The sequence below is a fragment of the Burkholderia sp. AU38729 genome (assembly GCF_020419725.1).
In the GTDB taxonomy this organism is placed as follows: Bacteria; Pseudomonadota; Gammaproteobacteria; order Burkholderiales; family Burkholderiaceae; genus Burkholderia.
The window spans coordinates 169,364-284,706 of the sequence record NZ_JAIZQO010000003.1 but is presented as its reverse complement, the minus strand read 5'-3'; the positions used below and the strand labels follow the sequence as shown (position 1 = coordinate 284,706).

Genomic DNA, 115,343 nt, shown 5'->3' with positions numbered 1-115,343 from the left:
CCTTCGATCGCGATCAGCACGTGCCGGTATTCGCGGCGCACGCGCGACAGCAGTTCGTCGAGCGCCTGCCAGTCGTTGTGCGCGAAGCTCAGTCGCTTCGCGCCGCTCAGCTGCGCGCCCTGCACGATGCTGTTGTGCGCGAGCGAATCGTGGACGACCAGATCGCCCGGGCCGAACAGCGCGCCGATCACGGTCACGTTCGTCGCATGGCCGCTCACGAACGCGACGCAGTCGTCGGTCTCGTAGAACGCGGCCAGCGCGCGCTCGAGATCGCGCTGCACCGGACGCTCGCCCGCGACCATCCGGCTTGCGGAGGCCGACGTGCCGTAGCGGTCGATCGCGGCTTTCGCGCGTGACGACACGGCCGGATCGCCGGCCAGGCCGAGGTAGTTGTAGTTCGCGAAGTTCAGGTACTCGCGGCCGCCGATCTGCGTCGTCGCGCCGGCCACGCCTTCATGCACGCGGAAAAACGGCGAGTCGACGCGCAACTTCTCGCCCATCTCGCGCATGATCCGGACCTGCTGATACTGCGGCATCGATTCGAAGCGGCTGCGCGCCGATGCGGTCTGCGCGGCCAGCGTGCCGGGCACGCCCGGCGCCGCGGCGGCATCGGTCGCGCGCTCCAGTTGCCGTTTCAGCGCTTTCGCCGCCAGTTGCTGGCGAAGATGCTCTCCCAGTGCCATTGCTTCCTTCGCTGTATCTCGAAAAGGCGCTATGTTACGCCGCGCATCATGAAAAAGCGTGGTGTCACGCGTCGGGAAACTCGGCCCACTGCCATGCGTCGGGTTGCGCCAGCAGCGCATCCACCAGCCGGAAATTCATCTCGTGGCTCGGCCGCAGCGCGCTCACGCGCGCCAGCAGCGGCGCACCGGCCAGCGCGAGATCGCCGACCAGGTCGAGCACGCGATGCCGGACGAACTCCTCTGGCAGCCGCATCCCGCCCAGCACGCGATTGCCGACGATGGACGCCGTGCACGACGGCCGCGCGCCGCGCAGGATCGGCACGCCGCGCAGATAACCGGCGACGATCGCGGGTACCGCCCACTTCACGCGGCCATACGAGCGCGACGGTGCGATTTCGGTCGCAAATGCGGCCGGCGTCAGCGCCCCATCCCAGTGCATGTCGCCGAAGCCGCGCAGGTCATTGCGCACGCTCAGTTCGTAACGCGGCGCCGGTTCGACCCGCATTTCGCGCCGCTGGTCGCCCTCGCCATCCGTGACGACGACGGGCCGCAGCACGCGGATGAAGCGCTTCGGCGCATCGAGCGCGACACGGCCGCACGCGCGGATCGCATCTACCCAAGGCGCGGCGCTGCCATCGAGAATCGGCACTTCTTCCGCATCGATCTCGACGATCGCGTGATCGATCTCGCATGCAAGCAGCGACGCGAGCAGATGCTCGATCGTGCGAACGCCGACGCCGTCGGCATTGCGCAGCATCGTGCACAGCGGCTGCGCGCGGCGCAGCGCGGGATCGACCGGCAGCGTCGCGAGCGTGCGCCCCTGCGCGACGCGACGGAACGCGATACCCGTCACGCCCTCCTCCGGACGCCCGGGCAGGATCCGCACGCCTACCCGGCGCCCCGTGTGCAGCCCGTGACCGTCGATCGTCAGCGGCCGTGCCAGCGTGCCCTGACGCGTCGCCCACCCGGACGGCGCGCTCATCGCGCGACCTCCAGCGTCGGCGACGCCCGACCCGCCACGGGCGCCTGCCGCGTATCGAGCATCGCGCGCGCTTCGCCGTCGATCGCATGCTTCGCCGCGAGCGCCGCGACGGCCTCCTGTGCGGCATCCGTAGCGGAACCGGCATCCGCATCGGTCGACGCGCCGATCGAATCGACGATACGTCCGGCCAGCGTCGTCACCGACGCGCCTTCGGCAATCGCCATCACCGACAGCTTGACCTCGAACGCTTCCTCGACCGCGAGGCCGAGCTCCATCCCCATCAGCGAATCCATGCCCATGTCGAGCACCGACTTGTCGAGCGCGATGCGATCCGGCGTCATGTGCAAAATCCGCGCGATCTGCGCCTGCAGCGTCCGCGCCACCAGCGCGATCGCTTCGTCGCGCGGCAACGCCAGCACTTCTTCCCGCAACTGCGTGCCGCCGTCGCGCGCATCGCCGCCGCTCGCGTGCGATTGCAGCAGCGAATACCGGCGCGCCTTCGCGGCCGGCATCCCGCGCGCTACCGCGTGCCAGTCGAGCCGGACCACGGCCTCGCCGGCCGCGCCCGCGAGCAGCGTGCGTTCGAGCGCGACCATCGCCTCGTCGGACGTGATCGACGCACCGCCGATCCGCGACTGCAGCGCCTCGCGCGTATCCGCGTGGCGCGCGAGGAAGCCGACGTCCTCGAGCGGCCCCCAGGCCATGAACGTGCCCGGCAACCCGGCCGCGCGACGATGTTCGACGAGCGCCTCGAGGAAAGTGTTGGCTGCCACGTAGTTCGATTGCCCCGGATTGCCGAGATAGGTCGTCGCCGACGAATAGACCACGAACAGGTCGAGCGGCAACGCGCGCGTCGCGCGATGCAGGTTCCACGCGCCGGCCACCTTCGGTGCGAGCACCGCGGCCATGCGCGCATCGTCGAGATTGCGCACGAGGCCGTCGTCGATCGACATCGCGGAATGCAGCACGCCCTTGAGCGGGCTGCCGCGCCGGACGATCGCCTCGATCATCGCGTCGACCGCCGCGGCGTCGGTCACGTCGCACGACACGACATCGACCGTGACGCCGAGCGTCGTGCGCCAGCGCTCGACTTCCTCGCGTGCGACAGCAGCGAGCTCGCCGGAACGGCTCGCCAGCGTCAGCCGGCGTGCGCCGCGCTCGACCATCCAGCGCGCGCTCGCGAAACCGAGGCCGCCCGTGCCGCCGACCACCAGGTACGTGCCATGCGGATCGAGCGCGAGCGAGCCCGCGCGCGTGACGCCGCGCGTCGGGGCCGGCGTGCCGGACGGATAGGTCACGAGCACCTTGCCGATCTGGCGCGCCTGCTGCATGTAGCGGAACGCATCTTCCGCCCGCTCGGCCGGAAACGCACGATACGGCAGCGGATGCAGCACGCCTGCCTCGAACAGCGCCATCACTTCGCCGAACAGGCGCGCGGTCAGCTCCGGCAACGCCCCCATCAACTGGTCGGCGTCGATGCCGAAATAGCTGATGTTGTTGCGGAACGGCCGCAGCCCGATATGGCTGTTTTCGTAGAAGTCGCGCTTGCCGAGCTCGAGAAAACGCCCGAACGGCCGCAGCGTATCGATGCTGCGCACCATCGCTTCGCCCGCGAGCGAATTCAGCACGATGTCGATGCCCTGGCCGCCCGTCAGCGCGCGAATCTCATCCGCGAACGCCAAGCTGCGCGAATCGAGCACGTGGTCGGCGCCGAGCAGGCGCACGAACTCGCGCTTCTCGTCGCTGCCGGCCGTCGCGAACACTTCCGCGCCGAAGTGGCGCGCGAGCTGGATCGCGGCGATCCCGACCCCACCCGCGCCGCCGTGCACCAGCACGCGCTCGCCGCGACGCAGGCGCGCGAGCTCGACGAGTGCGTAGTACGCGGTGAAGAACGTGGTCGGCACGGTCGCCGCTTCCTCGAACGACAGCCGCTCAGGTTTCAGTGCGATCGCTTGCGCGCGCGTCCTGACGCGCGTCGCGAACGAGGCCGGCGCGAAGCCGAGCATCGCATCGCCCGGCGCGAATCCCGTCACCGCGTTGCCCACGCGGACGACGCGGCCGGACAGTTCCATCCCGATCGTCGCACCCGCGAAGCCGGTCTCGACCGCTTCATCGGACAAGAGCCCCATCGCATACATCACGTCGCGGAAATTGAGACCGGTGGCAACGGGCTCGATCTCCACCTCGTCGTCACCCAGCGGGCTTTCCGGCAACGCGAACCATTCGAGATTGCGCAACGAGCCCGGCGCGTCGAACGCGAGCACGGCCGCACGCGCGATCGCACCATCGTTGCGGGCCGCGGCCTGCGCGGCGGTCAGCATGCGCGGCACCTGCCGCCCGTGTGCGCCCAGGACGACCTCTTCCTCGACCGCCGCGCCGGTCAGCTCGCGAATCAGCGCGTCGGAGATCCGGTCCGCCGCGCGATCGACGTCGATCAGGCGGCATGCGAGCTCGGGATGCTCGTTCGCCAGCACGCGACCGAGACCCCACAGCGTGGCCTGTTCCGGATGCGCATTCGCGGTCCCGGCGAACGGCGCGCCGCCGCGCGTGACGACGGTCAGCCGCGTGGCCGCGTTCGGCTGCGCACCGAGCGCGCGAACGAGTTCCGCAAGAGCGATCACGCCGTTACGCTGCGCGGCCATCAGGCCATCCCCCGTCGCCGAATCGGCGAGCGGCGTTTCCGGCGCGCAGAAGACGACATGCGCCGGCCGTCCGGCCGGCAACGACGCGATTGCATCGGCCGCGTGCGTGACGTCGACGATATCGGCCGGATAGCCCGCGCGCGCCAGTGCATCGGCCAGCCGCCCGCCGAAACTGCCTGCGGCATCCGGTGCGTGCATCACGAGCCATTGCTCGCTGCGTGCAAGCGTATCGAGATCGCTCGGATCCTCGCCGCGTTGCGCGACCAGAGTGCTCGCGGGGTTGCGCGCGATGACGAACGTCGGCGTGCCGTCCAGATCGAGCGATTGCTCGACGTGCCGCACGACGTCGACGAAGCCCGCGCGCTCGAGCGCGGCATCGAGATCCGCCGGTGCCAGCGGCGCGGGCGCATCGGCTTCCGTCGGCGAGGCTTGCGCGCCGAATACGATGTCGGAGAAACGGCCACGACGCGACTCGGCCAGCAGCAGCAATCCGCCCGGTGCCAGCCATGACCGCATTGCATTCAGCGCGTCGGCCACATCGTGCCGGCCGCTCAACGCGCGGTTCGCAACGATCAGGTCGTAAGGGCCGGCTTCGTCGGCCGCCAGCGACAGCCGCTCGCCTGACTGCAACGCAACCGTGCGCACCGCCGCTTCCGCATCCGCGTCGAACCCGGCGAGTTGGCCGGCAGTCGCCGCAATTGTGTGATCGCAGCGCGCGGCCGCGAGATGCATGCCGAGCGTCTGCAGCACGTCGCCATCCGTCGCGCCCAGCTCGAGCACGCGCAACCGGCGTGCCGATTGCCATGCGTCGACCGCCTGCTCAACGCTCGCGGCCAGCAACGCGTGCACGTGCTGCCACGTCGGCGATGCGGCAAGGAGTTGTTCGACCAGGCTGTGCCCGGTCGGCGACAGCAGGCGTGCGCCATCCTTCGCGCCGTTCAGCACGTCCGGCAACGCCGCGCCGCAATGCGCGAGCAGCGTCAGCTCGGCCACGTGCCCCGGCGATTCGGCCAGCAGCCCGCGCCACAGCTCGTCGAGCGGCGGCAACGCCGCGCACGCCGCGTCGTCGCGCACGAGCAGCGCGCCATCGCGATGAGCGAGTCCGTCCTCGACCAGCATGTCGGCAAGACGTGCGGCCAATGCCTCACGCCCGGCCGCCGGCTGCCAGGTGCCGACGAATGCGCCGAGCGCATCGAACGCGCGGAGCGCATAGAGGCTCGCCAACACGTCGAGCAGCGGCAGGATTTCGGTCAGATGCTGAGTCCGGCGGCCGTCGTGCCCGGCCGCATCGAGCCGTGCGACAGACTGCGCGAGCAGCGCGTCGGGGGCCGGTAAACCGGCTGCATTGATGTCACCCGGCAGCGGCACTTCTTCCAGGCGGTAGACGAAGCGCGCGGGCAGGTTCTGCCGGCGGCCGACGAGATCGACGCGCCGGAACCGGCATGCGCCGAGCCGCGCGACGATCGCGCCGCGCGCGTCGAGGAATTCGAAATGCGCGACGATCGAATGCGGGCTGTGGCGGTCGATCCGCACGAGCACCCGCTCGACCGTGTCGCCGCGCAGATAGTCGACCCGGCCGATCTGCACCGGCACGTAAGCCGGATGCTCGCCTTCGCGCGCGCGCGCCGCCAGCAGTGCGAACAGCGGATGAAACCCGCTATCCATCAGCGCCGGATGCAGCAGATAGGCGGACAATGCCCGCGCGTCGCCGCATGCTGCCGGCGCGGCAACGTCGGCCAGCGCCGCGCCGTCATCCGCGGCGACCCGCACGGTGCGGACCCAGCGGAATGCCGGCCCGTAGCTGAGGCCGATGGCCGCCGTGTTTGCATACAGCGTGTCGCCGTCGGCCGCGGGCAACGCGAGCAGACGATCGAGCGCGCCCGACGGCACGACGCTCGCATCGCCGAGCGTGTTGCCGCTTTCCAGCATCCGCCCCGTCACGTTCAGCGTCCATGCACCGTCGGACATCCGGTCGCGCGTCTCGATCGTGAAGGTCGCGGTACGCGGCTCGATCACGAGCCGGAACAGCTTTGCCTGCTGCGGCTGGAATACCACCGGCGTGCGGATCTCGACGTTTTCGAGCGCCGCATCCGGCGTATCGAAGAAGGTGCGTGCCGCGGCGAGCGCCATTTCCACGTAGCCCGCACCCGGGAACGCCACGCCGCCGTCGACGACGTGATCGGCCAGCATCGGTAGCTTCGCCGGATCGAGCTGGTTTTCCCACGCGAATGCGTGCTCGTGGAGACGATAGCCGAGCAGCGGATGCTCGCGGCGACGATTGACGAGGCCGTAGCCTTCGACGGTCGGCGTCAGCCAGAAATGGTCGCGCTGCCACGGATAGGACGGCAATGCAGCACGCGCTTCGCCGGGCGCGAAGCGGTCGGGATCGACGCTCGCACCGTGCGAGATCGCCGCGAGAATCGCTTGCCGCAGCGTCGCCGCGCTGCCGTGATCGCGCTTGAGCGTCGGCAGCGCCACACCGGTCGCGCCGGCGGCCGCGAATGCCTGCTTCACGTACGTGCGCAGGATCGAATGCGGCGAGACCTCGACGAACAGCCGGACGCCCTGCTCGATCAGATGCGCGATGCCGTCGCCGAAGCGCACCGGCTCGCGAATGTTGCGCCACCAGTAGCGGGCATCGAGCTCGGTGCCGGCCAGCGCGCCGCCGGTCACGGTCGACACGAACGTGCCGTTGCCCGGCTGCGGCCGCAGGCTCGCCAGCTCGGCCAGCACGACCGGCTCGATGCGGTCCATGTGGCTGCTGTGGAACGCGTAGTCGAGATCGAGCATCTGGAAGAACTTGCCGCTGCCGCGCAGCGCGGCCTCCAGTGCCTGCAAGCCCTGCAGCTCGCCCGCGAGCGTCACCGCGTCGGGGCTGTTGATGCCCGCGATCTCGACGCGCCGCGCCAGCCCGTGACGCGCGATCAGTTCGCGCGCCGCCGCGTCGCCGATGCCGACGGCCGCCATCCGGCCGCTGCCGCGCGTCATCGCCTGCGCGCGGCTGCGGATCTTGATCACGCGAACCGCGTCGGCGAGCGACAGCGCGCCCGTCACCCACGCCGCGGCAATCTCGCCGACGCTATGGCCGATCGCCGCGTCGTAACGCATCCCGCGCGCGTCGATCACGCGAATCATGCCGACCTGGATCGCGAACAGCAGCGGCTGCGCGTTCTCCGTCGCGGCGAGCCATTCGGCGCCCGCGCCGGCCAGCCATTCCACGCTCGGGCCGCCGCGCATCACGTCGACGAGCGACGGGCTGCCATCGGCGCACCACAGCGCGTCGACTTCGTCGAGCGCCGCGCGGAACACGGCGTTCTCCGCATAGAGTTCGTTGCCCATCCCGACCCACTGGCAGCCGTTGCCAGAGAAGACGAGCGCGGTGCGCACCGCATCGGCCGGGGCCTGGCCGGTTGCCACGCAGGCCGGCAGCCCTTCCGCTGCCGGCTGGGCCAGTGCCGCGAGCGCCGTGCGGCCTTCGGCTTGGTCGGCCGGGGCGACGATTGCGCGATGCTCGAGCCATTGTCGACGACGAGCGGCCGCGGCGGCCAGCGCCTGCCAGTCGCCGCCGTTGTCGAGCGCCACCAGATAGCGGCCCGCGAGCGCGCTGAGCGCGTTCGCGCTGCGCGCGGTCAGCACGAGCGGAGACAGTTGCGCCTGCGTCGGCTCGGGCGCGGCCGTCGATGCCTCGTTTGCAGCCGGCGCCTCCGTCAGCACGACGTGTGCGTTCGTTCCGCCGAAGCCGAACGAGTTGACGCCGATCGTCAGCGGCGCGTCGCCCGCGTCGAGCGGCATGTAGCGATCGACGACGCGCAGACGCCCGCCGTTGAAATCGATCCCGGGATTAGGCGTGACGAAGTGCAGCGAGCGCGGCACCGCGCGATGCTTGAGGCACAGCACGGCCTTCAGCAAGCCGGCCATGCCGGATGCCGTTTCGAGATGGCCGATATTGGTCTTGACCGAACCGATGAGCAGTGGACGATCCGCCGGGCGCGCGCCCGACACGACTTCGATCAGCGCACGCGCCTCGATCGGATCGCCGACCGCCGTGCCGGTGCCGTGCGCTTCGAGATAGGCCAGCGACTGCGGGTCGATGCCCGCGCGCGCATAGACGCTGCGCAGCAGCGACGCCTGCGCGGCCGCGCCCGGCACGCTGATGCCGCCCGGCGTGTGGCCGACCGAGTTCACGCCGGAGCCGGCGATCACCGCGTGGATCGTGTCGCCGTCGGCGAGCGCGCGATCGAGCGGCTTGAGCAGCACGAACGCGCCGCCTTCCGAGCGGACATAGCCGTCGCCGGTCGCATCGAATGTGCGGCAACGGCCGCGCGGCGACAGCATCGACGCCTTGGAGAAGCTGACGAAACCGAACGGATGCAGCAGCAGGTTGACGCCGCCCGCGAGCGCCACGTCGGCTTCGCCGGACTGCAGCGCCTTGACGGCCTGGTGGAGTGCGACGAGCGACGACGAGCAAGCCGTGTCGACGGACATGCTCGGGCCGCGCAGGTCGAACAGGTAGGACACGCGGTTCGACGCGATGCTCAGCGTGTTGCCGGTCGCCGAATATGGATCGATCACGTTCAGATCGTCCATGTTGCGGTTGCCGTAATCCATGCTGGCGGCACCGACGAAGACGCCGCAGTTGCTGCCGCGCATGTCGGCCGGGCGCACGCCCGCGTCCTCGAACGCTTCCCATGCGAGTTCGAGCAGCAGGCGCTGCTGGGGGTCCATCTGGGCCGCTTCGCGCGGGGAAATGCCGAAGAACGCGGCATCGAAGCCGGCGACGTTGTCGAGCACGCCAGCCGAGAACGTGTAGCTCTTGCCCGGCTCGCGCTTGGACGGGTGCTGGTAGAAATCGGTGCCGAAGCGGTCGGCGGGGATTTCGGTGACTGCGTCGCGTTCGTCGCGCAGCAGTTGCCAGAAGTCGCCGAGATTGTTTGCGCTTCCGGGAAACCGACAAGCGATCCCAATTATTGCAATCTTGCTGTTCATCTTTTATGTCGCTTTCTCGGATGCGCACGGCTCTTCCGCACGATTTCCGTCATCTTGTACCACATGCAGCAGCGCCGCCCCAAGCTCTTCGGCTGCCAAATTCCGGCATTCGGGAGCATCTGTGCCGTAATTGCGCCAAATAAAGTAGTCGCTGCGTTGCGGCATAACGCCCAACTTTTGGAAAACATGGGGCAGAGCGGGAACGTGATCGCCGTAAAAACAAACGACCGTTTCACGCTTGCTGGTGCGCAGATAATCGATCAGGCGCCCGATCATTGCATCGGCATTTTCGATGTGCCTCAAATATGCGGTCAAATCGCGCCAAGATGCGTCCTCGCCAAGAGTATGCCGTGAAGACGATTCTCCAGGCAAAACCTCCTCCAGATGCAGCGGGCCGTGGTTTTCCATGGTCATCGCGAAAATAAATCGCGGGCGAGCGTCATCTGCCGCCTCGAGTTCCGCGACGATCGACTCCGACACGGCCGCGTCCGCCACGTACGGGCCGGCACGGGACGCCGACCCAAAATGGCGGATATCGAGAAAGCGCGTGAAGCCGAGTAACGGAAATACCCGGTGCCGCCCGAAGAAATCGGCGTAATACGGATGAATCGCGACTGTGTCGTAACCGCAACGGTCGAACCAGGATGCAAGTGAAGCGACTTTATTTCTTACAAATGCGTAAGGATAGAAACGCGCATACCTGAGCGAAAAGGATTCCGTGCCGGTCAGCACCGCGAACTCCGTTCGCATGGTGTTTGCCCCCCACGCAGGCACCGTCATCTCGCCCTGCCAGGCTGCCTCGCGACGCGCCTCGTCGAAGCGCCTGAAGAGACTCGGCTCGACCGCCTCTCCGAGCCGGCGCGCATCGAAGAACGATTCGCTCTGGATCATGATCACGTCAGGGCGTCTCGCCGGCTTGCCTGTTGAGAACGGCCCAGCCGCCACCACCTCGCGGAACCGCCGGAACGTCGCGGGACGCAAGCCGTTGAGCAGATAGCCAATGAACACGGCAAAAAAGCCGTGGCGGCGCTGGTCGGCGTCGGGATCGAGCGTCAACGGCACACGAGCGGCCACGAGCACGGCCAGCATGAACGACAGCGCGACCGTGAGCCATACCAACATGCCGGAGCCTGCCGGCACGGGGCGCTCGACGACGAAGCCTGCGATCACGAGCACGATGCCGGCACCGATCGCGACAACCTTGCCGGCGCTCAGGAACGGCAGGTAAAGACGGGGATGCGAGAACAACTGACTGAAAAGGCTCAGATCGGTAAATACGAACGGCTCGCGCAGCGACTCGTACTTCGCATTACTGACTGCGGCGACAAGACCAACGAGGGCCAGCGCCGAGCAGGCCGCAAAAAGCGGCCGCGACGTGACGGCGAACATAAAGTCGAGCAGGAATACTACGGAAAGAATGTGAAGCACTGACGACAACAGCGGCCGCCGCAGGGGCGCGCGCGGGACGGCGATCGAGTCGACCGCGAACGACAGTACGACGACGGCCGTCAGCGTCACGGCGAGACGCGCGCTCAATTGGCCCGATCCTTCGACGGCAGATAGGACAGGCGGTCGAGGATCGCGTCGGCAATTGCAACGGGCAGCAGCGGCAGGAGGCGCATGCCGAATGCGAGTAGCCCGGGAAATGCGATCTCGTTTCGGCCCGTATCGAGCCGTCGACGGATGTAGGCGGCCGAACGCTCGGCGCTCCAGAGGAACGGCTTGTCGCCGGGGAATACGTCGCTCATGGCCGTCTTCACGAAGCCGGGCAGGATGACGGTCACGCCCACGCCGTCACGCGCCAGCAGCGGGCGCACGGAATCGCCATATGCCTTGATTGCCGCCTTGCTCGCGCAATAGGCCGGCGAGATCGCCATGCCGCGCAGCGCGGCAATAGAACTGACCATCGCGATCCGACCGCGCTTGCGCGCGCGCATCCGGTCGATGACCGGCAGGACCGTGTGCAATGTGCCGTAGAGATTCGTGTCGATGACGCGAGCCGTTCGTTCCAGGCCCTCCCAGTCGCTCGCATCGGCGATCGTGCTGGCCACGCCGGCGTTCGCGATCAAGAGGTCGATCGGGTGACGGGTGTCGAAATCGGTCAACCAGGCGGCAATCGACGCCGCATCGCGTACGTCGATCGTGCCTGTGTCGACTGTCGCGCCACGCGCCCGGCAAGCTGCCGCCGTTACATCGACCTCGACGGTATTGCGGCCGACGATGCCAAGCGTCGTCCCCGGCTGCGCATAGGCGAGCGCGAGCGCACGGCCGAGACCGGCACTCGCGCCGGTGATGACGACGCAGCGCGTCAGTTGATCAGGCATCCGCGCGATCCAGGCGCTCGACCGCTCCCGCGACCGCCATCTCGATACCGGTCCGGGTGTAGAAGTCGCCGTTGATTTGCGTGTGGTGCATCACGTAGTCGAGGAAGGCGTGATAAAGGTGCATGTCAGGCAGATCGCCGCCGTGCCAGAAATCGTCCAGTTTTCCCTGCCAGGTCAAGCCGCGCATATTATAAATGGCAGTCCCGAGCACAACTAGCGGGCGCTCGTGGTGCAAGGCCGACAGGCCGACCGTGCTGTTCACCACGACCACGCCCCGCGCATGCTCGAGCAGCGTCGGCAGGTGGCCCGAGTTGATGAAACGGACCCGATCTCCGATGCCGGCCTCGCGCGCGATCGACATCGCGAAACGATGGTATTCGATCATCCCCGTGTCGAGCGGGTGGTTCTTGATCAGCAGGATTGCGTCGCGCGGCGCGTGCCGCGCGAACGAGCGCACAACATAGTCAATCGCATCGCGCACCCCATTGAAGGGCGAATGCACGACGATCTGCGCGTCGGAGTTCAACTGTAGCGGGAACAGATAGTACGGCCGCCCGTTCGCCAGCAATTCGCGCGTGACCGCTTCGGCCTCCCGCCGATGCTTGCCTTGCAGCAGCGCCCGAACCGCGAGGCCTGTGTACTCGAGCACGCCGTTCTTCGGCCGATGACTGCGATAAAGCGGAAAACGCCACATCAGCAGCGCATTGGCGACCCGGTACGTGATGTCGTGAAACACCCGCTCATACAGGTTGTAGCCGGTTGGCACCCCGGGCTCTGCCGCTGGGACAACATCGCGCAACCGCATGTATTCCCGCGGATCCACCGGCATTCGCGAGCGGCCGTTTACACCGTGGTTTTCAAGCGTGATCCAGTGCGGGCGGACGTAGCCCTCTTCGAACACGTGCACGCGCAGACCGAATTGCTCGGAAACCGGGTGCATGTGCCGATGGACCGCGCGACAGTCGCCGAACATCACGACATCTGTAATGCCGTTGGCACGCACGAGGTCCGCGTACCAGTTCGACAGTTGCGAGAATTTCCCGGAATAGTTGGACACCTTCCCGGTTCTACCGTAAAACCAGTCTCCACCGCAAAAATTGACACGATGAACCACGTGACCACGTGATACGAGCGCTTCCGAAAGACGACTGAAAAACACTGAAGCCGTGCCTTGCAGCACTAGAAATGAGCGAGGCATGGATATCGGGAAGGGGAGCGAAAATTTCTCTGGAAACTGCCAGACAGGCTTTATTCTTCTGACGAGCCCCATCGACATCGGCGAGAGCCAAACTCCGCTGGTGGCTGGGCGCAATTTTATGCCGAAAGAACGACAGAATGAAGACAAAGTTCATAAAGTCGTTCGCATGTGTCCTCCTGGCACCGGTCGCCGCCCCGATCATAGCCGAATGCCGCACAGCTAGCCTATAATCAGGCGCCTTGAGCAGACGCAAGTCGACGCACCCTCTACCCGATCTAGGCGGAGCAGCCGATAGATGTACGGCGAGGACCCGGCAAAGCCCCCGGGCGCTTCTCCTGCACAGGCTGCCTGTCCGACGGCACCGCTTATCCGAATTCGGCTCCCGGGCTGGCGCATGTTGACGTCATGCTCGCCAGCCACTTTGCACTCTGTATTGACGGAAAAAAGTTGGAAAACGTAACCACCAGCGACGTGACAACCCCGGCCGAAGAGAAACCCGGCCTCGTTCAGCGGCTCAAGCGGATCAATCGCCTGCTCGCGGCAACCGTCATTATTCCCACGGCAATTGCGACGCTGTATTTTGGCGTCATTGCGTCGGACGTCTACGTGTCCGAATCGCGCTTCGTGGTAAAAAGCCCACAAAAGCAGACGCAGAGCAGCATCGTAGGCGCATTCCTGCAGGGTGCCGGACTCTCGCGCTCCGCGGATGATACGTTCTCCGTCATCGACTACATGGCGTCACGAGATGCGCTTCGCGAACTCAACGCTAATAATTACATTTTCGATGCCTATACGAAGCATGGTGACTTTGTCAGCCGGTTCCACACGTGGCCGGACAGCAGCTTCGAAGAACTGTGGAAATATTACGACAAGCATGTCGTCACGGCCACACTGGATTCCGAGTCAGGCATTACGAAGCTGCAGGTTCGTGCATATACCGCCGAGGACTCCCAGCGAATTAACGAACGCCTGCTGGAAATGGGCGAACGATTGATTAACCAGATGAATCAGCGTGCTGCGGCAGATACGGTCCAGTTCGCGCAACGTGAAGTCGATGCTGCAGCTGCAAAAGCGAAAGACGCTGCAGCCGCGCTGGCCGAATACCGAAAGTCATATACAGTGTTCGACCCGGACAAGCAATCCGCCCTGCAATTGCAGCAGGTTACGGCGCTGCAGGCGCAGCTCTTTTCCGCACAGACGCAACTTGCCCAGATTCAGTCCATTGCACCGCAAAACCCGCAGATTTCCGTCCTGAAGACGAATATCGCCAATCTGCAGAAACAGATTGAGGAAGCGACAACAGGCGTTGCCGGCGGCAAGAACTCACTTTCGGCCAAAGCTGCGACTTACGCTCGCATGCAGCTCGACGCGCAGTTCGCCGACAAGCAACTCGCGTCGACAATGAGCGCGCTGGAAAACGCACGGGCCGAGGCACAGCGAAAGCAGCTTTATCTGGAACGCCTGATACAGCCGAATACCCCTGACGTTGCAGTCGAACCCAAGCGCCTGAAGTCGATTTTCGAAGTATTTGCGTTGGGTATGATCGCATGGGGCGTGCTGTCGCTTCTGTTGGCAGGCCTGCGCGAGCACCACAACTAAGCCGAGGTTCATACGACATCGCCGCGCCATGTTGGCGGCGCAGTCGATGCCGGACTCGGACTGCAACCGGCCCGGTTCCGCCTTAATCGCCCCAGTAACGCACGCTCAATAGTTGATTTCGGATGATCGAACTCAAGAACATCGCCAAAGACTACTACACGCGACAGGGCCGACGCCGGGTCCTCGAAAAGATCGACCTTCGCGTCGACAGGGGCGAAAAAATCGGCATTCTCGGAAGGAATGGTGCCGGCAAGTCGACACTCATCCGCCTCATCAGTGGCGCGGAACTCCCGAGTGCCGGCATGGTTCATCGCAACATGAGCGTATCGTGGCCGCTCGCATTCGGCGGCGCGTTCCAGGGCAGCCTCACCGGGATGGACAACCTGCGGTTCATCTGTCGCATCTATGGCGTCAACATCAAAGATGCCGAGCCGTTCGTACAAGAGTTCTCGGAACTGGGGTATTACCTTCGAGAGCCGGTCAAGAGCTACTCGGCAGGTATGCGCGCGCGACTCGCGTTCGCCTTGTCGATGGCGATCGAATTTGACTGCTTCCTCATCGACGAAATTATTGCTGTCGGCGACAGCCGGTTTCACGCCAAGTGCCACCACGAATTGTTTGAACGACGCGCGGATCGGGCACTCATCATCGTCAGTCATGACGCCGCGTACATCCGCGAACATTGCACTCGGGCAGCCGTGCTGGTGCAAGGTCGGTTGCGCATGTTTGACGAGATCGAAGAAGCCTACGCGTTCTACCAGGAAAACAGCGCCATCAACTGAAGCGCCCATTCCACCCAACCGATGCCCCTGACAAGGTTCAACCGCGCAGCGCTCGCTCACTGTGCCGCAACTCGCTGGCATGCTCCGCTGACCCGATATGCACGCAGTGCAGCCGACCGGCTACGCACAAGCACGCGATCCGCATCAGTCTCGCGGGAACGCCAGTTGCTCATCGACGTGTCAATCATCGCGCAACACGATGCAGGAACCGGTATTCAGCGAGTGGTGCGTTCGCTCGCTCTGCAATTGATTTCGTCTCCTCCGCCAGGCTTCGTGGTGCGACTGGTGCGCGCCAATCGACGCGATCGCTATCGCTATGCAGATATCTACGCAGCCAGACTGGCGGGTACCCTCCCTCCAGCAAGCGACGCTCCGGTTCATGCGAACCCCAGGGACGTGTTCCTCGGCCTCGACTTGACGAGCCGGATTGCCCCGAAGCGACAGCGTGATTTCCTTCAATGGAAACGGCAAGGCGTCCTGCTTGCGTTCGTCGTCTACGATCTGATGCCGATGCAGCACCCGGAGTGGTTCACGCGGCGCTCGGCCCAATCGTTCAAGCAATGGCTGTCGACCATCGCAATTCACGCGGACGCACTGTACTGCATATCGAAATCGGTCGCAGTCGAGACCCAGGCGTTCCTCAGTACACGCTTCGGCATTTCCGAGCACGAGCTGCCGACGGGCTGGTTCCATCTCGGAGCCGACTTCCAGGCGCACCGCACCAGCGCGACCGGCACGACTCCACGCAAACCACGCGTGACTGGGCGCGGACACACGGTGTTGATGGTCGGAACGATCGAGCCACGTAAAGGACACCGGCAGGTGCTGGACGCGTTCGACACGCTTTGGAACGACGGCGTCGATGCGACGCTCATTATCGTCGGCAACGCTGGGTGGGCGGTACAAGAACTGACGACACGCCTCGATAGCCATGCCGAACTCGGGAAGCGGCTGAGCTGGCTACAGGACATCGACGACGCGGCACTGGCAGACTTGTATGCTCGCGTGGACGGACTACTGTTCGCATCCGAAGGAGAAGGGTTCGGACTGCCGATCGTCGAGGCCGCACAACACGGCCTGCCACTGCTCCTGCGTGACCTACCTGTTTTCCGAGAAGTAGCTGGCAGGCATGCCACCTACTTCTCGGCGAGCGACGGCACCGGACTGGCTTCGTCGCTCCGTAACTGGCTGCGCGCAATCGACGACGACATCGCTCCAGACAGCCGCGCCATTCTCCCCATCACCTGGCAGGAAAGTGCGGCACAGATCAAGACGCTGCTTTCAAACCTATCAGAGTCGCGCTGACTGCTCGAACCGCTCGTAGACCGCCAGCATGCGGCGTGCGCAACGTGCCCAGGTCGCGTCGCGCGCGATTTCCAGGCCACGGGCCCTCGCGGCAACTCGCCACACGTCGTCGCTCAGCACACGCTCGATGCCATGGCGCAAGGCATCGTGATCGTCGGGCTCAACCAGCCAGCCGGCATCACCTGCCACTTCAGGCAGCGACGAGACATTGGAAGTCAGCGTCGGAACGCCACTTGCAAGCGCCTCGAGCACCGGCAGGCCAAAACCTTCGTACTTCGAAGGCATGAAGAACGCGCGAGCACCAGCATAAAGTGCCGGCAAGATGGCTTCCGGTACGAATCCGAGGTAGCGCAGCCACTGCTCGTCCTCCCCTTTCCTGATCTTTGCGTGAAGATCGTCGTTCAGCCACCCATTGCTACCGACCAATACGAGCGGATATCGGGAACGCAAGGCAACAGGGAGTTCCGCGTACGCGTCGATCAGGCGATCAATTCGCTTGCGTGGTTCGAGCGTCGATACACTAAGCCCGTAGCCCCCCGCGGACAATTGATAGGCAGCGAGCGGCGAAGCGAGTTCGTCGCTCGTATGCGGCCGGAACTCCGCAGGCACGCCAAGCGGGACGGCGGTGATATTGTCGATTGGCCAACCGAAGAAATCGGAGACCTCTCGGCGAGTAAATTCCGAGTCGGTAACAAGATGCGCGGCGCGCTCAAGCGTCGATGCGAAGCCTCGCTCGAAATGGCGCAATCGCTCGACCGGATGAGTCTCTGGATACTTGAATACCGACAGATCGTGCACCGTGACAATACCTGTCGCACATTCGTCGGGCAGAAAATAATTAGGCGAATGGAATAGATGGTCACGCCACCTCCGGTCACCGCTCCATCGCTGGAAAGCCTTGATCGGTGGCAACGAGCGCGCCCATTTCGGCAAACGACTGCGACTTGGCGCGACCGGCTGACCGTCAAGCAATCCAGCCACGTCGTCGACCCATGTCCCCGCAAAATAGAAACGAATCGCGTCGAGCCCGCCTTCCGGTGAAGCAAAATGCTTGGCCAATTCCCACGTGTAACGGCCGATACCCGTGAGCGGAGGTCTGATCGAATCCACCGCAAGAATTACCTTCACATGCCTCCCGAATCCCATCCACCAAAAGCAAAACGGGCCCGATGCGACTACATCATGGCCCGTGCGATACCCCATTGCGATGCCCCGAAGGACATCGGCAAACGTCGCTATCAGAACGAGAAACCAGCCTCGTTGCGACGCAGATCAGCCTCGACCATCATCTGGCACAGCTCTTCGAGAGTCGTCTTCGGCTCCCAGCCCAGATCCTTGCGCGCTTTCTCGGGATTACCGATCAACAGATCGACCTCGGCCGGGCGATGGAACTTCGGATTGATCGCCACGATCGTCTTGTTCGTCGCCATGTCGATACCCACTTCCGACGCGTCCTTGCCTTCCCACGCCAACTCGAAGCCCGCTGCGCGAGCCGCCATCGAGACAAAGTCCCGTACGGTTTCGGTACGATTGGTGGCCAAGACGTACGTATCGGGCTTTTCGGCCTGCAGCATGCGCCACATGCCGTCGACGTATTCCTTCGCGTAGCCCCAGTCTCGCTTGGCGTCGAGGTTACCGAGTTCGAGAACGTCCAGCTTGCCGAGACGCAGCTTCGCCATGCTGTCGGTAATCTTGCGCGTCACGAATTCACGGCCGCGCAACGGCGATTCATGATTGAACAGAATGCCGCTGCAACCGAAGATGTTGTAGCTCTCGCGATAGTTGACGGTGATCCAGTGACCATACAGCTTCGCGACACCATAGGGGCTGCGCGGATAGAAAGGCGTATCTTCGACCTGCGGGATCGCCTGGACCTTGCCGAACATCTCCGACGTGCTTGCCTGGTAAAAGCGCACCTCCGGATTGACGATGCGGATCGCCTCGAGGAGATTCAGCGGGCCGATGCCTGTGATTTCAGCCGTCGTGATCGGCTGCTCAAACGACACGCCGACAAAGCTTTGCGCGGCCAGGTTGTACACCTCTGTCGCACCGGTGGTCTGCAACAGGCGAATGCTGGCACCCAGGTCCGTCAGATCGTATTCGACGAGATGCAGGTTCTCGTGATCATCGATCCCGAGTTCGGCGATTCGCCAGAAGTTGACCGAACTCGTCCGACGGTATGTCCCGTATACCACGTAGCCCTTTTCCAGAAGGGATTGCGCGAGATAGGCCCCGTCCTGACCGGTAATGCCGGTAATAATCGCCTTTTTCACAAACTCAGACTCCATGATGAAATGTTATGCACCAATAGCGCAAACTACCGATCAACACTGCGGCCGGATGTTCAGCGGAACCCGGCCTGACGATACACAGGCATGGCTCAAGCATCAAGCGGCGTCCGCCGCCATGACTCGTTGGGCAATAGAAAGCAAGAAGTACGCAGCCTCAATTACTTACCTAAATGCCTGTACACCACTAACAACCGGGAAGGCCACTGAGAACACAAGGTTCAATACCTTTTGCAGTTCCGCGATCGGTGCATTCGACACGTACAGCATGTCCTTGTTGTCCATCACGAAGCTTTGGGCCACGAACATTGCACTCGGATCATGCAAATCCAGCCGGTAAATAACCGGCACCTTGCCATCCGCGGTCGTCCGTACCGGCTGATTCGGCCAGGACAACGCCTTTGCATCCTCCAGGCGGAAGATAAACACGCCCTGCGCATCCGAGCGCGCATCGTCGAGCCCGCCCGCCCGCGCGAGCGCCTGCGCCAACGAGATACCCTGCGCCTCGAAATTGATTTCCTGATTCTTCCCTGTCGCACCGAGTGCCGTGAAGCTGTACGGCTGGTACAGGGCGGTCACGACATCGCCCGCACGCAGCGGCACATTCTGGCGCGGACTGCGAATCACGCTCTGCATCGGCATCGACGCGACAACGTCGCCGCGCGTGACCTGCAACGTAATCTTGTCAATCGATTGCTTGACGCCGCCCGCACTCGCGAGCGCATCAAGCAGACGCTCTCCGCGAGCCGACAGTTGCATCCTGCTGCTCGTGTTCACGTCCCCGACAACCGTTACGTACGACGTCACGTTGCGAGAAAGCTTAACCAGGACCTGAGGATCATGAGCGATGTTCTTGAGCCGAGCCGCAATATCCCGCCCGAGCTGGGTCGGCGTGCGGCCCTGCGCCTTGACGGCCCCTACGAATGGCACATTGACCGTGCCGTCACCGTCGATCGTCTGATCCGGCAGTACCGTCACGCGTGCATTGGTCGGCCCGGACTTGCTGTCAACCTGCGCGGCGCCGAACAAGGTCGCGGGCGGCGCCTCCCATATCGAGACTTCGATCGTATCGCCCACGCCAAGCTGTTGCCTGAAATTTGTGTCTACTCCAAGCGTCGAAACGAAATCGCCCTGACCTCGCTCGGAGAAAAGCTTGCGCGCAACGGCATCGGTCAGGTCGACGACCTGAATGCCGGCGGTGCTCGCCTCGGACTGCCCGGACCCACTGCCGGCACGCTCAACCTGAAAGCGACTCGGCCCCGAGGAAGGAATCGTAGAACAGCCGGAAAATACGCCGCCCAACAAGAGTGCGGACCAAGTAACACAACGGAGCAATCGCGACATTTGTTACGAGCAAGCAAAATTCCAAAGTCGAGAATTGTCTCACGTTGCGAGATACAATAAACTTCTTTTTTACTCGTCGCAAACCAACCTGTCGTCCGCGGACGACAGTGGCGCGGTAGAAAATGCAGCTTTTCGTACAAGCCGGCGCCCATTAACATCAATCCACGACATTCGCGTGACAACCATACTCCTTGACGTCACACGCCTCGTCACGCGACTCCAGGAGGGCACGCTCCCCACGGGCGTCGATCGAGTAGGCCTCGCCTATATACAAAGATATGGCGGGCAGGCGCGCGCAGTATTGAGCGAACGCGGCTATTCCGCCGTTTTGTCGGAAAGCCATTCGCAGTGGTTGTTCTCCCGATTGTCGACTTCAACGCGAAAACCTTGGGCCACGCGATCGCTCATTGCACGCGCACTCGTCACGGCGACGCACCCGCAACGATTCGAGCACGCGGTCCTGCTGCATACGAGCCATAGCGGCATGGAATTCCCCCGATACTACCGGGCGATGCAAAAACGCAACGCGCACCCGGTTTTCATGGTGCACGATCTGATTCCCCTGACGCACGCCGAGTATTGTCGACCGGGCATTGCCGATATCCATCGGACACGGATTCATACTGCGCTGCAACTGGCTAAAGGCCTGATCGCCAATTCACACGACACACTGCACGCGATCGAGGACGAGGCCCAGCGTGCCGGCCTTGCGCTTCCCCCATGCGTCGTCGCCCATCTCGCGCCAGGCGTATTGATCCATCCCTCTCGCCCCGCACCGCTCGATACGCCCTACTTCGTCATGCTCGGCACGATCGAACCACGTAAGAACCACTGGTTCCTTCTGCACGTATGGCGCAAGCTTGCAGAAAAATACGGCGACGCAGCGCCAAAGCTCGTCATCATTGGTCGGCGCGGCTGGGAATGCGAAAACGTGATCGACATGCTCGAACGTTGCGAGAGTATTCGAAACGTCGTTATCGAAGAGGCAAACTGCACCGACGATCAGCTCCACGGCTGGCTTCAACATGCGCGAGCACTGTTGTTCCCGTCATTTGCGGAAGGCTACGGCATGCCGCTCGTCGAAGCACTATCGTCACGGATCCCCGTCATCGCAAGCAACCTGGGAGTCTTCACGGAAGTCGCCGGCGACGTGCCCGATTACCTCGACCCGCTGGATGGCCCAGGCTGGATCGCACGCATCATGGCCTATTCGACACCAAACAGCATCGAGCGCTCGGATCAATTGCAACGCGTTAAGCGATTTCAACGACCAACGTGGGATGCGCATTTCGCTGCGGTCGACAGATTCATCGCGGCGCTGGACTAATGCCCCCCCTCAATCGGACTTCGCCGCCCCCCCCGACGGTCAGCGACCCGCGCTATCTCAGACAAGGTAGACGCCTGCTCGGATGGCTATTGGGCCGGACTCGATATCTGTGGCCCCGAGAGACCCTCGGAGCATGGTGCGTCAGGATTGCGCGCGCGGCCGGCGCGGCTGGATGGCAGGCATGGCCCGGGCCGCTTCCGGCGCGCGATACACGCAACGCGCCCCCCCTTTCATGGTTCTGCCTGCCGATGGCAGCCACGGGTTGCGATCCAGTCGCAACCGCAATGAACCAATGGTTCGCATCCGGCGCCGCCGATTTCGACGCTGCCGAAGCGGATCGTCTGATGCGCCGCATGCTGACAAGCGATGCATTGCACCTTCGCCAGCGCGCAGCGACACTCCCGCAAGCACTCGCCTCCGGCGGCCCGGCGCACCGCATATTGCTGATAGACGAACGCGAAAGGAGTGCGGCCGGTCCTCGCGAACGAGCGTCAGCACGTGTCGACGCCTTTCGCGCGATGATAGATGCCGCCCGCCGTGCGCACCCGGCCGCCGAACTCTGGCTCGCGCCAACATCCGATGCGGGGCAAGGCCGATGGTTGTCGCAGGCATCCCGGGCAATATCGAGCGACCTCCCGCGCTTGCCCCCGTCTTATTCGCTCACCGCGATACTCGAACACTTCGAGCATGTCTATGTCGTTAGCGCATCGGAAGGCTTTGGCGCGCTGCTGGCTGGTACGCCACTCCACGTGTTCGGACGACCATACTACGCCGGCTGGGGATTGACCTACGATAACCTGACGTTCGCGTCCCGCACTGCCCGCCCGACGCTCCCGTTGTTGTTCCACGCTGCCTTTCTGCGGTTTTCGCATTATTTGGACACGTCACCCGGTCAAACCGGCACACTCGAGAGCACGCTCGATGCAATCGAGCTGCAACACCACGTACGTGCGCGCTTCGCCGACATGAAAGATGTGTACGGATTGCGCTTTCAATGGTGGAAACGCAGGCTGGCAACGCCTTATCTGACTGCCGGCGGCGGGACATTGCGCTGGAGCAATTCGCCGGAACGGCTTCGTATCGGTGCAAGCGCTGTACTTTGGGGCGCGCGTCAGGCCGACCGCATTCCCGACGACGTGACGCGACATCGAATCGAAGACGGGTTCATTCATTCAGCCGGTCTCGGGTCGGACATGACCCCCCCTTACAGTCAGGTAATCGATCATTCCGGCCTGTACTTCGATCCGAGCACCCCAAGCGACCTTACACGGATTCTCAACGAGTGCCCGTTCGACGATACGGAACTCGCCCGTGCAGCCGCGCTTCGCGAAACGATTGTTCGCCTCGGAATCACAAAGTACAACCTTGGCCGGCGCCGCCCCGAATGGCAGGCACCGCGCAACCAACGCGTGGTACTGGTACCCGGACAGGTCGCCGACGACGCATCGATACGGCTGGGAACTCGCGCCATCAACACCGCGGAAGGCTTGCTTGCAGAAGTCCGAGCGCAGCGCCCCAACGCGTTCATCGTCTACAAGCCGCACCCGGACGTACTGTCCGGCAACCGGATCGGCGCGATCGACGTCGACGGGCATGCAGATGTGATCGATGTCACTTCGGACATCGTGTCGCTGATCGAGCAGGTGGACGAAGTACATACGCTCTCCTCCCTGACGGGATTCGACGCCTTGTTGCGCCACAAGGCCGTATTTACCTATGGCCTGCCGTTTTACGCCGGCTGGGGCCTGACGAACGACGCCATCAGCCCACAACCATGGCGCAAACGCACGCTAACGCTCGACATGCTGGTCGCAGGAGCATTATTACGATATCCGATATATTGGCATTGGCAGACAAAGCTTTATACTACGCCTGAAGCTGTGGCGTTACAGTTGGCACCTCTCATAGAGAGACCGCTTATATCGGCCGGGAAAAATCGCCAGCGCACGGCATTGAAAATATTCAGATGGTGCTACAACGCATTAAGCCACATTCACTGGCGGCTCGCTCGCACGACGCAGTCACGAACCGGATATCACGACCCTTAACTAATTCATAGTGACACGCTGCTGCCAGCCGTTTGAGTGTCATAAATTTTACATAACCACCTCCGAGATTTTCGATGACCATATTTCCCGTTATTCTTTGCGGCGGCAGCGGCACGCGGCTCTGGCCCATGTCGCGCGGCGGCTACCCGAAGCAATATCTGAAGCTCACCGGCGAGCAGACGCTGCTTCAGCAAACCGCCATTCGACTGCAGCATCTTCCCAATACCGAACGCCCGATCATCCTGACAAACAGCGAACAACGCTTTCTTGTCGCGGAGCAACTCCGTCAATGCGACGTAACGCCGTCGTCGATCGTCCTCGAGCCGATCGGCCGCAATACCGCTCCCGCGATTGCGGTCGCGGCACATATGGCAGTCAGGAAAAATCCAGACGCCCTGTTGCTCGTATTACCGTCGGATCACGCAATCCTGAATGAGCCCGCGTTCATCAAGGCGGCCCAGCATGCCGCATCGATCGCCAAAGACAATCATCTGGTGACCTTCGGCATCACGCCGGAAAGCGCGCATACCGGATTTGGCTATATCCGCCGTGGCGCCGCCCTCGCCGACGGCAAACCGATCTATTCGGTCGACGCATTCGTTGAGAAACCCGATGCTCAAACGGCCGAAAGCTTCGTGAAATCCGGAGAGTACTACTGGAACAGCGGCATGTTCATGCTGAAAGCCTCGACCTACCTGGACGAGATCAAGCGCTATGCGCCTGACATCGCCACGCAGACGGCACTGGCCCTCGAACAGGCACAACATGACAACGACTTCGTTCGCCTTGATGCACAGGCCTTCGCATTGAGCCCGAACGATTCGATCGACTACGCCGTCATGGAGAAAACCGATCGCGCGGCCGTGATCGCAACGACGGATCTGGGCTGGAATGATATCGGCACCTGGGGAGCGTTGGCCGACCTGGCCGACAAAGACAGTGACGACAACACCCTGATCGGCGACGTATTCTCCGACGCGACAAAGAATTCGTATATTCGCGCGGAGCATCGGATGGTCGCCGCGATCGGTCTCGAGAATATCGTCGTCGTCGAAACGGCAGACGCGGTGCTCATCGTACATCGCGATCGCGTGCAGGACGTGAAGAAGGTAGTCGAACAACTCAACGCTTCAGGCCGCCAGGAATCAGTCACGCATCGACGCGTCGTCCGTCCTTGGGGATCCTATGAAGGCATCGATCAGGGCGACCGCTTTCAGGTGAAGCGCATCGTCGTGAATCCCGGCGCGCAACTCAGCCTGCAGATGCACCACCATCGGGCAGAGCACTGGATCGTCGTGAAAGGCACCGCCCTGGTAACCAATGCGGATCGGGAAATCATGCTTACCGAAAATCAGTCGACCTATATCCCGCTCGGCGCGACACATCGCCTGCAGAACCCTGGCAAGATTCCGCTCGAATTGATCGAGGTCCAGTCCGGCCCGTACCTCGGCGAGGACGACATCGTACGCTTCGAGGATACCTACGGCCGCGTCGCACAAAAGTAATCGCACGATTCGCACGGCGAAAAATAAAACGGCGCATCTCACGATGCGCCGTTTTCACTTACCACCACCATTCGCACTACACCGGCTTGTCACGAATGAATGGCCACTCGCCCTATGGCGAGCGAAAGCACGTCACTGCACGCCCTTCAATCGGTTCCTGGCGTCCGACAGCATCTCGCCGATCACCTTCTCCAGATCATTGGTATTATCGCGCGCAGGCAAAATGGCGTTGATCTTCGCGGGATCGCCCAGCAAGCGCATCACCTCGTTCTTGCGCATGAATTCCGGCGCCGACACGACGTCGATCTCGTGACCGGATATCCGGGTCATGATTTCGAGTAGATCCCTGACTGATTTGCCAGAGCCGGCGCAAACATTCAGCACTTCACCGAAAGAAGCGGACTTATCGAGCACATCGGCAATCATGCGGCAGCAGACATCGACATCGATATAGTCACGCACCGGATCGAGATTGCCCAATCGGATCGAAGGCGCCTTCTTCGCAAAGTGATTGACGAGCTTCGGCACGATGAAATCCGCGTTCTGGCCCGTCCCCACAACATTGAACGGCCGCAAGATCGTGATGTCATGCTTGTCGCGATAATTCATGACGAGGCACTCGGCGGCATGCTTGCTGATACCGTAATGACTCACGGGCTTCGGCGTCAAATTTTCCGTCAGGATTTCGGTGTTCTGATTCCCGTAAACACCCGCTGTGCTGGAAAACATGATGCGCCGCCGCCCACCGAGGCTGTCGATGGCCTTCAATACGTGCTCCGTGCCCAGGACGTTCGTTTCGTAGTATTGCATCGTCGTGCCGCTCGTCACGGACGACAACGCTGCGAGATGAATTAGTACGTCCGGATCGACCGTTCGAACAACGGAAGCCACTTGCTCGTAGTCGTGGAGACTGCACTGCATGGCGTTGTCCGACGTGCCAGTCGTCGTACCGACAACCCGATGTCCCTGGCGGGTAAGATGCGCCGCCAAATGCGTTCCGATGAAGCCCGTGATGCCGGTGATGAGTATCGTTGCCATTTCGTCGTGAATTCGTAGTGGAGGCCGCCTCAAGCGGGCAGCCTCGAAGCAGCCACCGTTTATCTCTTCGCGCCGCGCTCGATGTGTGCACGACGGAGCGATTCAAGCAGCATCTCGGTCGATTCACGCCACGTCCTCGACTTCCAACCGTGACGAATTCGGTCTTCCCATGCAGCGACTTCTTCGTGATGAGTCGAGTAGTGGAGGATTCGCTCGGCCCAGCGATAGGTATCGAGCGGGTTAATGTACTCGACCAGATCCCGCCCTGTTTCACGCAGCGGATCGCAGTCGGACGTCAAGCAGAATTTCCCGTAACTCAGGCTTTCCGGCAACGTCAGACTCCATCCCTCATAGAAAGACGGGAGCAGCGTAAAGAGGCAATGTCGATAGAGCACATTCAGTTCAGCATCAGTCGGCCGGAGCAGCAAAATCTTGCCCTTGATTCGCTCATCCTCCGAGAAGACTTTCAGGAAGTCATCCGAGTTCCACCCTTTTCCGCCGATGAACAGCATCTGAGGCAATTCCGCCTCGTGTCCTTGCTCCAGTAGCGTGACATACGCCTTATAGAGCATTTCCTGATTCTTTCTAGGTTGCAGCGTCCCAACCGTGATGATGAACCGGGATGCGACACCGAGTCTCTGCAGCACCGCCGCATCCGCGGAAGCGCTTGCGCGCGTCGACACGACGTCCGCCTCGGAAATGTCCGAGCCGAATTCGACGTAATCGCTGGGAGGCGTCGGCCAACCATGCGTCTTCTGGAACGAAATGCCGTCGCGTCGCGCCGTCTGACCACCGTAGACGAGATGATCGAAGTTTTCCGACGAATACTTGATGAAAGGCTCGTATGCGTCTGCGGTTTCCTTCATGTGATGGTGCGGAATCAGCATCGGCGTGAAGTCGTAGATGAGCTGGGAAACCGTCACGTTCTTCTTCTGACGCGCCAGCTGCACCGCCTGATGGGATCGCGCCATCTCGTGCGACGGATTCCAGTCGATCGCCGCGAAAAACACGATCGAATTGTCCGGGAACTCTCGCAGCACACTGGGATGATCAGGGCCTGCACCATGCGCGAACGGATGACGGCAGCCGGTTCCGTCGGCTTCATGTTCCTTGTAGAACTCGTGGAAGTGCCGGTAAGACGTCGCCAGGTCATCGCTATTGAACAACCACGCGAGATTATCCGACGAGATTTCGAACATCAAGCCGTTGTGGCAGGCAAAGAAATGCGTATTGGGCGCCAACTCGTGCAAATACCGCGCGTAAGTAAGTTCGGCTCGGATGATGCCCTGCACACCGCCGTGCCAATACAGATACGTCGTGGTCAGATCCATCCAGATCGACGGCTCAGCGTGCGCGGCCGGATGACTCGCCTGATGGTTCGCGATTTTGCTCCGGATCATGCGGGAGGTATCGAGCCACGTCGTCTTGGTCCACTCCTTCGAGATCCGCGATTCACGCTGCAGCAGTGCCTGCGTGTTGTTCGCGTAGAACACGATCTTTTCCGCCCAGGTCGCAACATCCCAAGCCGAAACATATTCGACCAGGTCACGCCCCACTTCGCGCAACGGAGGGTTATCGCTCGCAATGCAGAACTTGCCCTGATCGAGGCTCTCGGGAAGCGTCAGACTCCAACCTTCGTACAGGCTGGGCAACAGGGTGAAAAGACAATTTCGATACAGCGCGGCCAGTTGTTCGTCGGTCGGGGACAATCGAATGATCACCCCCTTGAGACGCGGATCGCGATTGAGCGCATCCAGCAGATCCTCCGACCACCACGGCTTGCCGCAGATCACCAACTGCGGAACCTTGCGCGGATCCTTCTCGAGCGCCATGAGGTAAGCCCGATAAATCGTGTCGTGATTCTTGCGTGGCTCGATCGAGCCCACGGTAATCAGATACGGTCCGGTTATACCGATATCACGCAGGATGGTCCGGTCGTCCTGCGTGCCTTTCGCACGCGTAATGTCCGACCCCAGCTTGATGAAGTCGCTGTGCGGAACGCGCCAGCCACGCTCCTTGAAGATTTCCGTCGCATCGCGCTGGGCCGTCTGCCCACCGTATAGGATGAAATCGACGTTTTCCGCCACCCACTCAAGATACTGCGCGAACTGGTCACGCGTCTGCTTGTCGTACAGATGGCTCGTTCCCTTGCGCAACAGAATGACGTCGTAGACGAGATACGACAGATACACGCCCGGACATTCGTTCTTGAGCCTCGAGAAATAGGCTTCCTTCTGGCTCGTGATCCAGCCGCACGAGAAGATCGCATCGCCAGCGATATACGGATGGAAGAACGGAACGTTGTCGGGTGCAGCAAGGTTCAGGACCTCCGCCAGACAGGGACTGCCGGACGTGTCATTTTGCTCGCTCGAAATCTGGGCGCCGACCGTACGAATATAGGTTTCCGCAACGTTATCAGCATCGAACAACCACTGCATCTGCTCTTGCGGGATTTCAATAAAGCCGCCGCCCCGCTGCATGGAAAAGCGAATGCCCGGATGCACCTTTTTCAACCCATGCGCGACCTCGAGTTCCGCACGAATGATACCCACCACACCGCCACGCCACTCCATCGTCGCGGTCAGGTCCATCCACACTGCCGGCTCGTCGCGCGGCGCCACGACCGGAATGGGAATGACCGGCTTGGGCTCGACCTGCGCGACGGCAGTCTCGTGCACCGGCATGCTCGGTGCATCGAGGTGGGCATCTGCAACACGAACCAACGGTGCAACCGCTGCGGAAAGCGACGGTGATGCATTAGAAGAAAAAAGCTTGCTCAGGAATTTGAATGGCGCAAAGGAAGTGCGCCGATACGTGGCCACCACATCGTCCATACCATCGATACGAACGCTCTTCTGTTGACCTTCCGTCGACAAATACAATTCAGCGAGGATACGCTCCTTCGGCACACCTGAATTCAAGCGCTCCAGATAGTGAGCCCTTCCGCCTTCATCAGGTTCACGACACAGCAACGAAAGATAGGCGCTACGAACAAAATCTTCACCATCGGCCCGCAGCAGGCCTGCGACATTCATATTCATCAAGAGTTCACCAAATTCGAAGCGACACCACTGGGATTAGCAACAAACCGAAATTGAGCACGACCCATTACCCTCTAATTCGATCTCATTTATATGGCGTGCTCCGCATACGAAATCAATAAATTCAAAACAGGTGACTCTCTTATCAACCCTCAAACGCCGCCCGTCCTGCGCCTTTTCTCTCACCACTGTCCGTCTCGAGGAGTTGCGCGCCTTGCGCACAGTAGCCACATCCGCCGTCCCGGCTCGTCAACGCGAATCCGCTGGCATCCGCAGCTTGACACCAGACGAAGCTGCCGCGTCGAGCATCACGGCCTGATGCTGGAAGCAAAACCGGGAAAATCCGTTGTCGAGGCCGGCACGCACATCTACCCCTGCCAGCAGCGATCGGCAATTATAAATCACGCACTCGACGTCGAATACCGCGCAAGTGAAATTTACTTGAATTCCGAACCATCCGCGCAACAGCCCTCCACAATTTGCAGCACAAATACAAAGTTGCGTCACGCGGGATCGAGATTCTTTGCCAGGCTCTAAAAGCACGTCGACATCGGCACGAGCCCTCTATTGCGCCGCCGTGAGCGGTCGGATCGAATCCACCCGAACCGGACGGTCACATTGTTAAAACCAGCCGGGACGGCACCCGGAACTGATGGCACGAGACCTCAAGGCACCGAACCCTCGGTGATCCGGCACATATCCAGCGCTACCGTTACGTTGGCGCCCCATCAAGACAACCCACCGACGTCACTCGAATCGCAACGCAAGCGTTTGCGCCAAATTCACATTGCGACAGAAGGCATGCGGCACGCCTTACCAATCCATCATTTAAATCGAATCGTCGACAAACGTTAAAATTAATAAAATTCCCACATTGAAATCAGCAAAAGGCCGATTTATCGACATCCTTCGGCAAGAAATTTACGATCCGACGGATTGTCAAATCACCGACAACGAGCAATCAATACGGTTCATTCCATTAATGCGACTGTTTGCGATAGAAAAATTCGAATGCGCCCCTTCACGCACCCACACTCCATACCTCTCAACTTAACCAGCGAAATGCAGCTGGCTTGATTTGCTCTCGTGTGGGCACGGCATGATTAAAACATGCCACAAAGCCTCGTGACCTCAATACCCGAATGGACTTTCCGCCATTCAACGATTGTGGTTAAGACGCAGATCGCACGGAGATCCATCACCCGACGCTTGCGCATCGGACACGACAATGACGATGTATGCCCTGTCCGAAAGCGAAGGCAAATTTCAAACGCAGCGAAACAACGTGCATCCGACCGGCACCCTGGCGGCACACAACGAGCGGCGCGCGATACTCACAGCCCCCCCTACCCCTGCCACCTTGTCACCCCCACTCATCGTCAGCCAGGTCATCGTGTTCACCACACACGAATGCGGCGAATGGACAGCCGGTTGTTCGCACCTCCGCACGCATCCCGGGGCGATTCAAACACATCGTATTCGTGCATGCGGCCATGCGTTCCATATATACTCTCGACCGGATTCTTGGTACGGGACGACGCCAAAGCAGGTTCCTGACACCATCAGGGCAATGGGCCACTGGCCACAGTCGGTTGCACAGTGCCCGAAGTCACCACGGCATCGCTTCCAATTCTGAAAGAATGCGTCGACGTGTTCGAGGACAGCGTGGAAAGCAAGAAGTACCGCATCACCGATTGCCAGCCTTGCAGAGGCGCCCCTTCAGTCGCACGGTTGCCCCACTTCGCCGGCACTCTAGAAACCTTTAAGCTCACATGATTGAATCTCAGCACAATACGCCGCTGATCCGATCGATCAGCATTCAGCTACGCGTCATCAGCGCGTTGCTGATGCGGGAAATATTGACACGCTATGGCCGCCACAATGTAGGCTTCCTGTGGATTTTTCTGGAGCCGATGACATTTACAGTCGGCGTCACGACGCTATGGAACCTGGTCAAGGCCGAACACGTCGCATCCATTTCGATTACTGCGTTCGCATTGACCGGCTATTCGGCCGTTCTTGTCTGGCGAAACTGCACCACTCGATGTGCGCTGGCGATCTTGCCGAACCAGAGCCTGCTCTATCACCGCAACGTTCGCGTCGTGGATTTTTTCTGGGCACGCATTCTGCTCGAAATCTCCGGCGCTACGATGTCGTGCATTATTCTGAGCGTCATCTATATCATTGTCGGTTGGATGGATCCTCCGAAGGACATCTCGCTTGTCTTGGCTGGATGGGTATATCTTTCCATTTTCGGGGCAGGATTGGCGCTGACGATTGGATCGCTTACCGAGCGGAGCGAAATGGTCGAGCGGCTCTGGCACACGATCGCCTATCTGGTTTTTCCGCTTTCCGGCTCGGCCTTTATGGTCGAATGGCTCCCCGAGGCGTGGCAAAAATATGCACTTCTCGTGCCCATGGTCAATGGCACCGAAATGCTGCGCGCCGGTTTTTTCGGATCCGTCGTCAAGACGCATTACGATATTACGTACATGGTATTCGTCGACGCGACACTGCTGTTCGTCGGCTTGTTCTTCACGCGCGAAGCGGGAAAGAGAGTGCAGCCCGATTGAGCTATCGGTAATCTCTACGCGATGCCGGGGCACGCGCCACCAATCAAAACATTTCGCGCCCCCGGCGCTCGTGAGCACTGTTGTACCTTCGCCGGCAGATATCCAGCGCGGACCATTTCCTAATCGAAGAACTGCACTGCATCGAGACCGGAGCGCGTATGACCAGGCCGCATCACATGTGCGCTGCGTCACACCGCGGCCACGAACACACCTGCGCCTTTCCCCGCCGCGCACGGCTTCACTGCGTCGACCATGGAGCCACGCTTCACCGCGCTGACGAGCCCATCGATCGTCAGGACACACGACACCAAGCGACCAACCGCGCGGCGTCCCGATGGACATGGACTCGCGGTTTCCGGCCTGTACGCTTCGCGAAGAACTTGGTCAACCCATCCCGCACCGGCACGGAAGCAGAACAGTGTGTGTCAGCGACGTGACGATCAGCCTTTGGATCCGCGAAACAGCGAGAAAAGTCCTGTCTCGACGAGCAAATATGCAGCCTGAATTCCATGCCACATACTTTCAGTCCTTACCGTGTATTATGGCTCTCTTGATAGGCTCGGCAGTCACGGCGGACCTTACGTTTCGACAGAAATGGATCCGGCAGGCCGTGCTCAATTGTACCCGGGCAGTTTGATGGACGTGATTCGAGCGCATTAAAGACTATATCTCGTAGCCCCCCCCAATGAAGGCACGCACGACGCGACATCGCTCAACCTCGAGAAGCCAGCCGACCGCACAAGAGGGAGTTCAGGAACAATAGTTTGTTTTGCAAGAATCGACTTGCGTGAATTTTGCAACATCGATCGGCGATATGCCGGGCTGTTGCTCGTTTTTCAAACATGCGGCCGTTCCGCGATGAACGGCGGTTTTAATGTTCGAGGTATTGGTCTGTGAAAATTGCAATCATTTCGAATTGCCAAGGAGCCAGTCTCGCGGCTTGCATGCGCGAGATGAGCGGAACGCTGGAGCCGCAGTTTTTCCTGCTGACGACGCTGTCGGATGGTTCGGTGACGGTGCCGTGGCTGTTCCAGGAATACGACGTTGTCATCGGGCAGCGATTCATCGAACAGCACATGGCGGACATGCCGCGCGACAAGCTGGTGCTCTTCCCGGATCTGGCATTCGTCGGCCATCACCCTGACATGACCTATCTGCAAGGGAAGCGCATCGGCAGCGACGTTCCCGAGGCAATTCAGGGCCCGATGATGCATTACAACTCGTCGCTCGTGGTTCATGGCTATCTGCGCGGCCTGTCTGCAGACGAGATCGAAGCGCGGTTCACGCGTGAGACTTTCCGGAAGCTCGGATACCTGAACGCCTGGTCGCATGCCGAAAGGGCGCTGCGAGAAGAAATTGCGGCGACCGGCCTGAATCTGCAGGGTGCCGTCGACAAATGGTTGCGCAGCGGCTGCTTTATGCACACGTACAACCATCCGACACTGTCGACGGTGGCCGATGTTGCACGCGCAGTTCTGGAACGCCTCGGCGTGCCCGTGATCAATCAGAATCCCGGACGGTACGCTCACGATCCGCTCGCATTGCTGCCGATCTGGCCGATTTATCCGGAGGTCGCGGAAGCAACGTCCTACCCCGAGTCAGGAGATTACGCGTTCAAGCAGGTTGAGCCGAACGGTGTCATCGGTCTGCGCGCGTTCATCGATGGGTCGCTTGCAACTTACCAGCAATTCGACCGGGATTCGATCATGCCGGTGAATTTCTATCTTGCCGAGTTTGATCGACGGTTGACGGAACCGGCGGCCGACGCTTTCGCGAATCCGTATCGCAACCTGCCAGACCATCAATTCTGGAAAAAGGGTGTTGCAACACCGGCGGCGACCGAGGTCGATCCGGTCGTGTCCGGCAAGTTTTTGGTCGCACAAGACCAGAAGGTCGCGACTGCTGGCAGTTGCTTTGCGCAACACATCGCGCGTACGCTGAGCGCCAATGGCTTCAACTACTTCATCCCGGAGCAAGCGCCCGAGGGGTCAACGAAAGAACAGGCCGCGAGCCGTAATTTTGGCGTATTCTCGGCGCGCTACGGCAACATTTACACGGCACGCCAGCTCGTGCAACTTCTCAAGCGTGTAAGCGGTGAATTCGTACCTCACGACCAGATGTGGCAACGAAAAGACGGGCGCTTCGTCGATCCGTTCCGCCCGCAGATCGAGCCTGAGGGTTTCGGTTCGGAGGAGGAACTCGTTGCATAACGCGCCGAACACTTCGCAGCTGTTCGTACCATGCTCGAGCAGATGGACGTGTTCGTATTCACGCTGGGGCTTACCGAGTCATGGCGCGCGAAATCCGACGGGGCGATTTTCCCGCTCGCACCGGGCGTCGCTGGCGGGTCAATGGATAGCGACAAATACGAGTTCGTCAATTTCTCGGCAGCCGAAGTGATTGCGGACATGAACGAGTTCATCGGCATGCTCAGCGTCATCAATCCGACATGCCGAGTGATCCTGACCGTGTCGCCGGTGCCGCTGATCGCAACATACGAACCGAAGCATGCACTGACGGCGACAACGTACAGCAAGTCGGTACTGCGTGTTGCGGCGGAAGAGCTGAGCACTGCGCATGCCCACGTTGGCTACTTCCCGTCGTTCGAAGTGATCACCGGCAACTACAATCGCGGCGCGTACTTCGATGACGACCTTCGTACGGTGACCGATGCGGGTGTAGCACATGTAATGCGGCTATTCATGAAACACTATGCTGGCGGCGAAACGCATCAGGCCGGCGCGGCGCCTGTCGAGCGGCCCGCAACGACGGCAGCCGACGAGCCAGCTCCCCTGCATCGCAACGTTACAGGCGTCGTCTGTGACGAAGAAGCGATCGCAAACTTCCAGGTCGGCTGAGCTTCTCTTAAGGGCAAGGGCGCGTCGCTATGGCGCCGCTTCCTTGCCCGGCTCGACGCTGTCCGCATCGCACTCGCTCACCGAATCTTCCGCAGGCAAGCAATAAGGCCTGCGCGCCACAATCAACGCATGGAACGCGTCGAGTCCGCTTTCATCGCGTTGTTTTCTTCGCGCAACGCGTACCTCATCAGTCATTCCCCCCTCTTTCGACTTGCAGCATCGGGGCCGGCGCCGACCAGGATGGCTTCTGGCACTACATCCGCTCCCTCCGCATCGTGGTTGCATCATATGTCGCACATGGTGTATATCAGGTTGGCGAACATCATTCGCCGTGAGATCCCGGATGCTGTGTCATGGGCGACGCGTGCCGATTTGACAGGAAATCGAGCGACGACGCATCCGGGTTCACATTTTCGCCATTCGGCGGCGCTACAAGAATGGATGCGGCCGTAGCGACGCACTGCCGGTCCGCTCACCGCCAAACACGTCGATCCAGCTTGGATTTTCGCCCGTCGCTGGAAGCCCGGTTCCCTTACATGCTTCGATGCCATCATCTGACGAGGTGGATCCACTCATGACAGAAACCACGTCTCCCGCAGCACAACCGCTCGACGACTGGCTGCATCGCGTACCCAACGATCTTTCCATCAGCCGGCACGGTGCATCGAAAATACTGGTTATCGGGTCATGTTTCTCGGAATTGCTCGCGCCCTACGCCGCGTTCGCATTCGAAGGCGCGAAAGTCGACTACATCCCCTACAATTTTGCAGGCCAGCTGCCGCCCAGCCCGCCGCATCCGATCGAAGAATACGCATTTCAGCTCATCGTGCTTCCAATGCGCACCGTCGCGCCGGAAACGATGACGGCACACCTGAACTATCAGAATCCGCAGAGCTACGTCGATACGTTCACCGAGTCTCGACAACGTCTTTTGCAACTGCTGAGCGGCGCATTGAGCTACAACGATTCGCAGCAGATCCTGACATTCGTCGCGAACTTCCTAGTTCCTCAGCAGAACGCCATGGGACGCATGTTGCCGCGATACGATCTGCGCAATCCCGTGTTCTACACCGAGAAGCTGAACGAACTGATCGCCGAAGAGATTGCCGCACGCCCAAATACCTACACGATCGACATCGACTCCATTTCGGCGACGATCGGCAAGAAATACATTCAAGATGACAGCATCTGGGTGCACGCGCACGGCACGATGATCTTCGATTTCGACTACCCACTCGACAGTCAACGCATCGAACCGCCCGCGCAATATAGTCAACAATACGAAGTCAAGACGAGCCAGTTTTGCGCGGCCGTATGGCATGAGCTGCGGGCGATGTACACGTCCGCGAGACAAATCGACTCCGTCAAGCTCATCATCGTCGACCTCGACGATACGCTGTGGCGAGGCGTGATCGCCGAAGAGGGTATTCGCTTCAACGCCATCGAAGGCTATCCGCTCGGCTTCATCGAAGCCCTTCAATTCCTGAAACGCCGCGGCATCTTGCTTGCCATCGCGAGCAAGAACGACGAACAACGCATCGGAGAATTGTGGGGTACGGAGGGCTTCGTCGGAGGCGTGATCTCGATGTCCGATTTCGCGTCGATCAAGATTAACTGGAAAACAAAGGTTGAAAACGTCCAGGAAATTCTCGCTGAAACGAATCTGCTTCCGAGAAACGTTGTCTTCATCGATGACAATCCGGTCGAGCGGGCCGCCGTGGCAGAGGCGTTTCCAGGCATGCGGGTTCTCGGCAGCGATATCTATCGTCTGCGCCGCGTGCTTCTCTGGTCCGGCGAAACACAGGTTGCGCACGTCTCCGACGAATCCGGCCGCCGCACTGAAATGATTCAGGCTCAGATCAAGCGCGAAAATGCTCGTGCGAAAATGAGTCGCGATGAATTCCTGCAATCTCTGCAAGTAAAGGTAACGGTACATCACGTGACGAATACAAGCGATGCCAGATTCACGCGTGCGTTCGAATTGGTCAACAAATCCAACCAGTTCAATACGACGGGGCGCCGATGGTCATTCGACGAGTGCGCTCGCGCATTCGATACCGGCACGATGATGCATGTCGCACACGTGATCGACAAGTACACGGACTACGGCCTCGTCGCCGTCGCGATCGTGCAGAACGAGCGTATCGAACAGTATGTCATGAGCTGCCGCGTCTTCGGACTCGGTGTCGAGCAATCCCTGTTGGCCGCTATCACGTCGGCGATTCACACACATTCCGATGCGGTCGGTCGCGTCGTCGAAACACCGGCGAACGCGCTTGGTCGAGTGGTCTATTCGACATGTGGTTTCACCGAAGTAACGCCTGGAACATGGGTTCTGTCACGCCAGCAGCGACTCGCAGCGCCACAGCACGTCACCTTCTCGGTCGCCGAGCCGACCGCCGTCTAACTCCGCAACAGGAGATGTGCCGTCGAGCGTTGTCTCTCGAGTTTAGACGCGACCGCCGTCAGCAAGCATGCGAACGATCGCGCATGCGACATGTCGGCACGGCTTCCATCTGATCGACACCGGGAAGGCAATTGTCGAACGCCTCACGATCATCGGGTTGCCAATATCATTTACCCTGACAATCCCTGACAGTCCAACGACTCGCCCCGGTTGCTGTGCCGCCGTCGCACCGGTATAACTGCGCAGCCACGCGCACATCGCGCCCCGATCCCCTATCCGGAGAACGCATGATCGATCTCGCCACAGCCCAGCAATTCCTGATGACCCGCGGTCTCGACTTCGGCCTCAACCTCCTCGCCGCGATCGTCTTGTGGTTCGTCGGCCGCTGGGCGATCCGCATCGGTACCCGCCTGCTCGGCAAGGTCGTGCGCCGCAGCGGCAAGGTCGACCCGACACTGACCGACTACCTGACGTCCGTCGTCGGCGTGCTGCTGACGATCCTCCTGATCCTCGCGATCCTGCAGATCTTCGGTGTGCAGACGACCTCGTTCGCCGCGTTGCTCGCCGGCCTCGGCCTCGCGATCGGTACCGCCTGGGGCGGCCTGCTCGCGCACTTCGCCGCAGGCGTGTTTATGCAGGTGCTGCGTCCGTTCAAGATCGGCGACGTGATCAACGCGGGCGGCGTCACGGGCACGGTCAAGGAGCTCGGCCTGTTCGGCACGACGATCGTCACGCCCGACAACATCGTGACGATCGTCGGCAACAACAAGATCTTCTCGGACAACATCGCGAACTACAGTGCCACGCCGCACCGCCGCGTCGACCTGACCGCGAAGATCGCGAACAGCGTCGATGCGGTCGACGCGATCAACCGCCTGAAGACGTCGATCCAGCAGATCCCGAACGTGCTGACCACTCCGGCGCCGGACGTCGGCGTGCTGCAGTTCACGCCGGAAGGCCCGCTGCTGTTCGTGCGCCCGTCCACGGCACCCGAGAACTACTGGCAGGTGTATTGCGACACCAACCGCGTGATCATCGAGACGTTCCGCGACGCGCAATACCCGACGCCCGAAACCCCGATCTCGCATCGCAACGCGTAACGGCGTCGCCGGACGAAAAAAAAGCGTGGCACCCGCCACGCTTTTTTTACTGCACCGAGACGAGAACGAAACGCTCCCGCTCAGCGCCCGCCCGCCTTCGGCGCATTATCCGACTGCTTCCCCCGCACCAGCTTCCACACCGCGCCAAGCGCGACCGGCACGACCGCCGCTCCGATCCCGACCAGCACGATCACGTTCAGGTACTGGCGAATGAACGGGATGTTGCCGAAGAAATAGCCGAGCAGCACGAGCAGCAGCACCCACACCAGCGCACCGATCACGTTGAAAAGCTGAAAACGTGCGGCGCTCATCGACGATGCCCCCGCCACGAACGGCGCGAACGTCCGCACGACCGGAATGAAGCGTGCGAGCACGATCGTCTTGCCGCCGTGCTTGTCGTAGAACGAGTGGGTTTTCTGCAACGCGGCGCGATCGAGGAAGCGCTCGAGCACCGGGATATGCGTATTGAACACCTTCGGGCCGATCCAGCGGCCGATCATGTAATTGACCGTGTTGCCGGAAATCGCCGCGACGAGCAGCAGCACGATCAGCAGGCCGACATTCATCTCGCCCGTCGCCGCGAACGCGCCGCCGATGAACAGCAGCGAATCGCCGGGCAGGAACGGGAACACGACGAGCCCCGTCTCGCAGAACACGATCAGGAACAGCACGAGATAGACCCACGCGCCGTACTGCCGGATGAAATCGCCGAGGAAGGCGTCGATATGCAGGACAAGGTTGACGAAATGAAGCAGCGTATCCAAATGCGATTCCTCGAAGGCGATAGGGCCGGAACGGCCGAAAAAGGCTGAAGCGCCCACCGGTCAAGGCCGGGCGTGTTACGGACCCATGATACCGAAACTACCTTAAGGCTCCGTGAAAAAACGTAACCGCCGGTCGCCCCGGCACGCATTCGCCGCCTCGCTATAATTCGGCCATGTCCGATATCACCGAAACGGCCGCGGGCGCCGCGCCCGCCCCTGCTCCGCGCCCGCTGCGCGCGATCCAGCCCCTACCCGACCAGCTGATCAGCCAGATCGCCGCCGGCGAGGTCGTCGAACGCCCGGCGTCGGTCGTCAAGGAGCTGCTCGAAAACGCGATGGACGCCGGCGCCAGCACGCTGCGCATCGTGCTGGAAGAAGGCGGCGTCAAGCGCATCTCGATCACCGACGATGGCTGCGGGATTCCGCCGGACGAGCTGGCGCTCGCACTGATGCGCCATGCGACCAGCAAGATCCGCTCGCTCGAGGAGCTCGAGGCGGTCGCGACGCTCGGGTTCCGCGGCGAAGCGCTCGCGTCGATCGCGTCGGTCGCCGAGATGTCGATCACGAGCCGGACGGCCGATGCCGCGCATGCGATGAAGATCGACGCGCAGACGGGCGTGCTGTCGCCCGCCGCCGGCGCGACCGGCACGACGATCGAGGTGCGCGAGCTGTACTTCAACACGCCCGCGCGGCGCAAGTTCCTGAAGAGCGAGCAGACCGAGTTCGGCCACTGCCTGGAAATGATTCGCCGCGCGGCGCTCGCGCGGCCGGACGTCGCGATCTCGGTGCTGCACAACGGCAAGGCGGTCGAACACTGGAACGCGACCGAGCCGGCGCAGCGCGTCGCGAAGATCCTCGGCGACAGCTTCGCGACCGCACACCTGCCGCTCGACGAGCAGGCCGGCCCGCTCGCGGTCTACGGCTGCGCCGGCCTGCCGACCGCAAGCCGCGGTCGCGCCGACCAGCAATACTTCTTCGTCAACGGCCGCTTCGTGCGCGACAAGCTGCTGACGCACGCAGTGCGCGCGGCCTACGAGGACGTGCTGCACGGCGACCGCTACCCGTCGTATGTGCTGTTTCTTGACCTGCCGCCCGAAGCCGTCGACGTGAACGTGCACCCGTCGAAGATCGAGGTGCGCTTCCGCGATTCGCGCTCGATCCACCAGTACGTGTTCCATGCGGTCCAGCGCGCGTTGGCGCGCCACGCGGGCGCGTCGCCGGAAACCACGGCGGGCGGCCATGCCGCACATATCGAACCGACGCCACGCGGGCCTTCTTCGTTCCTGAATACGCCGCTCGGCCAGAGCCAGGGCCACGCAACCGGCAATGGCGGCAGCGGCTTCTCGCCGTCGTCGCCCTCGTCATCGGGCAACACGTGGATGCGTCAGGCGCGAATGACCCAGGGCACGCTGCCCGTCGCGCAGCCGCTCGCGCTCTATGACGCGCTGTTCGGCCGCAAGGACACGGGTGCGGGCACGCCGGACGGCACGACGACCCTCGCCCGCGATTCGGCCGACGCGCCGATCGCGCCGCTGCCGGGCTTCCTGGCTGCGCCGATCGCCGCCACCGCGCACGACGAGCAGCCGCTCGGCTTCGCGCTGGGCCAGATCCACGGCATTTACGTGCTCGCGCAGAATGCGCACGGCCTCGTGATCGTCGACATGCACGCGGCGCACGAGCGGATCCTGTACGAACAGTTCAAGAACGCGCTCGCCGACCGCTCGGTCGCGGTGCAGGCGCTGCTGCTGCCGATCTCGATGACGGCCACGCCGGTCGAGATCGGCACGGTCGAGGAAGAGCGCGACACGCTCGAATCGCTCGGCTTCGACCTGGCGGTGCTGTCGCCAACAACGCTCGCGATCCGCGCGGTCCCGGCGCTGCTGAAGGATGCCGACCTGCAGTCGCTTGCGCGCGCGGTGCTCGCCGACCTGCACGCGTTCGGCGGCTCGCGCGTGCTCACCGAGCGTCAGCACGAGCTGCTCGGCACGCTCGCGTGCCACCACGCGGTGCGCGCGAACCGGCGCCTGACGCTCGACGAGATGAACGCGCTGCTGCGGCAGATGGAAGCGACCGAACGCGCGGACCAGTGCAATCACGGCCGGCCGACGTGGTATCAGCTCACGCTGAACGACCTCGACCGCCTCTTCATGCGTGGCCAATGAGCTCGGTACCGCACGCCAACCCCAGCCCGACGACGATCGCCTGCCTGCTCGGCCCCACCGCATCGGGCAAGACGGCCGCGGCGCTGGCGCTCGCCGCACGTCGCCCGATCGAGATCGTCAGCGTCGATTCGGCGCTCGTCTACCGCGACATGGATATCGGCACCGCGAAGCCTTCGCGCGACGAGCGCGCGAGCGTACCGCATCACCTGATCGACATCATCGATCCGGCCGACGCGTATTCGGCCGCGAGCTTCCGCGCGGACACGCTGCGCCTGATCGGCGAGATCGCCGCGCGCGGCCGCACGCCGCTGCTCGCGGGCGGCACGATGCTGTACTACAAGGCGCTGACGCAGGGGCTCAACGACCTGCCGGGCGCGGATCCGGACGTGCGCGCGACGCTCGATGCCGAAGCCGCGCGCGATGGCTGGCCCGCGTTGCACGCGCGGCTCGCGCAAGTCGATCCCGACACGGCCGCGCGGCTCGCGCCGAACGATTCGCAGCGGATCCAGCGGGCGCTCGAAGTGTTCATGCTGAGTGGGCAGCCGATGTCGGTGCTGCTTGCCGCGCCGCGCCGCACCGACGATGCGGCCGCCGCTTACCGCTTCGTGCCGGTCGCGCTCGAACCGTCGGATCGCGCGGTATTGCACAAACGGATCGCGCAGCGCTTCGACGCAATGCTCGACGCGGGCTTCATCGACGAAGTCGAGCGGCTGCGTCGTCGCGAGGACCTCCATCCCGACCTGCCGTCGATGCGCTGCGTCGGCTACCGGCAAGCGTGGGAATTCCTCGACGGCGATACCGACTACCGGACGATGCGCGACAAGGGAATCTTCGCGACGCGCCAGCTCTGCAAGCGCCAGATCACCTGGCTGCGCGCGATGCCGGAGCGGATCGTCGTCGACTGCATCGCGCCGGACTCGACGGCCCGCGCACTCGACGCGCTCGAACGCGTGCTCGACGGCCGCACGCCGGACTGACCGCGTCAGCCGCGCCCGCGCGCTGCCAGATGCGCGCGGGCGCCGTCGACGATCAAGGCGACGCCGCGCTCGAACGCTTCATCGCCGCCGCGCGCGCGCAGCGCGGCCCAGCCCTTCGCGAGCAGCGGATACTCGGCCGCGTCCGGCAGCGGCGCATCGGCGTCGCCGTCCGCTTCCGCCTGCTCTTCCAGCACCCATCCAACCACGAAGCGGCCCAGCGCATACATCACGTCGACCGCCTCGTCCGGCGCGAAACCCGCGTCGCCGAGCAGCGCGACCTTGCGTTCGATCGAGCCGAAATGCAGCGCGCGCGGCCGCGTACCGGCATGCAGGCGCGCGCCGTCGCGATAGGCCAGCAGCGCACGACGGAAACTGCGCGCGTTGTCCAAAAGCCACGCATCCCACGCTTCGCCCGGGCGTGGCAGCGACGCATCGTGACGCTCGAGCATGATCGCCTCGGCCATCGCATCGAGCAGTTCGCCCTTGTTCCTGAAATGCCAGTAAAGCGTCGGCGACTGCACGCCGAGCCGCTCGGCGAGCTTCCGCGTCGACAGCCCGTCGATGCCGACTTCGTCGAGCAGCTCGAGCGCCGCGCGCAATACCGTGTCGCGCGTCAGCCGCGCCCCTGTGTCCTTCATCTCTATCACCGATAGGGAAAGCTGTGGAATAATTGCCACTCTATCACCGATAGAGTCACGCTCTTGAATCCGTCCCTGATTGCCATCCTGGCCACGGTCCTGCTCGACGCGATCGGCGTCGGGATCGTGATGCCGATCCTGCCCGGGCTGCTGCGCTCGCTCGCCGACGCAGGCAGCACCGACACCCATTACGGGATCCTGCTCGCGCTGTACGCGTTCGCGCAGTTCCTGTGCGCCCCACTGCTCGGCGCGCTGAGCGACCGCTTCGGCCGCCGGCCCGTCCTGCTCGCGTCGCTCGCGGGCGCCGCGCTCGACTACCTGCTGATGGCGCTCGCGCCGACCCTCGCGTGGCTTTACGTGGGGCGGCTGATCGCGGGCATCACCGGCGCGAACGTCGCGGTCGCGACTGCCTATGTCACCGACGTCACCGCCGAACCCGATCGAGCACGACGCTTCGGCCAGCTCGGCGCGATGATGGGCATCGGCTTCATCGCGGGCCCGCTGATCGGCGGCCTGCTCGGTGTGCTGCACCTGCGTGCACCGTTCGTCGCGGCCGCCGTGCTCAATGCGCTCAATCTCGTGCTCGTCTGGCGCGCGCTGCCGGAATCACGACCGCGTTCGGCCCGCGAAAGCCATGCGGTTGGCGCACTCAATCCGTTTGCGAGCCTGCGCCGGCTGACCGGCGCACCCGCGCTCGCCCCGCTGATCGGCATTTACGTGATCGTGGCGCTGGTGTCGCAGGCGCCGGCGACATTGTGGATCCTGTACGGCCAGGAGCATTTCGGCTGGTCGACGCCGATCGCGGGGCTGTCGCTGGCGGGCTACGGCGCGTGTCACGCGCTCGCGCAGGCCTTCGCGATCGGGCCGCTGATCGCGCGGCTCGGCGAGCGCCGCGCGCTGGCTCTGGGCCTCGCGGGTGACGCGCTCGGGCTCGCGGCGATCGCGTTCGCGACCGCCGCGTGGGTGCCGTTCGCGCTGCTGCCGCTGTTCGCGGCAGGCGGCATGACGCTGCCGGCCCTGCAGGCGATGCTCGCGCGGCAGGTCGACGACGCGCGCCAGGGCGAACTGCAAGGCGCGCTCGCGAGCGTGGCGAGCCTGATCGGCGTCGCGGGGCCGCTGGTCGTCACCGCGACCTACGCGGCGACACGCGCGACGTGGCCGGGGCTCGTCTGGGCCGCGGCCGCACTGCTTTATCTGCTCGTCCCGCCGTTGCTGGCCGGTGCACGCGCCGCGAACTCAGGCGCACCGCGCCCGTCGGCATGAAAAAAAGCCGCCCGGATCGACTCCGGGCGGCTTTCCTTGCTGCATCTGCTGCAGGCAGTGCGTCAGACCACGACCGTCTGCGCCTCGCCTTCGCGGGTCGCACGCACGGTGCCGATCTTCCACACCTGTTCGCCGGCGGCGGTCAGGTCGGCGATCGCTGCGTCGGCATCGGCCGCCGACACGATCACGGCCATGCCGATGCCGCAGTTGAACACGCGGTGCATTTCCGCATCGGCGACACCGCCGTGTTCCTGCAGCCACTTGAACAGCGGCGGCAGCGGCCAGGCGTTCTGGTCGAGCTCGGCGGTGAGGCCTTCGCGCAGCACGCGCGGGATGTTCTCGACGAGACCGCCGCCCGTGATGTGCGCCATGCCCTTCACCGACAGCTTCTGCATCAGCGCGAGCAGCGGCTTCACGTAGATGCGCGTGGGTGCCATCAGCGCGTCGGCCAGCGAGCGGCCGTGGAAATCGGCCGACAGGTCGGGGTTCGCGCGCTCGATGATCTTGCGCACGAGCGAGAAGCCGTTCGAGTGGATGCCGCTCGATGCGAGGCCCAGCACCACGTCGCCCTCGGCGATCGTGCTGCCGTCGATGATCTTGCTCTTCTCGACCGCGCCGACCGCGAAGCCGGCCAGGTCGTATTCGCCGTCCGGGTACATGCCCGGCATTTCGGCGGTTTCACCGCCGATCAGCGCGCAGCCCGACAGTTCGCAACCCTGCGCGATGCCCTTGACGACCGTTGCCGCGGTGTCGACGTCGAGCTTGCCGCACGCGAAGTAGTCGAGGAAGAACAGCGGCTCGGCGCCCTGCACGAGGATGTCGTTCACGCTCATCGCGACGAGATCCTGGCCGACGGTGTCGTGTTTGTTCAGATGAAACGCCAGCTTGAGCTTGGTGCCCACGCCGTCGGTGCCCGATACGAGCACGGGCTCCTTGTACTTCTTCGGCACTTCGAACAGCGCGCCGAACCCGCCGATGCCGCCGAGCACGCCGTCGCGCAGGGTTTTCTTCGCAAAAGGCTTGATCTTGTCGATGAGTGCGTCGCCTGCGTCGATGTCGACACCTGCGTCGCGATAGGACAGACCCTGAGCGTCGGGAGCGGATTTCGGAGGATTCATGGGGGAATGCGAGAAGGTCGGTAAAATGCGATTTTACCCGAAGCCGGCCCGTTGGCCGGAATTCCCAGCACCGAATCGTCAGGGATTGCATCTTGGTCAACACGTCCCCGTTTTCATCGCCGAGCGAACCGCGCCGAAACCGGCGTGGCGCCGTGCGTGCGGCCGCGCGTGAAGCCCGTGAAGACGCAAGCCCCGGCGCGTGCCCGGCGTACGGCGCGCGTATTTTCAACCGACCCGCATTGTGACTGTTGTGTCTCGTCAACTGACGCTCGATCTCGGCACGCCGCCGCCCGCCACGTTCGACAACTTCATCATGAACGAGGAGAACGACGAGCTCATCTCGCGCCTGCAGAAGCTCGACCTCGCGCTCGCGGCGGGCCCCGTGCCGGACCGGTCGTTCTACATCTGGGGCGAGCCCGGCTGCGGCCGCACCCATCTGCTGCAGGCGCTCGTGAGCGACGCGTCGTACGGCTATGCGCGCTACCTGACGCCGCAGAGCCCGCTCGGCGCGTTCACGTTCGACCCGCGCATCGGCATCTACGCGATCGACGATTGCGACCGGATGAGCGACACGCAGCAGGTCGCGCTGTTCAACCTGTTCAACGAAGTGCGCGCGCACCCGTCGAGCGCGTTCGTCGCGGCGGGCCCCGCGGCGCCGCTCGCGCTCGACGTGCGCGAGGATCTCCGCACGCGCCTCGGCTGGGGGCTCGTGTTCCACCTGTCGCCGCCGTCCGACGCCGGCAAGATCGCCGTGCTCAAGCTCGCGGCGAAGGAGCGCGGGATCGCGCTCACCGACGACATCGCCGCCTACCTGCTGACCCATTTCCGCCGCGACATGCCGAGCCTGATGGCGCTGCTCGACGCGCTCGATCGCTTTTCGCTCGAGCAGAAACGCGCCGTCACGCTGCCGTTGCTGCGCCGCATGCTGGCGCGTCCCGGCGACGACATCACACCACCGGGCACGGGCCCGAACCGCTTCGAGTAAAATGCGCTTCCATGACTAATCTGGCACTCTTTGACCTCGATCACACGTTGATCCCGACCGATAGCGACCACGAATGGGGCCGCTTCATGGTGAAGCTCGGCATCGTCGACGCGGAAAGCTTCTCGCGTCAGAACGATCAGTTCTTCGCCGACTACAAGGCCGGCAAGCTCGACATCCACGCGTACCTCACGGCGATGATCACGCCGCTCGCGAAGTATTCGCGCGCGCAGCTGGCCGAATGGCACGATCAGTACATGCACGAGGTGATCCGGCCCGCCATGACACCCGCCGCGCTCGAGCTCGTGCGCAAGCACCTCGATGCGGGCGACCTGTGCTGCGTGGTGACGGCGACCAACGAATTCATCACGCGCCCGATCGCGTCCGCGTTCGGTGTCGACACGCTGATCGCCTGCGAGGTCGAAACGACCGACGGGCGCCCCGATTCGCCGTACACGGGCCGGCCGACCGGCACGCCGAGCTATCGCGAAGGCAAGATCGTGCGGACCGAAGCGTGGCTCGCGTCGCTCGGCAAGCAATGGAGCGACTTCCCGCACACCTATTTCTACAGCGACTCGCACAACGACATCCCGTTGCTCGAGAAAGTCACCGACCCGATCGCGACCAACCCTGACGACACGCTGCGTGCGCATGCAAGCAACCGCGGCTGGCGCATCCTCGATCTCTTCTGAACGTCGTGATCAAAAAATTCATCCGCAAGCTGCTCGGCCAGGACGAAACCGAGCAAACGTCTCCCGCAACGGCTCCGGCCGACGAAGCGGCCCCTGCTACCCCGCGCGCCCCGAAGGGCGCCCGCGGCGGCGGCGCGAAAAAACCGCGCAGCAACCATGAACCGACCGTCGTGCCGGCCAGCGTGCACGGCATCAATCCGGCGCTGATCTCGAAGAACGCCGTGCGCGTGACCGACACGCTGCAGCAGGCGGGCTTCCGTGCCTTCATCGTCGGCGGAGCGGTACGCGACCTGCTGCTCGGCATCGCGCCGAAGGACTTCGACGTCGCGACCGACGCAACGCCGACCGAGGTGCAGCGCCTGTTCCGCCGCGCACGCCTGATCGGCCGCCGCTTCCAGATCGTGCACGTGCAGTTCGGCCAGGAGCTGATCGAGGTGTCGACGTTCCGCGCGCTGGTCGATGCGCCGCCCGAGGCGGCCGCTGCCGAGCCGCCGAAGCGCCTGAAGCGCGACGAACTCGATCGCCGCACGCACGCGGTGGACGCGAGCGGCCGCGTGCTGCGCGACAACGTGTGGGGCGAGCAGCACGAAGACGCCGCGCGCCGCGACTTCACGATCAACGCGATGTACTACGACCCGTCGACACAGACGGTGCTCGACTACCACGACGGGATGGCCGACGTGCGCGCCCGCCTGTTGCGGATGATCGGCGATCCGGCCACGCGCTTCCGCGAGGATCCGGTGCGGATGCTGCGCGTCGTGCGCTTCGCGGCCAAGCTCGGTTTCGAGATCGAGCCGCATACGCGCGAACCGATCAACGCGCTCGCCGACCTGATCAACAACGTGCCGGCCGCGCGCCTGTTCGACGAAATGCTGAAGCTGCTGCTGTCGGGCCACGCACTCGCGTGCCTGACGCGGCTGCGCAAGGAGGGCCTGCACCACGGGCTGCTGCCGCTGCTCGACGTGGTGCTCGAACAGCCGCAGGGCGAGAAGTTCATCACGCTCGCGCTGAACAACACCGATGCACGCGTGCGCGCCGGCAAGCCGGTCTCGCCGGGCTTCCTGTTCGCGACGCTGCTGTGGCACGACATGCGCCAGCGCTTCGAGCAATACACGGCCGAAGGTGAAATTCCGGTGCCGGCACTCCATCGCGCGATGGACGACGTGCTCGACATGCAGACCGAGAAACTCGCGATCCACAAGCGTTACTCGGCCGACATGCGCGAGATCTGGGGCCTGCAGTTGCGCCTCGAGAAACGCTCGGGCCGCAGCGCGATGCGGCTGCTGGAACACCAAAGGTTTAGAGCGGGGTATGATTTCCTCCTGTTACGCTGCGAATCCGGCGAGCTCGATGCGGAAGTCGGACAGTGGTGGACGGATTTCATCGAAGGCGACGCGGCCGCTCGCGAGGCATTGCTGACGCAGGGCGGCACGAAGGAAAAATCGCCCCGCAAGCGGCGCCGCCGCGGCGGCGTGCGAAACCGCAAGCCGGGTGAAGGTGCCGCCGAGCCGGCACCGGACGCCTCGGGCGGTTCCGACGACTGACGCGCTCGCCGGCGAACGACGTAGGAAGTGATGCCATGACGGTTGCATATATCGGACTGGGGGCGAATCTCGGCGATGCGCGCCAGACCCTGAAGGACGCGGTGGTGTGCCTTGCGCAGCAGCGCACCATCTCGATCCTCGGCAAATCGAGCCTGTATCGCACGGCGCCCTTCGAAGCGGGCGGCGACGACTACTACAATTGCGTCGTCAAGCTCGACACGACGCTGTCGGCCCGCGAGCTGCTCGCGCTGTGCCAGAAGATCGAACATCACTTCGGCCGCGAGCGCCCGTATCGCAATGCGCCGCGCACGCTCGATCTCGACATCCTGCTGTTCGGCGACGATTCGATCGACGAGCCCGACCTGATCGTCCCGCATCCGCGCCTCACCGACCGTGCGTTCGCGCTCGTGCCGCTCGTCGAGATCGAGCCGGCACTCGACATCCCCGCTCGCGGCCGAGCCGACACCTTCCTTGCCGCCGTCGCGGACCAGCGCGTCGAGAAGGTGCAGACCTGCCAGTGCCTGATGCAGAAGGCGCTCGCTGCCAGCGAAGACGCCGACAAGAACCGCTGCCGATGACCCCGACTCCCCTTACCGTCACCGCGCCCGACCTGCGCGCCCCGCACCGCTATCTCGTGATCGAAGGCCCGATCGGCGTCGGCAAGACGACGCTCGCGCGCCTGCTCGGCGAACGCTGGTCGATGCAGACGCTGCTCGAGCGCCCGCAGGACAACCCGTTCCTCGAACGCTTCTATCGCGACACCGCGCGCTACGCGCTGCCCGTGCAGCTATCGTTCGCGCTGCAGCGCGCGCAGCAGGCCCGCGAACTGATCGGTGCGCTCGACACGGGCCGCCCGGTCATCGCCGATTTCATGCCGCAGAAGAACGACATCTTCGCGCGGCTGAACCTGCCGGAAGACGAGTGGCAGCTCTACCGCTCGGTCGCGACGCACGTGGACGTGCCGCAGGCACCGTCGCCCGACCTCGTCGTCTACCTGCAGGCGAGCCCCGAAGTGCTGTTCTCGCGCATCCAGAAGCGCGGGCTGCCGATGGAGCTGCAGATCAGCGATGCGTACCTGCGCTCGCTCGTCGACGCGTACAACGAATTCTTCTACCACTACGACCGCACGCCGGTGCTGACGGTCGCCGCCGAACACCTGAATCCGCTGGATTCCCCCGAAGATCTCGCCCTGCTGGTCGAGCGCATCGAGACGATGCGCGGCCGCAAGGAATTCTTCGTCAAGGGCGAGACGACGCGCTGACGCGTCCTCGCCTGTCGTTCCACCCCCATTCGAACCGGATTTCCCATGACCTATCTCCAGGAATCGAGCCGGCCTGCCGTCACGGTGCCCAAGCTGCAGGCAATGCGCGACGCCGGCGAGAAGATCGCGATGCTCACCTGCTACGACGCGAGCTTTGCCGCACTGCTCGACCGTTCGGGCGTCGACGTGCTGCTGATCGGCGATTCGCTCGGCAACGTGCTGCAGGGCCACACGACCACGCTGCCCGTGTCGCTCGACGACATCGCGTATCACACCGCCTGTGTCGCCCGTGCGCAGCCGCGCGCGCTGATCATGGCCGACCTGCCGTTCGGCACGTACGGCACGCCGGCGGAGGCATTCGCAAGCAGCGTCAAGCTGATGCGCGCCGGGGCGCAGATGGTCAAGCTCGAAGGCGGCGAATGGCTCGCCGAGACGATCCGCTTCCTCGTCGAGCGCGCGGTGCCCGTGTGTGCGCACGTGGGCCTCACGCCGCAGTCGGTGCATGCGTTCGGTGGCTTCAAGGTGCAGGGCAAGACCGAAGCCGGTGCGGCGCAACTGCTGCGCGACGCGCGTGCGGTCGAAGCGGCCGGTGCGCAGGTCGTCCTGCTCGAAGCCGTGCCGACACTGATCGGTTCCGAAGTCACGCAGATGCTGCGCGTGCCGACGATCGGCATCGGCGCAGGCGCCGACTGCTCGGGCCAGGTGCTCGTGCTGCACGACATGCTCGGCGTGTTCCCCGGCAAGCGGCCGCGCTTCGTGAAGGATTTCATGCAGGGCGAGCCGAACATCCAGGCGGCCGTCGAAGCGTATGTGCGCGCGGTGAAGGACGGTTCGTTCCCCGGCCCCGAGCATTCGTTCTGACGTCCGGCGCGGTGCCGGCGATGCGTTCGCCGGCGCCTCGATGAAAAAAACGCGGCGCCCTTTGCGGGGCGCCGCGTTTTTTCTTTCTCACGCTGCCGGCAGCGGTCGATTATCCGCCGGTTACTTCAGTACCGCGTCGAGCGCGCCGCGCAGCGCATTGGTCAGCAGCAGCGCCTCCGCACGCGCGAGATCGTCGCGGGTCACGACCCGCTCCGTCGCGCCGAACGCACGATCGTCGAGCAGCACGCCACGCATCACGCCCGGCAGCACGCCGGACTCGAGCGGCGGCGTCACCCACTGGCCATCGAGCTTCACGAACAGGTTCGAGCGCCCGCCTTCCGTCACCTCGCCGCGCTCGTTGACGAACAGCATGTCGAAGCCGCCGAGCGCCTCCGCCGCCTGCCACGCGCGATCGTATTCGGCGCGGCGCGTGGTCTTGTGCAGCAGCAGCGCATCGCCCGCACGGGTCGGCTCGAAGCCGTGCGCGGACGCCAGCAGCACGCCGACCGGCCCCGCCGGCAGCGGCTTGAGCGGTGCCGCGATGATCTCGATCGTGCCGTCCTTCGCGAGTGCGAGCTTCATCCGGTACGCGCCGTCGCCGTCGAGCGCCGCGCAGCGCGCGTCGATCTCGCGACGTAACGCATCGGCGTCGAAGCGGAAGCCGAACGCATCCGCGCTACGCTGCAGCCGCGCGAGATGACGATCGAGATGCCGGATGCCGTCCGCACGCGTGGCGGCCGTCGTTTCGAACAGCTGGAAGCCGGGATCGGCGTCCGTCAGGAATCGCGCTTTCAATTCGCACTCCGCATATTCGTCGGCTGCAACGCTGTCGAGCACGATGCCCGCGCCGACGCCCATCGTGCCGCGGCGCCGGGCGGCGATCACCGTTGTCGGATGGCGTGCTTCGGCGTCGGCCACACCGGCGCTGCCATCACCTTCGCTGTCGTCACCATCACTGGCAGCATCGAGCGTCAGCGTACGGATCGCGACCGACAGGCAGAAATCACCGCAACCGGCCAGGCGATCGCCCGGCGCGTCGGAATCGGCGCGTTGCTTCGCAGCGTCAAGCCAGCCGATCGCGCCCGTATAGAGCCCGCGTGGCGTCGATTCGATCGCGTCGATCAGTTCCATCGTCTTGTGCTTCGGCGCGCCCGTGATCGATCCGCACGGAAACAGCGCACGCAGCGTCTGCGCGAACGTCGTCCCGGCGCGCCAGCCTGCCTCGACCGTCGACGTCATCTGCCACACCGACGCATACGGCTCGACGGAGAACAGCGCCGGCACGCGAACCGTGCCGGTGCGCGCGATCCGCGACACGTCGTTGCGCAGCAGGTCGACGATCATCACGTTTTCCGCGCGGTTCTTCGGGTCGTTCGCGAGGAACGTGGCCGCCGCCGCATCGTCGCGAGGGTCGGCCGAACGCGGTGCCGTGCCCTTCATCGGCCGCGCGCGCAGCACGTCTCCGTGCTTCTCGACGAACAGCTCGGGCGAGCACGACACGACCCACGTCCCGTCGGGCAACGCGATCAGCGCGCCGTAGCGCACGGGCTGGCGCGCACGCAGCCGCCGGTACAGCGCGAGCGGCGTGCCGAACACGTCGAAGTTCAGCCGGTACGTGTAGTTGACCTGATACGAATCGCCCGCGCGCAGCGCGTCGTGCACCGCGGCGATCGCCGCATCGAACGCATCGCGCGATACGCTCTTTTCGACATGCGCGACGCCCGCGATCGACGGCGCGCCGCCGCCATCCTGCTGAGCGAGCCACGCGTCGACTTCGTCGCGCGACAGGCGCTCGCAGCGCGCAAACAGCAAAAAGCGCAGCGGGGCATGGCCCGGCTGCGCTCGTTGCAGGTTGCGTCCGAATTCGTAATCGCCGACGACGACCGCATGCAGCCCGTCGCGCAGATCCTGCGCCACCGCCGCGTCGACCTCGTCGAGCCGAGCCGGATCCGTGCACACGCGTTCGCGCACGAACCCCGAATACAAACGACTCGACCGCGCGAGCGCGGTCGAGTCGCAATCGTCCAAGAGCGCGAACGACGCGCTCTCGTTGCCTTCAGTCATGCTGTTACTCGAGTTACTCGAAGAAGCTCTTCACACGGTCGAACCAGCTCTTGCTCTGCGGGCTGTGACGCGCGCCGCCCTCGGCCAGCGATTTCTCGAACTGCTTGAGCAGGTCGCGCTGGTTGTCGGTCAGCTTCACCGGCGTCTCGACCTGCACGTGGACGTACAGATCGCCCGCGATGCTCGAACGCAGCCCCTTGATGCCCTTGCCGCGCAGGCGGAACGTCTTGCCCGACTGCGTGCCTTCCGGCACCGGGAACGACGCACGGCCGGCCAGCGTCGGCACCTCGATCTCGCCGCCGAGCGCGGCGGTCGTGAACGGGATCGGCATCTGGCAGTGGAGATCGTCGCCGTCGCGCTCGAACACCGAATGCGGCTTGATGTGGATCTCGACGTACAGGTCGCCCGGCGGCCCGCCGTTGATGCCCGGCTCGCCGTTGCCGGCCGAGCGGATCCGCATCCCGTCGTCGATCCCGGCCGGGATCTTCACTTCGAGCGTCTTGGTTTCCTTCACCTTGCCCGACCCGTGGCAATGCACGCACGGCTCGGGAATGTAGGTGCCCGTGCCGTGGCACTTCGGGCAGGTCTGCTGGATGCTGAAGAAGCCCTGCGACATGCGCACCGTGCCCTGGCCGTGACAGGTCGGGCAGGTTTCCGGCTTCGTGCCGGGCTTCGCACCCGACCCGTGGCAGACCTCGCACGACACCCAGCTCGGCACGCGGATCTGCGTGTCGTAGCCGTGTGCGGCCTGCTCGAGCGTGATTTCCATGCTGTAGCGCAGGTCGGCGCCGCGATACACCTGCGGGCCGCCACGGCCGCCGCGCGCGGCGCCGCCCGCCGCCTGGCCGAAGATGTCGCCGAAGATGTCGCCGAACGCGTCCGCGAAGCCGCCGAAGCCCTGTGCGCCCGCACCGCCCATGTTCGGATCGACGCCCGCGTGGCCGTACTGGTCGTACGCTGCCCGCTTCTGGCCGTCCGACAGCATTTCATAGGCTTCCTTCACCTCCTTGAAATGCTCTTCCGCATCCTTGCTGTCCGGATTGCGGTCAGGGTGATACTTCATCGCAAGCTTGCGATACGCCTTCTTGATTTCGTCGTCGCTCGCATTCTTCGCGACGCCCAGAACCTCGTAGTAATCCCGTTTCGCCATATCGATTCACTGTGCCGCCACGCATCGCGCACGCGGCGGCTCCTTTCGCCTGCAGTAAAGTCTCTCGACTCGTCTGGTGCTGCGCCCGCCGCGGACGGCGCGTGCAGCACCCGCCAAAAAACAAATGTGCCCGGAGGGCCGCGAAGCCCGCCAGGCGTGGAGTCGATCCGGCCATCCGGAAGGAAAGACAGACCGCTTGTCAGCCAACCCGTCAGCCGCGCCGCGCGCGGGTGGCGCGCGGCGTGCGGCACCGGGGCAACCCGGCTTAGTCCTTCTTCACTTCCTTGAACTCGGCGTCGACGACATCGTCGGCAGCCTGTTGCGCACCGCCCGCGTGGGCCGCGCCTTCCGCTGCGCCCGCTGCGCCGGCCGCACCTGCTTGCTGTGCCTGCATGTCGGCGTACATCTTTTCGCCGAGCTTCTGCGACACCTTGCCGAGTTCCTCGACCTTCGCGTCGATCGCAGCCTTGTCGGCCGACGAGTCCTTCAGCACTTCCTCGAGCGACTTCAGCGACGCTTCGATGGCTTCCTTCTCGCCCGCGTCCAGCTTGTCGCCGTACTCGGTCAGCGCCTTCTTCGTGCTGTGGACCAGCGCGTCGCCCTGGTTGCGCGAATCAGCCAGCTCGCGCAGCTTGTGATCTTCCGCTGCGTTCGCTTCCGCGTCCTTGATCATCTGGTCGATTTCAGCCTCGGACAGACCCGAGTTCGCCTTGATCGTGATCTTGTTTTCCTTGCCGGTCGCCTTGTCCTTCGCGCCGACGTGCAGGATGCCGTTCGCGTCGATGTCGAAGGTCACTTCGATCTGCGGCACGCCGCGCGGTGCCGGCGGGATGCCTTCGAGGTTGAACTCGCCGAGCAGCTTGTTGCCGGCTGCCATTTCGCGTTCACCCTGGAACACCTTGATCGTCACGGCGCCCTGGTTGTCGTCCGCCGTCGAGTACACCTGGGCGTGCTTCGTCGGGATCGTCGTGTTCTTGCTGATCATCTTCGTCATCACGCCGCCGAGCGTCTCGATGCCGAGCGACAGCGGGGTCACGTCGAGCAGCAGCACGTCCTTGCGGTCGCCCGACAGGACCTGGCCCTGGATCGCCGCGCCGACTGCGACGGCTTCGTCCGGGTTCACGTCACGGCGCGGATCCTTGCCGAAGAATTCCTTCACCTTCTCCAGCACCTTCGGCATGCGCGTCTGGCCGCCGACCAGGATCACGTCGTCGATGTCCGACACCTTGACGCCTGCGTCCTTGATCGCGATGCGGCACGGTTCGATCGTGCGCTCGACGAGGTCTTCCACCAGCGCTTCCAGCTTCGCGCGGGTGATCTTCAGGTTCAAGTGCTTCGGGCCCGACGCGTCAGCCGTGATGTACGGCAGGTTGATTTCGGTCTGCTGGCTCGACGACAGCTCGATCTTCGCCTTTTCAGCGGCTTCCTTCAGGCGCTGCAGCGCGAGCACGTCCTTCGACAGGTCGACGCCCTGCTCCTTCTTGAACTCGCCGATGATGTAATCGATGATGCGCTGGTCGAAGTCTTCGCCGCCGAGGAACGTGTCGCCGTTGGTCGACAGCACTTCGAACTGCATTTCGCCGTCGACGTCCGCGATTTCGATGATCGACACGTCGAACGTACCGCCGCCGAGGTCATACACGGCGATCTTGCGGTCGCCCTTCTCGGCCTTGTCGAGGCCGAACGCGAGCGCAGCCGCCGTCGGCTCGTTGATGATCCGCTTGACTTCGAGGCCCGCGATGCGGCCGGCGTCCTTGGTTGCCTGGCGCTGGCTGTCGTTGAAGTACGCCGGCACCGTGATCACGGCTTCCGTGACCGGCTCGCCGAGGTAGTCTTCGGCCGTCTTCTTCATCTTGCGCAGCACTTCCGCCGACACTTGCGGCGGCGCGAGCTTCTCGCCGTGCGCTTCAACCCATGCATCGCCGTTGTCGGCCTTGATGATGGCGTACGGCATCAGGCCGATGTCCTTCTGGACTTCCTTCTCTTCGAAGCGGCGGCCGATCAGGCGCTTCACGGCGAACAGCGTGTTCTTCGGGTTGGTCACCGACTGGCGCTTGGCCGGCGCGCCGACCAGCACTTCGTTGTCGTCCATGTAGGCGATGATCGACGGCGTGGTGCGCGTGCCTTCCGAGTTCTCGATGACCTTGACCTGGTTGCCTTCCATGATGGCGACGCACGAGTTCGTGGTGCCGAGGTCAATACCGATGATCTTTCCCATTTTTTCCTAATCTCCAGAAATGCTTGTTTGCTGCGCAAAACCCCGCGTTTTGGGGCAGTTTCGCGCGCCAGAATTCAACTCTGTTCCCGAAATGCGTCCGTCCGGTTCGTTTTCAAGACCCGACGTGCGATGCGGATATTAAATTTTTTCAATCGCCGCCGGCTAGCGGATCGCCGCCCGATGGATCGCCGCCCGCCGCGGCGATTTTCGCGCGTGCCGCCGACACCGCTGCCTGGAACTGCGCGAGGCCATGCCAGCCCGTCGCGCGGCCGAGCCGCTTGCCGCGGTGGAAGAAGAACCACGTCGGCACGCCGTGCAGCCCGAAGCGGCGCCCCAGCTGGTGGTGTTCGTACACGTTGCAATGGAACCACTTCAGGTCCAGCGCGCGGATCGCGTCGGGCTGGGCGAGCATCGCCTTCTTCGCGATCTCGCAGTTGAAGCAGTCGACGCCCCAGAAGAACACCACCGCGAGCGCATCGCCTGCGCCGTCGATCGCCGCGTCGAACGTGCCGGCGTCCAGCGCCTGCATGTCGAACGCGTCGAACGCGGCCGGATCGACGCCGGCAGGCAGCATCGCGGGCCTTACTTCGGCTGCGCGACGGTGACGAGCGCCGGACGCAGCACGCGGTCGGCGATCATGTAGCCCTTTTGCAGCACGGCGACGACGGTATTCGGCTCCTGGTCGGCCGGCACCATCGAAATGGCCTGGTGCTGGTGGGGATCGAACTTCTCGCCGACCGGGTTCAGCGCGACGACGCGGCCCTTCTCGAGCGCGCTCGTCAGCTGGCGCAGCGTCAGTTCGACGCCTTCACGCACCTTCGCGATGTCGCCGGACGTATCGTTGACGGCCGCTTCCAGGCTGTCCAGCACGGGCAGCAGGTGCTCCGCAAAACTCTCGATCGCGAACTTGTGCGCCTTCGAGACGTCGTCCTGCGCGCGGCGGCGGACGTTCTCGGTTTCGGCCTTCGCCCGCAGGAAGCTCTCCTGCAGCTCGGCGACCTTGGCTTGAGCCTCCGCGAGCGCCGCGTCGGCTGCTTCGGCGGCGGGAGCAGCGCCTTGCGCCGCCTGCTTCTCGCTGCCGATCTCTTCGGCCGATTGGGATGCCGGGTTCTCTTGCGTGTTTTCCATGTCGCTGAAAGTCGATTAGAGGTTGAAGCCAAATCGGCAACCGCCGGACCGTATATCCGGTGGCACCGCACATTGCTGGTGCAAATAAGGGTGAAAACGACGATTTCAAGAGGGTTATTCGCCGGCATTCTCCAATACCGCGAAACAACCGCGCGTCACGCCGGGGCATCGGCCGCATAGTCCGCCAGACCGGGCGAAACGGCCGGTAACAACGCTTACCTGGCAAGTACTAGCTTGGCACAGGCCCGCTGCACTACACTCCACTCAAGCGTCGGAAAAGCGTGTTTACCCCTAGCTGACTGACGCCTGACATCCACCTGGCGCCGTTTTCACCCTTCAACGCGAGGGGAGTACCATGAAACTGACGTTTGCGATCTCGGTGGTCGCGCTGGTACTCATTGCCGGCACCACCACCATCTGCCTGTCGGGAGCCGTCACCGACCGCACGACCGAATACGGAAGCGCGCGGGCGACATTCGACCAGATGTTCAGCTCCCACCAGAAAATCTGTCGATGATGCGCCGGTCGCGCTTCGTCGGCCGGCCGTGCAATTCGGCTGCCGGCTCACGATACGTGCGGCGCCGCTCCAGTTCGGCGAGCCGCGCGGCCCGCCCCGCTTCCGTCTCCGCGTAAAGCGTCTGCGCGACGCTCGCCGGCCCGCGCACGTCGCATACGCCGAGCACGGCAATGTGCCAGACGATGCCGTCGATCGCAATCTCGACCTCGTCGCCCACCCGCACTTCCTTCGCCGGCTTGACCGCCGCACCGCCAATCTTCACGTGCCCCTTGTCGACCGCATCGGTCGCGAGCGAGCGCGTCTTGAAGAACCGGGCCGCCCACAGCCATTTGTCGATGCGCAGCTTCGCGCCCGGTTCGGTCGAAATCTTGTAATTCATCGCGTTCAACTCACCGTTTCGGGCTGCGCGGCCCTGACCGGCCAGCCCTGCAGATTCTCGGCGACGATCTCGCCGAGCGCGCCGATCCACGCGGACGCGCCATTCAGGCACGGAATCCGGTGGAACGCCTTGCCGCCGCCGGCGAGGAACTCGTCGCGCACTTCCATGCCGATCTCCTCGATCGTCTCCAGGCAGTCGGCCGTGAAACCGGGACAGAACACGTCGGCCCGCCGCACGCCGGCCTCGCCGAACTCGCGCAGCGTCGGCGCGGTGTAAGGCTGCAGCCATTCGGCCTTGCCGAAACGCGACTGGAACGTGACGCGGCATTCGGTCGTCGACAGCCCGAGCGCGGCCATCAGCAGCGCGCCTGTCTGCTGGCACTGGTCGTGATAGGGGTCGCCGAGGTCGAGCGTGCGCTTCGGCACGCCGTGAAAGCTCAGCACGAGCTTGTCGCCGGCCGCGAAATCGGGCCGACCGTGCTGCGCCCAATACTGGCGCACCTGCTCGGCCAGCGCATGGATATAGGCCGGATGGTCGGCGTAGTGCCGCACCGTGCGCACCTCGGGCTGGTTGCGCATGCGCGCGAGCGCGTCGAAGGCGGCATCGAACGCCGTGGCCGTGGTCGACGCCGAGTATTGCGGATACATCGGCATCAGCAGCACGCGCTCGACGCCCGCCCGCTTGAACTGCGCGAGCGCGTGCGAGATGTTCGGGCTGCCGTAGCGCATCGCGTAGTCGACCTGCACGTGATAGCCGTTCGACACGAGCAGGTGCCGCACGCTGTCGGTCTGGCGCTCGGTGTACACGCGCAGCGGCGAGCCCTCGGGCATCCAGACCGCCGCGTACTTCTTCGCGGACGCACGGCCGCGCAGCGGCAGGATCACCGCGCGCAGCAGCACCTGCCAGACGGCCTGCGGAATCTCGACGACCCGCGGATCCGACAGGAATTCGGCCAGGTAGCGCCGCACCGCGCGCGGTGTCGGGGCGTCGGGCGTGCCGAGATTGATCAGCAGCACACCGATGCGATGGGCAGCCGCGGTGCTCGAAGGCGGCTCAAGATCGAAACGCATGGGCAATTACGTGCTCGGGGCACGGGACCGGACGGCTCTCAATTATAGCGGGCCGCTCCGCGCCGGTCGGCTGGCCGTTCGGCCGACTGCCGGCACGCGCGGCGCCGCGGCACGATGACGGGGCGGGATCGGGCTGGCGACCGCAGGCTACTGCTGGCTCAGCGTGAGCGACAGCAGGCGCGCGGTGATGTCGACGATCGGTATCACGCGGTTGTACGCCATGCGGGTCGGGCCGATCACGCCGAGCGTGCCGACGATCTGCCCGTTCACCTCGTAAGGCGCGGTGACGACGCTCATTTCCTCGATCGGCACGAGCGTCGATTCGCCGCCAATGAAGATCTGCACGCCCTGGGCGTGGCTCGACACGTCGAGCAGTTGCAGGAGGCCCGTCTTTTGGTCGAATACGTCGAACAGCTTGCGCAGCCGCGCCATGTCGGACGAGAGATCCGCCACTTCGAGCAGGTTGCGCTCGCCGGAAATCAGCACGGTGTCCTCGGTGTCGGGCACCTCGGTGCTGGCCGTCACGGCGGCGTGCATCAGCGCGGTCATGTCGCCGCGCAACTGGTCGATCTCGTCGCGCAGGCGGCGGCGCACCTCGTCGAACGACAGGCCGGCGAAGTGCGCGTTGATGTAGTTGGACGCCTCGGTCAGTTGCGACGGCGAGTAATCGCGCGGCGTCGCGAGCATCCGGTTCTGCACGTCGCCCTCGGGCGTGACGATGATCAGCAGGATGCGCTTGTCCGACAGGCGCATGAACTCGATCTGCTTGAAGACGTGGCTGCGGCGCGGCGTCAGCACCACGCCCGCGAACTGCGACAGGTTCGACAGCACGCTCGCGGCGGCCGCCACGACCCGCTGCTGCGGCTCGCCGGCCTGCAGCGTGTTCTGCACCTGCCGCGCGACGGCTTCGGCGTCGATCGGCGCCTCGACCGTCAGCATGGTGTCGACGAACAGCCGGTAGCCGCGCGGCGTCGGCACGCGGCCGGCCGACGTGTGCGGGCTCGACACGAGGCCGAGCTCCTCCAGGTCGGACATCACGTTGCGGATCGTTGCCGGGCTCAGCTCGAGCCCGGAGTAACGGGACAACGTGCGCGATCCGACTGGCTGACCGTCGGCGATATACCGTTCGATCAGGGTTTTCAGGAGGGTTCGTGCGCGAGGATCTAGCATGGTGGAAAATTTTAGCGCAACCGCGCGACCGCGGCGAGTGGCGTCGGCTGCCGTTGCGCGGGCCGGCCCGATCCGGCCCCGACCGCGCACAGCCGGTTCTTTTCGTCAACGAGCTATGGTGTAATGCCGGCATGAAAACCGGTAATCAGTTCAACACTGTCGCGCTCGTCGGCCGGAGCAACACGCCGAACATCGCCGAGCCGCTCGCCACGCTGGCCGCCTGCGTCGCCAAGCGGGGCTTCGAGGTCGTCTTCGAAGCCGAGACCGCGCGCGAGATCGGCATCACCGGCTACCCGGCGCTGACGCCGGCCGAAATCGGCGCGCGTGCCGATGTGGCGGTCGTGCTGGGCGGCGACGGGACGATGCTCGGCATCGGCCGTCAGCTCGCGCCGTACAGGACACCGCTGATCGGGATCAACCACGGCCGGCTCGGCTTCATCACCGATATCGCGGCGGCCGACATGCAGGCGCTCGTCCCGGTGATCCTGTCGGGCAAGTTCGAACGCGAGGAGCGCGCGCTGCTCGAGGCCCGGATCATGCGCGACGGCGAACCGATCTACCACGCACTCGCCTTCAACGACGTCGTCGTGAACCGCAGCGGCTTCTCCGGGATGGTCGAGCTGCGCGCATCGGTCGACGGCCGGTACATGTACAACCAGCGTTCGGACGGCCTGATCGTCGCCACGCCGACCGGCTCGACCGCTTACGCACTGTCGTCGGCCGGCCCGATCCTCCATCCGCAGCTGGCGGGCATCGTGCTCGTGCCGATCGCGCCGCACGCGCTGTCGAACCGGCCGATCGTGCTGCCCGACGATTCGAAAATCGCGATCCAGATCGTCGGCGGGCGCGACGTCAACGTGAACTTCGACATGCAGTCGTTCACCGCGCTCGAACTGAACGACACGATCGAGGTGCGCCGCTCGAAGCACACGGTGCCGTTCCTGCACCCGATCGGCTACAGCTACTACGCGACGCTGCGCAAGAAGCTGCACTGGAACGAACACGCCTCGAACGAAGACGACAAGGCGTCCTGACGCCGCTCTGCCCGACACCATGCTCCGCCACCTCTCGATCCGCGACTTCGTCATCGTCGCCGCGCTCGATCTCGAATTCGACAGCGGCTTTTCCGTCTTTTCCGGTGAAACCGGCGCCGGGAAATCGATCTTGATCGACGCCCTCGCCCTCGCGCTCGGCGAACGTGCCGACGCGAGCGTCGTGCGCACCGGCTGCAGCCGCGCCGACATCACCGCCGAATTCACGCCGCACGACCGCGTCGCGCGCTGGCTCGACGAACACGCGTTCGACACCGAGGACACCGTGATGCTGCGCCGCGTGATCGACGCGAACGGCCGGTCGCGCGCGTTCATCAACGGCACCAGCGCGACGCTCGCGCAGCTGCGCGAGCTCGGCGAAATGCTCGTCGACATCCACGGCCAGCATGCGCACCAGTTGCTGATGCGGCCGGACGCGCAGCGCGAGCTGTTCGATACGCACGCGGGGCTCGTCGCCGATGCCGCGAACGTCGCGCGCGCATGGCGCGTGTGGCGCGACGCAACGCAGGCGATCGACGCTGCAAAGGCGCACGAGCGCGAGCTGCAGCTCGAACGCGAAAAGCTCGCCTGGCAGCTCGCCGAACTCGACAAGCTCGCGCCGCAGCCCGGCGAATGGGACGAAGTCAGCAACGAGCACAAGCGCCTGTCGCATTCGGCGAACCTGATCGAAGGCGTGCGCGGTGCGCTCAACGCGCTGTCCGAGTCCGACGACGCGATGCTCGCGCAGCTCGGCGCGATCGTGTCGAAGCTGCGCAGCCTCGCCGACTACGACACCTCGCTCGGCGACGCGCTCGCGTCGCTCGAACCGGCCGAGATCCAGTTGCAGGAAGCCGTCTATTCGCTGTCGCACTATGCGCAGCGCGTCGATCTCGATCCCGAACGGCTCGCGCAGGTCGAAACGCGTCTCGATGCGCTGCACTCGACCGCCCGCAAGTTCCGCTTGCCGCCCGACACGCTGCACGAAGAACACGCCGCACGCCGCGCGCAGCTCGCCGCACTCGATGCGGCGGCCGATCTCGGCGCGCTCGTGGCGGCGCAGGCCAAGGCGCGGGAAGCCTATCTCGCCGACGCCAAACACCTGTCCAAGGCACGCGCACAGGCCGCCAAGGCGCTCGGCACGGCCGTCACGGCCGGCATGCAGGAACTGTCGATGGCGGGCGGGAGCTTCGAAGTCGCGCTCGTGCCGCTCGCCGACGGCGGCCCGCACGGGCTCGAGCAGGTCGAATTCCGGGTCGCCGGGCACCCCGGCGTGCCGCTGCGGCCGCTCGCGAAGGTGGCGTCGGGCGGCGAGCTCGCGCGGATCAGCCTCGCGCTCGCGGTGATCGCCAGCGCGGCAAGCCCGACGCCGACGCTGATCTTCGACGAGGTCGATACGGGGATCGGCGGCGGCGTCGCCGAAGTGGTCGGCCGCCTGCTGCACCAGCTCGGACGCGATCGCCAGGTGCTGTGCGTGACGCACCTGCCGCAGGTCGCCGCGCGCGGTGATCATCACTACCAGGTCGCAAAAGGCGCCGACGACCGTGGCGGCACGGTGTCGACCGTCGTCGCGCTCGACCGCGCCAACCGGATCGAGGAAGTCGCGCGGATGCTCGGCGGCCTCGAGATCACGGCGACCACGCGTAAGCACGCGAAGGAAATGCTCGCCGCATAAGGCACGGATACGCGGGAATGCACGCTCAGCCAACGTGAAAACGTAAAAAGGCCGTTCCGGGTAATACCGGAGCGGCCTTTTGATGGGTTCCGACGTATCCGACGCCCTTCGCGGCACGACGAACTTAGCAGGTGGCACCAGATCGAACGGCGCGCGGCACGCGCCAGTGCGGTCGCCCGCGCCAGCACCTCGCCGTGCCTACTTGCCCTTGCACGTCGCATGCATGTTCGCGACGCCCTTCTCGCGCCATGCGGCCCACTCGCCGCCCGTCCCCGGCACATCGCCGAGCACCCACCAGCCGTTGAGCCAGGTCTTGCCGGCGTGGCTGACCTCGTGGCACGGCGTCGCGTAGGTCTTCTTCTTGTCCCAGGCCGGCGCGCCCGTGGCCACGTCGGCGCGCACCGTCACCCCATGCGTCGCCACCGCACTGCGGTTCTGCGCATCCGTCACGGTCAGCTTCACGTCGTAGCGCTGCGCCTGCGTCGCCTTCGGCGCAACGAACGACGCATTCGCACCCTGCTGGACGATCGCGAGTCCTGCCGGCGCGGTCCACGCATACTTCAGCCCCTTGCCGGTCGACGCCGCGCCGGACAACGCAACGGTCGCGCCACCGTCGACCGTCGCCGGCCCGCTGATCGCGGCCCGCGGTGGCGGGACGATTTCCTGCGCCTTCACCTTGACGACATGCGACGCCTGCGCCGTGTAGCCCTTGTCGTTGGTCACGGTCAGATCGAAGGCGTAATCGCGGTCCTGTCCAAGCGCGGGGGCAACGAACTTCAGTTCCGCGCCGCTCGGTTTCGCATCGATGCCGGCCGGGGCCGTCCACGCATGGCGCAACTGCTCGCCGACCGACGACGCGCCCGACAACACGACCGTCGCGCCCGCGTTCGCCTGTTGCGGGCCGATGACGGCCGCCTGCGGCAGCAGCACCCCGTCGTTCTTCACCTCGACCACCGCGCCGTTCGGCCCGACCGACTTGACGGTGACGATCTTGCCCGACAGCGTGTCGTGCAACGCATGACCCGGCATCAGCGGCGCGTCCTTCATGCCCTGCGCACTGCCCGGCGTCGCATCGACCAGCGTATTGGTCAGCACATTGCCGGCGTGTGCGACGGTTCGCACGATCACGCCATTGACGAACGGGTCGTCGGACTTCCAGTTGTCGAAGCCGGGCTGCGGCTGGCGAAACTCGAGCCATAGCGTCGAGCCGTCGGCGCGCGCCAGACGGTACGCCTTCGCACCCGACGCTTTGCCCCACAGCGGCGCGAGTTGGTATGTGCCCTCGCCCTTGATCTCGGGCACGTCGGCTTCGGTCAGCCAGCCTCTGAACAACTGGTAGCTCGCCGGATACAAACGCCGGCCACCGCCGCCCATCGTGTCGGACGGATCGTCGACTCCACCCGCGCGACACGCGCTGCCTACCTCGACCGTGCCGCCCGGCGTCGGGCAGTTGACGAGCGAGCCCGGATGCCGCGCGCCGAGGCCGTGACCGAACTCGTGGGACCACATCCAGTAACCATGGCCGCTCGCGTTCGACAGGATCCAGTTGCCGGGCATCGCCGCCAGGCCAGCCCAGTTGCAGCTGCTCATTTTCGGCAGTTCGACGAACAGGTAGTCGAACTTGTCCGGGTTCACACCGCGGGCGAACGCCGCGCTGCGCGCCGCCGCGCGAATCGCGCCGGAATCGCAACTGGCCGGACGGTCGCCAAGGTTGACGCTGTCGAGCGTCTGACCGTGCAACGTCAGCTTGCCGTGCGACGCGACCTCGACATAACGCCGCAGCGACGAATAGTCGTCGCCGTCGCCGAACACCGCCTTGCGCACCACTTCGCTATCGGCCGGTTGGGAGTCGTTGAAGTGCGTCACCATCAGCAACGCCGATTTGTCGCCGAGCAGCGGGCGCTGCGACGGCGCAATCGATGCGGACGACCGCCAGACCGACGCCGGCTGGCTGCGCAGGTTCTGCATCGCGACGCCGGCGCTCCCTTCCCGCGGCGCCAGCACTTCGTTGGATCGGCCGGTGTTGACCCGGTACCGGTTGCCGAACGACACGCGGCCGTCGATGCCGATGTCTGCTCGCCAGTCGCGCATCGTCTGGTCGCCCTCGCTGCAGACGCCGACCGAGACGTGCCCCATGCCGTTGTCGCCGGTGGCCGAATGCAGGCACATCTTCGTGCCGCGCGCCGCGCTCGCGCCGGCGTTGATGATGCGCTGGAAGCCGTCGCGCGGCTCGAAGGTCCAGTCCTGCGCGGCGCTGCCGTCGCATGCCGCGAACACGGCCGCGTTGTCGGCCGGCTGCCAGGCCAGGCACTGGCCATCGCCACGCGACAGGTTCTTCAGCGGGGTGGAAGCCGTTTCCGCTGCACCAGCGGAAACGGAGAACAGTCCAGCGACGGCCGCGGACAGCGCCGTCGTGGCAAGAGAGTAGCGGATAGGTTTCAAGATGAGTCGAGATCGCTTATGGCGCACATGGCACCGGTTGAACGGAAAGCCGGATTCTTCCGATACCCGCCCTTGCGCTCAAACAATCTCAAACGAATCTCAATGCCGGCCGCTGCGGCGCGCGCGGCGTGCCGCGGTCAGATTCCGCCGAACACGCGCTCCCACAGCGCCGTCACGGCCGCCCGCTCGTCGGCCACCACGGCCGGATCGACCCGCGCCTTCTCCATCCCGTCGAGCCGCAGCTTGTGCTGCAGCTTCCTGTACTTGCGGTAAGCCGCGCCGACGCGCTCGGCCTCGTCCTCGCCCATCAACCCGAAGCGCGCGACCTCGCGCAGCAGCGCGATGTTGCCCGTGTTGCGGATCAGCTCGGCATCGCTCGACGCGTGCAGCAGCACCCAGTACTGGACGATGAACTCGATGTCGACCATCCCGCCGCGATCGTGCTTCAGGTCGAACAGCTCGGTCTGGTTCGGGTGGCCGGCGAACACCTTGCCGCGCATGTCGACGATTTCCTTCGCGAGCACGCCGCCGTCGCGTGGCGTCGTCAGCACCTGCTGGCGGATCGCCTCGAAGTCCGCGCCGATCTGCGCGTCGCCCGCGCTGTAGCGGGCCCGCGTCAGCGCCTGATGCTCCCAGACCCACGCGGTATTCGCGGCGTCGCCCTCGCGCAGCTGGTAGCGGCGGAACGCGTCGAGATCGGTGACGAGCAGCCCGGCCTCGCCGTTCGGCCGTAGCCGCAGGTCGATGTCGAACAGCGCGCCCGCCCCGGTCGCGGTGGTAAGCCACGTGATCAGGCGCCGCGTGAAGGTCGTGTAGACGTCCGCCGAGCGCTCGTCGGCGTCGTCGTACAGGAAGATCAGGTCGAGATCCGACGCGTAACCGAGCTCCTTGCCGCCCAGCTTGCCGTACGCGATCACCGCGAACTTCGGCACGTCGCGATGGCGCTTCGCGAGCTGCGACCAGACGACTTCGATCGTCACGTCGAGCACCGCGTCGGCCAGCTCGGACAGCCGGTCGCTCACGTGCTCGACCGACAGTTGCCCGGCCAGATCGATCAGCAGGATCCGGAACACCTCCGCGTGCTGCGCGTGCCGCAGCAGGTCCATCTGTTGCTCGGGGCCGTCGGCCGCGGCGAGGCGTGCGCGCAGTGCGTCCTTGAACGCGGGCCAGTCGAACGGGCTCGCGATCGCCTCGTCATCGAGCAGTTCGTCGAGCAGCTGCGGATGGCGAATCAGGTAGCCGCCGCCCCAGCGCGTCGCCCCGAGCACCGACAGCACGCGGTCGAGCGCGGCCGGATATTCGGTCAGCAGCGCGAGATAGACACCGCGCCGGCTGACCGTCTCGAGCAGGTCGAACAGGCGCACGATGGTATCGTCGCGGCGCGCCGCGTCGATGTTCGGCGCGGCGTCGAGCGCCCGCTGCGCGACGCTGTCGAAGCGCTGCCGGCTCTTTTCCGGCAGGCCCGTGTAGCGCGACGACTGCCAGATCGCGCGCAGCCGGGCGAGCACGGTGGCCGGATCGGTAAAACCGAGGCCGTCGAGACGCGCGACGAGCGCGTCGTCCTCGCCGTCGTCGGCCAGCGCGCCGCTCCAGATCCACGCGGCGGCCGTGTCGTCGCCGGCCGCGCAGGGCGCGCCGCTCGCCTTGTCGGCAAAAATCTGGTCGAACTGCGCTTCGACGAACGTGCGGTGGCCGTCCAGCACCGTCATCAGCGCCGCATAGTCGGCGAAGCCCAGCGACGCGGCCAGCGCCGCGCGCTCGTCCGGCTCCACCGGCATCGCGTGCGTCTGCGCGTCGTTGCGGTACTGCAGACGGTGCTCGAGCGTGCGCAGGAAGTTGTAGGCCTCGGTCAGGCGCGCACGCACATCCTCGCCGATCAGCCCGCGCGCCTGCGCATGGCGCAGCACCGCAAGCGTCGGCCGCACGCGGAATTCCGCATCCTGGCCGCCGCGGATCAGCTGGAACACCTGGGCACTGAATTCGATCTCGCGGATCCCGCCGCGCCCGAGCTTGATGTCGTCGGCCTTGTCGGGCCGCATCGACGCGCGGCGCGCGGCTTCCTGCCGGATCTGCTGGTGCAGCGAGCGGATCGCGCCGATCACGCCGAAGTCGAGGTAGCGGCGGTACACGAACGGCTTGACGAGCGACTCGAGTTGCGACGCCAGCCGTTGCGCCGCGTCGCTGTCGCCTTCCGACACGAGCCGCCCCTTGATCCACGCATAGCGCTCCCACTCGCGCCCCTGCACGTAGAAATACTCCTCGAGCATGCCGAGGCTGCAGACGAGCGGCCCCGAATCGCCGTTCGGACGCAGCCGCATGTCGACGCGAAACACGTAGCCGTCGGCCGTGACTTCCGACAACACGCCGATCAGCCGCCGGCCGAGCCGCGTGAAATATTCCTGGGTGGACAGCGGCGAACGCGCGCCGCCGGTCGTCTCGCCGTCGTCCTCGTAGACGAAGATCAGATCGATGTCCGACGATACGTTCAGCTCGCGGCCGCCAAGCTTGCCCATCCCGACCACGCCGAGCACGACGCGCTGGCCGTCGGCGCCGCGCGGCTCGCCGTACAGCGCCTCGAGCTCGGCCGACAGCAGCGCGAGCGAGCGCTGCACGGCCACTTCCGCGAGATCGGTCATCGCGCCGGTCACCTCGGCGACGTCCGCCAGCCCGCGCAGGTCGCGCTCCGCCACCGCGCCGAATGCCTCGGCACGCAGTTGCCGCAGCGCGCGCTTCAGGTGTTCCTCGGTCGGCGCGGCGGCGCCGGCCGGCGTTGCCAGCAGGTCGGTGAGGCGCGCGTCGAGCTGTGCGCGACCGAGCGGCGCGGCCGCCCACGCGGCGACCTGGTCGGCGAGCGCGGGTCGCGCGGCGGCCGCGCGGGCCAGGTAACGGGAATAGGACGTGCTGATCAGGGCGGAAGCGTCGGTCATCGAGAAGCGGGCCTGGCGGAACGGCCGGCCGGCACGGGAACGCATGCGCGCCCCGCTCCCGACCGGCTCCATGGACTCGGCGCGGCGTCGCGGGGCGGGTGTGCCCGTCGCGAAACCGCGCGCCGGAAAGCCCGTGCCGCGCTGCCGCAACGGCCGCCGGCACGAACCCGTGTGATACATTTCAACGTCAGTCTGCAAAACTACCATATCGCCGCCCGTCCGCCGCATGTCCGACCGTCAGGAATCCGCCGTAGCTGCGCCCGAAGCGGGACCTCCGAAGCACGATCATCCGGTCTTGCGTCGCGTGTTCAGGGTGACGCTGGCAGTCGGGATCGGCACCTACTTCGTCGCGTCCGGCGCCTTCCTCGGGCTGCGCTACGTCCTGCTGCCCCGCATCGACGAATTCCGCCCGCGTATCGAGCGTGCGGTGTCCGACAAGCTCCACGCGCAGCTTTCAATCGGCAAGCTTTCCCCGAACTGGTCCGGCATGCAGCCGGGCGTCGAACTCACGAACCTGACGATCCGCGGCCATGACGGCAAGGTCGCGCTGTCGGTGCCGCATGCGACGGCCGCGCTGTCGTGGATGTCGCTGCTGCGGCTGTCGCCCGCGCTGTCGAGCCTGATCGTCGACCAGCCCGACCTGGTCGTCGCGCGTGCGGCCGACGGCTCGCTGAGCATCGCGGGCGTCGGCGTGGCGACCACCCACGGCGGCAACGACACGTTCGGCACGTGGCTGCTGAAACAGGAGGCGATCGTGCTGCGCGGCGGCACGCTGCGCTGGCGCGACGCGCAGCATGACGCGCCGGAGCTCGTGCTGTCGGGCATCCGGCTCGCGGTGCTCAATGCCGGCCGCGTGCACAAGGCCGCGCTGCAGGCGCCCGCGAACGGCACGCTGCTGCTCGGCCCGCTCGACTTCCGCGCACGCTTCAAGCACAAGCCGCTCGCGCCGGTCGGCAAGCCGTCGAACTGGACGGGCGACGCGTACCTGTCGACGGGCCCGGTCGACCTGCAGACGCTGGCGCGCTACCTCGACATGCCGCTCACGATCCACGCGGGCCGGATCGACAACGCGATCTGGGCCACCTTCGGCGACGGCCACCTGCATTCGGCGGGCGGCGATCTGCAAGGCGCGGACGTCGCGCTGCGCGTGCGCCCGACGCAACCGCGGCTCGACGTGCCGACGGTCGGCTTCGGCTGGGACATGCAGCTCGACGCCGGCCACGATTACACGCTGCACCTGACGCGCTTCAACGCGGAGCTCGGCCAGCCGCCGCTGCCGGACGGCACGCCGCTCGCCCGCTCGCTCGCGCTGTCGACGCTGACGGCCCGCTACCGCGTGCCGACCGCGAACCAGGGGCAGTTGTTGAGCGTCGTCGGCGACCGCGTCGATCTCGGCATCCTCAGCGAGTTCATCCGCGGGCTGCCGCTGCCGGCCCGCCTGCGCAACGAGCTGATCAAGATCGACCCGCGCGGAATGGTGTCGAACTATCACATCGAGGTCGAGCGCGCGAAACCCGCGCACGCGGACCTCGCCGACGAGGAGCGGCGCATGGGCGCCGCGCCGATCGTGCGCTATCGCTTCCTCGGCGATCTCCAGGGCATCAGCTTCGCCGCGCAGGAACCGCCACCCGGGCTCTCGCCGCGCGGTCACCCGCGCGCCGGCTGGCCGGGTGTCGAGAACCTGTGGGGCCGCGTCGACGCGAACGAGACGGGCGGCTCCGCGCATTTCGACACGGTCAATGCGGCCGTCACGGTGCCCGGCGAATTCGACGAGCCGCGCCTGACGTTCGACCGGCTGCGCGGCAATGTGAAATGGACGATCACGCCCGAGCCCGGCGACAAGCACGCGCGCGTCGACGTATCGCTGCCCGACCTGCTCGTGTCGAATCCCGATGCCGAAATCGCGGTGTCGGGCTCGTACACGAACCCCGGCCACGGCCGCGGCTCGCTCGACCTGCGCGCCGATTTCGCCCGCGCGTCGGTGGCGCGCATCCCGCGCTACCTGCCGACCGGGATGTCCGAACACCTGCGCGACTATCTCGGCCACGCGCTGCAGGACGGCCAGGTGACCAAGGGCGCGTCGATCGTCGCCCGTGGCCCGCTCGAGAAATTTCCGTTCGAACATGAGCCGGACGCCGGCGTGTTCCACATCGTCGCGCCGTTCACCGGCGGCCGCTTCGAGCCGACGCCGTACCCGCCGCGCAAGCTCGCGAACGGCACGCCGAGCGTCTGGCCGGCGCTCGACGGGATCGACGGCGTATTCGAACTCGCGCAGAACAAGCTGCGCTTCGACATCCACCGCGCACACTACAAGCGCGTCGCGCTGACGAAGGTCGCCGGCCGCATCGACGATCTCGGCAATCCGACCCACTCGCCGCTCATCATCGACGGCCACGCGCAGGGCCCGCTCGCCGACCTGATCGACTACGCGGACAACAGCTCGCTCGGCACGATGAGCGGGCACATCGGCCAGCGGATCGATGCGCAGGGGCCCGCGTCGCTCGGGCTCAAGATCACGATTCCGCAGCACGTCGCGCATCCGCACACGCACGTCGAAGGCGCGCTCGCATTCGGCGGCAACACGCTGACGACCAGCGGCGTGCCGCCGCTGTCCGCACTGCGCGGCAGTGTCCGGTTCACCGAGGCCGGCGCGTCGCTGCACGACCTGTCGGGGCGCTTCCTCGGCGGCCCGGTGCGCGCGAACGGCAACTTCCAGTCGCACGGGCCCTACACGGTGGACGTCGACGGCCGGCTCGCACTCGACGCCGCGCGCGGCCTGAACCTGCACGGCCCGGCCGCCGCGCTGCTCGAGCACGTGGTCGGCGACGCACCGTACAAGGTCGCCGTGCGCGGCGCGCCGGGCCGCCTGCCCGACATCAGCGCGCATTCCGACCTGACCGGCGTCGCGCTGAATTTCCCCGCGCCGTTCGCCAAGGCGGCCGGCACGCCGATGCCGTTCAGCTTCACGCTGCAGCCGGCGCCGCAGGCGGACGGCAAGCGCCTCGAGCACGCCGACCTGACGCTCGGCCCCGTGTCCGCGACCTACCTGCTCGACGCGACGCGCGGCCAGCCGCTGCGCGCGGTGCGCGGCGCGATGGGCATCCACCGGATGCCCGACATGCCGCAGGACGGCGTGAGCGCGGCCGTCGACGTCAACGAACTGGACGCCGATGCGTGGCTCGCGCTGGCCCATACGCTGAAGTCCGACACGCCGCGCGCGCCGGAGCCGCAGGCCGCGCCGCGCGTCGATTTCGCGAGCTTCGCGCCGAAGCGTTTCGCGCTCCACTTCGGCACGCTGAAGCTGCTCAAGCGCAACTGGGAAAACGTGATCATCGGCGCGTCTCACGTCGACGAGCTGTGGCAGGCGAACATCGCGTCGAACCAGGTGTCGGGCTACCTGTCGTGGGCGCCGGGCGGCGGCCACAACGGCGCGGGCGTGCTGAATGCGCGGCTCGCGAAGCTCGTGGTGCCCGACAGCGCACAGCACGATCTCGTTGGCCGCGCGATGAACCTGCCGACGCCGACCGACCGCCCGATGCCGTCCATCGACCTGATCGTCGACCAGGTCGTCGCGCGCAACCACGACATCGGCCGCCTCGTCGTCAACGCACGCAACATCGACGAAGCCGGCACGCCGGTCTGGCAGCTCGACAAGCTGGAGCTGTCGAACCCAGACGCGAAGCTGACGGCGACCGGCAACTGGCGCACGTCGCGCCGCGCGCTCGCCCGCGGCGCCGACGAGAGCGACGCACCGCGCCGCACCGTGTTCGACTTCAAGCTCGACATCGGCAACGCGGGTGCGCTGCTCGACCGCGTCGGCCTGCCGCGCACGCTGGCGGCCGGCCACGGCTCGGTGACCGGCAAGGTCGGCTGGCGCGGCGGCCCGACCGGGCTCGACTTCCCGTCGCTCGGCGGCCAGATCGCGATCGATCTCGAACACGGCCAGATCCTGAAGGTCGACCCGGGCGCGGCGAAGCTGCTCGGCGTGCTGAGCCTGCAGAGCCTCGCGCGCTTCCTGACGCTGAATTTCCGCGACGTGATCGGCAAGGGACTGCCGTTCGACAAGATCACCGGCACCGGCCAGATCTCGAACGGGATCGCCCGCACCGACGACTTCTCGATGATGACGGGGCCCGCGAACGTCGCCGTGCGCGGCGCGGTCGATCTCGGCGCCGAGACGCAGGACCTGCACGCGCACGTCGCACCGAAGATCAGCGCGGGCGCCGCCGCGATCGGGGCGGCCATCATCAACCCGCTGCTCGGCGTCGGCGTGCTGGCCGCGAACTACGCGCTGTCGGAAACGCTGTCGCGCGCGTTCGCGCTCGACTACGCGATCACCGGCTCGTGGGCGCACCCGCACATCGAGCGGGTGCGGGGCGATCAGGGTAAGATGAATCACGGTCCGGCCGATGCGGCGAATCATTGAGCCGCGCGTCGAATCGCGCACGGTGCCGGGCCGCACCCCATTTATGACGCAACCGATCCTGCGATGACCGACCACACCCGTTCCGCCACGCCCTTCCAGGTCGCCGCGCTGCAGATGGTGAGCACGCCGGACGTCGCGCGCAATCTCGCCGAAGCCCGCCGCCTGATCGCGGAAGCCGCCGGCGAAGGCGCGCAGCTCGTGCTGCTGCCCGAGTATTTCTGCTTCATGGGCCACCGCGACACCGACAAGCTCGCGCTCGCCGAACCGTACCAGGACGGCCCGATCCAGCGCTTCCTCGCAGACGCCGCGCGTCGCCACGGCGTCTGGGTGATCGGCGGCACGCTGCCGCTGAAGGCGCCGGAACCCGATCGCGTGCTCAACACGACGCTCGTGTTCGATCCGTCGGGCAACGAAGCCGCGCGCTACGACAAGATCCACCTGTTCAACTTCGAGAAAGGCGACGAGTCGTTCGACGAGGCGCGCACGATTCGCGCGGGCGATACGGTCGTCGCGTTCGACGCGCCGTTCGGGCGGGTCGGCCTGTCGGTCTGTTACGATCTCCGCTTTCCGGAGCTGTATCGCAGGATGGGCGACTGCACGCTGATCGTCGTCCCGTCGGCGTTTACGTATACGACGGGCCGCGCGCACTGGGAAACGCTGCTGCGCGCGCGGGCCGTCGAGAACCAGTGCTACGTGCTCGCGGCCGCGCAAGGCGGCAAGCACGAGAACGGCCGGCGCACCTGGGGCCACAGCATGCTGATCGACCCGTGGGGCGAGATCGTCGCGGTCCGCGACGTGGGCGCCAGCGTCGTGCTCGGCGCGATCGATCCGCGGCGCATCGCCGACGTGCGCCAGAGCCTGCCCGCGTGGCGGCACCGCGTGCTGACCTGAATCCGCCACGCCGCTTGAAACGCCGCGCGGCCAACCCATCTGCCCAGCAGCACCCGACAACTTTTTGAGAAACCCCGATATCCGCATGAACATCATCGAACCCGGCATCCGCAACCTCGCGCTGGCGAAGGACATCCTGCTCACGCCGTACGGCCTCGACGAAAGCCTGCTCACGCGCACGATCGCCGACATCTTCACGCATCGCGTCGACTACGCGGACCTGTACTTCCAGGCGACCCGCAGCGAAGCGTGGAGCCTCGAGGAAGGCATCGTCAAATCGGGCAGCTTCAGCATCGACCAGGGCGTCGGCGTGCGCGCGGTCGCGGGCGACCGCACCGCGTTCGCGTATTCCGACGACCTGTCGCCGGAAGCGATCGCGCAAGCCGCTGCCGCCACCAAGGCAATCGCGGCGGCCGGCGGCGGCCGCCAGAAGATCAAGGCGGCATCGTCGCTGAAGGGCATCTCGGGCCGCGACCTGTACCTGCCGTCCGATCCGCTCGCATCGCTCGACGCGACGGCCAAGGTCAAGCTGCTCGAGCGCATCGAGCAGATGGCACGCGGCCGCGACCCGCGCATCACGCAGGTGATGGCAGGCCTCGCCGGCGAATACGACGTCGTGCTGGTCGCCCGCAGCGACGGTGCGCTCGCGGCCGACATCCGCCCGCTCGTGCGCGTGTCGGTCACGGTGATCGCCGAGCAGAACGGCCGCCGCGAGATCGGCTCCGGCGGCGGCGGCGGCCGCTTCGACTACGGCTACTTCACCGACGACGTGCTGTCGCGCTACGTGGACGACGCCGTGCATGCGGCGCTCGTGAACCTCGACGCCCGCCCCGCGCCGGCCGGCGCGATGACGGTCGTGCTCGGGCCGGGCTGGCCGGGCGTGCTGCTGCACGAGGCGATCGGCCACGGCCTCGAGGGCGACTTCAACCGCAAGGGCTCGTCGGCATTCGCGGGCCGGATCGGCGAGCGCGTCGCCGCGAAGGGCGTGACCGTCGTCGACGACGGTACGCTGCCGAACCGCCGCGGCTCGCTGAACATCGACGACGAAGGCAACCCGACGCAGTGCACGACGCTGATCGAGGACGGCATCCTGAAGGGCTACATCCAGGACACGCTGAACGCGCGCCTGATGAAGATGCCGGTTACCGGCAATGCGCGCCGCGAGTCGTACGCGGCGCTGCCGATGCCGCGCATGACGAACACGTACATGCTGAACGGCGACAAGGATCCGCAGGAAATCATCGCATCGGTGAAGAACGGCCTGTACGCGGTGAACTTCGGCGGCGGCCAGGTCGACATCACGAACGGCAAGTTCGTGTTCTCGGCGTCCGAGGCGTACATGATCGAGAACGGCAAGATCACTTACCCGGTGAAGGGCGCGACGCTGATCGGCAGCGGCCCCGAATCGCTGAAGGACGTGAGCATGATCGGCAACGACATGTCGCTCGACTCGGGTGTCGGCGTGTGCGGCAAGGAAGGCCAGAGCGTGCCGGTCGGCGTCGGCCAGCCGACCCTGCGGATCGACCGGATGACGGTCGGCGGTACGGCATAACCGCATCGCGGCGCAGACATTCCGCGCATTTTGACGAAAACGCGCGGAATGTCCGCATTTTCGACGTATCCCGGTTGCCAGCCGACCGGCGACCGGGTATAAATTCCGAATCATCTTTTTTGACGAACCGAATCTCCGTCATGTCCGCCAAGTTTTACTTTTACTTTTTTTGGTATCTCAGACCGCTGGCGGATCGAGAGGGTTGATGGCGCGTAAAGCGCAACCGAAATTCCCGAAAAAACCGCCGGCGAACCCGGCGGTTTTTTTTCGCCCTTCGCCACCCGGTCGCCGCCGCAGCGCTCCCGCGGCCCCGACCGACACCACTGAATTGCTTGAATTGATGAATCTGCCGCACGCGCACTCGCACTGACCGAACCGCGCCCGGAACCAAGGAGAAACAGCATGCCCCCGCACAACACCGACGACGTCCGCATTCGCGAACTCAAGGAACTGACGCCGCCCGCCCACCTGATCCGCGAATTCGCGTGCTCCGAAGCCGCGTCGGAGCTGATCTACAACTCGCGCCAGTCGATGCACCGCATCCTGCACGGGATGGACGACCGGCTGATCGTCGTCGTCGGGCCGTGCTCGATCCATGACACGAAGGCGGCGATCGAATACGCGGGCCGGCTGGTGAAGGAGCGCGAGCGCTTCAAGGGGGAACTGGAAATCGTGATGCGCGTGTACTTCGAGAAGCCGCGCACGACGGTCGGCTGGAAGGGCCTCATCAACGATCCGCACCTCGACAACAGCTTCAAGATCAACGAAGGGCTGCGCACCGCGCGCGAGCTGCTGCTGCAGATCAACGAAATGGGGCTGCCGGCCGCGACCGAGTACCTCGACATGATCAGCCCGCAGTACATCGCCGACCTGATCTCGTGGGGTGCGATCGGCGCGCGCACGACGGAATCGCAGGTGCACCGCGAGCTCGCGTCGGGGCTGTCGTGCCCGGTCGGCTTCAAGAACGGCACCGACGGCAACGTGAAGATCGCGGTCGACGCGATCAAGGCGGCCTCGCAGCCGCACCATTTCCTGTCGGTGACGAAGGGCGGCCATTCGGCGATCGTGTCGACGGCGGGCAACGAGGACTGCCACGTGATCCTGCGCGGCGGCAAGGCGCCGAACTACGACGCGGACAGCGTGAACGCCGCGTGCGCGGACATCGGCAAGGCCGGCCTCGCCGCGCGCCTGATGATCGACGCGAGCCACGCGAACAGCTCGAAGAAGCACGAGAACCAGATCCCCGTCTGTGCCGACATCGGCCGCCAGATCGCGGCCGGCGACGAGCGCATCGTCGGCGTGATGATCGAATCGCATCTCGTCGAGGGGCGCCAGGACCTGAAGGAAGGCTGCGAGCTGACCTACGGCCAGAGCATCACCGACGCGTGCATCGCATGGGACGACAGCGTGAAGGTGCTCGAAGGCCTCGCGGAATCGGTGAAGGCGCGCCGCGTCGCACGCGGCAGCGGCAACTGACGGACGCAAACAGGCTGGCCGCATGACCCCGCCTGTGGCGGGTTGGCCATGCGGCCAGCGTACGAGTATTCATTTTGCGTTGACCCGTTAGCCAGCGTTATCTAGCTAATCAGGAAGTGGGCATGCCGACCGTCAACATGCACGATGCAAAATCGCAACTCTCAAGCCTTGTCGAATCTCTTGAATTTGGGCGCGAATCAGATGTCGTGATCACTCGCAATGGCCGTCCAGTCGCCCGGATCGTTCCCTATGCAGCGCCAAGGCGAATCGGCGCAGCCCGTCAGTTGCTTGCCGGACTGAACATCTCGGTGACAGTCGAGGCATTCAACGCCAGCGATGGATCTATCGCCGCCGACTTTGAGGCTAGCTCGGGGCCGCGACTCCCACCGTAAAGACGCTGCGCGTAACTAAAAGCCCGGCTCCCGCCGGGCACTCTCATTGGCGGGAGGCGATCCGCCCGTGCATCACTCGAGCGCGCCCGAGCCGAAGATCTCGGTATTCACGCGTTCCGGCGCGACGCCCAGCGCGACGAGCGCGTCACGCTGCGCCTTCATGAACCCGATCGGGCCGCAGATGTAGTAGTCGGCGTCCGGCACCAGCGCGTATTGCTGCACGCGTTCCGGCGTGAGGCGCCCTTCCAGGTCGTGATCGATGCCGGCGCGATCGTTCGGGCCAACCAGCTCGTACACCACCGTGCGCTTGACGTTCGCATGGTCGCGCACCGTATCGTTCAGCCAGTCGCGGAACGCGTGCACCGCGCCCGAGCGGCAGGCATGGACGAACCGCACTTCGCGCCGGCTGCCCTCGCCGATCAGCGTCGACGCCATCGACATCATCGGCGTGATGCCGACGCCGCCGGAAATCAGCACCACCGGCGTCTCGACGCCACGCTTCAGCGAGAATTCGCCCATCGGCGCGGTCACTTCGACGATCGCGCCCTCTTCCACGCCGTCGTGCATCAGCGTCGATACCTTGCCGGCCGGAATGACTTCCGGCTTGCCGGCTTCACGCTTCACCGAGATGCGCAGCCACTTGCCGTGCGGCGCGTCGGACAGGCTGTACTGGCGCGGCTGGTCGACGCCGAGGTCGCCGACGAAACGCTTCACCGTGAGGTACTGGCCGGGCGCGAACGTCGGCGCCGCGCCGCCGTCGGCCGGCGTCAGGTAGAACGACGTGATCTCGTCGCTTTCGCGCACCTTGCGCTCGACCTTGAACGGGCGGAACCCGCTCCACGCGGCGCCCGCGTACAGGTCGGCCTCGACGCCGATCAGGATCTGCGCGAGCTGGCCGTACGCGACGCGCCATGCCTCGAGCGTCTCGGCATCGACCGCGTCGCCCAGCACTTCGACGATCGACGCGAGCAGGTTCTCGCCGACGATCGGGTAATGCTCGGGGCGGATGTTCAGGCTCGCGTGCTTGTGCGCGATCCTGGTCACGGCGCCGCCCAGCGCGCCGAGGTTGTCGATGTTCGCCGCATACGCGTAGACGGCTTTCGCGAGCGTTTCCGGCTGGCTGCCCGTCTTCTGGTGCGTCTGGTTGAACAGGTTCTTCAGTTCCGGATGGCGCGCGAACATGCGCTGGTAGAAGTGCTTCGTGATCGTCGCGCCATGCACGGCGAGGACAGGGGCAGTGGCCTTCACGCGAGCCATCTGGTCAGCGGTGATGTGGGTCATGTTCGTTCTCCGTTAAACATGCGCACACAATACATCTTTAAAAATGAACGCTCCCCGGGCAAATTGTCGCAGTGCGTCAAAGGGGCAAACCGTCAGCGGACGCGGCCGCGCTCCCACAGCACGTCCGATCCGCCGTCGGTGCGGTTCAGCACGCGGGCCAGCACGAACAGCAGGTCCGACAGCCGGTTCACGTAGCGCCGCGGCGCGTCGTTGAGCGTCTCGGTGCGTCCGAGCGCGACGATCGAACGCTCCGCGCGGCGGCATACGGTTCGGCACACGTGCGCGAGCGATGCCGCGCGCGAGCCGGCCGGCAGGATGAATTCCTTCAGCGGCGGCAGCGTCGCGTTGTAGTCGGCGAGCCAGCGGTCGAGACGCGCGAGATGCGTGTCGTCGAGCACGGTATGGCCGGGTATGCACAGTTCGCCGCCGAGATCGAACAGGTCGTGCTGGATCGTCACGAGCGCCGTGCGGATCTCGTCCGGCAGCGTTTCGGCGAGCAGCACGCCGAGGTTCGAGTTCAGTTCGTCGACGTCGCCGATCGCGGCGATCCGCGTGTCGTCCTTGCCGATGCGCCGGCCGTCGCCGAGCCCGGTGGTGCCATCGTCGCCCGTGCGCGTGGCGATCTTGCTCAAGCGGTTGCCCATGCGAATGTCCTCTCGTGCGTGGCCGCGACGCGGCCCGGTTGCGTTCGAACGCGATTATCGCAGCCCGCGGGAGCGGGCGCAGCGGGCGTTACAGCGTAGAATGGGCCGAAACCCTGCAGCACGGGAGCCGGGCTGGCGCCAACGCGCTCACCCGGATCGACAAGGAGACGTACGTGAATCACCCTGCCCAGCCGGCCGCCACGCGCCGCCCCCTTCCCCCTGCCATGCTCGATGCGCTGCGCGCCGCCTTCGGCGAGCGCGTGTCGACCGCTGACGCCGTCCGCGCCCACCACGGCCGCGACGAATCGCCGTTCGACCCGCAACTGCCCGACGCCGTCGTGTTCGCGCACAGCGCGGACGACGTGCGCGAAGTCGTGTCGCTGTGTTCGCTGTACAGCGTCCCGCTGATCCCGTACGGCGCCGGCTCGTCGCTCGAAGGCCATTTGCTCGCGGTGCGCGGCGGCGTCTCGCTCGACCTGTCGGAAATGAACCGCGTGCTGTCGATCAACGCCGAAGACCTGACCGTGACGGTCGAGCCGGGCATCACGCGCAAGGCGCTCAACGAAGCGCTGCGCGACACCGGCCTGTTCTTCCCGATCGACCCGGGTGCCGACGCGAGCATCGGCGGGATGACCGCAACCCGCGCGTCGGGCACCAACGCCGTGCGCTACGGCACGATGCGCGAGAACGTGCTCGGCCTGACCGCCGTGCTCGCCGACGGCCGCGTGGTGAAAACCGGCTCGCGCGCCCGCAAGTCGTCGGCCGGCTACGACCTCACGCGCCTGTTCGTCGGCTCCGAAGGCACGCTCGGCGTGATCACCGAGATCACGCTGCGCCTGCATCCGCTGCCCGAAGCCGTATCGGCCGCGATCTGCACGTTCCCGTCGATGGGCGACGCGGTGCGCACCGTGATCGAGACGATCCAGATCGGCGTGCCGATCGCGCGCGTCGAATTCGTCGATGCGCTCGCCGTGCGCTCGATCAACCGCCATTCGAACCTGACGCTCACCGAAGCGCCGACGCTGTTCTTCGAATTCCACGGCACCGAGGCCGGCGTGAAGGAACAGGCCGAGCTCGTGCAGGCGCTCGCCGGCCAGAACAACGGCCAGGGCTTCGAATGGGCGACCCGTCCCGAGGATCGCAGCCGGCTCTGGGCCGCCCGCCACAACGCGTATTTCGCGATGCTGCAGTTGAAACCCGGCTGCCGCGCGGTGACGACCGACGTGTGCGTGCCGATCTCGCAGCTCGCCGCGTGCGTCGAGGAAACCGAGGTCGACCTGCGCGCGTCGTCGCTGCCCTGCCCGATCGTCGGCCACGTCGGCGACGGCAATTTCCACGTCGCGATCCTGATCGACCCCGACAAGCCGGAAGAAATCGCCGAGGCCGAGCACATCAACGACCGGATCGTCGAGCGCGCGCTGCGCCTCGGCGGCACCTGCACGGGCGAGCACGGCGTCGGGCTGCACAAGATGCGCTTCCTGCCGAAGGAGCACGGCGACAACGCGATCGACACGATGCGGGCGATCAAGCTCGCGCTCGATCCGCGCAACCTGATGAATCCGGGCAAGATTTTCACGTGCTGACACGGTGGCGCGATGCCGCGCCGCCTGCTGCAGGAGACCCCATGAACGCTCCCGTCGAACTGTCGAGCGCGGCTCGCGCGCAGCGTCAGCGCGAAGTCGTGCAGGCGCTGATGGCCGTGCTGCCGACGCACTGCCTGCTGTACCGCGACGAAGACACGGCGCCGTACGAATGCGACGGCCTGTCCGCGTACCGCCGCCTGCCGCTCGCGGTCGCGCTGCCCGAAACGGAATCGCAGGTGCAGCGGATCGTGCAGATCTGCCGCCGCATGGAAGTGCCGATCGTGCCGCGCGGCGCGGGCACGAGCCTGTCGGGCGGCGCGCTGCCGATGGCGCTCGGCGTCGTGCTGTCGCTGGCGCGCTTCACGCGCATCGTCGAAGTCGATCCTTACGCCCGCACGGCAACCGTGCAGCCCGGCGTGCGCAACCTTGCGATCTCGGAAGCCGCCGCGCCGTACGGCCTGTATTACGCGCCCGATCCGTCGTCGCAGATCGCGTGCACGATCGGCGGCAACGTCGCGGAGAATTCCGGCGGCGTCCACTGCCTGAAATACGGGCTGACCGTGCACAACGTGATGCGCGTGCGTGCGGTGACGATCGACGGCGAGATCGTCGAATTCGGCTCGCTCGCGCTCGACATGCCGGGCCTCGACCTGCTCGCCGTGATGATCGGCAGCGAAGGGATGTTCGCGATCGTCACCGAGGTCACGGTGAAACTGATCCCGAAGCCGCAAACGGCCCAGCTCGTGATGGCGAGCTTCGACGACGTCGTCAAGGGCGGCGAGGCCGTCGCGGCGATCATCGCGTCGGGGATCATCCCGGCCGGGCTCGAAATGATGGACAAGCCGGCCACGCAGGCCGTCGAGTCCTTCACGCATGCCGGCTACGACCTCGACGCGAAGGCGATCCTGCTGTGCGAATCGGACGGCACGCCGGAAGAAGTCGCCGAAGAGATCGTGCGGATGACGGCCGTGCTGCGCGAGCATGGCGCGACGCGCATCCAGGTGTCGCGCAACGAGAGCGAGCGGCTGCGCTACTGGTCGGGCCGCAAGAACGCGTTCCCGGCCGCCGGCCGTATTTCGCCCGACTATTACTGCATGGACGGCACCGTGCCGCGCCGCGCGATCGGCCCGCTGCTCGCGCGCATCGAGCAGCTCGAAACGCGCTACGGGCTGCGCTGCATCAACGTGTTCCATGCGGGCGACGGCAACATGCATCCGCTGATCCTGTACAACGCGAACGATCCGGACGAACTGCACCGTGCCGAGCAGTTCGGCGCGGAAATCCTCGAATGCTGCGTGGAATTCGGCGGCAGCGTGACGGGCGAGCACGGCGTCGGCATCGAGAAGCTCAATTCGATGTGCGTACAGTTCTCGCCGCAGGAGCGCGATGCGTTCTTCGCGGTCAAGCGCGCGTTCGATCCGGCGGGGCTGCTGAACCCGGACAAGGGCATCCCGACCCGGGCGCGCTGTGCCGAGTACGGTCGCCAGCACGTGCGCGGCGGGCTGCTGCCGCACCCCGACCTGCCGCGCTTCTGAGCCTCACCCTCGGTACGCGGCCGGTGCCGGCGGGCGGATCGCGGCGGCGGGTCGCGCCCGCGCGGCCCGTTCGCGCGACGGCGCAAGCTTGCGGCCTGCAATACGGGGCTTAGGGATAGTCGCGATGTGGATTCGCGCCACCCCGGTACAATCGACCGAACAACAAGTCGAGGCAGCAACAGAACATGGAAGAGGACGACATCGTCGCCGGATGGGCCGAGCGTATCCGCGCCGCCAGTGCCGACGGCCGGCCGCTGCGGATTCGCGGCGGCGGCACCAAGGACTGGTACGGCCAGGCGCTCGAGGGCGAAATACTCGACACGCGCGCGTTTCAGGGCGTCGTGTCGTACGACCCGGCCGAACTCGTCGTCACGGTCCGCGCGGGCACGCCGCTCGCGCAGCTTGAAACCGTCCTCGCCGAGTGCGGCCAGATGCTGCCGTTCGAGCCGCCGCACTTCGGCCGCGCGGCCACCGTCGGCGGCTGCGTCGCGGCCGGCCTGGCGGGCCCGCGGCGCGCCACCTGCGGCGCGCCGCGCGATTTCGTGCTCGGCGTCACGCTGATGAACGGCCGCGGCGAAATGCTGCGTTTCGGCGGTCAGGTCGTGAAGAACGTCGCCGGCTACGACGTGTCGCGGCTGATGGCCGGCGCGCTCGGCACGCTCGGGCTGATGCTCGACCTGTCGATCAAGGTGCTGCCGATGCCCGTCGCCGAAGTCACGCTGAAGTTCGAGATGACCGCGACCGACGCGGTGCGCAAGCTCAACGAATGGGGCGGCCATCCGCTGCCCGTCAGCGCGAGCGGCTGGCGCAACGGCACGCTCGTGCTGCGCCTGTCGGGCGCCGAAGCGGCCGTGAAATCCGCGAAGACGCTGCTCGGCGGCGAAGTCGTCGACGCGGTCGAGGCCGAACGCTTCTGGGCCGGCCTGCGCGAGCATACCGACCCGTTCTTCAACGGCATCCCGCCCGGCTATGCGCTGTGGCGCCTCGCGCTGCCGTCGATCACCGAACCGATGCACCTGCCCGGCACCCAGCTGATGGAATGGGGCGGCGCGCAGCGCTGGTGGATCACCGACGCCGACGCGCAGACCGTGCGAATGAGCGCGAAGCAGGCCGGCGGCCACGCGACGCTGTTCCGTGCGGGCGACGCGTACGACCGCAGCGCGGGCGTGTTCACGCCGCTCCCCGCCCCGATGATGAAAATCCACCGCGGGCTGAAGGCCGCGTTCGATCCCGCGCGCATCTTCAACCGCGGCCGGCTCTACCCCGATCTCTGAGGGCTCGATGCAAACGAACCTCGCCGATTTCATCCGCAATACGCCCGACGGCGACGAAGCCGACGCGATATTGCGCAAGTGCGTGCATTGCGGGTTCTGTACCGCGACCTGCCCGACCTACCAGTTGCTCGGCGACGAACTCGACGGCCCGCGCGGCCGGATCTACCTGATCAAGCAGATGGTCGAAGGCGCACCCGTCACGCGCAGCACGCAGCAGCACCTCGACCGCTGCCTCACGTGCCGCAGCTGCGAGACGACCTGCCCGTCCGGCGTCCAGTACGGCCGTCTCGTCGAGATCGGCCGCAAGCACGTCGAGGCGCAGGTGCAGCGCCCGGCGCAGCAGCGTCTCGTGCGCCGCCTGCTCGCGAGCCTGGTGCCGAACGAGGCGCTGTTCTCGCCGGTGATGCGGCTCGGTCAGCACGTGCGGCCGCTGCTGCCGAAGCGGCTGCGCGACAAGGTGCCGCCGCGCACGCGGCTGCTCGAATGGCCGCACCTCACGCATACGCGCAAGATGCTGATGCTCGGCGGCTGCGTGCAGCCGTCGATGCTGCCGAACATCAACATCGCGACCGCGCGCGTGCTGGACGCGCTCGGCATCGAGACGGTCGTCTCGCCCGACGCGGGCTGCTGCGGCGCGATCCGCCTGCACCTGAACTATCACGACGAAGCGCTCGACGACGCGCGCCGCAACATCGACGCGTGGTGGCCCCATGTCGAACAGGGTGTCGAGGCGATCGTGATGAACGCATCGGGCTGCGGCGCGACGGTGCTCGAATACGCGCACCTGCTGCGCGACGACCCGGCCTACGCGGAGAAGGCGCAGCGCATCGTGTCGCTCACGCGCGACATCTCCGACGTGCTGCTCGCGTTCGAGGCCGAGCTCGCGACGCTCGCGCGGCGCCGCGCGATCCATACGGTCGCGTACCACCCGCCGTGCACGCTGCAGCACGGCCAGCAGTCGCGCGGCAAGGTCGAACGCCTGCTCGAGACGCTCGGCATCGACGTGCGGCTGCCGGCCGACAGCCATCTGTGCTGCGGGTCGGCCGGCACCTATTCGCTGACGCAGCCGTCGCTGTCGTACCGGTTGCGCAAGCAGAAGCTGCTGAAGCTGCAGGCGCTCGAACCGCAGATGATCGTCTCCGGCAATATCGGCTGCATCGCGCACCTGCAGAGCGGCACGCAGATTCCGGTCACCCACTGGATCCAGCTCGTCGAGCATCTGCTGTACGGCTAGCGCGTGCTCATACGAATGACGGGGGAACGCTGGGCCTCGCGCACGGCGTCCGTATAATGGGCGAATCGATGCGTCGCGTGCCGCGGCGCATCCGCACCATGCCCGCTTCCGTGCCTGCTTTCGTGCCCGTCATGTCCGATCTCGCCGCCCGTCTCGCCTCCGTTCATCGCCGCATCGCCGACGCCGCCCGCGCGGCCGGCCGCGATCCCGCCACCGTGTCGCTGCTCGCCGTGTCCAAAACGTTTCCCGCCGACGACGTGCGCGCCGCGCATGCGGCCGGGCAGCGTGCCTTCGGCGAAAACTACGTGCAGGAATCGATCGACAAGATCGACGCGCTCGCCGACCTGCGTGCGGACCTCGAATGGCATTTCATCGGGCCGCTGCAATCGAACAAGACGCGCCCGGTTGCCGAACGCTTCGACTGGGTCCATTCGGTCGACCGGCTGAAGATCGCGCAGCGCCTGTCGGAACAGCGCCCCGCGCACCTGCCGCCGCTCAACATCTGCGTGCAGGTGAACATCAGCGGCGAGGCGTCGAAGAGCGGCGTTGCGCCGGCCGACGTGGCCGAGGTTGCGCGCGCGGTCGCCGCGCTGCCGTCGCTGCGGCTGCGCGGGCTGATGGCGATTCCCGAACCGGCCGGCGATACCGACGCGCAACGCGCGCCGCATCGAGCGCTGCGTGCGCTGTTCGACACGTTGCGTGCCGACGGCCTGCCGCTCGACACGTTGTCGATGGGCATGTCCGCCGATCTCGACGCGGCCGTGCTCGAAGGCGCGACGATCGTGCGCGTCGGCACCGCGATCTTCGGCGCGCGCGATTACTCGCACTGAACGCCACGCCCTTTTACGCCTTTCCGTTCACTCACTCGCTCAATCCGACATCATGAAAATCGCATTCATCGGCGGCGGCAACATGGCCGCGGCCCTGATCGGCGGCCTGATCAAGCGCGGCGTCGCCGCTGACGGCCTGTATGCCATCGACGTCAACGAAGAGGTGCGCGCGCGCGCCGCCCAGCAGTTCGGCGTGCGCACCGGCGCGGCCATCGACGCGGCGCTCGCCGACTACGACGCGGTCGTGCTCGCGGTGAAGCCGCAGGTGCTGAAGGACGTCGCGCAGGCACTCGCACCGCACCTGAAGACGCAACTCGTGATCAGCATCGCGGCCGGGATCCGCGGCAGCGATCTCGCACGCTGGCTCGGCGACTACGCGCGCGTCGTGCGCACAATGCCGAACACGCCGGCGCTCGTCGGCATGGGCGTGACGGGCCTCGCGGCGCTGCCGGGCGTCGACGCGGCGGGCCGCGAACTCGCGTCGAACGTGCTGGGTGCAGTCGGTGAAATCGTGTGGTTCGATGACGAGTCGAAGCTCGACGCCGTCACGGCCATTTCGGGCAGCGGCCCCGCGTACGTGTTCTATTTCATCGAAGCGCTGCAGGAAGCCGCGCGCCAGCTCGGCATGAACGACGAACAAGGCCGTGCGCTCGCGGTCGCGACGTTCACGGGTGCCGCGCAACTGGCCGCGCAATCGGGCGAGCCGGCGAGCGTGCTGCGCGAGCGCGTGACGTCGAAGGGCGGCACGACGGCCGCCGCGCTCGCGTCGTTCGACGCGCAAGGCGTGAAGGATGCGATCGTGCGCGGTGCACTCGCGGCCGAAGCGCGCGCGAAGGAAATGGGCGACGAGCTCGGCCGCGCGTAAGCGCGCCGGCGGTGCCGCCCCGGCGCTCGCTGTATGCGTTGGACGCCCCGCCCCGTCATACTGATGTGCACGACCAACAAAAAAGCGGCCCAGGCCGCTTTTTTGTTGGTACCGCGCCCCGCATCGCCTACCGCCTGCGGTGAGATCGCGACATTCAGCTCCCCGCCAGCAGGTAGTGCACGGCGATCCCGGCGAACAGCACGCCGCCGAGCCAGTTGTTGTGCCGGAACGCCGCAAAGCACGGCATCCGCTCGCGGTCCTTGATCAGCGTGTAGTGATACAGCGCGCAGCCGGCCGCCGCCGCCCAGCCGGCCCAGTATGCGAGGCCGAAGCCGAGCGTCACGCCGATCCACACGTAGATGCCGAGCGTCACCGCGTAGCACAGCATCACGGCCGCGACGTCGAAGCGGCCGAACGTCAGCGCGGACGTGCGGATGCCGATCTTGATGTCGTCGTCGCGATCGACCATCGCGTATTCGGTGTCGTACGCGACCGACCAGAAAATGTTCGCGATCAGCATCACCCACGCGATCGTCGGCACCGTGTCCTGCACGGCCGCGAACGCCATCGGGATGCCGAAGCCGAACGCGATGCCCAGATAGGCCTGCGGAATCGCGAAGAAGCGCTTCATGAACGGATACGAGCCCGCGACGAATAGCGCGACGACGGACAGCTGCTTCGTCAGCGTGTTGAGCGGCAGGATCAGCAGGAACGAGATGAAGGCGAGCCCGACCGCGATCGCGATGGCTTCCCATGCGCGGATCTTGCCCGACGTCAGCGGCCGGTCGGCCGTGCGCTTCACGTGGCGGTCGAAGTCGCGGTCGGCGTAATCGTTCATCGCGCAGCCGGCCGAACGCATCAGCAGCGTGCCGAGCGAGAAGATCACGAGCAGCGGCCAGCGCGGATGGCCGTCGGACGCGATCCACAGCGCGTTGAGCGTCGGCCACAGCAGCAGCAGGCTGCCGATCGGCTTGTCCATCCGGACGAGCCGCAGATACAGGGGAAAGCGGGCAAGCATGGCGAAGCACCGGGAAGATAACCCCGGCATTTTAGAGCCGAGCGGTGCTTCGCGTCATGTCGGCAAGGCCCGCGGGCGATCGCGGCCGGACGCCGGCGCGCTGCCCGCGCCCGCCGCACGTGGCCGAGCTGCAACGCGCATCAATCAAGGGACAGAGCCAGCGCACGCACGGATCCGCGCAAAGCGCCCGACTGGGTTCGGCCCGACTAGGGCGGATCAATCAGGGCCGGAGTCACGATGCGCAGGCTTCGGCCAGCCTGCCGCGCGTTGCACGCCTACGCGAGCAACGACCGCAGCATCCACGCGGTTTTTTCATGAATCTGCAGGCGCTGCGTCAGCAGGTCGGCGGTCGGCTCGTCGCTCGCCGCATCGGCAAGCGGAAAAATCGCACGTGCGGTACGCACGACGGCCTCGTGCCCTTCGACGAGCTGGCGGATCATGTCTTCGGCAGCGGGCACACCGTTCGCTTCCGGCACCGACGACAGTTTCGCGAAATCGCCGAAGGTGCCCGGCGCGACGACGCCGAGCGTGCGAATGCGTTCGGCAACCGAATCGACCGCGAGCCACAGTTCGTTGTACTGCTCCTCGAACATCAGGTGCAGCGTGTTGAACATCGGGCCCGTGACGTTCCAGTGGAAATTGTGGGTCTTCAGGTACAGCGTGAACGTATCGGCAAGCAGGCGCGACAGGCCTTCCGCGATCTTCTTGCGGTCCTTGTCGCTGATGCCGATGTTGATCTGGGCAGCTTGAGTTTTCCTGGCCATGTTCCGTACTCCTTATTCAATGAAACAGAGCAATGAAAGTGAATCGGACTACCTGCCTATTGATACCACACCTGCCGCACGCGCGTGGCGAGCGAAACGCCTCGCTCAGGCGGCCGCGATCGCATGCAGCGCCTGCGACACCAGTTCGGCCGCCCCGCCGATGACGATGGCGGATCCGACGACGTATCGCGCGACCTCTGCCGGCGACGCCAGTACAGCGCGCGTTTTCAACATCATTTGCGTCATGATCGTCACTCCTTCAACAACACTCAGGGTCAGGAAGAAACGGCCGGTTGGACGACCGGCCGTTTCCCGTTAATGCCTCACCGCACTACCGCGCGGCGACGCTTACGCGAGGTCGAAGCGGTCCAGGTTCATCACCTTGTTCCAGGCCGCGACGAAGTCGTGCGCGAACTTCTCCTTCGCATCCGCGCTGCCGTACACCTCGGCCAGCGCACGCAGTTGCGCATGCGAGCCGAAGATCAGGTCGACGCGCGAGCCCGTCCACTTGACCTGGCCCGTCGCCCGATCGCGCCCTTCGAACACGTCGTTCGCGGCCGACACCGGCTTCCATTCCGTGCCCATGTCGAGCAGGTTCACGAAGAAGTCGTTCGTCAGCGCTTCCGGACGGTCGGTGAACACGCCACGCTTCGCATCGCCGGCGTTCGCCCCCAGCACGCGCAGGCCACCGACGAGCACCGTCATCTCGGGCGCGGTCAGCGTCAGCAGTTGCGCCTTGTCGACCAGCAGTGCCTCGGCCGGCGTCTTGTATGCGCTCTTCAGGTAGTTGCGGAACCCGTCCGCCACCGGCTCGAGCACGGCCATCGCTTCGACATCGGTCTCTTCCTGCGACGCATCCGCACGGCCCGGTGCGAACGGCACCGTCACGGCGATACCCGCATTCTTCGCGGCCTGCTCGACGCCGGCCGCACCGGCCAGCACGATCAGGTCGGCCAGCGACACCTTCTTGCCGCTCGTCTGCGCGTCGTTGAACGCCTTTTGCACGCCTTCGAGCGTCTCGAGCACCTTCGCGAGTTCAGCCGGACGGTTCACTTCCCAGTCCTTCTGCGGCGCCAGGCGGATACGCGCACCGTTCGCGCCGCCGCGCTTGTCCGACCCGCGGAACGTCGCAGCCGACGCCCATGCGGTCGACACGAGCTGCGACACCGACAGGCCCGTAGCCAGCACCTTCGCCTTCAGCTCGGCGACGTCGGCGGCGTCGATCAGCGGGTGATCGACGGCCGGGATCGGGTCCTGCCACAGCAGGTGTTCCGCCGGCACGTCCGGGCCGAGATAGCGGGAACGCGGGCCCATGTCGCGGTGCGTGAGCTTGAACCACGCGCGTGCGAACGCGTCGGCGAACTCGGCCGGGTTCTCGTAGAAACGGCGCGAAATCTTTTCGTAGGCCGGATCGAAACGCAGCGACAGGTCGGTCGTCAGCATCGTCGGGCGATGCTTCTTCGACGCGTCGAATGCATCCGGAATCACCTCGCCTGCGTCCTTCGCGACCCACTGGTGCGCGCCGGCCGGGCTCTTCGTGAGCTCCCACTCGTAGCTGAACAGGTGCTTGAAGAAGTCGTTGCTCCACTGCGTCGGCGTCGACGTCCACGTGACTTCGAGGCCGCTCGTGATGGCATCCTTGCCCTTGCCCGTGCCGAACGTGCTCTTCCAGCCGAGCCCCTGCTCTTCGAGGCCCGCGGCTTCCGGCTCGGGGCCGACGTTCGAGGCCGGACCGGCGCCGTGCGTCTTGCCGAACGTATGGCCGCCCGCGATCAGCGCGACCGTCTCTTCGTCGTTCATCGCCATGCGCGCGAACGTCTCGCGGATGTCATGCGCGGCGGCGACCGGGTCGGGGTTGCCGTCCGGGCCTTCCGGGTTCACGTAGATCAGGCCCATCTGCACCGCGGCGAGCGGGCTTTCGAGTTCGCGCTTGCCCGAGTAGCGGCTGTTCGGGCCGCCGCTCAGTTCCAGCCAGATCTTTTCCGAACCCCAGTACACGTCGTCCGGTTCCCACGTATCGACGCGGCCGCCGGCGTAGCCGAAGGTCTTGAAGCCCATCGATTCGAGCGCGACGTTGCCGGTCAGGATCAGCAGGTCGGCCCACGAGATGTTGCGGCCGTACTTCTGCTTGATCGGCCACAGCAGGCGGCGCGCCTTGTCGAGGCTGACGTTGTCCGGCCAGCTGTTGAGCGGCGCGAAGCGCTGCTGCCCGCCGCCCGCGCCGCCGCGGCCGTCGGCCGTGCGGTACGTGCCGGCGCTGTGCCAGGCCATGCGGACGAACAGGCCGCCGTAGTGGCCGAAGTCGGCCGGCCACCAGTCCTGCGACGCCGTCATCAGTGCGTGCAGGTCCTTCTTCACCGCCTCGAGGTCAAGCTTCTTGAACGCTGCGGCGTAGTCGAAATCCGGGTCCATCGGATCGGACAGCGCCGAATGCCGATGCAGGACGTTCAGGTTCAGCTGATTCGGCCACCAGTCCTTGTTCGTCGTGCCGCCACCAGCGGTGTGGTTGAACGGGCACTTCGTTTCGTTCGACATGCTTTTTCTCCTTGTCTTGCTCATAGGCCCCCACGTGCCAGGCGCGGTTCGTGGAGCATTGCGGGGGGATGAAACGGAACAGGCGGTTCCTCCTGTCGTACTACGGGACGTCGTGCGCGGCCTGCGACCCGCTTTCCCGCTGCGACGCGCCGCAGGCGGGGCGCTCGGGAAAGCGGCTGCCGGCAGTCGTCGTGCCGGCGAGGCGGTCGGCTTTTCGGGTATCGGACATGCAATGCTCCCTCATGGCTCGGCGGCAGTTAGTCGGGGGAACACAGGACCGGCGTGCGGCGGCACTCATCCGCCATACACACGATCCGCCAGGTACGCGAACGCAATCGGACGCAGGCTGCGAACCGCCGCCCTGGCGCGATGTACGACCGCGTCGCGCGACGGGATGTTCCGCTGCGCGTGCTGCAATACCGACCGCATCATGACATCCTCCTTTGACGCTTGCATTCAACGTGCTGATCGGTCGTCGACATCACGCCGATCCATGGAGAAGATTCTATCTACATCTATCGATTGATTGAATTTGATAAATTTCATCTATTCGATAGAGAAAAATAAACGGGGTCGCAAGACCCCGTTCATCGTGCCGCCACACGCGCATGCTGGAGCGTGCTCAGTTCATGGTCGCCGGCATATCGAGCTTCGCGACCCCCGGCAGCTCGCACGCGGAAATCGCGTCGCTGATCGCGTCGATCGCGGGCATCCGCGTGAAGCTCTTGCGCCACACGAGCACCACGCGGCGGTCGGGCACCGGCTCGTTGAACGGCACGTACGACAGCAGTTCGGCATCGGGGCCGTTCGCGCGCGGGCCGACCTCGGCGACCGACATCCGCGGCAGCACGGTGATGCCGACACCGCTTGCGACCATGTGGCGGATCGTCTCGAGCGACGAGCCCTCGAAGGTCTTCTGGATGCCGTCGGCCGTCTGCGAGAAGCGCATCAGCTCCGGGCACACGCCGAGCACGTGATCGCGGAAGCAGTGGCCGTTGCCGAGCAGCAGCATGGTTTCCTGCTTGAGATCCTCGGCGTCGATTTCCTCGCGCTTCTCCCACGGATGGCCGGCGGGCAGCGCGACGACGAACGGCTCGTCGTACAGCGGGCGCACCATCAGGCCGGTTTCCGGAAACGGCAGCGCCATGATCGCGGCGTCGATCTCGCCCTGCTTGAGCAGTTCGAGCAGCTTCAGCGTGTAGTTTTCCTGCAGCATCAGCGGCATCTGCGGGACACGCTGGATCATCTGCTTGACGAGCGTCGGCAGCAGATAGGGCCCGATCGTGTAGATCACCCCGAGGCGGAACGGGCCGACCAGCGGATCCTTGCCCTGCTTCGCGATCTCCTTGATCGCGAAGGTCTGCTCGAGCACGCGCTGCGCCTGCGTGACGATCTGGTCACCGATCGGCGTGACGCTCACTTCGCTCGCGCCGCGTTCGAAAATCTGCACGTTGAGCTCGTCTTCGAGCTTCTTGATCGCCACCGACAGCGTCGGCTGGCTCACGAAGCATGCTTCGGCCGCGCGGCCGAAATGCCGTTCGCGCGCGACCGCGACGATGTATTTCAATTCAGTCAGCGTCATTGTGGGTCAATCAGAGATATACAAGCGATAGGTTTAATTTATACACCCTGTGACACCGGTTCGCCAAGTTTCTCTGCATCGGAATGCGTCAAACGGCGGTTTTAAATCCGGCCCCGGCCCGCGGATCAGGCCTTCAGATACTGCTCCCGCGCACCGAGCCAGCGCGCGAGATGCTGCGTGACGACCTCCGGATACGCGGCAATCAGCCGCGACGCGGCTTCGCGGGCCGGCTCGATCAGCCAGCCGTCGGTCTCGAGGTTCGCGAAGCGCAGCATCGCCGCGCCCGACTGGCGTGCACCGAGGAATTCGCCGGGGCCGCGGATCTCGAGGTCGCGCCGCGCGATCTCGAAGCCGTCGGTCGTCTCGCGCATCGTCTTCAGCCGCTCGCGGCCCGTGAGCGACAGCGGCCCCGTGTACAGCAGCACGCACACCGACGCCGCGGTGCCCCGCCCGACCCGGCCGCGCAGCTGGTGCAGCTGCGCAAGGCCGAAGCGCTCGGCGTGCTCGATCACCATCAGTGACGCGTTCGGCACGTCGACGCCGACCTCGATCACGGTCGTCGCGACGAGCAGCTGCACGTCGTTGCGCGTGAACGCTTCCATCACGGCCGCCTTGTCGGCCGGCGACAGCCGGCCGTGCACGAGCCCGACCTTCAGTTCCGGGAGCGCGGCGGCCAGCGTCTCGTATGTCTCGACGGCCGTCTGCAACTGCAGCGTCTCGCTCTCCTCGATCAGCGGGCACACCCAGTACACCTGGCGCCCGGTCAGCGCGGCCTCGCGCACGCGGGCGATCACCTCCTCGCGCCGCGCATCGCCGACGAGGCGCGTCAGCACGGGCGTGCGGCCCGGCGGCAGCTCGTCGATCGTCGAGACTTCGAGATCGGCGTAATACGTCATCGCGAGCGTGCGCGGAATCGGCGTGGCCGACATCATCAGCTGGTGCGGCTGGAAGTCGCGCGCGCCGTTGGCCGCATTCGCGGCCTTCGCACGCAGCGCGAGCCGCTGCTCGACGCCGAAACGGTGCTGTTCGTCGACGATCACGAGGCCGAGCCGCGCGAATTCGACCGTGTCCTGGATGATCGCGTGCGTGCCGATCACGAGCTGCGCGGTGCCGAGCGCGGCCGCCTCGATCGCCGCGCGCTTCTCCTTCGCCTTCAGGCTGCCCGCGAGCCACGCGACCGTGACGCCCAGCGGCTCGAGCCACGCGCGCAGCTTGCGCGCGTGCTGTTCCGCGAGGATTTCGGTGGGCGCCATCAGCGCGGCCTGGTAGCCGGCGTCGATCGCCTGCGTGGCGGCCAGCGCCGCGACGACCGTCTTGCCGCTGCCGACGTCGCCCTGCAGCAGGCGCTGCATCGGGTGCGCAAGGGTAAGATCGTTCGCGATTTCGTCGACGACGCGCGCCTGCGCGCCCGTCAGCGTGAACGGCAGCGCGGCGTAGAGCCGGGGCGTCAAGGCATCGGCATCGCTCGCGGCGCGGCGCGGCATCGCGGGCGCCGCACGCGTGCGGCGCTCCTCGTGCGCGCGCTTGAGCGACAACTGCTGCGCGAGCAACTCCTCGAACTTGATGCGCGTCCACGCCGGATGCGAGCCGTCCATCAGCGCGGCTTCGTCGGAATCGACGCGCGGGTGGTGCAGGATGCGCACCGCCTGCTCGAGCGTCGGCACGTCGAGCGGCTTCAGATAGTCGCGCTGGATCTCGGGCGGCAGCAGCTCGGGCAGCGGCGTGCGCTCGACCGCGTTCTCGATCGCCTTGCGCAGGTAGGCCTGCGACACGCCGGCCGTGCTCGGATAGACGGGCGTGAGCACTTGCGGCAGCGGCGCATCCGGTTCGACCACGCGTACCGCCGGATGCACCATCTCCATCCCGAAGAAGCCGCCACGCACGTCGCCGCGCACGCGCAGCCGCTGGCCGACGGCCATCTGCTTGACCTGCGAGCCGTAGAAATTCAGGAAGCGCAGCACGAGATGCTCGCCGTCGTCGTCCTGGATCTTCACGACCAGCTGGCGGCGCGGCCGGTACGCGACCTCGTTGTCGAACACGACGCCTTCGGTCTGCGCGATGCCGCCCGGCAGCAGCTCGCCGATCGGCGTGAGCGTGGTTTCGTCCTCGTAGCGCATCGGCAGATGCAGCACGAGATCGATCGAGCGCGTGAGACCGAGCTTCGCGAGCTTGTCGACGGTCTTCACGGGTTTATCGGCGGCGGGCTTCCTCTTGCGCTTCGCGCCGGCCGCGCCTGCCGGGTCGCTGTCAGCCGCGCCATCGGCATCGGGCGCGGCGGCGGCCGGCTGCGCGAGCCTGCCGTCGGCGCCGCGCTTCGGGCCGGCGCGGCGCGGCGCGGCGCGTTCCGCGGAATCACGCTCGCCCGCGCGTTGCGCGGGCGGCGCGACATCTTCCGCGTCGAACGGATCGGCGGAATCGGCAACGGCAGCGGGGGAACGGCGTGGTGACACAGGCATCGGATCGTCTGGGTGCTTCGCAAGGCAAGTACAATAGCGGCTTTCACGTCGTCCGAACGAACGACGCCGGCCAGGCCGCGCATCCCGCCATCATAGCGGCTCGCGCGCCCGATTTACGCGTTTCCGCCCCGCCGGCGACGCCCGCCGGCCGCTTCGAACCAGCCCGCATGTTCACGCTTTCCGATTTCGATTTCAATCTGCCTCCCGAGCTGATTGCACAAACCGCGCTGCCCGATCGCACCGCGAGCCGCCTGCTCGAGGTCGACGGCACCGTCGCGCCCGCCCGCCTGGTCGACCGCCATTTCACCGCGCTGCCATCGTGCATCGCGGCCGGCGACCTGCTCGTCTTCAACGATACCAAGGTGCTGAAGGCGCGTTTCTTCGGCCAGAAGGCCAGCGGCGGCAAGATCGAGGTGCTGATCGAGCGCGTGACCGGCACGCACACGGCGCTCGCGCAGATCCGCGCGAGCAAGTCGCCGGGCGCCGGCACGACGCTGCGGCTCGCCGATGCGTTCGACGTGACGGTGGGCGAGCGCGTCGATCCGTTTTTCACGCTGAACTTCCCCGCGCCGTGCCTCGACCTGATCGAGCAATACGGCCGCCTGCCGCTGCCGCCCTATATCGAGCACGATCCGGATGCGACCGACGAGACGCGCTACCAGACCGTCTACGCGAGCAACCCGGGCGCGGTCGCCGCGCCCACGGCCGGGCTGCACTTCGACCAGCCGATGCTCGACCGGCTCGACGCGATGGGCGTCGAGCGCGCGACGCTGACGCTGCACGTCGGCGCCGGCACGTTCCAGCCGGTGCGCGTCGACAACATCGCCGAGCACAAGATGCACAGCGAGTGGTACGACCTGCCGCAGTCGCTCGTCGACAAGATCGCCGCGACCCGTGCGCGCGGCGGCAACGTGATCGCGGTCGGCACGACGTCGATGCGCGCGCTCGAAGCCGCGGCGCGCGCGGCCGACGAAGCGGGCCGCCCGCTCGCGGCCACGCAGGCCGAGACCGACATCTTCATCACGCCCGGCTATCGTTTCCGCGTGGTCGACCGGCTCGTCACGAACTTCCACCTGCCGAAGTCGACGCTGCTGATGCTGGTGTCCGCGTTCGCGGGCGTGGAGACGATCCGCGCCGCGTACCGGCACGCGATCGACGAGCGCTACCGCTTCTTCAGCTACGGCGATGCGATGCTGCTCACGCAGCGCGACACGCCGGAGGCGGCGGGCGCGTAAGCACGGCATGCGCGACGGCCCCCGCACCGCGCGGCCGTCGCGCCCCCGTTTTCCCGCCGCACGCGCTACGATGGCGCGCACCTGTTTTCTTCCCCGCCGCCGGCTTCCGGCGGCGTTTCCAACATGCGCCGGACTTGCGATCCAGAGTTAGCGCTTTAGCGGTTACTCTGATCCCATGCAGAGCAGCCCGGTAGCGAGGAGAATGACGCGATGACCGAAGGTTCATCCCACGATACGCACGCTGATACGCACGCCCCCGTGCAGGACCGCCCGGCGAACGGGCTCGAATTCGAACTGCTGACGACCGACGGCCGTGCGCGCCGCGGCCGCGTGAAGCTCAACCACGGCGTGGTCGAGACGCCGATCTTCATGCCGGTCGGCACGTACGGCACCGTGAAGGCGATCCAGCCGCGCGAGCTGCACGAGATCAAGGCCCAGATCATCCTCGGCAACACGTTCCACCTGTGGCTGCGCCCGGGCCTCGACACGATCGACGCGCACGGCGGCCTGCACGCCTTCATGGGCTGGAACAAGCCGATCCTGACCGACTCGGGCGGCTTCCAGGTGTTCTCGCTCGGCGACCTGCGCAAGATCACCGAGGACGGCGTCACGTTCGCGTCGCCGATCAACGGCGACAAGCTGTTCCTGTCGCCGGAAGTGTCGATGCAGATCCAGAAGGTGCTGAACTCCGACGTCGTGATGCAGTTCGACGAGTGCACGCCGTATGCGACCAACGGCGTGCCGACCACGCACAAGGAAGCGGCCGACTCGATGCGCATGTCGCTGCGCTGGGCGAAGCGCTCGCTCGACGAGTTCAACCGGCTCGGCAACCCGAACGCGCTGTTCGGGATCGTCCAGGGCGGGATGTTCGAGGACCTGCGCGACGAATCGCTCGCGGGCCTCGCGGAACTCGGCTTCCACGGCCTCGCGATCGGCGGGCTGTCGGTGGGCGAGCCGAAGGAAGACATGATGCGCGTGCTGCGCCACGTCGGCCCGAAGCTGCCGGCCAACAAGCCGCACTACCTGATGGGCGTGGGCACGCCGGAGGATCTGGTCGAGGGCGTCGCCAACGGCGTCGACATGTTCGACTGCGTAATGCCGACCCGCAACGCACGCAACGGCTGGCTGTTCACGCGCTTCGGCGACGTGAAGATCCGCAACGCGACGCACAAGAACTCGCTGAAGCCGCTCGACGCGAGCTGCACGTGCTACACGTGCCAGAACTTCTCGCGCGGCTACCTGCATCACCTGCACCGCGTGGGCGAGATCCTCGGTGCCCAGCTCAACACGATCCACAACCTGCACTACTACCTGCAGCTCATGAGCGAGATCCGCGAAGCGATCGAGACCCACACGTTCGACGCGTTCCGCCAGCGCTTCGCGGAGGATCGGGCCAGAGGGGTCGACTGACGGACGGTCGCGCCGCCCTTGATAAGACAAGCACTAAACGGATCGAAAATCTGTTGGGACTCGTCCTAAACAAGCGCGTCCCAACTGCCGCTCGGAACCGACAAACATTACAATTTCCTTTCCATACAAGTCGCAACGGTACCGGTTCGCGCTTTAACAGCTTGATCCGAAAGCGCATTTGCCGATCCGTTTGCGCATGGGGCCGGTGGTAGAATAACCGGCTTATTTTTCGATCTTCCCCTACGGAGAGACCAACGTGCCGTTCATTTCCAACGCGTTCGCCCAAGGTGCCGGTGGCGCCGAATCGAGCCTGATGAGCTTCCTGCCGCTCATCCTGATGTTTGCCGTGCTCTACTTCATCATGATCCGTCCGCAGATGAAGCGTCAGAAGGAGCACCGCAACATGCTCGCGGCCATGGCCAAGGGCGACGAAGTCGTCACGAGCGGCGGCCTCGTGGGCAAGGTGACGAAGGTCACCGAAGGCTACATCGGCGTCGAAATCGCCGAAGGCACCGAAATCACCGTGCAGAAGGCCGCGGTCACGACCATTCTGCCGAAGGGCACGATCAAGTCGCTGTAAGCCCTTCACCGAGCGTCCGGCTCCCCGCGCCGTGCCCGCCTGAGAGAGCGGGCCGCCGCGGCGCCGGACGCGACGCTTTCACGCCAACCACCCGTTCGGCTCCCTCATGAATCGTTATCCACTCTGGAAATATGTCGTGATGGTCGTGGCGCTCGCCATCGGCCTTCTGTACACATTGCCCAACTTCTTCGGCGAATCGCCGGCGGTGCAGGTGTCGAGCGGCAAGGCCACGGTCAAGCTCGACTCGACCACGCTGACCCAGGTCGAATCGGCGCTCGCCTCCGCGCAGATCACGCCGGACGACGTCACCTTCGAGAACACGGCGACCAACGCGAACATCCGCGTGCGCCTGAAGGACACCGATACGCAGCTGCGCGTCAAGGACCTGCTGCAGAAATCGCTGAACGCCGACCCGAACGATCCGCAGTACGTCGTCGCCCTGAACCTGCAGAGCGCGTCGCCGCGCTGGCTGACCTCCCTGCACGCGCTGCCGATGTATCTCGGCCTCGACCTGCGTGGCGGCGTCCACTTCCTGCTCCAGGTCGACATGACGGGCGCGCTGACGAAGAAGCTCGATTCCGACGCGTCCGACGCGCGCACGCTGCTGCGCGACAAGAACATCCGCGACGGCGGCGTGAGCCGCGTCGACCAGTCCGTGGTCGTCAACTTCAGCGATGCACAGACGGCGGAAGACGCCCGCAAGCTGCTCGCGCAGTCGATCACCGAACTGCAATGGGCTACCCAGCCCGGCGGCGGCGGCACGCAGGTCGTCGGCACGTTCACGCCGGCCGTGCAGAAGTCCGTCGAGGACGCCGCGCTCAAGCAGAACCTGACGACGCTCCACAACCGCGTGAACGAACTCGGCGTGTCCGAGCCGATCCTGCAGCAGCAAGGTAGCGACCGCATCGTCGTCGAGCTGCCGGGCGTGCAGGACACCGCGAAGGCGAAGGACATCATCGGCCGCACCGCGACGCTCGAAGCGCGCCTCGCCGATCCGATCAACACGCACCCGAACCCGAACGACCCGGTGCCGCCGGGTGAAGAGCTGTTCACGCAGGGCAACCAGGCGCCGGTGCTGCTGAAGAAGGACGTGATCTTCACGGGCGACCGCATCATCGATGCATCGGCCGGCTTCGACGATCACCAGCGTCCGTCGGTCAACATCCGCCTCGATTCGGCGGGTGGCCGCTCGGTGCGCGCGGTCTCGCGCGAGAACATCGGCAAGCCGATGGCGATGGTGCTGTTCGAGAAGGGCAAGGGCGAAGTGCTGACGGTCGCGACGATCCAGTCGGAACTCGGCGACCGCTTCCAGATCACCGGCCAGCCGACGCCGCAGGCCGCGGCCGACCTCGCGCTGCTGCTGCGCGCCGGTTCGCTCGCCGCGCCGATGGACATCATCGAGGAACGCACGATCGGCCCGAGCCTCGGCGCCGACAACATCAAGATGGGCATCCACTCGGTGATCTGGGGCTTCTGCGCGATCGCCGTGTTCATGATCGCGTACTACATGCTGTTCGGCGTGATCTCGGTGATCGGCCTGTCGGTGAACCTGCTGCTGCTCGTCGCCGTGCTGTCGCTGATGCAGGCGACGCTGACGCTGCCCGGCATCGCCGCCATCGCGCTCGCGCTCGGTATGGCGATCGACGCGAACGTGCTGATCAACGAGCGCGTGCGTGAAGAACTGCGCGCCGGCCAGCCGCCGCAGACCGCCATCCAGGCCGGCTACGCGCATGCGTGGGCGACGATTCTCGACTCGAACGTCACGACGCTGATCGCCGGCCTCGCGCTGCTCGCGTTCGGCTCGGGCCCGGTTCGCGCGTTCGCGATCGTGCACTGCCTCGGTATCCTGACGTCGATGTTCTCCGCGGTGTTCTTCTCGCGCGGGATCGTCAACCTCTGGTACGGCGGCCGCAAGAAGCTGAAGTCGCTCGCGATCGGCCAGGTGTGGAAGCCGGAAGGCGCCGCTGCCGCCGCGTCGTTCACCGACGCCGACGAATCGACCGACACCGCACGCGCCGCGAAGCTCGCCGCCCCCGCGAAGGGCAACGCGCCGCGCGCCGGCAAGCCGCAGCTGCGCAATCGCGCGCAGCAGGGCGTGTCGCCGAAGAAACCGGGCTCGACCCAATAAGGCCCCGGAGAAGACCATGGAATTTTTCCGCATCCGTAAAGACATTCCGTTCATGCGGCACGCGCTGGTGTTCAACGTGATCTCGCTGGTCACGTTCCTCGCCGCCGTGTTCTTCCTGTTCCACCGCGGGCTGCACCTGTCCGTCGAATTCACCGGCGGGACGGTGATCGAGGTGCAGTACCAGCAGGCCGCTGAACTCGAACCGGTGCGCGCGACGCTCGGCAAGCTCGGCTACGCCGACGCGCAGGTGCAGAACTTCGGCACGTCGCGCAACGTGCTGATCCGCCTGCAGCTGAAGGAAGGCCTCACGTCCGCGCAGCAGAGCGACCAGGTGATGGGCGCGCTGAAGGCGCAGAACCCGGACGTCACGCTGCAGCGCGTCGAGTTCGTCGGCCCGCAGGTCGGCCGGGAACTCGCGACCGACGGCCTGCTCGCGCTCGCGTGCGTCGTGATCGGCATCGTGATCTACCTGTCGTTCCGCTTCGAGTGGAAGTACGCGGTGGCCGGCATCATCGCCAACCTGCACGACATCGTGATCATTCTCGGCTTCTTCGCGTTCTTCCAGTGGGAGTTCTCGCTGGCGGTGCTCGCGGCGATCCTCGCGGTGCTCGGCTACTCGGTCAACGAGTCGGTCGTCATCTTCGACCGGATCCGCGAAACGTTCCGCCGCGAACGCAAGATGAGCGTGCAGGAAGTGATCAACCACGCGATCACGACCACGATGTCGCGCACGATCATCACGCACACGTCGACCGAAATGATGGTGCTGTCGATGTTCTTCTTCGGCGGCCCGACGCTGCACTACTTCGCACTCGCGCTGACGGTCGGCATCATGTTCGGCATCTACTCGTCGGTGTTCGTCGCGGGCTCGCTCGCGATGTGGCTCGGCATCAAGCGTGAAGACCTGATCAAGGAAAAGAAGTCCGCGCACGATCCGGACGATCCGAACGCAGGCGCGCAGGTTTAAGCGCCACGCTGCTTCGGCACAGACGAAAAGCCGGCCCGGTTGGGCCGGCTTTTTCATGCCCGCGCCACCGCCGCGCATCGCGCCGCCCGCTCGCCCTGCCCGGTCACGCACGTCGGCTACAATCGTGACCGTCCCGCCGCGCCCACCCGCCGGCCGTGCGTCAGCGGGACAGCGCCTTCGCCCTCCGTTCAAACGTGCGGTCCCGATGATGCCTCCCACGCGTGTCGTGCTTCGCCTTGCCGTTTGCGCCGCCGTCACGGCCGCGCTCCTGCCGTGCGCGTCATCCGTCGGTGCGCAACAGCCGGCGTCCACCCCGCTCGCTTCTGCCCCTTCTGCCCCTTCTGCCCCTTCTGCCCCTTCTGCCCCTTCTGCCCCTTCTGCCCCTTCTGCCCCTTCTGCCGCTTCTGCCGCTTCTGCCGCTTCGCCCGCCGCCGCCCAGCCGCCCTCGCCCTGCCCGCCCGACTGGGAGCCGCAGATCTGCGAGCTCAAGGCAGCGGTGGAAATCCTGAAGCGGCAGCACCTGACCGACGTCGACATCGGCGCACTGCTCGACGCAACGACCCACGCGGGAATCAAGACGCTGCCGTACGCACGTTTCTTCGACGCGAAGGAGGAGCAGGAGCGGCGCGACGACGAACGGCGCGCGCGCGACGGCACGCCCGGCATCGGCATCGTGTTCGAGACGCGGCCCGACGGGCTGCACATCGTCGACGTGATTCCCGACGCGCCCGCGGAAAAGGTCGGCGTGCGCCCCGACGATCTCGTCGTCGCGATGAACGATACGAGCGTCGTCGGCATCGACCCGGCCGACCTGACCAGACTCGCCAAAGGCGACGCAGGCGTGCCGCTGAAACTCACGGTCCGGCGCGGCCCGTCGCACGCGGTGCTGAGCTTCGCGCCCGTGCGGACGATCCTCAAGCCCCATCCGGCGATCGCGAAACGCCTCGACGGCGACATCCTGTACACGCGGCTGTCGAGCTTCCCCGAACCGGCGGTCGGCGACTACATCGACGCGGTGCAGGCCGCGCGCCGCGCGGGGCCGGCGGTGAAAGGCGTGATCCTCGACCTGCGCATCAACGGCGGCGGCGCGCTCAATGCGGCGATCGGCATCACCGCGCTGTTCGCGGGCCGCGACCGCACCGCGATGGTGACGGTCGAGCGCGGCGACGCCAACCGCCGCCGCTACACGACCAACTGGCCCGACTACGCATTGCCGGTCATGCACGGCCAGGATCCGCTCGCGCCGCTGCAGGCCGACGACTGGTGGCGCACCGTGCCGCTCGTCGTGCTCGTCGACGGACAGAGCGCGTCGGCCGCCGAAGCGACCGCGGCGGCGCTGAAGGATCTCGGCCGCGCGAAGCTGCTCGGCATGCCGACCTACGGGAAGGGGCTTGCGCAGACGGGTGTCGACCTGATCGACGGCACGCGTCTGAATTTCACGTACGCGCGCAACCTGCGGCCGAACGGCTGCCCGATGGACGGCTACGGCGTCGTGCCGGACTGGCTCGTGCCGCCGCGCCGCGACTCGGACGTCGACGGCGTGCTGCTGTGGTACCGGGAAGCCGATCTCGCCCGCGCGCCGTATGCGGACCGGCTGGCGCCCGATCCGTTCGCGAAGGTGCGCAAGGAACGGCAGACGCTGCGCGAGCAGCGGGCGCTCGCGAAGATCGATACGGCGAAGAGCGCGGCGCTGCCGCAGCGCGAGTTCGGCACGGCCACCGACTGGCAGCTCGGTCAGGCGCTGGCGGCGCTCGCCGGGCGCCCGGTGCGGACCGTCGAAGCCAAACCGCAGCTGATGCCCGCGCAACCGGTGTGCGAGCGCGCCGGCAACTGATACGCGCCGCCCGTCCCGTTACCGGAACCCGAACCGCTTGCGCAGCACGACCAGCGCCACGAGGCTCAGCACGGCCGCGAACATCAGGTAGAAGCTCGGCGCGGTCTTCATTCCGGTCGCCTTGATCAGCCACGCGATGATGAACGGCCCGAAGCCGCCGAAGATCGTCACCGCGACGTTGTACGCGAGCGACATCCCGGTCGTGCGCGTCTGCACCGGAAACACTTCCGACAGCAAACCCGGCAGCGCCGCGAAGTAGCCCGTCATCAGGAACGCGAGCAGCACCTGCAGCGCGATCAGCGTGCCGAAGCCCGGATGCGCGACCAGGTACGCGAACGCCGGATAGATCAGCACGAGGATGCCGATGGCCGGCGCAATCATCACGCGCACGCGGCCGTAGGTGTCCGACCAGTGGCCGACGAGCGGCGCGAACGCCATCTGGATCACGCCGACCACCAGGATCGCCGCGAACGCGGCCGACGGCGCGAGGCCGAGCTGCTTCACGCCGTAGGTCGGCATGAACAGCACGAGATAGGTCGCGACCGTGCCGAGCACGACCACGCCCATCGCGGCGACGAGGCGCGCCTTGTGCGACGCGAACGTGTCGCGCAGCGGGTTCGCGGTGCCTTCCGCCGCGAGGAATTCGGGGGTCTCGTCGACCTTCGTGCGGATGTAGTACGCAACCGGCCCGAGCAGCAGGCCGAAGAAGAACGGCACGCGCCAGCCCCACGACGCCATCTGCGCGGCCGTGAGCTGCGCGTTCAGCACGGTGCCGAAGCCGGCGGCGAGCAGCGTCGTGAGCCCCTGGCTCGCGACCTGCCAGCTCGCGAAGAAGCCGCGCCGGCCCGGCACGTGCTCGGCGAGGAACGCGGTCGCGCTGCCGAACTCGCCGCCGGCGGAGAAACCCTGCATCAGCCGCGCGGCGACGAGGATCACCGGCGCCGCGACGCCGATCGTCTCGTAGGTCGGCAGCACCGCGATGATCAGCGTGCCGCCCATCATCAGCAGGATCGACAGCGTGAGGGCGGCCTTGCGGCCGGCGCGGTCGGCATACGCGCCGAGCACGATCGCGCCGAGCGGGCGCATGAAGAACGACACGCCGAACGTGCCGAGCGTGAGCAGCAGCGACACGGTGTCGTTGCCGGCCGGAAAGAACAGCTTCGAGATCGTCACCGCGAAGAAGCCGTAGACGACGAGGTCGAACCACTCGAGCGCATTGCCGATCGACGCGGCGACCACCGCGCGCCACACGCGCGGCGACGAGGCAATGGAACGGGACTGCGTGACGGCATGCATCGGCGATCTCCTTGTCGTTGTACGTTCTGTTCGAGGCGGCCGCTCGCGCGCCGTCGGCCTGCCCGGCGCCGGGTACGGCGCTCGGGCGATTATAGGCGCGTAAATAGAAACCGCCGCGCCCCCTGACGGGAACGCGGCGGCGGGCTCGCGACGGGCCGGCGCGAAGGCCGGCCCGACCGGCGGGCTTACTGCTGCTTGAGCGCTTCGGCCGTGATCAGCAGCTTCGTCTTCATCTTGAAGCCGTACTGCTTGCCGTAGTCGAGGCCGAAATCGCTGCGGTCGAATTCGCCGACCGCGTCGACGCCGCACACTTCACGCTTGAGCATCGGGTGCGGCATGCACTTGAACGAATCGATCTTCAGCGTCACCGGCTTCGTTACGCCATGCAGCGTCAGGTTGCCGACCACCGACACAGGCTTGTCGCCGTCGAACTTGATCGCGCCCTTGTAGTTCGCCTGCGGGAACTTGGCGACGTCGAAGAACTCGGCCGTCTGCAGATGCTCGTCGAGCTTCGTGCTGCCGGTGTGGATCGACGCGATGTCGGTCGTCACGTCGACCGTACCGGTCTTCGCCGCGCGGTCGAGCGTCACGGTGCCGCTCGACTTGTCGAACTTGCCGCGCCAGACCGACAGGCCGCCCATGTGGTCAGCCTCGAAGCTCGGGTACGTGTGGCTCGGGTCGAACTGGTACGTGACGCTTTCGGCGAATGCCGAGAACGACAGCGACGCTGCCAGCGCGCCTGCGGCGATGATCAGTTGCTTTTTCAAACCTTTTCTCCTTGGAACGGCGCCGCGCCCTCGCGCGGCATTCGGGTGAGGCGACAGTCCGCCGCTTACTTGGTGGCGACGAGATGGAACTTGATCTGCACTTCGTCCGCGACGACCGACGTGTCCTTCCACTCGCCGGTGCCGACGTTGAACGCCGAGCGCTTGATCGGCAGCACGCCGTCGAAGGTCTGCGTCGCGCCGCTCTGCGTGACCGTGACGGGCACCGTGACGTTCTCGGACTTGCCCTTGATCGTCAGCTTGCCGGTGACGTTGTACTTGTTGCCGCCCGCCGGCGCGATCGCCGACGACACGAACGTGGCCTGCGGATACGCCTTCGCGTCGAACCAGTCCTTGCCGGCGACCTGGTCGTTGTACATCTTGTCGCCGAGGTCATAGCTCGCGACGTCGATCGTCATCTGGGCGCTGCCCTGCGCGGCTTTCGCCGGGTCGAACTTCACCTGCGCGGAAAACTTCTTGAACGCGCCTTCGGTCGGCACGTTCATCTGCTTCGACACGGCGGACACCTTGCTCTTCGCGAGATCGACGTCGGCGAGCGCCGCGCCCGACGCGACAAGTGACACCGCGGCGAACGCGGTCAGCATGGAGCGGGAGAAAGACACTTTCATGGGATCCTTCATTTGGCAAAGGGGAGCATCCGCGACAGCAGGCCGTCGCGGTCCAACAACTGGTGCTTGAGCGCCGCGACCACGTGCAGCGAAACGAGCGCAAGCAGAATGTAATTCAATGACACGTGAAGCGTCTTGAAGGTTTCCTTCAGCACCGGATCGGGGTCGATCAGCCGCGGCAGCGGCACGATGCCGAGGTAGACCACCGGGATGTTCGCCGCCGAGCTGTACAGGTAGCCCGTCACCGGTATCACGATCATCAGCAGGTACAGCAGGATGTGCACGCCGTGCGACGCCGCGCGCTGCCACGCGGGCGTGCCGCCCGGCAGCGCCGGCGGCACGTGGGTCGCCCGCCACAGCACGCGGACGACGACCAGCGCGAATATCGTCACGCCCATCCACTTGTGCCACGAGAAGTACTTCAGCTTGGTCGGCGTGAAGCCGGGGATGTCGGTCATCACCCAGCCCAGCGCGAACGCGCAGACGATCAGCAGCGCGATCAGCCAGTGCAGCGCGATCGCCGTCTGCGTATAGCGTACCGGCGTGGCCGGCAGCGATTTCGATGCCATCTTGGATTCCTCAGTTCAGCGAACGGCCGCGTCGGAAATTCGTCCGACGCTTGTCAAGGGCGCCATGCTACCGCAACCTTTTGACGCGCGCGGACTCTGAAGACAGGCCCGCCAGCCGGCTGACAGCTTCCTGTCATGTTACCGATCGGTCACCGAACCCGCGATCGTCGACACGCCGAAAAAGGCCTTTTGGTAAGATTGGCGCGGGTTCCGGCCCCGTCGACGCGTCTCCCCAGCCGTCGCACCACTGCCTTTTCCATGCAACGAAACGACCTGATTGCCTGCCACGAGTGCGACGCACTGTTGCACAAACCGCGCCTGAGCGGACGTGAAATCGCGCGCTGCCCGCGCTGCGATGCGCTGCTCTATCGCAACAGCACCGCGCAGATCGAGCGGATCTGCGCGCTCGCGCTCGCGGCGCTGATCACGTTCTCGATCGCGCAGGCGTTCCCGATCCTCGAAATGGACGTGAACGGCAACCGCGTGCAGACCACGCTGATCGGCGCGATCGATTCGCTGTGGCACCAGGACATGGCGATCGTCGGCGTGATGGTGTTCTGCTCGACCGTGCTGTTCCCGCTCGTCGAGATGGCCGCGCTGCTGTACCTGCTGCTGCCGATCCGGCGCGGCGTCGTACCGCCCGGCTTCAACCTGGTGCTGCGCGCGATCGAGCTCGTGCGGCCGTGGGGCATGATCGAGGTGTTCATGCTCGGCATCCTCGTCACGATCGTGAAGATGGTGAGTCTTGCAAGAGTCGTTCCCGAGGCCGCGCTGTTCGCGTTCGCCGCGCTCACGCTGATGATCGCCGTCGTGCTGATGTTCGATCCGCGCACGCTGTGGGACATCGCCGACGACCTGCGCGCCGGCCGCTCGCCCGGACAGCCCGACGATGCCGCCCCGCTGCCGGAAGCCGCCCGCCGATGACGATCCCGACCGCCGCCCGCGAGGGCTATGCCAGCTGCCACGCATGCGGCCTCGTGCAGACGCTCGACCATCCGCACGCACACTGCGCGCGCTGCGGCAGCGCGCTGCATTTCCGCACGCCGAACAGCGTGATGCGCACGTGGGCGCTGCTGCTCGCCGCCGCGATCCTCTACATTCCCGCGAACCTGCTGCCGATCATGCGCACCGCGTCGATCGTCGGCTCGCAGGAAGACACGATCATGAGCGGCGTGATCTATTTCTGGGTCTCGGGCGACTGGCCGCTTGCCGTCGTCGTGTTCGTCGCGAGCATCCTCGTGCCGATGCTCAAGCTCGGCGTGCTGCTGATCCTCGTGATCAGCGCGCAGCGCCGCGCCGCCTGGCGGCCGCTGCAACGCACGCGCCTGTTCCGGATCGTCGAACGCATCGGCCGCTGGTCGATGCTCGACATCTTCGTCGTGACGCTGACCGTCGCGCTCGTCCATTTTCGTTCGCTCGCCATCATCACGGCCGGCCCCGGCGCGCTCGCGTTCGGCTCCGTCGTGATCCTGACGATGCTCGCATCGATGCAGTTCGATCCCCGCCTGATCTGGGATCCAGTCGAAACCTCAGGGAATCACCATGAATAGTCCACAAGGCCCGCAGCACGACGCGCCCCGGCCGCCCGATCCGACGATCTCGACGAAAAGCGGCTGGCTGCCGTCGCTCGTCTGGCTCGTGCCGCTGATCGCCGCGCTGATCGGCATCGGCCTCGTGATCAAGTCCGTGCGCGAACGCGGCCCGGAAATCACGATCAGCTTCCACAGCGCCGAAGGGCTCGAGCCCGGCAAGACCCAGGTCAAGTACAAGGACGTCGAGATCGGCATGGTCAAGACGATCAAGCTGTCGAAGGACCTGTCGCGCGTGCTCGTCCAGGTGCAGCTCAAGAAGGAAGCGGAGGATTTCGCGGTCAAGGGCTCGCGCTTCTGGATCGTGCGGCCGCGCGTCGGCGCGACCGGCGTGTCGGGGCTCGGCACGCTGCTGTCGGGTGCGTACATCGGCGTGGACGCCGGGCGCTCGGAGGATACGCTGACCGACTTCACCGGCCTCGAGTCACCGCCCGCCGTCACGGGCGACCAGAAAGGCACGCAGTACGTGCTGCGCGGCGATTCGCTCGGCTCGGTCGACATCGGCTCGCCGGTCTACTACCGCCGCGTGCAGGTCGGCCAGGTGGTCGGCTTCTCGCTCGACAAGGACGGCACCGGCGTCACGTTCAACGTGTTCGTCAATGCGCCGTACGACCAGTACGTCGGCGTGAATTCGCGCTGGTGGCAGGCAAGCGGCGTGGACCTGCGGCTCGACTCGAGCGGCCTGAAGCTGAACACGCAGTCGCTCGCGACGGTGATCCTCGGCGGCATCGCGTTCCAGACGCCGCCGAACCAGGGCTCCGGCGCGACGGCGCCGAACAACACGACGTTCCGCCTCGCGTCCGACGAGGGCGACGCGATGCGCGACCCGGACGGCCAGCCGCTGCAGGTCGTGATGAACTTCAACCAGTCGCTGCGCGGGCTCGCGGTCGGCGCGACGGTCGACTTCCGCGGCATCGTGCTCGGCGAAGTGACGAACATCGGCATCGACTTCGATCCGAAGACGAAGAACTTCCTGATGCCGGTGACGATCAACGTGTATCCGGAACGCCTCGGCCGCCGCTTCCGCGAAACGATCGAGAGCAAGGGCGAACCGGCCCGCCGCGAGATCGTCGAGCGGCTCGTCCAGCACGGGCTGCGCGGCCAGCTGCGCACCGGCAACCTGCTGACGAGCCAGCTGTACGTCGCGCTCGACTTCTTCCCGAAGGCGCCGGCCGTGAAGATCGACACGACGCGCCAGCCGCTCGAGCTGCCGACCGTGCCGAACACGCTCGACGAGCTGCAGCTGCAGGTCGCCGACATCGCGAAGAAGCTCGACAAGGTGCCGTTCGACCAGATCGGCGCGAACCTGAACAGCGCGCTCGCGAACGCCGACAAGCTGTTCAAGCAGCTCGACACGCAGGTCGCGCCGGAAGCGCGCGACACGCTGTCGGCCGCGAAGCAGACCTTCTCGACCGCCGAAGCGACGCTGCAGCAGGATTCGCCGCTGCAGTCCGACGTGCGCGGCGCGCTGAAGGAGCTCACGCGCACGCTGCAATCGCTGAACGCGCTCGCCGACTATCTGGAGCGCCACCCCGAATCGCTGCTCAAGGGCAAGCCAGGAGATAAACAATGACGACCACACGCGTGAACGGTTTCGCGAGCGGCGCGGCGGCGGCTGTCGCCGCCCTCGCGCTCGCCGCGTGCAGCTCGCCGCCCGCGCGGTTCTACACGCTCAGCCCCGCCGATGCCGCGGCGCCGCTGCGCACCGCGCCGGCCAACCCGGCGTTCCTGATCGAGGTGCCGGCCGTCGGCGTGCCCGAGCAGGTCGCGAAGAACCAGCTGGTCGTGCAGAAGAACGCCGCGCAGGTCGACGTGCTCGAGCAGGAACGCTGGGCGTCGCCGCCCGCCGACGAGATCCGCCGCGCACTGTCGGACGATCTCGCCGCGCAGCTCGGCACGATCGACGTCGCGAATTCCGCGACCCCGCCCGGCGTGCCGGTGTACCGGATCAGCGTGAACGTGCAGCGCTTCGAGTCGTGGCCCGGCAAACGCGCGGCGGTCGACGCCGTATGGAGCGTGCGCTCGCTCGCCACGCAGGCCGTGATGACCTGCCGCACGAGCGTCGCGGAGCCGGTCGCCGACGGCTACGACGCGCTCGTCGCCGGCCACCGGCGCGCGCTCGACGTGATTGCCACGCAAGCCGCGGCCGGCGTGCGCGCGATGGCCGCGCGCCGCGGCGCCGCAACTGCCACGGCGCCCGCTGCCGGCAGCAAGACGGCCGCCCCGCCGGTCGTGCCGTGCCCGGCCAACCCGACCTCCGGCGGCGACGCCGGCGCGACGGGCAAGTCCGGCGCCTGAGCGGGCGGGGCGCTGGCGAGCTCGACGGCGTGCTCGCCAGCGCGGGTTCGGGCGGCGTGACCGGGATCGTCGACGACGCGCTGGCCGCCGTCGGCGTTGCGGCGCCGCCCGCCTCCCGTCACGCTCATCGGCCAAACGGCCTCTTTGCATTGTTTGTCAAAGTCGGCCGGAACCGGCGCCATGCGATACGGTCGGCTTGCGTTTTCCGGCCCGATTGACGATCCTACGCACTTTCCGGCTCGCGCCGTTCGTCGTGCGCGCCAGCCAGCGGCGCCGGGCCGTGTTCGGCCCGACCGCCGTGCCTCCCGGCGCCTGCACGCGATCGGTTTGCACCGCAGCGGGGCAGCCGCATCGCGGGTCGCCGCGCATCGTCCGGCAACCGGCCCCGTCTCACCCGTTCTCCCCGGCGCCGCGCCGTTTCCCCGGCCGGCATCCCGAACCCGCCCGCCGAGGGCTTTCGTTATTCCGTTTATGTTTCGTTCCCTGACGACCCTGATCAAGAAGTGGCGCGCGTCGCGCAATGCCGGTCACCAGCTCGATGCGCTGCTCGCGCACGCCGACGCCGATGCGTCGTACGCCGAGCGCAGCGAATGGCTGATCGAGCTCGCGCACTGGCTGCGCCGCACCGGCACGATGCAGGCCGCGCTCGACGCGCCGGCCGATCGCGACGCCGATGCGCGCGCGTATCCGGCCCATGCGCGGTTGCGCTACCTGTTCCACGTGCTCGATCGCAATCCCGCGTGGAAAACCCACGCCGCGCGCATCCTGCGCGGCATCCTGCGCGAGTGCGACGGCATCTCGCTCCTGTGCGACGCCGGCATGCCCGTGCACTCGGGCTTCTTCGGCGCGCTGTTCGAGCGGATCGACGCGTCGCTGATCCCGCCCGCGCCGAACCGCCGCGAGTTGTCCGCGCTGTTCACGCTGATGTTCCCGACGCCGGAAGACGCGCAATGGATCGACGCGCTGCCCGACGATCTCCTCACGCGCCTCGCCGAGCTGATCTCGTTCGACGTCACCGACGAAGAGCGCCATGAGCCGGGCTCGTTCTCGCGCGACCTGCTGGCCGCGCTGCACAACCTGACCTGCCAGATCAGCTCGACCGGCCTGTCGCAGACGGTGCGCAGCCGGCTCTCCGACGACGATGCGCGCAAGCCGCTCGAAACGCAGCCGTTCTACCGCCTCACGCGCGCGATGCTCGCGGTCGAGACCGCGCACGCGGCCGTCGAGGACGGCGGCGACCCGAGCAAATTGCTGCACGAGGTGAACTACCTGCGCGTGCTGCTCGACGAATGCCGGATCGCGGTCGACGACGTGTTCTCGCACCTGTACCGCAACGGCGTGTCGGTCGACATCGTGTTCCAGGTCGAACGGATGCGCATGCGCATCGTGCGCGCCGAGATGCTGCTGAACGCGTGGATGGCGCGCGACGACCTGCACGGCATGGCGCACCTGACGGCCGAGCTCGTCGACGCGAACCACAACAGCCAGAGCGTGTCGCACCTCGTGCGCAGCAACTTCTCGCTGTTCGCGCGCAAGCTCGTCGAGACCAACGCGGACACCGGCGAGCACTACATCTCGCGCGGCCGCGCCGAGTACCTGAAGATGCTGCGGATGGCCGCGGGCGGCGGCCTCGTCACGGTCGTGACCGTGTGCGTGAAGTTCGCGATCACGGGCGCGCACCTGCAGTCGATGCTCGAAGGGCTGCTCGCGGGCGTCAACTACGCGGCCAGCTTCATGCTGATGCACTTCCTGCACTTCACGCTCGCGACCAAGCAGCCCGCGATGACCGCGCCGACCCTCGCGCGCGAGCTCGACGACACCGGCCACGAGGAAGGCGTGAAGGCGTTCGTCGCGTCGGTGATCGCGCTGATCCGCACGCAGGCCGCCGCGATTTCCGGCAACGTACTCGTCGTGCTGCCCGTGTGCCTGCTGGTGCAGCTGTTCGCGGGCAACGTGATGCACGCGAACCTGATCTCGCCGGAGAAGGCGCACGCGACCCTGCACTCGTTCTCGCTGCTCGGCCCGACGCCGCTCTACGCGGCGCTGACCGGCGTGCTGCTGTGGGCGTCGAGCCTGCTCGCGGGCTGGGCCGACAACTGGTTCGTGCTGCACCGGGTCGGCGACGCGCTCACGTACAACCGCCGGCTGCGCCTCACGCTCGGTCAGGCCGGTGCCGCGAAGCTCGCGCACTTCTGCCGGTCGAACGTGGCCGGCGTGGTCGCGAACGTCGGGCTCGGCCTGATGCTCGGCCTCGTTCCGGCGATCGTCACCGTGTTCATGTTCCCGTTCGAGGTGCGGCACGTGACGCTGTCGGCCGGCTCGATCGGCATCGCGCTCGGCGTGCTGGGCAAGGACACGCTCGGCACGCCCGAGCTGTGGTGGGCCGGCGCCGGCGTGCTCAGCATGGCAATCCTCAACGTGCTCGTGAGCTTCGCGCTCGCGTTCACGATGGCCGTGCGCTCGCGCAGCCTGCGCCGGACCAAGGTGCGCGCGCTCGTCGCCGCGATCGTCCGCACGGTGCTGTCGAATCCGCTCGCGCTGTTCTGGCCGGGCAGCAGCCCAGCCGCGCGCGCCGGCCAGCCGGGCTCGCACTGAGCCCGCGGCGGCATGGCGGTGCCCGTCCGGGCGCCGCCGCGCGGCCTGCCGGCACGCCTGCGCGGCGCCCCCGGCCCGCGCCGCGGCACCGAAAGGCGACGCAACGCCGGCCCCGGCCGCCCGCGCCGCGTACAATAGTGGACTTTTGCACGTCCTCACCCGCCTTATGTCCTCGCCCACCCTGTACGAATTCTTCGCCCCCTGCCCGCGCGGCCTCGAAGCGGCGCTTGCCGCCGAGCTGGCCGAAATCGCCGGCCGCCACCTGAACGGCGCGCCGTTCACCGCGGGCGCGCAGGTGCCGGGCGGCGTCCACTTCAGCGGCGGCTGGGCCGCCGGCATGGCCGCGAACCTCCATTCGCGGATCGCGAGCCGGATCCTGCTGAAGATCGCACACGGCCCGTACCGCAACGAACAGGACGTCTACGCGCTCGCGCTCGAGCAGCCGTGGGAACGCTGGTTCGCGTCGACGCAAACACTGCGCATCGACATCACCGCGATCAAGTCGCCGCTGAAAAGCCTCGAATTCACGACGCTGCGCGTGAAGGATGCGATCTGCGACCGGATGCGCGAGAAAACCGGCTCGCGCCCGAGCATCGACACCGGTGCGCCGGACGTGCGCGTATTCGCGTTCCTGACCGTCAACGAGTGCACGCTGTATCTCGACACGTCGGGCGAGCCGCTGTTCAAGCGCGGCTGGCGTCTCGACAAGGGCGCGGCGCCGCTGCGCGAGAACCTCGCGGCCGGCATCCTGCGCCTGACGGGCTGGACGCCCGGCACGGCGCTGTACGACCCGATGTGCGGCAGCGGCACGTTCCTCGCGGAAGCCGCGCAGATCGCACTCGGCGTGGCGCCGGGCGTCGAGCGCCGGTTCGGCTTCGAGAAGCTCAAGCAGTACGACATCACCGCGTGGCAGGGGCTGAAGGTCCCGGCGCTGGACGCGAAGCGCGCGGCGCGCGGCAAACGCGGCGAAGCGCTCGGCGTGTACGGCAGCGACATCTCCGGCGACATGCTCGAGAAGGCGCGCGCGAACCTCGAGCGTGCGGGCGTGCCGTCGGTATGGCTCAAGCAGGTCGACGCGCGCGGAATGACGCCGCCGTGCGACGGCCCGGGCATCATCCTCGCGAACCCGCCGTACGGCGAGCGGATCGAGGTGCGCGGCCGCAGCGCGCGCGGCGAGGTGCGCGAGACGGGCCGCAACCGCGGCAACGACGACGCCTTCCGCCGCACCCACACCGACGCCCCCGACAGCGAGTTCTTCAACGCGCTCGGCGATGCGCTGAAGCAGCGCTTCACGGGCTGGCAGGCGTTCCTGCTCACATCCGACCGTTCGCTGCCGGGCCAGCTGCGGCTGCGCGAATCGGCGAAGACGCCGCTGTTCAACGGCGCGCTCGAATGCCGGCTGTTCCGCTTCGACCTGATCGCCGGCAGCGTGAAGGCGCGCCCGGCCACGCCGGAAGGTGACGCGTAACCTGCATCATGACCGCCAAGGGGCCGCCGGTGCGGCCCCGCTACGGCAACCGGAACGCCGCCGTTACCGCACCCGCGGCAGCGGCGGCGTTTCGTTTCAGTGCTTCGAGCACGCCCAGCGCCCCATCGTGAACGGCAGTGCCTGCCCCGTCTCGAGCAGCGTCTTGAGGCTCGACAGCACGACCGGCCATCCGCCGCGAATCCCGCGATCCATCTCCGAACCCGGCACCAGCCCGTCGTGCGTGACCGTCAGCTTTACGACGCCCTCGTGCGGCTCGACGAGATAGGTCACGCGCGACACCTCCCCCTCGCCTGACGGCGTGCGCCACGTGACGACCAGCCGGTGCGGCGGATCGTTTTCGACCACTTCGCCGACGATGTCGACCCGCGACGGATCGTCGTAGTCCTGATGTTCCCAGCGCGAGCCCGGCCGCCAGTCGGGCGACGCGTTGCGGTGCCGCACCCAGTAGTCCTTCGTCAGCTCGGCGTTGGTGAGCGCATCGAACACACGCTCGGGCGTCGATGCAATGAACGTCACGTACACAAAGGCGGGATTACTCATCGTTGTCTCCAGATTCGCCGGCCGCTTCCAGCCCGCGCTTGAGGTCCGCCAGCGCCTGCAGCCGCTGACGCTCGAACTTGCCGATCCAGCGTTCCGCGATGTCGTGGATCGGCACCGGATTCAGGTAATGCAGCTTCTCCCGGCCGCGCCACGTCGTCGCGACGAGATTCGCGGCCTCGAGCAGCGCGAGATGCTTGCTCACCGCCTGCCGGCTCATCGCGAGCCCGTCGCACAGCTCGGACAGGGTCTGCCCGCTTTTCGCGTGCAGCAAATCGAGCAACTGGCGGCGCGTGGCGTCGGCCAGCGCCTTGAAAACGAGATCCATGCCACTCCCGGGTCAATGGCCTTATTATGCAACCAATCAGTTGCATGTCAAGGGTGACAACTCTACTGACAATACGGTGTCAGCAGGCCGCGATCACACTGCAATCCCGGCGCAATGCAACGCTGGTTTCCGCACCGAACCCGAACAACAAACAACGCAACAAGGAGCTCGTCATGACGTCCGCAACTGCCACCGCCACCGTGGAACGCGCGATCGCGTGGTTCGACATTCCGTCCCTCGATTTCGACCGGGCGATCCGCTTCTACGAAACCGTGCTGCAGACGACGCTGCAGCGCGCAGTCATCGGCGGCGTGCCGATGGCCACGTTCGACCGCGACGCATCGAGCACGGGCGGCAGCATCGTGTTCGATCCGCAGCAAATGAAGCCGAGCGCGAATGGCGTGCTCGTCTACCTGAACGCCGGCGAATCGGTCGTCGCGGCGCTCGACCGCGCGAAGCGCGCGGGCGGCGTCGTGCAGGGCTCGGTCGTCGAGCTGCCGAACAACTACGGCTACGTCGGCTACCTGATCGACACCGAAGGCAACCGCGTCGGCCTGCACGCGCCGAAATGCCACTGAACGCGGCGGCCGTCGGGCCCGCGCGGCGCTATCATCGCGGAGTCCCCACTGCCGCTGGATTCGAGGTGCCGTCATGACGCGCCGTGCCGACCGCCTGTTCCAGATCGCCGAGCTGCTGC

87 protein-coding genes and 1 pseudogene (2 of these 88 running past the window's edge) are annotated in these 115,343 nt (G+C 65.9%); 47 read left to right on the top strand and 41 right to left on the bottom strand.

All coding sequences use genetic code 11. The features are described 5' to 3' along the window. From LGM56_RS10135 to LGM56_RS10110, 6 genes are all read right to left on the bottom strand, one after another. Positions 1-683, bottom strand: partial view of an aminotransferase class I/II-fold pyridoxal phosphate-dependent enzyme gene (locus LGM56_RS10135; protein WP_226204419.1) — the 5' portion only. Its footprint begins 646 nt before the window's first position; only the first 683 of its 1,329 coding nucleotides appear in the window; it begins with the start codon at positions 681-683; its stop codon lies beyond the left edge, outside the window. A 64-nt stretch (positions 684-747) separates the two neighbouring features. Beyond that, a complete protein-coding gene (locus LGM56_RS10130; protein ID WP_226204418.1) occupies positions 748-1,665 on the bottom strand; it encodes a UDP-3-O-acyl N-acetylglycosamine deacetylase in 918 nt (305 codons plus the stop codon). Continuing rightward, a complete protein-coding gene (locus LGM56_RS10125; protein WP_226204416.1) occupies positions 1,662-9,293 on the bottom strand; it encodes a type I polyketide synthase in 7,632 nt (2,543 codons plus the stop codon). The genes LGM56_RS10130 and LGM56_RS10125 overlap by 4 nt, the downstream gene beginning before the upstream one ends. A gap of 3 nt (positions 9,294-9,296) precedes the next feature. Beyond that, positions 9,297-10,829, bottom strand: coding sequence for an LTA synthase family protein (locus tag LGM56_RS10120; RefSeq protein ID WP_089494156.1), 1,533 nt, complete (start codon positions 10,827-10,829; stop codon positions 9,297-9,299). Continuing rightward, positions 10,826-11,617, bottom strand: a complete 792-nt coding sequence (locus LGM56_RS10115) for an SDR family NAD(P)-dependent oxidoreductase (RefSeq protein ID WP_089494155.1) — start codon at positions 11,615-11,617, stop codon at positions 10,826-10,828. Before LGM56_RS10115 ends, LGM56_RS10120 begins: the two co-directional genes overlap by 4 nt. Then, positions 11,610-12,815, bottom strand: coding sequence for a capsule biosynthesis protein (locus LGM56_RS10110; RefSeq protein ID WP_179254823.1), 1,206 nt, complete (start codon positions 12,813-12,815; stop codon positions 11,610-11,612). The genes LGM56_RS10115 and LGM56_RS10110 overlap by 8 nt, the downstream gene beginning before the upstream one ends. Before the next feature lie 447 nt (positions 12,816-13,262). On the opposite strand from LGM56_RS10110, the gene LGM56_RS10105 reads away from it, so the two are divergent. The 3 genes from LGM56_RS10105 to LGM56_RS10095 all read left to right on the top strand — a co-directional run bounded on the left by LGM56_RS10105 (position 13,263) and on the right by LGM56_RS10095 (position 16,501). Next, entirely contained in the window at positions 13,263-14,414 is a 1,152-nt protein-coding gene (locus LGM56_RS10105; RefSeq protein WP_089495239.1) for a hypothetical protein, read from the top strand. A 122-nt stretch (positions 14,415-14,536) separates the two neighbouring features. Beyond that, the gene (locus LGM56_RS10100; RefSeq protein WP_089494153.1) at positions 14,537-15,196 is read left to right on the top strand and encodes an ABC transporter ATP-binding protein; all 660 of its coding nucleotides are present in this window, start codon (positions 14,537-14,539) and stop codon (positions 15,194-15,196) included. 165 nt (positions 15,197-15,361) lie between these two features. Further along, complete coding sequence (locus LGM56_RS10095; RefSeq protein ID WP_226204415.1) at positions 15,362-16,501, top strand: glycosyltransferase family 4 protein; 1,140 nt, start codon at positions 15,362-15,364, stop codon at positions 16,499-16,501. Here LGM56_RS10095 and LGM56_RS10090 read toward each other — a convergent pair. From LGM56_RS10090 to LGM56_RS10080, 3 genes are all read right to left on the bottom strand, one after another. After that, a complete protein-coding gene (locus LGM56_RS10090) occupies positions 16,487-17,629 on the bottom strand; it encodes a glycosyltransferase family 4 protein (protein ID WP_089495238.1) in 1,143 nt (380 codons plus the stop codon). The genes LGM56_RS10095 and LGM56_RS10090 overlap by 15 nt on opposite strands. 110 nt (positions 17,630-17,739) lie before the next feature. Then, the gene (gene gmd, locus LGM56_RS10085; RefSeq protein ID WP_179254796.1) at positions 17,740-18,789 is read right to left on the bottom strand and encodes a GDP-mannose 4,6-dehydratase; all 1,050 of its coding nucleotides are present in this window, start codon (positions 18,787-18,789) and stop codon (positions 17,740-17,742) included. Between the two features lie 165 nt (positions 18,790-18,954). Beyond that, positions 18,955-20,133, bottom strand: coding sequence for a polysaccharide biosynthesis/export family protein (locus LGM56_RS10080; RefSeq protein ID WP_226204414.1), 1,179 nt, complete (start codon positions 20,131-20,133; stop codon positions 18,955-18,957). A gap of 175 nt (positions 20,134-20,308) precedes the next feature. Between LGM56_RS10080 and LGM56_RS10075 the strand changes: the two genes are divergently transcribed. From LGM56_RS10075 to LGM56_RS10065, 3 genes are all read left to right on the top strand, one after another. Further along, positions 20,309-21,460: a glycosyltransferase family 4 protein gene (locus tag LGM56_RS10075; protein ID WP_226204413.1), complete on the top strand. Its 1,152-nt coding sequence runs from the start codon at positions 20,309-20,311 to the stop codon at positions 21,458-21,460. Then, positions 21,460-23,508 (top strand): capsular biosynthesis protein, encoded by a 2,049-nt coding sequence (locus LGM56_RS10070; RefSeq protein ID WP_226204412.1) that lies wholly within the window; start codon positions 21,460-21,462, stop codon positions 23,506-23,508. Before LGM56_RS10075 ends, LGM56_RS10070 begins: the two co-directional genes overlap by 1 nt. A gap of 74 nt (positions 23,509-23,582) precedes the next feature. Further along, on the top strand, positions 23,583-25,013 hold the full coding sequence (locus tag LGM56_RS10065; RefSeq protein ID WP_089494147.1) for a mannose-1-phosphate guanylyltransferase/mannose-6-phosphate isomerase: 1,431 nt from the start codon (positions 23,583-23,585) through the stop codon (positions 25,011-25,013). A gap of 132 nt (positions 25,014-25,145) precedes the next feature. On the opposite strand, the gene LGM56_RS10060 is transcribed toward LGM56_RS10065, so the two are convergent. Together LGM56_RS10060 and LGM56_RS10055 are read right to left on the bottom strand one after the other, a co-directional pair. Further along, positions 25,146-26,051, bottom strand: a complete 906-nt coding sequence (locus LGM56_RS10060) for an NAD-dependent epimerase/dehydratase family protein (RefSeq protein WP_089494146.1) — start codon at positions 26,049-26,051, stop codon at positions 25,146-25,148. A 59-nt stretch (positions 26,052-26,110) separates the two neighbouring features. Continuing rightward, on the bottom strand, positions 26,111-29,092 hold the full coding sequence (locus LGM56_RS10055; RefSeq protein WP_226204410.1) for a glycosyltransferase: 2,982 nt from the start codon (positions 29,090-29,092) through the stop codon (positions 26,111-26,113). 1,772 nt (positions 29,093-30,864) lie between these two features. Between LGM56_RS10055 and LGM56_RS10050 the strand changes: the two genes are divergently transcribed. Together LGM56_RS10050 and LGM56_RS10045 are read left to right on the top strand one after the other, a co-directional pair. Continuing rightward, complete coding sequence (locus LGM56_RS10050; protein WP_089494144.1) at positions 30,865-31,665, top strand: ABC transporter permease; 801 nt, start codon at positions 30,865-30,867, stop codon at positions 31,663-31,665. A gap of 893 nt (positions 31,666-32,558) precedes the next feature. Continuing rightward, positions 32,559-34,523, top strand: a pseudogene (locus LGM56_RS10045) (GSCFA domain-containing protein). 27 nt (positions 34,524-34,550) lie between these two features. Here the strand turns inward: LGM56_RS10045 and LGM56_RS10040 are convergent. Next, positions 34,551-34,718, bottom strand: coding sequence for a hypothetical protein (locus LGM56_RS10040; protein WP_179254794.1), 168 nt, complete (start codon positions 34,716-34,718; stop codon positions 34,551-34,553). Between the two features lie 379 nt (positions 34,719-35,097). On the opposite strand from LGM56_RS10040, the gene LGM56_RS10035 reads away from it, so the two are divergent. Beyond that, the gene (locus LGM56_RS10035) at positions 35,098-36,930 is read left to right on the top strand and encodes an HAD-IIIC family phosphatase (RefSeq protein WP_179254793.1); all 1,833 of its coding nucleotides are present in this window, start codon (positions 35,098-35,100) and stop codon (positions 36,928-36,930) included. Positions 36,931-37,217: 287 nt separating this feature from the next. Then, on the top strand, positions 37,218-38,030 hold the full coding sequence (locus tag LGM56_RS10030; protein WP_089494142.1) for a mechanosensitive ion channel family protein: 813 nt from the start codon (positions 37,218-37,220) through the stop codon (positions 38,028-38,030). An 80-nt stretch (positions 38,031-38,110) separates the two neighbouring features. Here the strand turns inward: LGM56_RS10030 and LGM56_RS10025 are convergent, their stop codons facing one another. Next, complete coding sequence (locus tag LGM56_RS10025) at positions 38,111-38,794, bottom strand: DedA family protein (protein ID WP_175240430.1); 684 nt, start codon at positions 38,792-38,794, stop codon at positions 38,111-38,113. A 173-nt stretch (positions 38,795-38,967) separates the two neighbouring features. Between LGM56_RS10025 and mutL the strand changes: the two genes are divergently transcribed. Both mutL and miaA read left to right on the top strand, forming a co-directional pair. After that, positions 38,968-40,956 carry a DNA mismatch repair endonuclease MutL gene (gene mutL, locus LGM56_RS10020; RefSeq protein WP_226204408.1) on the top strand — a complete coding sequence of 663 codons (1,989 nt, stop codon included), beginning with the start codon at positions 38,968-38,970 and terminating at the stop codon, positions 40,954-40,956. Beyond that, a complete protein-coding gene (miaA, locus tag LGM56_RS10015; protein ID WP_226204406.1) occupies positions 40,953-41,933 on the top strand; it encodes a tRNA (adenosine(37)-N6)-dimethylallyltransferase MiaA in 981 nt (326 codons plus the stop codon). Before mutL ends, miaA begins: the two co-directional genes overlap by 4 nt. A gap of 5 nt (positions 41,934-41,938) precedes the next feature. Here the strand turns inward: miaA and tetR are convergent, their stop codons facing one another. Then, the gene (gene tetR, locus LGM56_RS10010) at positions 41,939-42,571 is read right to left on the bottom strand and encodes a tetracycline resistance transcriptional repressor TetR (protein ID WP_226204404.1); all 633 of its coding nucleotides are present in this window, start codon (positions 42,569-42,571) and stop codon (positions 41,939-41,941) included. 63 nt (positions 42,572-42,634) lie between these two features. Between tetR and tet the strand changes: the two genes are divergently transcribed. After that, the gene (gene tet, locus LGM56_RS10005; RefSeq protein ID WP_226204402.1) at positions 42,635-43,834 is read left to right on the top strand and encodes a Tet(A)/Tet(B)/Tet(C) family tetracycline efflux MFS transporter; all 1,200 of its coding nucleotides are present in this window, start codon (positions 42,635-42,637) and stop codon (positions 43,832-43,834) included. 62 nt (positions 43,835-43,896) lie between these two features. On the opposite strand, the gene purM is transcribed toward tet, so the two are convergent. Further along, the gene (gene purM / locus LGM56_RS10000; RefSeq protein WP_006484927.1) at positions 43,897-44,952 is read right to left on the bottom strand and encodes a phosphoribosylformylglycinamidine cyclo-ligase; all 1,056 of its coding nucleotides are present in this window, start codon (positions 44,950-44,952) and stop codon (positions 43,897-43,899) included. A gap of 250 nt (positions 44,953-45,202) precedes the next feature. Between purM and hda the strand changes: the two genes are divergently transcribed. From hda to panB, 6 genes are read left to right on the top strand one after another with little or no spacing between them, the layout of a single operon-like run. Then, on the top strand, positions 45,203-45,937 hold the full coding sequence (gene hda, locus LGM56_RS09995; RefSeq protein ID WP_006484992.1) for a DnaA regulatory inactivator Hda: 735 nt from the start codon (positions 45,203-45,205) through the stop codon (positions 45,935-45,937). 11 nt (positions 45,938-45,948) lie between these two features. After that, positions 45,949-46,626, top strand: coding sequence for an HAD family hydrolase (locus tag LGM56_RS09990; protein WP_226204400.1), 678 nt, complete (start codon positions 45,949-45,951; stop codon positions 46,624-46,626). Between the two features lie 5 nt (positions 46,627-46,631). Beyond that, complete coding sequence (pcnB, locus tag LGM56_RS09985) at positions 46,632-48,170, top strand: polynucleotide adenylyltransferase PcnB (RefSeq protein WP_089494136.1); 1,539 nt, start codon at positions 46,632-46,634, stop codon at positions 48,168-48,170. A 35-nt stretch (positions 48,171-48,205) separates the two neighbouring features. Then, on the top strand, positions 48,206-48,748 hold the full coding sequence (folK, locus tag LGM56_RS09980; RefSeq protein WP_089424562.1) for a 2-amino-4-hydroxy-6-hydroxymethyldihydropteridine diphosphokinase: 543 nt from the start codon (positions 48,206-48,208) through the stop codon (positions 48,746-48,748). Continuing rightward, entirely contained in the window at positions 48,745-49,431 is a 687-nt protein-coding gene (locus LGM56_RS09975) for a deoxynucleoside kinase (RefSeq protein ID WP_089424561.1), read from the top strand. Before folK ends, LGM56_RS09975 begins: the two co-directional genes overlap by 4 nt. 45 nt (positions 49,432-49,476) lie before the next feature. After that, positions 49,477-50,292, top strand: coding sequence for a 3-methyl-2-oxobutanoate hydroxymethyltransferase (gene panB, locus LGM56_RS09970; protein WP_089460443.1), 816 nt, complete (start codon positions 49,477-49,479; stop codon positions 50,290-50,292). Between the two features lie 120 nt (positions 50,293-50,412). On the opposite strand, the gene LGM56_RS09965 is transcribed toward panB, so the two are convergent. From LGM56_RS09965 to grpE, 5 genes are all read right to left on the bottom strand, one after another. Continuing rightward, positions 50,413-52,356 (bottom strand): chorismate-binding protein, encoded by a 1,944-nt coding sequence (locus LGM56_RS09965; RefSeq protein ID WP_089494135.1) that lies wholly within the window; start codon positions 52,354-52,356, stop codon positions 50,413-50,415. A gap of 13 nt (positions 52,357-52,369) precedes the next feature. Continuing rightward, a complete protein-coding gene (gene dnaJ / locus LGM56_RS09960; protein WP_089430628.1) occupies positions 52,370-53,506 on the bottom strand; it encodes a molecular chaperone DnaJ in 1,137 nt (378 codons plus the stop codon). A 265-nt stretch (positions 53,507-53,771) separates the two neighbouring features. After that, on the bottom strand, positions 53,772-55,724 hold the full coding sequence (dnaK, locus tag LGM56_RS09955) for a molecular chaperone DnaK (protein WP_089424556.1): 1,953 nt from the start codon (positions 55,722-55,724) through the stop codon (positions 53,772-53,774). A gap of 148 nt (positions 55,725-55,872) precedes the next feature. Continuing rightward, entirely contained in the window at positions 55,873-56,298 is a 426-nt protein-coding gene (locus LGM56_RS09950; RefSeq protein WP_226204397.1) for a thioredoxin family protein, read from the bottom strand. Between the two features lie 8 nt (positions 56,299-56,306). Then, positions 56,307-56,852 carry a nucleotide exchange factor GrpE gene (gene grpE / locus LGM56_RS09945; RefSeq protein ID WP_226204395.1) on the bottom strand — a complete coding sequence of 182 codons (546 nt, stop codon included), beginning with the start codon at positions 56,850-56,852 and terminating at the stop codon, positions 56,307-56,309. A gap of 355 nt (positions 56,853-57,207) precedes the next feature. On the opposite strand from grpE, the gene LGM56_RS09940 reads away from it, so the two are divergent. After that, positions 57,208-57,369, top strand: coding sequence for a hypothetical protein (locus tag LGM56_RS09940; RefSeq protein WP_006476841.1), 162 nt, complete (start codon positions 57,208-57,210; stop codon positions 57,367-57,369). Here LGM56_RS09940 and LGM56_RS09935 read toward each other — a convergent pair. The 3 genes from LGM56_RS09935 to hrcA form a co-directional block, all read right to left on the bottom strand. Further along, positions 57,341-57,748 carry an RNA-binding S4 domain-containing protein gene (locus LGM56_RS09935; RefSeq protein WP_011351021.1) on the bottom strand — a complete coding sequence of 136 codons (408 nt, stop codon included), beginning with the start codon at positions 57,746-57,748 and terminating at the stop codon, positions 57,341-57,343. The two genes, LGM56_RS09940 and LGM56_RS09935, sit on opposite strands and share 29 nt — an antisense overlap. Positions 57,749-57,753: 5 nt before the next feature. Further along, positions 57,754-58,818, bottom strand: coding sequence for a ferrochelatase (gene hemH, locus LGM56_RS09930; protein WP_089494133.1), 1,065 nt, complete (start codon positions 58,816-58,818; stop codon positions 57,754-57,756). A gap of 147 nt (positions 58,819-58,965) precedes the next feature. Further along, positions 58,966-59,988 (bottom strand): heat-inducible transcriptional repressor HrcA, encoded by a 1,023-nt coding sequence (hrcA, locus tag LGM56_RS09925; protein WP_031399637.1) that lies wholly within the window; start codon positions 59,986-59,988, stop codon positions 58,966-58,968. A gap of 131 nt (positions 59,989-60,119) precedes the next feature. On the opposite strand from hrcA, the gene LGM56_RS09920 reads away from it, so the two are divergent. Continuing rightward, positions 60,120-61,022, top strand: coding sequence for an NAD kinase (locus tag LGM56_RS09920; protein ID WP_039361361.1), 903 nt, complete (start codon positions 60,120-60,122; stop codon positions 61,020-61,022). 19 nt (positions 61,023-61,041) lie between these two features. Then, on the top strand, positions 61,042-62,691 hold the full coding sequence (gene recN / locus LGM56_RS09915) for a DNA repair protein RecN (protein ID WP_089494132.1): 1,650 nt from the start codon (positions 61,042-61,044) through the stop codon (positions 62,689-62,691). A gap of 198 nt (positions 62,692-62,889) precedes the next feature. Here recN and LGM56_RS09910 read toward each other — a convergent pair whose 3' ends face one another. After that, on the bottom strand, positions 62,890-65,133 hold the full coding sequence (locus tag LGM56_RS09910) for a carbohydrate-binding protein (protein WP_226204393.1): 2,244 nt from the start codon (positions 65,131-65,133) through the stop codon (positions 62,890-62,892). Positions 65,134-65,270: 137 nt separating this feature from the next. After that, complete coding sequence (gene glnE / locus LGM56_RS09905) at positions 65,271-68,060, bottom strand: bifunctional [glutamate--ammonia ligase]-adenylyl-L-tyrosine phosphorylase/[glutamate--ammonia-ligase] adenylyltransferase (RefSeq protein WP_226204756.1); 2,790 nt, start codon at positions 68,058-68,060, stop codon at positions 65,271-65,273. Positions 68,061-68,286: 226 nt separating this feature from the next. On the opposite strand from glnE, the gene LGM56_RS09900 reads away from it, so the two are divergent. The 3 genes from LGM56_RS09900 to tldD all read left to right on the top strand — a co-directional run bounded on the left by LGM56_RS09900 (position 68,287) and on the right by tldD (position 74,929). Beyond that, positions 68,287-72,486, top strand: a complete 4,200-nt coding sequence (locus tag LGM56_RS09900; RefSeq protein WP_226204391.1) for a YhdP family protein — start codon at positions 68,287-68,289, stop codon at positions 72,484-72,486. Between the two features lie 63 nt (positions 72,487-72,549). Continuing rightward, a complete protein-coding gene (locus tag LGM56_RS09895; protein ID WP_089494130.1) occupies positions 72,550-73,377 on the top strand; it encodes a carbon-nitrogen hydrolase family protein in 828 nt (275 codons plus the stop codon). Positions 73,378-73,462: 85 nt separating this feature from the next. Next, complete coding sequence (tldD, locus tag LGM56_RS09890; RefSeq protein WP_039361365.1) at positions 73,463-74,929, top strand: metalloprotease TldD; 1,467 nt, start codon at positions 73,463-73,465, stop codon at positions 74,927-74,929. A gap of 110 nt (positions 74,930-75,039) precedes the next feature. On the opposite strand, the gene LGM56_RS09885 is transcribed toward tldD, so the two are convergent. Continuing rightward, positions 75,040-75,333, bottom strand: coding sequence for a hypothetical protein (locus tag LGM56_RS09885; RefSeq protein WP_226204389.1), 294 nt, complete (start codon positions 75,331-75,333; stop codon positions 75,040-75,042). Between LGM56_RS09885 and aroG the strand changes: the two genes are divergently transcribed. Next, the gene (gene aroG, locus LGM56_RS09880; protein WP_226204387.1) at positions 75,332-76,405 is read left to right on the top strand and encodes a 3-deoxy-7-phosphoheptulonate synthase AroG; all 1,074 of its coding nucleotides are present in this window, start codon (positions 75,332-75,334) and stop codon (positions 76,403-76,405) included. The two genes, LGM56_RS09885 and aroG, sit on opposite strands and share 2 nt — an antisense overlap. A 122-nt stretch (positions 76,406-76,527) precedes the next feature. Further along, positions 76,528-76,797: a type II toxin-antitoxin system Phd/YefM family antitoxin gene (locus LGM56_RS09875; RefSeq protein ID WP_226204385.1), complete on the top strand. Its 270-nt coding sequence runs from the start codon at positions 76,528-76,530 to the stop codon at positions 76,795-76,797. 72 nt (positions 76,798-76,869) lie between these two features. Here the strand turns inward: LGM56_RS09875 and hmpA are convergent, their stop codons facing one another. Further along, the gene (gene hmpA / locus LGM56_RS09870; protein ID WP_226204383.1) at positions 76,870-78,078 is read right to left on the bottom strand and encodes an NO-inducible flavohemoprotein; all 1,209 of its coding nucleotides are present in this window, start codon (positions 78,076-78,078) and stop codon (positions 76,870-76,872) included. A gap of 92 nt (positions 78,079-78,170) precedes the next feature. Continuing rightward, positions 78,171-78,722 (bottom strand): cob(I)yrinic acid a,c-diamide adenosyltransferase, encoded by a 552-nt coding sequence (locus LGM56_RS09865; protein ID WP_039361370.1) that lies wholly within the window; start codon positions 78,720-78,722, stop codon positions 78,171-78,173. Positions 78,723-78,895: 173 nt separating this feature from the next. Here LGM56_RS09865 and LGM56_RS09860 point away from each other — a divergent pair, with 173 nt between their 5' ends. The 6 genes from LGM56_RS09860 to proC all read left to right on the top strand — a co-directional run bounded on the left by LGM56_RS09860 (position 78,896) and on the right by proC (position 86,043). After that, a complete protein-coding gene (locus LGM56_RS09860) occupies positions 78,896-80,305 on the top strand; it encodes an FAD-binding oxidoreductase (RefSeq protein WP_089444963.1) in 1,410 nt (469 codons plus the stop codon). Positions 80,306-80,346: 41 nt separating this feature from the next. After that, positions 80,347-81,840: an FAD-linked oxidase C-terminal domain-containing protein gene (locus tag LGM56_RS09855; RefSeq protein WP_089424543.1), complete on the top strand. Its 1,494-nt coding sequence runs from the start codon at positions 80,347-80,349 to the stop codon at positions 81,838-81,840. 185 nt (positions 81,841-82,025) lie between these two features. Continuing rightward, the gene (gene glcE, locus LGM56_RS09850) at positions 82,026-83,114 is read left to right on the top strand and encodes a glycolate oxidase subunit GlcE (RefSeq protein WP_166922464.1); all 1,089 of its coding nucleotides are present in this window, start codon (positions 82,026-82,028) and stop codon (positions 83,112-83,114) included. A 7-nt stretch (positions 83,115-83,121) separates the two neighbouring features. After that, positions 83,122-84,348: a glycolate oxidase subunit GlcF gene (gene glcF / locus LGM56_RS09845; protein WP_089424541.1), complete on the top strand. Its 1,227-nt coding sequence runs from the start codon at positions 83,122-83,124 to the stop codon at positions 84,346-84,348. 131 nt (positions 84,349-84,479) lie between these two features. After that, positions 84,480-85,178 carry a YggS family pyridoxal phosphate-dependent enzyme gene (locus LGM56_RS09840; protein WP_089425846.1) on the top strand — a complete coding sequence of 233 codons (699 nt, stop codon included), beginning with the start codon at positions 84,480-84,482 and terminating at the stop codon, positions 85,176-85,178. A 52-nt stretch (positions 85,179-85,230) separates the two neighbouring features. Then, complete coding sequence (proC, locus tag LGM56_RS09835; protein ID WP_089494124.1) at positions 85,231-86,043, top strand: pyrroline-5-carboxylate reductase; 813 nt, start codon at positions 85,231-85,233, stop codon at positions 86,041-86,043. Between the two features lie 154 nt (positions 86,044-86,197). Here the strand turns inward: proC and ubiA are convergent, their stop codons facing one another. The 7 genes from ubiA to recG form a co-directional block, all read right to left on the bottom strand. Further along, positions 86,198-87,061, bottom strand: a complete 864-nt coding sequence (ubiA, locus tag LGM56_RS09830; protein ID WP_226204381.1) for a 4-hydroxybenzoate octaprenyltransferase — start codon at positions 87,059-87,061, stop codon at positions 86,198-86,200. A 275-nt stretch (positions 87,062-87,336) separates the two neighbouring features. Further along, positions 87,337-87,825 carry a non-specific DNA-binding protein DpsA gene (gene dpsA / locus LGM56_RS09825; protein ID WP_089424538.1) on the bottom strand — a complete coding sequence of 163 codons (489 nt, stop codon included), beginning with the start codon at positions 87,823-87,825 and terminating at the stop codon, positions 87,337-87,339. Positions 87,826-87,930: 105 nt separating this feature from the next. Next, positions 87,931-88,071: a hypothetical protein gene (locus LGM56_RS09820; RefSeq protein WP_174973271.1), complete on the bottom strand. Its 141-nt coding sequence runs from the start codon at positions 88,069-88,071 to the stop codon at positions 87,931-87,933. Between the two features lie 102 nt (positions 88,072-88,173). Further along, positions 88,174-90,360, bottom strand: coding sequence for a catalase/peroxidase HPI (katG, locus tag LGM56_RS09815; RefSeq protein WP_226204379.1), 2,187 nt, complete (start codon positions 90,358-90,360; stop codon positions 88,174-88,176). A 100-nt stretch (positions 90,361-90,460) separates the two neighbouring features. Next, complete coding sequence (locus LGM56_RS36745) at positions 90,461-90,589, bottom strand: hypothetical protein (protein ID WP_256978099.1); 129 nt, start codon at positions 90,587-90,589, stop codon at positions 90,461-90,463. 393 nt (positions 90,590-90,982) lie between these two features. After that, positions 90,983-91,942, bottom strand: a complete 960-nt coding sequence (locus LGM56_RS09810; RefSeq protein WP_043189592.1) for a hydrogen peroxide-inducible genes activator — start codon at positions 91,940-91,942, stop codon at positions 90,983-90,985. A gap of 125 nt (positions 91,943-92,067) precedes the next feature. After that, positions 92,068-94,398 (bottom strand): ATP-dependent DNA helicase RecG, encoded by a 2,331-nt coding sequence (gene recG / locus LGM56_RS09805; RefSeq protein WP_226204377.1) that lies wholly within the window; start codon positions 94,396-94,398, stop codon positions 92,068-92,070. A gap of 167 nt (positions 94,399-94,565) precedes the next feature. Between recG and queA the strand changes: the two genes are divergently transcribed. The 6 genes from queA to LGM56_RS09775 all read left to right on the top strand — a co-directional run bounded on the left by queA (position 94,566) and on the right by LGM56_RS09775 (position 102,552). Further along, positions 94,566-95,633, top strand: coding sequence for a tRNA preQ1(34) S-adenosylmethionine ribosyltransferase-isomerase QueA (queA, locus tag LGM56_RS09800; protein ID WP_226204375.1), 1,068 nt, complete (start codon positions 94,566-94,568; stop codon positions 95,631-95,633). Between the two features lie 210 nt (positions 95,634-95,843). Then, the gene (gene tgt, locus LGM56_RS09795; RefSeq protein WP_226204373.1) at positions 95,844-97,043 is read left to right on the top strand and encodes a tRNA guanosine(34) transglycosylase Tgt; all 1,200 of its coding nucleotides are present in this window, start codon (positions 95,844-95,846) and stop codon (positions 97,041-97,043) included. A 256-nt stretch (positions 97,044-97,299) separates the two neighbouring features. Then, the gene (gene yajC / locus LGM56_RS09790) at positions 97,300-97,623 is read left to right on the top strand and encodes a preprotein translocase subunit YajC (protein WP_006476868.1); all 324 of its coding nucleotides are present in this window, start codon (positions 97,300-97,302) and stop codon (positions 97,621-97,623) included. 106 nt (positions 97,624-97,729) lie between these two features. Next, positions 97,730-99,751, top strand: a complete 2,022-nt coding sequence (secD, locus tag LGM56_RS09785) for a protein translocase subunit SecD (protein ID WP_226204371.1) — start codon at positions 97,730-97,732, stop codon at positions 99,749-99,751. Positions 99,752-99,767: 16 nt separating this feature from the next. Next, the gene (gene secF, locus LGM56_RS09780) at positions 99,768-100,718 is read left to right on the top strand and encodes a protein translocase subunit SecF (RefSeq protein WP_089424532.1); all 951 of its coding nucleotides are present in this window, start codon (positions 99,768-99,770) and stop codon (positions 100,716-100,718) included. Between the two features lie 205 nt (positions 100,719-100,923). After that, a complete protein-coding gene (locus tag LGM56_RS09775) occupies positions 100,924-102,552 on the top strand; it encodes a S41 family peptidase (protein WP_226204369.1) in 1,629 nt (542 codons plus the stop codon). An 18-nt stretch (positions 102,553-102,570) separates the two neighbouring features. Here LGM56_RS09775 and LGM56_RS09770 read toward each other — a convergent pair whose 3' ends face one another. From LGM56_RS09770 to LGM56_RS09755, 4 genes are all read right to left on the bottom strand, one after another. Continuing rightward, on the bottom strand, positions 102,571-103,848 hold the full coding sequence (locus tag LGM56_RS09770; protein WP_089424530.1) for an MFS transporter: 1,278 nt from the start codon (positions 103,846-103,848) through the stop codon (positions 102,571-102,573). 185 nt (positions 103,849-104,033) lie between these two features. Next, positions 104,034-104,615, bottom strand: coding sequence for a YceI family protein (locus tag LGM56_RS09765; protein ID WP_089439259.1), 582 nt, complete (start codon positions 104,613-104,615; stop codon positions 104,034-104,036). 65 nt (positions 104,616-104,680) lie between these two features. Then, positions 104,681-105,241 carry a YceI family protein gene (locus LGM56_RS09760; RefSeq protein WP_011350991.1) on the bottom strand — a complete coding sequence of 187 codons (561 nt, stop codon included), beginning with the start codon at positions 105,239-105,241 and terminating at the stop codon, positions 104,681-104,683. A gap of 8 nt (positions 105,242-105,249) precedes the next feature. Beyond that, positions 105,250-105,810, bottom strand: a complete 561-nt coding sequence (locus tag LGM56_RS09755) for a cytochrome b (RefSeq protein WP_089494117.1) — start codon at positions 105,808-105,810, stop codon at positions 105,250-105,252. A gap of 258 nt (positions 105,811-106,068) precedes the next feature. Between LGM56_RS09755 and LGM56_RS09750 the strand changes: the two genes are divergently transcribed. The 6 genes from LGM56_RS09750 to LGM56_RS09725 all read left to right on the top strand — a co-directional run bounded on the left by LGM56_RS09750 (position 106,069) and on the right by LGM56_RS09725 (position 113,760). After that, the gene (locus tag LGM56_RS09750) at positions 106,069-106,734 is read left to right on the top strand and encodes a paraquat-inducible protein A (protein WP_089494116.1); all 666 of its coding nucleotides are present in this window, start codon (positions 106,069-106,071) and stop codon (positions 106,732-106,734) included. Beyond that, the gene (locus LGM56_RS09745) at positions 106,731-107,360 is read left to right on the top strand and encodes a paraquat-inducible protein A (protein WP_089439255.1); all 630 of its coding nucleotides are present in this window, start codon (positions 106,731-106,733) and stop codon (positions 107,358-107,360) included. The genes LGM56_RS09750 and LGM56_RS09745 overlap by 4 nt, the downstream gene beginning before the upstream one ends. Then, complete coding sequence (locus LGM56_RS09740; RefSeq protein WP_226204367.1) at positions 107,353-108,972, top strand: intermembrane transport protein PqiB; 1,620 nt, start codon at positions 107,353-107,355, stop codon at positions 108,970-108,972. The genes LGM56_RS09745 and LGM56_RS09740 overlap by 8 nt, the downstream gene beginning before the upstream one ends. Further along, the gene (locus LGM56_RS09735; protein WP_226204365.1) at positions 108,969-109,697 is read left to right on the top strand and encodes a membrane integrity-associated transporter subunit PqiC; all 729 of its coding nucleotides are present in this window, start codon (positions 108,969-108,971) and stop codon (positions 109,695-109,697) included. Before LGM56_RS09740 ends, LGM56_RS09735 begins: the two co-directional genes overlap by 4 nt. Before the next feature lie 471 nt (positions 109,698-110,168). Beyond that, entirely contained in the window at positions 110,169-112,292 is a 2,124-nt protein-coding gene (locus LGM56_RS09730; protein ID WP_226204363.1) for a site-specific recombinase, read from the top strand. Positions 112,293-112,458: 166 nt separating this feature from the next. Beyond that, positions 112,459-113,760, top strand: a complete 1,302-nt coding sequence (locus tag LGM56_RS09725; protein WP_089444955.1) for a THUMP domain-containing class I SAM-dependent RNA methyltransferase — start codon at positions 112,459-112,461, stop codon at positions 113,758-113,760. Positions 113,761-113,856: 96 nt separating this feature from the next. Here LGM56_RS09725 and LGM56_RS09720 read toward each other — a convergent pair whose 3' ends face one another. Continuing rightward, complete coding sequence (locus tag LGM56_RS09720) at positions 113,857-114,321, bottom strand: SRPBCC family protein (RefSeq protein WP_089494112.1); 465 nt, start codon at positions 114,319-114,321, stop codon at positions 113,857-113,859. Beyond that, positions 114,314-114,646, bottom strand: coding sequence for an ArsR/SmtB family transcription factor (locus tag LGM56_RS09715; RefSeq protein ID WP_089424519.1), 333 nt, complete (start codon positions 114,644-114,646; stop codon positions 114,314-114,316). The genes LGM56_RS09720 and LGM56_RS09715 overlap by 8 nt, the downstream gene beginning before the upstream one ends. A gap of 173 nt (positions 114,647-114,819) precedes the next feature. Between LGM56_RS09715 and LGM56_RS09710 the strand changes: the two genes are divergently transcribed. Next, on the top strand, positions 114,820-115,224 hold the full coding sequence (locus LGM56_RS09710) for a VOC family protein (protein WP_089494111.1): 405 nt from the start codon (positions 114,820-114,822) through the stop codon (positions 115,222-115,224). Positions 115,225-115,297: 73 nt separating this feature from the next. Next, positions 115,298-115,343: the start of a helix-turn-helix transcriptional regulator gene (locus LGM56_RS09705; RefSeq protein WP_089494110.1), read on the top strand. 641 nt of this gene lie beyond the right edge of the window; only the first 46 of its 687 coding nucleotides appear in the window; the start codon lies at positions 115,298-115,300; its stop codon lies beyond the right edge, outside the window.

Bases quoted from the DNA above. Each gene is read 5' to 3' on its own strand.
- LGM56_RS10040 (WP_179254794.1), bottom strand. From the start codon at position 34,718: ATGACTGATGAGGTACGCGTTGCGCGAAGAAAACAACGCGATGAAAGC.
- LGM56_RS09745 (WP_089439255.1), top strand. From the start codon at position 106,731: ATGACGATCCCGACCGCCGCCCGCGAGGGCTATGCCAGCTGCCACGCA.
- LGM56_RS09865 (WP_039361370.1), bottom strand. From the start codon at position 78,722: ATGGGCAACCGCTTGAGCAAGATCGCCACGCGCACGGGCGACGATGGC.
- LGM56_RS36745 (WP_256978099.1), bottom strand. From the start codon at position 90,589: ATGTCCGATACCCGAAAAGCCGACCGCCTCGCCGGCACGACGACTGCC.
- LGM56_RS10050 (WP_089494144.1), top strand. From the start codon at position 30,865: ATGATTGAATCTCAGCACAATACGCCGCTGATCCGATCGATCAGCATT.
- mutL (WP_226204408.1), top strand. From the start codon at position 38,968: ATGTCCGATATCACCGAAACGGCCGCGGGCGCCGCGCCCGCCCCTGCT.
- LGM56_RS10060 (WP_089494146.1), bottom strand. From the start codon at position 26,051: ATGGCAACGATACTCATCACCGGCATCACGGGCTTCATCGGAACGCAT.
- glnE (WP_226204756.1), bottom strand. From the start codon at position 68,060: ATGACCGACGCTTCCGCCCTGATCAGCACGTCCTATTCCCGTTACCTG.
- gmd (WP_179254796.1), bottom strand. From the start codon at position 18,789: ATGGAGTCTGAGTTTGTGAAAAAGGCGATTATTACCGGCATTACCGGT.
- hemH (WP_089494133.1), bottom strand. From the start codon at position 58,818: ATGCGTTTCGATCTTGAGCCGCCTTCGAGCACCGCGGCTGCCCATCGC.
- LGM56_RS09965 (WP_089494135.1), bottom strand. From the start codon at position 52,356: ATGACTGAAGGCAACGAGAGCGCGTCGTTCGCGCTCTTGGACGATTGC.
- panB (WP_089460443.1), top strand. From the start codon at position 49,477: ATGACCTATCTCCAGGAATCGAGCCGGCCTGCCGTCACGGTGCCCAAG.
- recG (WP_226204377.1), bottom strand. From the start codon at position 94,398: ATGCCTGTGTCACCACGCCGTTCCCCCGCTGCCGTTGCCGATTCCGCC.
- miaA (WP_226204406.1), top strand. From the start codon at position 40,953: ATGAGCTCGGTACCGCACGCCAACCCCAGCCCGACGACGATCGCCTGC.
- hmpA (WP_226204383.1), bottom strand. From the start codon at position 78,078: ATGACCCACATCACCGCTGACCAGATGGCTCGCGTGAAGGCCACTGCC.
- LGM56_RS09895 (WP_089494130.1), top strand. From the start codon at position 72,550: ATGACCGACCACACCCGTTCCGCCACGCCCTTCCAGGTCGCCGCGCTG.
- glcF (WP_089424541.1), top strand. From the start codon at position 83,122: ATGCAAACGAACCTCGCCGATTTCATCCGCAATACGCCCGACGGCGAC.
- secF (WP_089424532.1), top strand. From the start codon at position 99,768: ATGGAATTTTTCCGCATCCGTAAAGACATTCCGTTCATGCGGCACGCG.
- LGM56_RS09855 (WP_089424543.1), top strand. From the start codon at position 80,347: ATGAACGCTCCCGTCGAACTGTCGAGCGCGGCTCGCGCGCAGCGTCAG.
- LGM56_RS09775 (WP_226204369.1), top strand. From the start codon at position 100,924: ATGATGCCTCCCACGCGTGTCGTGCTTCGCCTTGCCGTTTGCGCCGCC.
- glcE (WP_166922464.1), top strand. From the start codon at position 82,026: ATGGAAGAGGACGACATCGTCGCCGGATGGGCCGAGCGTATCCGCGCC.
- dpsA (WP_089424538.1), bottom strand. From the start codon at position 87,825: ATGGCCAGGAAAACTCAAGCTGCCCAGATCAACATCGGCATCAGCGAC.
- LGM56_RS09900 (WP_226204391.1), top strand. From the start codon at position 68,287: ATGTCCGACCGTCAGGAATCCGCCGTAGCTGCGCCCGAAGCGGGACCT.
- LGM56_RS10080 (WP_226204414.1), bottom strand. From the start codon at position 20,133: ATGTCGCGATTGCTCCGTTGTGTTACTTGGTCCGCACTCTTGTTGGGC.
- LGM56_RS10035 (WP_179254793.1), top strand. From the start codon at position 35,098: ATGACAGAAACCACGTCTCCCGCAGCACAACCGCTCGACGACTGGCTG.
- dnaJ (WP_089430628.1), bottom strand. From the start codon at position 53,506: ATGGCGAAACGGGATTACTACGAGGTTCTGGGCGTCGCGAAGAATGCG.
- dnaK (WP_089424556.1), bottom strand. From the start codon at position 55,724: ATGGGAAAGATCATCGGTATTGACCTCGGCACCACGAACTCGTGCGTC.
- LGM56_RS09920 (WP_039361361.1), top strand. From the start codon at position 60,120: ATGAAAACCGGTAATCAGTTCAACACTGTCGCGCTCGTCGGCCGGAGC.
- LGM56_RS09715 (WP_089424519.1), bottom strand. From the start codon at position 114,646: ATGGATCTCGTTTTCAAGGCGCTGGCCGACGCCACGCGCCGCCAGTTG.
- LGM56_RS10070 (WP_226204412.1), top strand. From the start codon at position 21,460: ATGCCCCCCCTCAATCGGACTTCGCCGCCCCCCCCGACGGTCAGCGAC.
- LGM56_RS09840 (WP_089425846.1), top strand. From the start codon at position 84,480: ATGTCCGATCTCGCCGCCCGTCTCGCCTCCGTTCATCGCCGCATCGCC.
- LGM56_RS09810 (WP_043189592.1), bottom strand. From the start codon at position 91,942: ATGACGCTGACTGAATTGAAATACATCGTCGCGGTCGCGCGCGAACGG.
- LGM56_RS09885 (WP_226204389.1), bottom strand. From the start codon at position 75,333: ATGCTGTTTCTCCTTGGTTCCGGGCGCGGTTCGGTCAGTGCGAGTGCG.
- LGM56_RS09710 (WP_089494111.1), top strand. From the start codon at position 114,820: ATGACGTCCGCAACTGCCACCGCCACCGTGGAACGCGCGATCGCGTGG.
- LGM56_RS09735 (WP_226204365.1), top strand. From the start codon at position 108,969: ATGACGACCACACGCGTGAACGGTTTCGCGAGCGGCGCGGCGGCGGCT.
- LGM56_RS09975 (WP_089424561.1), top strand. From the start codon at position 48,745: ATGACCCCGACTCCCCTTACCGTCACCGCGCCCGACCTGCGCGCCCCG.
- LGM56_RS10030 (WP_089494142.1), top strand. From the start codon at position 37,218: ATGATCGATCTCGCCACAGCCCAGCAATTCCTGATGACCCGCGGTCTC.
- recN (WP_089494132.1), top strand. From the start codon at position 61,042: ATGCTCCGCCACCTCTCGATCCGCGACTTCGTCATCGTCGCCGCGCTC.
- LGM56_RS10115 (WP_089494155.1), bottom strand. From the start codon at position 11,617: ATGCCTGATCAACTGACGCGCTGCGTCGTCATCACCGGCGCGAGTGCC.
- hrcA (WP_031399637.1), bottom strand. From the start codon at position 59,988: ATGCTAGATCCTCGCGCACGAACCCTCCTGAAAACCCTGATCGAACGG.
- tetR (WP_226204404.1), bottom strand. From the start codon at position 42,571: ATGAAGGACACAGGGGCGCGGCTGACGCGCGACACGGTATTGCGCGCG.
- secD (WP_226204371.1), top strand. From the start codon at position 97,730: ATGAATCGTTATCCACTCTGGAAATATGTCGTGATGGTCGTGGCGCTC.
- LGM56_RS09940 (WP_006476841.1), top strand. From the start codon at position 57,208: ATGAAACTGACGTTTGCGATCTCGGTGGTCGCGCTGGTACTCATTGCC.
- LGM56_RS09740 (WP_226204367.1), top strand. From the start codon at position 107,353: ATGAATAGTCCACAAGGCCCGCAGCACGACGCGCCCCGGCCGCCCGAT.
- tldD (WP_039361365.1), top strand. From the start codon at position 73,463: ATGAACATCATCGAACCCGGCATCCGCAACCTCGCGCTGGCGAAGGAC.
- LGM56_RS09950 (WP_226204397.1), bottom strand. From the start codon at position 56,298: ATGCTGCCTGCCGGCGTCGATCCGGCCGCGTTCGACGCGTTCGACATG.
- LGM56_RS09760 (WP_011350991.1), bottom strand. From the start codon at position 105,241: ATGAAAGTGTCTTTCTCCCGCTCCATGCTGACCGCGTTCGCCGCGGTG.
- LGM56_RS10130 (WP_226204418.1), bottom strand. From the start codon at position 1,665: ATGAGCGCGCCGTCCGGGTGGGCGACGCGTCAGGGCACGCTGGCACGG.
- LGM56_RS09755 (WP_089494117.1), bottom strand. From the start codon at position 105,810: ATGGCATCGAAATCGCTGCCGGCCACGCCGGTACGCTATACGCAGACG.
- LGM56_RS09935 (WP_011351021.1), bottom strand. From the start codon at position 57,748: ATGAATTACAAGATTTCGACCGAACCGGGCGCGAAGCTGCGCATCGAC.
- LGM56_RS10065 (WP_089494147.1), top strand. From the start codon at position 23,583: ATGACCATATTTCCCGTTATTCTTTGCGGCGGCAGCGGCACGCGGCTC.
- katG (WP_226204379.1), bottom strand. From the start codon at position 90,360: ATGTCGAACGAAACGAAGTGCCCGTTCAACCACACCGCTGGTGGCGGC.
- LGM56_RS10125 (WP_226204416.1), bottom strand. From the start codon at position 9,293: ATGAACAGCAAGATTGCAATAATTGGGATCGCTTGTCGGTTTCCCGGA.
- aroG (WP_226204387.1), top strand. From the start codon at position 75,332: ATGCCCCCGCACAACACCGACGACGTCCGCATTCGCGAACTCAAGGAA.
- LGM56_RS09750 (WP_089494116.1), top strand. From the start codon at position 106,069: ATGCAACGAAACGACCTGATTGCCTGCCACGAGTGCGACGCACTGTTG.
- purM (WP_006484927.1), bottom strand. From the start codon at position 44,952: ATGAATCCTCCGAAATCCGCTCCCGACGCTCAGGGTCTGTCCTATCGC.
- folK (WP_089424562.1), top strand. From the start codon at position 48,206: ATGACGGTTGCATATATCGGACTGGGGGCGAATCTCGGCGATGCGCGC.
- LGM56_RS09990 (WP_226204400.1), top strand. From the start codon at position 45,949: ATGACTAATCTGGCACTCTTTGACCTCGATCACACGTTGATCCCGACC.
- ubiA (WP_226204381.1), bottom strand. From the start codon at position 87,061: ATGCTTGCCCGCTTTCCCCTGTATCTGCGGCTCGTCCGGATGGACAAG.
- proC (WP_089494124.1), top strand. From the start codon at position 85,231: ATGAAAATCGCATTCATCGGCGGCGGCAACATGGCCGCGGCCCTGATC.
- LGM56_RS09770 (WP_089424530.1), bottom strand. From the start codon at position 103,848: ATGCATGCCGTCACGCAGTCCCGTTCCATTGCCTCGTCGCCGCGCGTG.
- LGM56_RS09820 (WP_174973271.1), bottom strand. From the start codon at position 88,071: ATGACGCAAATGATGTTGAAAACGCGCGCTGTACTGGCGTCGCCGGCA.
- queA (WP_226204375.1), top strand. From the start codon at position 94,566: ATGTTCACGCTTTCCGATTTCGATTTCAATCTGCCTCCCGAGCTGATT.
- LGM56_RS09720 (WP_089494112.1), bottom strand. From the start codon at position 114,321: ATGAGTAATCCCGCCTTTGTGTACGTGACGTTCATTGCATCGACGCCC.
- tgt (WP_226204373.1), top strand. From the start codon at position 95,844: ATGACCGAAGGTTCATCCCACGATACGCACGCTGATACGCACGCCCCC.
- LGM56_RS10110 (WP_179254823.1), bottom strand. From the start codon at position 12,815: ATGCCTCGCTCATTTCTAGTGCTGCAAGGCACGGCTTCAGTGTTTTTC.
- LGM56_RS10055 (WP_226204410.1), bottom strand. From the start codon at position 29,092: ATGAATATGAATGTCGCAGGCCTGCTGCGGGCCGATGGTGAAGATTTT.
- grpE (WP_226204395.1), bottom strand. From the start codon at position 56,852: ATGGAAAACACGCAAGAGAACCCGGCATCCCAATCGGCCGAAGAGATC.
- LGM56_RS09875 (WP_226204385.1), top strand. From the start codon at position 76,528: ATGCCGACCGTCAACATGCACGATGCAAAATCGCAACTCTCAAGCCTT.
- LGM56_RS10100 (WP_089494153.1), top strand. From the start codon at position 14,537: ATGATCGAACTCAAGAACATCGCCAAAGACTACTACACGCGACAGGGC.
- LGM56_RS09725 (WP_089444955.1), top strand. From the start codon at position 112,459: ATGTCCTCGCCCACCCTGTACGAATTCTTCGCCCCCTGCCCGCGCGGC.
- LGM56_RS09730 (WP_226204363.1), top strand. From the start codon at position 110,169: ATGTTTCGTTCCCTGACGACCCTGATCAAGAAGTGGCGCGCGTCGCGC.